At 70.1% G+C, this 90618-nt stretch carries 77 protein-coding genes and 1 tRNA gene (1 of these 78 only partly in view); 17 read left to right on the top strand and 61 right to left on the bottom strand.

The window, feature by feature from the left end; all coding sequences use genetic code 11:
• From MD221_RS08795 to pdxR, 15 genes are all read right to left on the bottom strand, one after another.
• A partial coding sequence (locus MD221_RS08795; protein WP_425602229.1) for a hypothetical protein occupies positions 1-783 on the bottom strand: 783 nt, incomplete at its 3' end.
• A gap of 366 nt (positions 784-1149) precedes the next feature.
• Positions 1150-1225, bottom strand: a tRNA-Lys gene (locus tag MD221_RS08790).
• A 49-nt stretch (positions 1226-1274) separates the two neighbouring features.
• The gene (gene queC / locus MD221_RS08785) at positions 1275-1958 is read right to left on the bottom strand and encodes a 7-cyano-7-deazaguanine synthase QueC (protein ID WP_242110648.1); all 684 of its coding nucleotides are present in this window, start codon (positions 1956-1958) and stop codon (positions 1275-1277) included.
• 43 nt (positions 1959-2001) lie between these two features.
• Complete coding sequence (gene queE / locus MD221_RS08780) at positions 2002-2682, bottom strand: 7-carboxy-7-deazaguanine synthase QueE (RefSeq protein WP_425602228.1); 681 nt, start codon at positions 2680-2682, stop codon at positions 2002-2004.
• A gap of 9 nt (positions 2683-2691) precedes the next feature.
• Positions 2692-3516 (bottom strand): tol-pal system protein YbgF, encoded by an 825-nt coding sequence (ybgF, locus tag MD221_RS08775; protein ID WP_242110646.1) that lies wholly within the window; start codon positions 3514-3516, stop codon positions 2692-2694.
• A 90-nt stretch (positions 3517-3606) separates the two neighbouring features.
• Positions 3607-4128: a peptidoglycan-associated lipoprotein Pal gene (gene pal / locus MD221_RS08770; RefSeq protein ID WP_242110645.1), complete on the bottom strand. Its 522-nt coding sequence runs from the start codon at positions 4126-4128 to the stop codon at positions 3607-3609.
• 59 nt (positions 4129-4187) lie between these two features.
• Positions 4188-5507 carry a Tol-Pal system beta propeller repeat protein TolB gene (gene tolB, locus MD221_RS08765; protein WP_242110644.1) on the bottom strand — a complete coding sequence of 440 codons (1320 nt, stop codon included), beginning with the start codon at positions 5505-5507 and terminating at the stop codon, positions 4188-4190.
• Between the two features lie 116 nt (positions 5508-5623).
• On the bottom strand, positions 5624-6580 hold the full coding sequence (tolA, locus tag MD221_RS08760) for a cell envelope integrity protein TolA (RefSeq protein WP_242110643.1): 957 nt from the start codon (positions 6578-6580) through the stop codon (positions 5624-5626).
• Positions 6580-7014 carry an ExbD/TolR family protein gene (locus MD221_RS08755; RefSeq protein WP_242110642.1) on the bottom strand — a complete coding sequence of 145 codons (435 nt, stop codon included), beginning with the start codon at positions 7012-7014 and terminating at the stop codon, positions 6580-6582. Before MD221_RS08755 ends, tolA begins: the two co-directional genes overlap by 1 nt.
• A 15-nt stretch (positions 7015-7029) precedes the next feature.
• Positions 7030-7464, bottom strand: coding sequence for a protein TolR (gene tolR, locus MD221_RS08750; RefSeq protein ID WP_425602239.1), 435 nt, complete (start codon positions 7462-7464; stop codon positions 7030-7032).
• Between the two features lie 117 nt (positions 7465-7581).
• A complete protein-coding gene (tolQ, locus tag MD221_RS08745; protein ID WP_242110640.1) occupies positions 7582-8379 on the bottom strand; it encodes a protein TolQ in 798 nt (265 codons plus the stop codon).
• Positions 8380-8385: 6 nt separating this feature from the next.
• Entirely contained in the window at positions 8386-8838 is a 453-nt protein-coding gene (gene ybgC, locus MD221_RS08740) for a tol-pal system-associated acyl-CoA thioesterase (RefSeq protein WP_242110672.1), read from the bottom strand.
• A 54-nt stretch (positions 8839-8892) separates the two neighbouring features.
• A complete protein-coding gene (gene ruvB / locus MD221_RS08735) occupies positions 8893-9933 on the bottom strand; it encodes a Holliday junction branch migration DNA helicase RuvB (protein WP_242110639.1) in 1041 nt (346 codons plus the stop codon).
• 59 nt (positions 9934-9992) lie between these two features.
• On the bottom strand, positions 9993-10979 hold the full coding sequence (locus MD221_RS08730; RefSeq protein WP_242110671.1) for an LLM class flavin-dependent oxidoreductase: 987 nt from the start codon (positions 10977-10979) through the stop codon (positions 9993-9995).
• An 89-nt stretch (positions 10980-11068) separates the two neighbouring features.
• Positions 11069-12478 carry a MocR-like pyridoxine biosynthesis transcription factor PdxR gene (gene pdxR, locus MD221_RS08725; protein WP_242110638.1) on the bottom strand — a complete coding sequence of 470 codons (1410 nt, stop codon included), beginning with the start codon at positions 12476-12478 and terminating at the stop codon, positions 11069-11071.
• 80 nt (positions 12479-12558) lie between these two features.
• On the opposite strand from pdxR, the gene MD221_RS08720 reads away from it, so the two are divergent.
• Positions 12559-13170 carry a hypothetical protein gene (locus tag MD221_RS08720; protein WP_242110637.1) on the top strand — a complete coding sequence of 204 codons (612 nt, stop codon included), beginning with the start codon at positions 12559-12561 and terminating at the stop codon, positions 13168-13170.
• A 94-nt stretch (positions 13171-13264) separates the two neighbouring features.
• Here MD221_RS08720 and MD221_RS08715 read toward each other — a convergent pair whose 3' ends face one another.
• The 9 genes from MD221_RS08715 to MD221_RS08675 all read right to left on the bottom strand — a co-directional run bounded on the left by MD221_RS08715 (position 13265) and on the right by MD221_RS08675 (position 23427).
• Entirely contained in the window at positions 13265-15187 is a 1923-nt protein-coding gene (locus tag MD221_RS08715; protein WP_242110636.1) for a potassium transporter Kup, read from the bottom strand.
• A 28-nt stretch (positions 15188-15215) separates the two neighbouring features.
• Complete coding sequence (gene ruvA / locus MD221_RS08710; protein ID WP_242110635.1) at positions 15216-15803, bottom strand: Holliday junction branch migration protein RuvA; 588 nt, start codon at positions 15801-15803, stop codon at positions 15216-15218.
• A gap of 3 nt (positions 15804-15806) precedes the next feature.
• Positions 15807-16400 (bottom strand): crossover junction endodeoxyribonuclease RuvC, encoded by a 594-nt coding sequence (gene ruvC, locus MD221_RS08705; protein WP_242110634.1) that lies wholly within the window; start codon positions 16398-16400, stop codon positions 15807-15809.
• A 45-nt stretch (positions 16401-16445) separates the two neighbouring features.
• Entirely contained in the window at positions 16446-17177 is a 732-nt protein-coding gene (locus tag MD221_RS08700; RefSeq protein ID WP_242110670.1) for a YebC/PmpR family DNA-binding transcriptional regulator, read from the bottom strand.
• A gap of 155 nt (positions 17178-17332) precedes the next feature.
• The gene (locus MD221_RS08695) at positions 17333-17962 is read right to left on the bottom strand and encodes a lipase family alpha/beta hydrolase (protein WP_242110633.1); all 630 of its coding nucleotides are present in this window, start codon (positions 17960-17962) and stop codon (positions 17333-17335) included.
• Positions 17959-18522: a GNAT family N-acetyltransferase gene (locus tag MD221_RS08690; RefSeq protein ID WP_242110625.1), complete on the bottom strand. Its 564-nt coding sequence runs from the start codon at positions 18520-18522 to the stop codon at positions 17959-17961. Before MD221_RS08690 ends, MD221_RS08695 begins: the two co-directional genes overlap by 4 nt.
• 199 nt (positions 18523-18721) lie before the next feature.
• On the bottom strand, positions 18722-18955 hold the full coding sequence (locus MD221_RS08685) for a hypothetical protein (RefSeq protein WP_242110623.1): 234 nt from the start codon (positions 18953-18955) through the stop codon (positions 18722-18724).
• A gap of 81 nt (positions 18956-19036) precedes the next feature.
• Positions 19037-20179 (bottom strand): efflux RND transporter periplasmic adaptor subunit, encoded by a 1143-nt coding sequence (locus tag MD221_RS08680; RefSeq protein WP_242110621.1) that lies wholly within the window; start codon positions 20177-20179, stop codon positions 19037-19039.
• A gap of 26 nt (positions 20180-20205) precedes the next feature.
• Complete coding sequence (locus MD221_RS08675; protein ID WP_242110611.1) at positions 20206-23427, bottom strand: efflux RND transporter permease subunit; 3222 nt, start codon at positions 23425-23427, stop codon at positions 20206-20208.
• A 255-nt stretch (positions 23428-23682) separates the two neighbouring features.
• On the opposite strand from MD221_RS08675, the gene MD221_RS08670 reads away from it, so the two are divergent.
• Positions 23683-24615: an AraC family transcriptional regulator gene (locus tag MD221_RS08670; RefSeq protein WP_242110609.1), complete on the top strand. Its 933-nt coding sequence runs from the start codon at positions 23683-23685 to the stop codon at positions 24613-24615.
• Between the two features lie 209 nt (positions 24616-24824).
• Positions 24825-25655, top strand: a complete 831-nt coding sequence (locus MD221_RS08665) for an alpha/beta fold hydrolase (RefSeq protein WP_242110599.1) — start codon at positions 24825-24827, stop codon at positions 25653-25655.
• 63 nt (positions 25656-25718) lie between these two features.
• Here MD221_RS08665 and aspS read toward each other — a convergent pair whose 3' ends face one another.
• The 4 genes from aspS to MD221_RS08645 all read right to left on the bottom strand — a co-directional run bounded on the left by aspS (position 25719) and on the right by MD221_RS08645 (position 29433).
• Entirely contained in the window at positions 25719-27500 is a 1782-nt protein-coding gene (aspS, locus tag MD221_RS08660; RefSeq protein WP_242110597.1) for an aspartate--tRNA ligase, read from the bottom strand.
• A 134-nt stretch (positions 27501-27634) separates the two neighbouring features.
• A complete protein-coding gene (locus MD221_RS08655) occupies positions 27635-27976 on the bottom strand; it encodes an FmdB family zinc ribbon protein (protein ID WP_242110586.1) in 342 nt (113 codons plus the stop codon).
• A gap of 60 nt (positions 27977-28036) precedes the next feature.
• Positions 28037-29293 carry a cation:proton antiporter gene (locus MD221_RS08650; protein WP_242110578.1) on the bottom strand — a complete coding sequence of 419 codons (1257 nt, stop codon included), beginning with the start codon at positions 29291-29293 and terminating at the stop codon, positions 28037-28039.
• Positions 29290-29433, bottom strand: a complete 144-nt coding sequence (locus MD221_RS08645; protein WP_242110576.1) for a hypothetical protein — start codon at positions 29431-29433, stop codon at positions 29290-29292. Before MD221_RS08645 ends, MD221_RS08650 begins: the two co-directional genes overlap by 4 nt.
• Positions 29434-29467: 34 nt before the next feature.
• Between MD221_RS08645 and MD221_RS08640 the strand changes: the two genes are divergently transcribed.
• Positions 29468-31822, top strand: coding sequence for a glycogen debranching protein (locus MD221_RS08640; protein ID WP_242110568.1), 2355 nt, complete (start codon positions 29468-29470; stop codon positions 31820-31822).
• A gap of 220 nt (positions 31823-32042) precedes the next feature.
• On the opposite strand, the gene MD221_RS08635 is transcribed toward MD221_RS08640, so the two are convergent.
• A complete protein-coding gene (locus MD221_RS08635; RefSeq protein ID WP_242110560.1) occupies positions 32043-33911 on the bottom strand; it encodes an ABC-F family ATP-binding cassette domain-containing protein in 1869 nt (622 codons plus the stop codon).
• 154 nt (positions 33912-34065) lie between these two features.
• Here MD221_RS08635 and MD221_RS08630 point away from each other — a divergent pair, with 154 nt between their 5' ends.
• The 3 genes from MD221_RS08630 to ybaL all read left to right on the top strand — a co-directional run bounded on the left by MD221_RS08630 (position 34066) and on the right by ybaL (position 40832).
• The gene (locus MD221_RS08630) at positions 34066-36474 is read left to right on the top strand and encodes a TonB-dependent receptor plug domain-containing protein (protein WP_242110558.1); all 2409 of its coding nucleotides are present in this window, start codon (positions 34066-34068) and stop codon (positions 36472-36474) included.
• A 136-nt stretch (positions 36475-36610) separates the two neighbouring features.
• Positions 36611-39007, top strand: a complete 2397-nt coding sequence (locus MD221_RS08625) for a TonB-dependent receptor plug domain-containing protein (RefSeq protein WP_242110549.1) — start codon at positions 36611-36613, stop codon at positions 39005-39007.
• Between the two features lie 130 nt (positions 39008-39137).
• Complete coding sequence (gene ybaL / locus MD221_RS08620; protein WP_242110548.1) at positions 39138-40832, top strand: YbaL family putative K(+) efflux transporter; 1695 nt, start codon at positions 39138-39140, stop codon at positions 40830-40832.
• A 53-nt stretch (positions 40833-40885) separates the two neighbouring features.
• On the opposite strand, the gene clpB is transcribed toward ybaL, so the two are convergent.
• The gene (gene clpB, locus MD221_RS08615; protein ID WP_242110538.1) at positions 40886-43471 is read right to left on the bottom strand and encodes an ATP-dependent chaperone ClpB; all 2586 of its coding nucleotides are present in this window, start codon (positions 43469-43471) and stop codon (positions 40886-40888) included.
• A 204-nt stretch (positions 43472-43675) separates the two neighbouring features.
• On the opposite strand from clpB, the gene MD221_RS08610 reads away from it, so the two are divergent.
• From MD221_RS08610 to MD221_RS08595, 4 genes are all read left to right on the top strand, one after another.
• Positions 43676-43993 carry a putative signal transducing protein gene (locus tag MD221_RS08610; protein ID WP_242110530.1) on the top strand — a complete coding sequence of 106 codons (318 nt, stop codon included), beginning with the start codon at positions 43676-43678 and terminating at the stop codon, positions 43991-43993.
• A gap of 458 nt (positions 43994-44451) precedes the next feature.
• Positions 44452-44955, top strand: coding sequence for a TspO/MBR family protein (locus MD221_RS08605; RefSeq protein ID WP_242110528.1), 504 nt, complete (start codon positions 44452-44454; stop codon positions 44953-44955).
• Between the two features lie 204 nt (positions 44956-45159).
• Complete coding sequence (locus MD221_RS08600; protein WP_242110526.1) at positions 45160-45738, top strand: ECF-type sigma factor; 579 nt, start codon at positions 45160-45162, stop codon at positions 45736-45738.
• A 20-nt stretch (positions 45739-45758) separates the two neighbouring features.
• Positions 45759-48440, top strand: coding sequence for a serine/threonine-protein kinase (locus tag MD221_RS08595; RefSeq protein ID WP_242110524.1), 2682 nt, complete (start codon positions 45759-45761; stop codon positions 48438-48440).
• A 50-nt stretch (positions 48441-48490) separates the two neighbouring features.
• Here MD221_RS08595 and MD221_RS08590 read toward each other — a convergent pair whose 3' ends face one another.
• From MD221_RS08590 to MD221_RS08525, 14 genes are all read right to left on the bottom strand, one after another.
• Positions 48491-49408 carry a hypothetical protein gene (locus tag MD221_RS08590; RefSeq protein WP_242110521.1) on the bottom strand — a complete coding sequence of 306 codons (918 nt, stop codon included), beginning with the start codon at positions 49406-49408 and terminating at the stop codon, positions 48491-48493.
• 57 nt (positions 49409-49465) lie between these two features.
• Positions 49466-51457 carry a transketolase gene (tkt, locus tag MD221_RS08585; protein ID WP_242110519.1) on the bottom strand — a complete coding sequence of 664 codons (1992 nt, stop codon included), beginning with the start codon at positions 51455-51457 and terminating at the stop codon, positions 49466-49468.
• 159 nt (positions 51458-51616) lie between these two features.
• Positions 51617-52948, bottom strand: coding sequence for a dicarboxylate/amino acid:cation symporter (locus MD221_RS08580; RefSeq protein WP_242110510.1), 1332 nt, complete (start codon positions 52946-52948; stop codon positions 51617-51619).
• 83 nt (positions 52949-53031) lie between these two features.
• Entirely contained in the window at positions 53032-54702 is a 1671-nt protein-coding gene (locus MD221_RS08575; RefSeq protein ID WP_242110508.1) for a BatD family protein, read from the bottom strand.
• 71 nt (positions 54703-54773) lie between these two features.
• Positions 54774-57206 carry a VWA domain-containing protein gene (locus tag MD221_RS08570; RefSeq protein WP_242110506.1) on the bottom strand — a complete coding sequence of 811 codons (2433 nt, stop codon included), beginning with the start codon at positions 57204-57206 and terminating at the stop codon, positions 54774-54776.
• A complete protein-coding gene (locus MD221_RS08565) occupies positions 57203-58222 on the bottom strand; it encodes a vWA domain-containing protein (protein WP_242110504.1) in 1020 nt (339 codons plus the stop codon). Before MD221_RS08565 ends, MD221_RS08570 begins: the two co-directional genes overlap by 4 nt.
• Positions 58219-58692, bottom strand: a complete 474-nt coding sequence (locus MD221_RS08560; RefSeq protein WP_242110502.1) for a DUF4381 family protein — start codon at positions 58690-58692, stop codon at positions 58219-58221. Before MD221_RS08560 ends, MD221_RS08565 begins: the two co-directional genes overlap by 4 nt.
• Before the next feature lie 2 nt (positions 58693-58694).
• Positions 58695-59642 carry a DUF58 domain-containing protein gene (locus MD221_RS08555; protein WP_242110500.1) on the bottom strand — a complete coding sequence of 316 codons (948 nt, stop codon included), beginning with the start codon at positions 59640-59642 and terminating at the stop codon, positions 58695-58697.
• A gap of 27 nt (positions 59643-59669) precedes the next feature.
• Positions 59670-60677: an AAA family ATPase gene (locus MD221_RS08550; RefSeq protein WP_242110498.1), complete on the bottom strand. Its 1008-nt coding sequence runs from the start codon at positions 60675-60677 to the stop codon at positions 59670-59672.
• 153 nt (positions 60678-60830) lie between these two features.
• Positions 60831-62885 carry a type IV pilus secretin PilQ gene (locus MD221_RS08545; RefSeq protein ID WP_242110489.1) on the bottom strand — a complete coding sequence of 685 codons (2055 nt, stop codon included), beginning with the start codon at positions 62883-62885 and terminating at the stop codon, positions 60831-60833.
• A gap of 14 nt (positions 62886-62899) precedes the next feature.
• Complete coding sequence (locus MD221_RS08540; protein ID WP_242110480.1) at positions 62900-63433, bottom strand: pilus assembly protein PilP; 534 nt, start codon at positions 63431-63433, stop codon at positions 62900-62902.
• Position 63434: 1 nt separating this feature from the next.
• Positions 63435-64157 (bottom strand): type IV pilus inner membrane component PilO, encoded by a 723-nt coding sequence (locus MD221_RS08535; RefSeq protein ID WP_242110479.1) that lies wholly within the window; start codon positions 64155-64157, stop codon positions 63435-63437.
• Entirely contained in the window at positions 64154-64858 is a 705-nt protein-coding gene (locus MD221_RS08530) for a PilN domain-containing protein (RefSeq protein ID WP_242110477.1), read from the bottom strand. Before MD221_RS08530 ends, MD221_RS08535 begins: the two co-directional genes overlap by 4 nt.
• A complete protein-coding gene (locus MD221_RS08525; RefSeq protein WP_242110475.1) occupies positions 64858-65916 on the bottom strand; it encodes a pilus assembly protein PilM in 1059 nt (352 codons plus the stop codon). Before MD221_RS08525 ends, MD221_RS08530 begins: the two co-directional genes overlap by 1 nt.
• 349 nt (positions 65917-66265) lie before the next feature.
• On the opposite strand from MD221_RS08525, the gene MD221_RS08520 reads away from it, so the two are divergent.
• From MD221_RS08520 to MD221_RS08510, 3 genes are all read left to right on the top strand, one after another.
• Positions 66266-68851 (top strand): penicillin-binding protein 1A, encoded by a 2586-nt coding sequence (locus tag MD221_RS08520; protein ID WP_242110473.1) that lies wholly within the window; start codon positions 66266-66268, stop codon positions 68849-68851.
• A 197-nt stretch (positions 68852-69048) separates the two neighbouring features.
• Positions 69049-69696: a hypothetical protein gene (locus MD221_RS08515; protein ID WP_242110463.1), complete on the top strand. Its 648-nt coding sequence runs from the start codon at positions 69049-69051 to the stop codon at positions 69694-69696.
• Positions 69696-70373, top strand: coding sequence for a glutathione S-transferase family protein (locus MD221_RS08510; RefSeq protein WP_242110453.1), 678 nt, complete (start codon positions 69696-69698; stop codon positions 70371-70373). The genes MD221_RS08515 and MD221_RS08510 overlap by 1 nt, the downstream gene beginning before the upstream one ends.
• Before the next feature lie 45 nt (positions 70374-70418).
• Here the strand turns inward: MD221_RS08510 and MD221_RS08505 are convergent, their stop codons facing one another.
• The 10 genes from MD221_RS08505 to MD221_RS08460 all read right to left on the bottom strand — a co-directional run bounded on the left by MD221_RS08505 (position 70419) and on the right by MD221_RS08460 (position 82230).
• Positions 70419-70760 (bottom strand): hypothetical protein, encoded by a 342-nt coding sequence (locus MD221_RS08505; protein WP_242110436.1) that lies wholly within the window; start codon positions 70758-70760, stop codon positions 70419-70421.
• A 169-nt stretch (positions 70761-70929) separates the two neighbouring features.
• Positions 70930-71514, bottom strand: coding sequence for a hypothetical protein (locus tag MD221_RS08500; RefSeq protein WP_242110433.1), 585 nt, complete (start codon positions 71512-71514; stop codon positions 70930-70932).
• A 3-nt stretch (positions 71515-71517) separates the two neighbouring features.
• Positions 71518-72816 (bottom strand): citrate synthase, encoded by a 1299-nt coding sequence (locus MD221_RS08495; RefSeq protein ID WP_242110431.1) that lies wholly within the window; start codon positions 72814-72816, stop codon positions 71518-71520.
• A gap of 304 nt (positions 72817-73120) precedes the next feature.
• Positions 73121-73363, bottom strand: a complete 243-nt coding sequence (locus tag MD221_RS08490) for a type B 50S ribosomal protein L31 (RefSeq protein ID WP_242110421.1) — start codon at positions 73361-73363, stop codon at positions 73121-73123.
• A gap of 110 nt (positions 73364-73473) precedes the next feature.
• On the bottom strand, positions 73474-74406 hold the full coding sequence (locus MD221_RS08485) for a nucleoside hydrolase (protein ID WP_242110411.1): 933 nt from the start codon (positions 74404-74406) through the stop codon (positions 73474-73476).
• 27 nt (positions 74407-74433) lie between these two features.
• Positions 74434-75015, bottom strand: a complete 582-nt coding sequence (locus MD221_RS08480; protein WP_242110409.1) for a DUF4166 domain-containing protein — start codon at positions 75013-75015, stop codon at positions 74434-74436.
• A gap of 61 nt (positions 75016-75076) precedes the next feature.
• On the bottom strand, positions 75077-77224 hold the full coding sequence (gene recG / locus MD221_RS08475; RefSeq protein WP_242110407.1) for an ATP-dependent DNA helicase RecG: 2148 nt from the start codon (positions 77222-77224) through the stop codon (positions 75077-75079).
• Between the two features lie 100 nt (positions 77225-77324).
• A complete protein-coding gene (locus MD221_RS08470) occupies positions 77325-79781 on the bottom strand; it encodes a TonB-dependent receptor (protein ID WP_242110397.1) in 2457 nt (818 codons plus the stop codon).
• Positions 79782-79830: 49 nt separating this feature from the next.
• Complete coding sequence (locus MD221_RS08465; protein ID WP_242110395.1) at positions 79831-80988, bottom strand: SO2930 family diheme c-type cytochrome; 1158 nt, start codon at positions 80986-80988, stop codon at positions 79831-79833.
• Positions 80989-81006: 18 nt separating this feature from the next.
• The gene (locus tag MD221_RS08460; protein WP_242110393.1) at positions 81007-82230 is read right to left on the bottom strand and encodes a parallel beta-helix domain-containing protein; all 1224 of its coding nucleotides are present in this window, start codon (positions 82228-82230) and stop codon (positions 81007-81009) included.
• A 119-nt stretch (positions 82231-82349) separates the two neighbouring features.
• On the opposite strand from MD221_RS08460, the gene MD221_RS08455 reads away from it, so the two are divergent.
• Positions 82350-83381 (top strand): AraC family transcriptional regulator, encoded by a 1032-nt coding sequence (locus tag MD221_RS08455; RefSeq protein ID WP_242110391.1) that lies wholly within the window; start codon positions 82350-82352, stop codon positions 83379-83381.
• Between the two features lies 1 nt (position 83382).
• On the opposite strand, the gene MD221_RS08450 is transcribed toward MD221_RS08455, so the two are convergent.
• From MD221_RS08450 to MD221_RS08425, 6 genes are all read right to left on the bottom strand, one after another.
• Positions 83383-83766 (bottom strand): RidA family protein, encoded by a 384-nt coding sequence (locus MD221_RS08450; protein WP_242110389.1) that lies wholly within the window; start codon positions 83764-83766, stop codon positions 83383-83385.
• A 209-nt stretch (positions 83767-83975) separates the two neighbouring features.
• Complete coding sequence (locus MD221_RS08445) at positions 83976-86150, bottom strand: RelA/SpoT family protein (protein WP_242110387.1); 2175 nt, start codon at positions 86148-86150, stop codon at positions 83976-83978.
• 129 nt (positions 86151-86279) lie between these two features.
• Positions 86280-86582 carry a DNA-directed RNA polymerase subunit omega gene (rpoZ, locus tag MD221_RS08440; protein ID WP_242110385.1) on the bottom strand — a complete coding sequence of 101 codons (303 nt, stop codon included), beginning with the start codon at positions 86580-86582 and terminating at the stop codon, positions 86280-86282.
• 134 nt (positions 86583-86716) lie between these two features.
• Positions 86717-87331, bottom strand: a complete 615-nt coding sequence (gene gmk / locus MD221_RS08435; protein ID WP_242110376.1) for a guanylate kinase — start codon at positions 87329-87331, stop codon at positions 86717-86719.
• Between the two features lie 3 nt (positions 87332-87334).
• Positions 87335-87682, bottom strand: coding sequence for a putative quinol monooxygenase (locus MD221_RS08430; RefSeq protein ID WP_242110368.1), 348 nt, complete (start codon positions 87680-87682; stop codon positions 87335-87337).
• Positions 87675-88547, bottom strand: a complete 873-nt coding sequence (locus tag MD221_RS08425; RefSeq protein WP_242110360.1) for a YicC/YloC family endoribonuclease — start codon at positions 88545-88547, stop codon at positions 87675-87677. The genes MD221_RS08430 and MD221_RS08425 overlap by 8 nt, the downstream gene beginning before the upstream one ends.
• 141 nt (positions 88548-88688) lie before the next feature.
• On the opposite strand from MD221_RS08425, the gene rph reads away from it, so the two are divergent.
• Together rph and MD221_RS08415 are read left to right on the top strand one after the other, a co-directional pair.
• A complete protein-coding gene (rph, locus tag MD221_RS08420) occupies positions 88689-89417 on the top strand; it encodes a ribonuclease PH (RefSeq protein WP_242110357.1) in 729 nt (242 codons plus the stop codon).
• Positions 89414-89806, top strand: coding sequence for a VOC family protein (locus MD221_RS08415; protein ID WP_242110348.1), 393 nt, complete (start codon positions 89414-89416; stop codon positions 89804-89806). The genes rph and MD221_RS08415 overlap by 4 nt, the downstream gene beginning before the upstream one ends.
• A gap of 44 nt (positions 89807-89850) precedes the next feature.
• Here the strand turns inward: MD221_RS08415 and MD221_RS08410 are convergent, their stop codons facing one another.
• Positions 89851-90618 carry the 3' portion of a crotonase/enoyl-CoA hydratase family protein gene (locus MD221_RS08410; protein ID WP_242110346.1) on the bottom strand. It continues 42 nt past the right edge of the window, so the window shows 768 of its 810 coding nt (coding positions 43-810); its start codon lies beyond the right edge, outside the window; its stop codon occupies positions 89851-89853.

The following is a 90618-nucleotide window of genomic DNA, read 5'->3' as shown; positions in this document are numbered from 1 at the left end:
GGTCTTGGCCACCGCGACGTTCGCGGCGGTGTTCACCGTGGTCGGATCGCTGGGAGTGCAGCGCGCCTGCGTGGCGCCGGAAGCCGGACAGGTGAGGTCGCCGCCGCCGCTGGCGCGCGCGGTATTGGTCACGCTGGGCGTGGCCGCGCTGCCGACCGCGACCGTCAAGGTGATCGGCGAACCGGCGGAACCCGCCGGAATCGCGGTCGTGCTGGTACAGGTGACCACCTGGCCCGCGGCATTGCAGGTCCAGCCGGTGCCCGTGCCCGACACGTAGGTCAGGCCGGTCGGCAGCGTGTCGACGNCGGAACCCGCCGGAATCGCGGTCGTGCTGGTACAGGTGACCACCTGGCCCGCGGCATTGCAGGTCCAGCCGGTGCCCGTGCCCGACACGTAGGTCAGGCCGGTCGGCAGCGTGTCGACGACGGTGATCGTGCCCGAGGTCGGCGCCGTGCCGGTGTTGCTCACCGTCAGCGTGTAGGTGCCGTTGGTGCCCACCACGAAGTTGCCGCTGTGGGTCTTGGTGAAGGTCAGTTGCGGGGCAACGACGGTGTCGCTGTCGGTCGCGGTGCAGACGCCGGTCGTGCTGTTGAAGGCCCCGGAGCCATTGGCGGCGATACAGGCGGCACCGGTATTGGTGACGCCGGAGGGCGGCGTGATGGTGGCGACGTTGGTTGCAGTCTGCGCGAAAGCGACAGGGGCACCGAGCGCCGCCAGGCAGAATCCCAGAGACAAGGCGACACGACGACTTGCCGCGGCAAAGCCATGACCGAATGCGAACACGCTGACTGCTCCCCTGAAACGTTGAAGGACGCGAACCGCCCTATCCCCACACTTTCTTCACACGCTTCACCTAGCACGAAATCTCGCGACGAAGTGAGATACAGTGCCTTGAACTTACATTAATCTAACACCAATTTGTATAAGTGTCACATTTCCAGCAACTTTAGTGCATAAATTGCAAAAAAGATTGTTTTTCATGACGAATGGGACTGGCAAAATAATGAATTAAGTAGTAAGGGCGCGCCGTCCAAGCCGGCAGGCACACGGCGACCATCGGTTACACCGATGGGAAATATTGGCTTTTTATTGTGTCGGCGACACGTGAAGCATGCTTGTGCAGTCGCAGCAGCCTGGAAGGCAGGATCTTGGTGGGTCGTGATGGATTCGAACCATCGACCAGCGGATTAAAAGTCCGATGCTCTACCGACTGAGCTAACGACCCGTCTGTTGCGCCCGGCGTTGCACCGGGAGGCGCATTCTAACGCAATCGATCAGCCGACGTAGCGCGTCGGATCGCCGACGCCGGCGGCGGCGAAGCCCTCGGCGCGCAAGCGGCAGGCGTCGCAATGGCCGCAGGCGCGGCCTTGCGCGTCGGCGCGATAGCAGGACACGGTCTGCGAGAAATCCACGCCCAGGCGCAGGCCCTCGCGCACGATGTCGGCCTTGCTCATCTGCTGCAGCGGGGCATGGACGCGGATGCCCGCCCCTTCCACGCCGGCCTTGGTCGCCAGGTTCGCCAGCCGCTCGAACGCCGCGACGAATTCGGGGCGGCAGTCCGGATAGCCGGAGTAGTCGACGGCATTGACGCCGCAGAACAGGTCGGCCGCGCCCAGCACCTCGCCCCAGCCCAGCGCCACCGACAGCATGATGGTGTTGCGCGCCGGAACGTAGGTGACGGGGATGTCGGGGCCGCCCGGATTCAAATGGGAATCCATGGGCACCTCGATGTCGTCGGTCAGCGCGGAGCCGCCGATGCTGCGCAGATCCACGTTCACGGTCTTGTGCTGCGCGGCGCCCAACCCCTCGGAAACGCGGGCGGCGGCGGCCAGCTCGGAAGTATGGCGCTGGCCGTAGGCGACGCTGAGGGCATGCACGGCGAAGCCCTGCTCGCGGGCAATGGCCAGGACGACGGCGGAATCCATGCCGCCGGAAACGAGGACGACTGCTTTTTTCATCTTGGGACCAAATGGGGAACGGGGACGGCGGGCCGGCCGCGCTTCAGCGCCCGGGCTCGTCGTTCCACAGGATCTTGTGCAGCTGGAGCTGGAATTTTACCGGCAGGCGGTCGGCGACGATCCAGTCGGCCAGCGCGCGCGGATCGAGCTCCGACTTGCTGGGCGAGAACAGCACCTCGCAGCGCTCGTGCAGGCGCCGCTCGGCGAGCAGCTCGCGCGCCCACTCGTAGTCCGCCCGCCCGCACAGGACGAACTTCACCTGGTCGTGGGCGGTGAGCAGCGGCAGGTTCTCCCAGCGGTTGCGCTCGACCTCGCGCGAGCCCGGCGTCTTGACGTCGAGCACGCGCGAGACGCGCGCATCGACCTGGGCGATGTCGATGGCGCCGGAGGTTTCCAGCGAGACCTGATAGCCGGCATCGCACAGCCGCTGCAACAGCTGCAGGCAGCGCTTCTGCGCCAGCGGCTCGCCGCCGGTGACGCAGACATGGCGCACGCCGTAGCCGGCGACTTCCTCGAGGATGGCGTCGATCTCGCGCCATTCCCCGCCGTGGAAGGCGTAGGCGGTGTCGCAGTACTGGCAGCGCAGCGGGCAGCCGGTCAGGCGCACGAACACCGTCGGCCAGCCCGCGTCGCGGGCTTCGCCCTGCAGCGAAAGGAAGATCTCGGTGATGCGCAGCCGCTGCGCCGATGCGGCGGCCGCATCTGACGTCACGGCGGGATGCATTTGAAAGGCCTAGCGGACCTGCGACAACTGGATCGCGCGCAGCCGGTCTTCGGCGGTGCGGGCGGCGTCGGTGCCCGGATAGCGGGCGGAGACGTCGGTCAGGGTCTTCTGCGCGGCGTCGTATTGCTTCTGCCCGTACTGCGCCAGGCCGACCTTGAGCAGGGCGCCCGGCGCCTTGTCGTGGGTCGGATAGCGGTCGAGCAGCGCCTGGAACTGCTGCTGCGCCAGCGCGTAGTTCTGGGTGACGTAATAGCTCTCCCCCAGCCAGTACAAGGCGTTCGGCGCGTAGGCGCCGCTCGGATACGACTGCAGGAAGCTCTGGAACAGTTGCGCCGAATCCGCGTACTGCCCGCCCTTCAGGGCGTTGAAGGCGGTCTCGTAGGCGCCGCGCTCGTCGGCGCGGTTGGCGATGGCGCCGGCGTCGCCATGGATGGCCGGAGCGCTGTCGGCCGGCGCGGCGGCGGCGGGAGGCGCCGCCGACGGCTGCGGCGCGGCCGGCACCGAATTCGGATCGATCGCGGGCTGGCCCGGGGCGGCGCCGGCGCCGCCCTCCAGGCGGTTCAGGCGACCGTCGAGATCCAGGTACTGGCTGCGGCCGGTCGACTTGAGCTGTTCGTTCTGCTGCTGCAGCTCCTCGATCTGCGAACGCAGGGCCTGCAGGTCGCTGCGCAACTGGGTGACCTGGTTGAGCAGGTCGACGTTGCCCTGGTTGTTGGCGGCCTGCTGCTCGAGCGCGGCGACGCGGTCGGCCAGGCTGGCGCGTTGTGCCGATGCGGGCGCGGCGGCCACCAGGGCCGCCGCGAACGCCATCGTTGTGACGATGTGATGCTTCATGATCTGGAAAGACTTGCGGCTTGGAAGGGCGTTGCTTCGGAGAGCCCGCATCCGCGGACGCGGGCTCTTGCGGAGGAATCCGCCCACCGCTTACTTGGCGGTGTAGACGATTTCCACGCGACGGTTCTTGGCCCAGCAATCCTCGCTCGACTCGGTGCAGGTCGGGCGCTCTTCGCCGTAGCTGACCACGGTGAGCTGGCTGCCCGAACCGCCGTTGGCCTGCAGCGCGGAGGAGACCGCGTTGCCGCGGCGCTCGCCCAGGCCGAGGTTGTACTCGCGGCTGCCGCGCTCGTCGGCGTTGCCTTCCAGGGTGATGCGGGCCGACGGACGGTCGCGCAGGTACTTGGCGTGGCAGGCCATCGCGGCCTGGAACTCGGAGCGCAGGCCGTCCTGGTCGAAATCGAAGTAGACCACGCGCTGACGCAGGCAGGCATCGGTGTCGAGGTCGTTCGGGCCATAGGCGCCCGGCGCGGTCGGGCCGGTGTCGGTCACGCCGCCGGTGCTCGGGCCGGTGCCGGTATCGGTCGGCGGGGTTTCCTTGACCTTCTTGGAGCAGGCGACGGCAGCGGTGCACAGCAGCGCAGTAAGCAGGACGCGGGTGGTGGTGTTCATCGTCGAATCCTTCAGCAGTGAAGAGGGGTTACGGAGTGCGAGATGGTGCGCAGGTCAGGTCAACGTTGCGTGCGGTACGGTCCCCAGGCCGGCTCGCGTACGTCGCCGTCGGCGAGCACGAGGCGCTGCCGCACCCGGCCGTCGGCCGAGACCGCGTACAGCACGCCGCGCCTGCCTTCGCGGGCCGCGTACAGGATCATGCTGGCGTTGGGGGCGAAACTCGGCGACTCGTCGAGCGAACCCGGCGACAGCGTGGACCAGCGCGGCGACCCGAGGCTGCGATCCAGCAGGGCAATACGGTACACGTTGCCGCTTCCCTGCGCCACGGCGATCTTCTTGCCGTCGAAGGAGACTGACGCGCTGGCGTTGTAACTGCCCTGGAAGGTCACTCGCGTGGCGCCGCCGCCACTGGCCGGGGCCTGGTAGATCTGCGGCTTGCCGCCCCGATCGGAGGTGAAGAAGATGGTGCCGCCGTCGGCGCTCCAGGTCGGCTCGGTGTCGATGCCGAACTGGTTGGTGATCTGGGTCAGCGCCTTGCTGCCCAGGTCCATCACGTAGATCTCGGGGTTGCCGCTGCGCGAGAGCGTCAACGCCAGCTTGCGCCCGTCCGGCGAGAACGACGGCGCGCCGTTGATGCCGCGGAAGCTGGCGACCAGCTCGCGGCCGCCGGTGGTGATGTCCTGGATGTAGATGGAGGAGTTGCCGCGCTCGAAGCTGACATAGGCCAGGCGGCGGCCGTCCGGGCTCCAGGACGGCGACAGCAGCGGCTCGGGCGAGCGCACCACCGTCTGCGGGTTGTAGCCGTCGGAGTCGGCCACCATCAGCGCGTAGCGGCTGCCCTTGCCCACGCCCACGGCGGTGACGTAGGCGATGCGGGTCCAGAAGGCGCCGCGCACGCCGAGGATCTTCTCGTAGATGGCGTCGGCGATCTGGTGGGCGACATCGCGCATGGCGTTGCTGCGCGCGGTCATGGCGAAGCCGAGCAGGCGCTCCTGCTTGGCGACGTCGAACAGCTCGTACTCGACCCGGTAGCTGCCGCTGCCGCCGTCGACCACGCGGCCGACCACGATGTAGTCCTGCTTGAGCAGGCGCCAGGTCGGATACTGGATCTCGCTGCCCTTGGTCGGCTTCTCGACCATGTCGGCGACCGGCAGGCCGCGGAACTGGCCGGAGCGGTCCAGGTCGGCGCGCACCACGGCGGCCACGTCGGTTTCCGGCGCCGCCGCGCTGCCCTGGTAGGGCATCGGCACCACGGCGATCGGGAGGGCGGCGGCGTTGCCGCCGATGATGTCGATTTCCAGGCCCTTGTCCTGGGCGAAGGCGGCCAGGGGCAGCAGCAGGGCGAGGAAGGCGGCGAGGCGTCGCAGGGATCGGGTCATGGTCAACGGGGATCCGAGGGATGGGAAAGCGTGACAGGGTGTACGTGAACGGGGCTTCAAGCTGAACGGGCCAGGCGGCCGCATTCTCCGCGTCCCGGGAGACTGGATCGTGACCGTCAGCGGTCTTGGGCTTCGAAGGTCAGATTCAACGTCCGGCTGAAGACGGATTCGAAGCCAGCGTATGGCAGCGGCTGGGCCTTGAGGACCGCCGCCTCCACCGAGCGCCTGCCGAGTTCGTCGTAGGGGCAGCTCGGATCGGCCTTGGCATCGATGACCTCGCCGCCCGGCAGCTGGCGGATGACGATGCGGCAGCGCTGGCCAAGCGGCACGTTGTCCGGACGCGTCCAGTTGCGCAGGATCGCCTCCTGCAGCGCCGACTTGTAGCGGCCCAGCAATGCGTTGTCGACGCCTTGCGGCCCTCCCGGCGGCGCGGTCGCGCTCGCCGTCGCCTGCTGCTGCGAAGCCTGCGACGCGCGCAGGTTGGCGATCTGCTTGAGCTTCTGCTCGGCCAGATCGGCCTCGCGCTTGGCCTTGGCCATCTCGTTCTGCAGCTTCTTCAGCTCGTCCTGCTTCTGCTGCTCGGCCAGGCGCTGCTTCTTCTCGATCTCTTCCTGGCGCTGGCGCTCGGTCAGGTCGATCTGCTCCTGGCGGCGCTTCTCTTCCTGCTCGCGCTCGCGGGTCTCGGCCGAGATCGCGTCGCGCTCGACCTTCTCCTGGTCGGTGTCGGACGGCTCGGGAATGCGCTCCTGCGCCTGGAATTGCGGCTCCACCTGCGAATCCTGCGGGTTCGGCTCGGGGATCGGCTGCGGCAGCGGCGTGGCGTCCACCTCGATCGGCTGCTTCGAGGGCGGCTCCGGCTCCACAGGCTCCGGGCGCTTCTGCAGCGTGCGGCGCATCGCCGCCGACAGGTCGCTGGAATCCATCAGCTCGGCGCTCACCGGCGCGCCTGCCGCGCCCGCGGGCGATTCGCTGCGCGTCCACCACAGGCCGACGAACATCAGCGCGAACAGCAGCGCATGCAGCAGCAGCGCCAGGATCACGCCCTGTGTGGTGTCGGCGCGGGTCTCGCGCATCAGCGGCCTTCCTCTCGCGATTGCGCGACCACGGCGATCTTGTCCAGGCCGGCGCGGCGAAGCAGCGCCAGCGTGTCGACGACCTTCTGGTAGCCGACGCCGGCTTCGCCTCCCACGTACACCTTCTGCCCGGGATCGCGCCCGGCGAGCGCGTGCGCCTTGCGTTCCAGGTCCGCCGCGACCAGCACCTCCGCCGAACCGCCCGGCGGGACGAAGCGATAGTCGCCGGCGGCGAGGATCACGATCTCGATGCCGGCCTGCCTTTCGGCGCGGGGCAGCTCATCCAGCGTCAGCGGCACCGCGGGGCCGGACATCGCGCGGAAGAACGGCCACAGCAGCGCCGCGACCGGCAACAGGGCGAGCAGCGCGCCCAATCCCGCCACTGCCAGGATCAGCGCCAGCCTGCTCTTCTTGATTCCCGTGGCCTTGCTCATCGCCCGCCTGCGGCCTCAGTTCCCGTTCTTCGGCTGGCTCATCAGGCCAACCTTCTCCACGCCGGCGCGCTGCAGCAGCACCATCGCGTCCATCACCTTCTGGTAGTTGGCGCTGCCGTCGCCGGCGACGAACACCGCCTGCTTGGGGTTCTGGCGCACGATGGCGCCGACCTTGGCTTCCAGGTCGGCGCTGGCGATGGCCTCGTTGCTGCCGGCCTTCACCGCCAGGAAGTAGTTGCCCGCGGTGTCGACGCTGACCACGATCGGGTCCTTCTTCTCCTCGATCGACTTGGCGTTGGACTGCGGCAGGTCGATGTCCACGCCCAGGTTCATCAGCGGCGCGGTCACCATGAAGATGATCAGCAGCACCAGCATCACGTCGATGTAGGGCACGACGTTGATCTCGGCCTTGAGCTTGCGCTTGCGGATGCGGCGGCCGGTGGCGGTCAGGGCCATGTCGGAATCCTCGTGTCTGGTCTCTTCAACGTGCGCGGCGGCGGTTCGGGGCTGACGGCATCGGCGGGGCGGCGGGAAATGCGGCGAGCGTCGATGCGCATGCGCCGTCCGTCATTCATCCAGGTGCGACTGCCGCTGCAGGATCGAGGAGAACTCCTCGGCGAAGGCGTCGTAGCGCACGCCGATGCGCTCCACCTTGGTGGCGAAGCGGTTGTAGGCCCAGACCGCCGGGATGGCCGCGAACAGGCCCATGGCGGTGGCGATCAGCGCCTCGGAGATGCCGGGCGCGACGCTGGCGATGGTGGCTTCCTTGACGTTGGCCAGGCCCTGGAACGAAATCATGATGCCCCACACCGTGCCGAACAGGCCGACGTAGGGACTGATCGAGCCGACGTTGGCGAGGAATTCCAGGTTGCGCTCCAGGCCGTCGAGCTCGCGCGAGGTGGTCACGCGCATGGCGCGCTGCGCGCCCTCGAGCTGGATGCGGCTGTCGACGCCGCGGCGCTGGCGGATGCGGTTGAACTCGCGGAAGCCGCCCTCGAAGATCGCCTCCAGGCCGCCGATGTCGCGGCTGCGCTCGGTGGCGCCGGAGTAGAGCTTGGACAGGTCGGCGCCGGACCAGAAGCGCTCCTCGAAGCGGTCGGCCTCCTTCTCGGCGCGCGCCAGCACGCTGCGCTTGCGGAAGATGATCACCCAGGACACGACCGAGGCGGCCAGCAGCAGCAGCATCACGAACTGCACCGGGATCGAGGCGTGCAGCACCAGGCCGATGATGTCCAGATGGTTGCCGGCTGCGGCTGCGGCGGTATTGGCGGCGGCGGGATCGGCGGCCAGCTCGGTCGCGGCGGCGGCGGCCTGCTCCGGCAGCGGCTCGGCCGTGGTTTGCAGCAGCATGGGCAATGCACTCATCCGTTGTTACTCCGCAATCGTGTCTTCAAGAAGTTTGAGTTCGTCGTACAGGGCGTCCGGAATGCCGCGCGGACGGAACCCGGAGGCGCCGACCGCGGCAATCCGCACCTCCGCATCGAGCAGCACCTCGCCGCCGCGACGGATGGCCTGCGCGATCACCAGGCTGGCGCGCCGGCACTGGCGCAAAGCCACCGACACCTCGAGCGCGTCGTCCAGACGCGCCGGCTTGCGGAAGTCGATCCGCATCGCCCGCACCACGAACACCAGATCGTGGACCTCGCGCAGAAGTTCCTGGCCGTGGCCTCGCGCGCGCAGCCATTCGGTGCGTGCGCGCTCCAGGAACGCCAGATATTGCGCGTGGTAGACCACGCCGCCGGCGTCGGTATCTTCCCAGTAAACCCGGACCGGGTGCCTGAATGTTTCGTTCATGGTCGATCGGAGCATGCTCGAGCCGAGCATGGCGCGCCGACGCGCAACGGCGCGGGGTTCATCCGCCATTTCGTTTCGGCCGCCTCACTGGAACAGTTCCTCGGGCTCGCCGGGACCGGGCTCGCGCGTCTTCGGACGCAGGCCGAGGTGGCGGTAGGCCTTGTGCGAGGCCATGCGGCCGCGCGCGGTGCGCACCAGGAATCCCTGCTGGATCAGGTACGGCTCGATCACGTCCTCGAGCGTGCCGCGCTCCTCGCTCAAGGCCGCCGCCAGCGATTCCACGCCGACCGGGCCACCGTCGAAGTTGTCGATGATCAGCCGCAGCAGGCGGCGGTCGAGGTCGTCGAAGCCTTCCGGGTCGACCTTGAGCATCTGCATCGCCGCATGCGCGACGGCATGGTCGATCCGGCCGCCGGCCTTGACCTGCGCGTAGTCGCGCACGCGGCGCAGCAGGCGGTTGGCGATGCGCGGGGTGCCGCGCGAGCGGCGCGCGATCTCGGCCGCACCCTCCGGCGCGCATTCGATGCCGAGGATCTGCGCCGAGCGGCGCACGATGCGGGTGAGTTCGTCCGCGCTGTAGAACTCCAGCCGCTGCACGATGCCGAAGCGGTCGCGCAGGGGCGCGGTGAGCAGGCCGGCGCGGGTGGTGGCGCCGATCAGGGTGAAGGGCGGCAGGTCGAGCTTGATCGAGCGCGCGGCGGGGCCCTCGCCGATCATGATGTCGATCTGGAAATCCTCCATCGCCGGGTACAGCACCTCCTCCACCAGCGGCGAGAGGCGATGGATCTCGTCGATGAACAGCACGTCGTGCGGCTGCAGGTTGGTCAGCAGCGCGGCCAGGTCGCCGGCCTTCTCGATCACCGGGCCGGAGGTGATGCGCAGGTTGACGCCCAGCTCGTTGGCGATCACGTGCGAGAGCGTGGTCTTGCCCAGGCCCGGCGGCCCGAAGATCAGCACGTGGTCGAGCGCCTCGCGGCGCTGCTTGGCCGCTTCGATATAGATGCCCAGCTGCTCGCGCACCGGCTGCTGGCCGAGGTACTCGTCCAGGCGCCTGGGGCGGATCGAGGCCTCCGCGGCGTCGTCCTCGCGGGTGGCGCCGGCGGCGATGAGGCGGTCGTCTGTCATGGCCGCTATGTTCTCACGTGCGGGCGGCGCGACGAACGCCCGCGCGGACGGCGGCGGCGCTAGCCGGCGGCGAACGCCTCGGCGGCCAGCGCGAAGGAGGCCTTGCGCGCGGCGTGGTCGAAGACGTTGGCGGTGAGCATCAGCTCGTCCGGCCGGTGGCGGGCGACGAAGGCGGCGATGCCCTCGCGCACCTGGGCCGGATCGCCGACCACGGCGCAGGCCAGCGCGGCCTCGGTCATGGCCTTCTCCGCCGGGGTCCAGTAGGCCTCGATGTCGTCGATCGGCGGCGGGATCAGCCCCGGCTGGCCGCGGCGCAGCCGCACGAAGCTCTGCTGCTGGGTGGTGAACAGCCGCCGCGCCTCGGCGCCGCTGGCGGCGGCCACCACGTTCAGGGCCAGCATCGCGTGCGGCCGGTCGAGATGCCGGGAAGGCCGGAAGTCGCGCCGGTACAGCGCCAGCGCCTCCTCCATCGCGGCCGGCGCGAAATGCGAGGCGAAGGCGTACGGCAGGCCGAGCGCGGCCGCCAATTGCGCGCCGAACAAGCTGGAACCCAGGATCCACACCGGCACCGCCAGACCGGCCCCGGGCACGGCGCGCACCGCCTGCCCCGGCTGCGCCGGGTCGAAATAGCGCAGCAGCTCCGCCACGTCGCGCGGGAAGTCGTCGGCGCTGTCGTAATAGCGGCGCAGCGCACGCGCCGTGGCCTGATCGGTGCCGGGGGCGCGGCCCAGGCCGAGATCGATGCGGTCCGGGTACAGCGAGGCCAGCGTGCCGAACTGCTCGGCCACCTGCAGCGGCGCGTGGTTGGGCAGCATGATGCCGCCGGCGCCGACGCGGATGGCGCGCGTGCCGCCGGCGATGTGCCCGATCAGCACCGCGGTGGCGGCCGAGGCGATCCCCGGCATGTTGTGGTGCTCGGCCAGCCAGTAGCGCTTGTAGCCGAGCGCCTCGGCATGACGGGCGAGATCGAGGGAGTTGGCGAAGGCCTGGCGCGGATCGCTGCCCTCGGTGACGGGGGCGAGATCCAGGAGCGAATACGGAAGCATTGGTGCGGCGGCGGCGTGGGTGCCGAGCATGGTGCGACGGCGATGCGCGGCTGTCAGCGGCGCGGGCGGGATGCTGCGATCCGCGCGCGTCACGCGCGCAGCAGTTCGCCCAGCACGCGCGCGGCCTCCCGCAGGCGGCCCTCGTCCGAACCGCCGAAGCCGAGCAGCAGGCCGTCGCGGCGCGCCGGGCCGACATAGCAGCCGGACAGCGCCGTCGCCGTCAGGCCGCGTTCGCGCATGCGTTCCATGACCCGCGCCTCGTCCAGGCCTTCGGCCAGCAGCGCCGCCACGTGCAGGCCCGCGTCGGCGTTGTGGACGCGGAGCCGGTCGCCGCAATGCCGCGCCAGCGCGGCCAGCAGCGCATCGCGCCGCCCCTGGTACACGCCGCGCATGCGGCGCAGGTGCCGGGCGAAATGGCCCTCGCGCAGGAATTCGGCGAGCGCCGACTGGTACAGCGTCGGCGGGAACAGGTCGAAGGCCAGGCGTGCCCGCACGAACGCGTCCAGCAGCGCCGGCGGCACCACCAGATAGCCGATCCGCAGCGCCGGAAACAGCACCTTGCTGAAGGTGCCGACGTAGACCACGCGATCGTGCGCGTCCATGCCCTGCAGCGCGCCGAGCGGGCGGCTGACGTAGCGGTACTCGCTGTCGTAGTCGTCCTCCAACACCCAGGCGTCGCTGCGCGCGGCCCAGTCGAGCAGCGCCAGCCGCCGCGCGGCGGTCATCGACATGCCCAGCGGATACTGGTGCGCGGGCGTGACATAGGCGGCACGCACCCGCCCGCCATGCGCCTGCAGCGCGGCCACGTCGATGCCTTCCGCATCCACCGGCACCGGCAGCGGCACCGCCCCGTTGGCCGTCAGCGCCGCACGCGCGCCGGGATAGCCCGGCTCCTCCACCGCCACGCCGTCGCCGGGCGCGAGCAGCACCGCGGCGGCCAGGCGCAGCGCGGCCTGCGACCCGGACACCACCAGCACCTGCTCGGCCTCGCAGCGCATTCCGCGCGCGGCGCGCAGGTGTTCGGCGATGGCCAGGCGCAGCGCGGGCAGCCCGGCCGGATCGCCGTAGGCCATGTGCGCGGGCGCGAGGTCGCGCGCGTGCCGCGCCACCAGCCGCGCCCAGGCGGCATGCGGAAACCGGTCCAGCGCCGGCAGGCTCATCCGGAACGGCCCGAGGCCGCCGGCGTCCCGCGCCTGCGGCCACCGCGGCGCGACGCCGGCCGCCGGCCGCGAGCACAAGAGATCCTCGGGCAGCGACTGGCTGACGTAGGTCCCCGCCCCGGTGCGCCCCTCCACATAGCACTCGTGGCGCAGCTGTTCGTAGGCCGCCAGCACCGGCAGCCGCGACACCGCCAGTTCGGCGGCGAGCGCGCGCGTGGACGGCAGCCGCTGCCCCGGCCGCAGCGCGCCCGCGAGAATGGCCTGGCGGATGCCCTCGCGGATCTGGCGGTGCAGGGGGACGCCGGCGGACCTGTCCAGCGGCAGATGGAAAGTGGTCATGGCCGATTGGCTGGAATTGGCGATTTCCACAGTACCACTTCGCGCCTACAGTGCCGCGATCGCCGCCCAGGAGAGTCCGCATGCCCTCGCCCGCCCCGTCCCGCCCGGCATTGCCCGCCGGACTCCGCGCCGCCCTGCTGACCGGCCTGCTGGCCTGCGCCCTGCCCGCCCCCGCGCAAGCGCCGCAGGACGCGAAACCGGCCGCCGGGGACGGCCAGCACGACTTCGATTTCGAGATCGGCGCCTGGCGCACCGAGCTGAAGCTGCTGCAGGAGCCGCTCAGCGACTCGCCGGACACCTGGCTCGAATTCGCCGGCACCTCGGTGGCCGGCAAGGTCCTGGACGGCCGCGCCAACCTGCTGGAGCTGCGGGTCGAGGGCGCGGCGGGGCGCCGCATCGAGGGCCTGAGCCTGCGCCTGTACAACCCCAAGTCGCGGCAATGGAGCCTCAACTTCTCCAACAGCCGCCTCGGCACGCTGGCCGCGCCGATGTACGGCCGCTTCGAGGACGGGCGCGGCCTGTTCTACGGCCAGGACGTGCTCGAGGACGGCCGCATGGTGCTGGTGCGCTTCGAGATCCTGCCGGTGACGCCGGACGTCTACCGCTTCGTGCAGGCGTTCTCCGCCGACGGCGGCGCGCACTGGGAAGTCAACTGGATCGCGACCGACACCCGGGTCAAGGCGACGCCCTAGCGGGCGAAAGCCGGACCCGTCCTTCCTGCGCAGGCAGGAGTCCAGCGATTCCCGGTCCGATCACGCTCGTTCGACGAAGCAGGAAACAGCAGGCCTAGATCTCGACCTGCGCCCCCAGCTCGACCAGGCGATTGCCCGGAATGCGGAAGAAGCCGGTCGCCGGCGCGGCGTTGCGGTGCATGAAGGCGAACAGCTTGTCGCGCCAGATCGGCATGCCGCGGTGGCGGCTGGCCACCACCGTTTCGCGGCTGGCGAAATAGGTCGTGTCCATCGGGTCGAAATACACCCCGCCCTGGTCGCAGGAGCGCATCAGCGCCAGCGGCACGTCCGGCGTCTCCATGAAGCCGAAGCGGATCAGCACGCGGTAGAAGTCGTCGCCGATCGGCTCGATCAGCAGCCGCTTGCCCGCGGGCGCGTGCGGCACGGTCAGCGTCTTCACCGTGAGGAACACGTTGCGCTCGTGCAGCACCTTGTTGTGCTTGAGGTTGTGCAGCAGCGCGTGCGGCACGACGCCCTGGTCGGCGGTCATGAAGATCGCCGTGCCGGGCACGCGCACCGGCGGGGCCAGCATCAGCCCGGGCAGGAAGCTGTCGAGCTGGATGCCTTCCTTGCGCACTTCCTCGTGCAGCAGCTCGCGGCCGCGGCGCCAGGTGCGCAGCAGCGTGAACACCACCAGGCCCAGCACCAGCGGGAACCAGGCGCCGTCGAAGAACTTGGCGCCGTTGGCGATGACGAAGCCGACGTCGACCACGAAGAACACCACGCACAGCGGCAGCACCCACTTGCGCCAGCGCGGCCACAGCGCGCGCGCCACCAGCGCCAGCAGCAGGGTGTCGATGAGCATGGTCGCCGACACCGAGATGCCGTAGGCAGTGGCCAGCGCGGTGGAGCTGCGGAAGGCCAGCACCACGGTGATCACCGCGATCGCCAGCACCCAGTTGATGTAGGGCACGTAGATCTGGCCGATGGTCTCGTGCGAGGTGTGCTTGATCTGCATGCGCGGGATGTAGCCCAGCTGCATCGCCTGGCGCGCCACCGAGTACGCGCCGGTGATCACCGCCTGCGAGGCGATCACCGCGGCCATCGTCGCCAGCACGATCATCGGGTACAGCGCCCACGGCGGCACCGCCTCGAAGAAGGGATTCTTCACCGCCGCCGGATGGCCGAGCACGAAGGCGCCCTGGCCGAGGTAGTTGAGCATCAGGCAGGGCAGCACCATCGTGTACCAGGCGTAGCGGATCGGGCGCGGCCCGAAGTGGCCCATGTCCGCGTACAGCGCCTCGCCGCCGGTCACCGCCAGCACCACCACGCCCAGGATCAGCACCGAGTGGGTGCCGTGCGAGATGAAGAAGCGCACGCCCCACATCGGATTGAGCGCCTTGAGCACTTCCGGCGCCTCGATGATGTTGTAGATGCCGATCAGCGCCAGCGCGATGAACCACAGCACGGTGATCGGGCCGAACACGATGCCGACCTTGGCCGTGCCGAAGCGCTGCGCGACGAACAGCGTGATCAGGATCACCAGCGTGATCGGCACGATGAAACGGTGCAGTCCGGGCGCCGCGACCTCCAGGCCCTCGACCGCGCCCAGCACCGAGATCGCCGGCGTGATCACGCCGTCGCCGAAGAACAGCGAGGCGCCGAAGATGCCGAGGATGCCGACCACGTAGGCCGAGCGCCCGCCCTTGGACAGCGTGCGCTGGGCCAGGGTCATCAGCGCCATGATGCCGCCCTCGCCCTCGTTGTCGGCGCGCATGATGATGGTGACGTACTTCATCGTCACCACGATCATCAGCGCCCAGAACACCAGCGACAGGATGCCGAGCACGGTGTCGTGGTTGCCGACCAGGCCGAAATGCGGCGAGAAGGCCTCCTTCAGCGTGTACAGCGGGCTGGTGCCGATGTCGCCGAAGACCACGCCGATCGCGCCCACCACCAGCGCCGGCAGGCCGGTCTTGCGATGGCCGTGGCCGGCGGCGTGGCCGCTGGAACTGTCGTTGTTCGAGGAAATACCCATGGATTCCTGGTCGCCGCGTCCGCGCAGCCTACCGCAGCGCGGACTGCAGCGCCTTGCGGATGATGGTTTCGGCGCTGTCGCCGTCGGTGTGGGCCTGCTTGGCCATGCGCTGCGCCTCGGCGGGCTTGTAGCCGAGCTGCTGCAGGGCGATGGTCGCCTCCGAAAGCGGATCGGCGGGCCCCTTGCCGGCGACGGCCGGCGTGGCACTTCCCATGGTGGCGACGCGATCGCGCAATTCAACCACCATGCGTTCGGCCGTTTTCTTGCCGATGCCGGGGATGCGGGTCAGCGCCTGCACGTCGCCGGACTGCACCAGCCGCGCGAATTCCTCCACGGTCACGCCCGAGAGCACCGCCAGCGCGATCTTGGCGCCGATGCCGCTCACCCGCTGCACGTCGCGGAACAGCTGGCGCTCGGCCTCGCGCAGGAAGCCGTACAGCGCCACCGAGTCCTCGCGGACCGCGTAGTGCGTGAACAGCGCCGCTTCGCGCCCGGTCTCGGGCAGGTCGTAGAACGTGCTCATCGGCGCTTCCAGCTCGTAGCCGACGCCGTGCACGTCCAGGACCAGCCAGGGCGGCTGCTTATGCACCAGGATGCCCTTGAGGCGACCGATCATCGTTTATTTCCTGCTCCAGGCCTGGCGCGCGTTCACGCCGAGGCGGCGCGCGGTCGCGCGCACGTGCGCATGGGTGATGGCCACCGCCAGCGCGTCGGCGGCGTCGGCCTGCAGCTTGCCCTTCAGGTTGAGCATCACGCCGACCATGTGCTGCACCTGCACCTTGTCGGCGCCGCCCTTGCCCACCAGGGCGAGCTTGATTTCCTTGGCGGCGTATTCGTGGATCGGCAGGTCGCGCAGTACCGCCGCGCACAGCGCCGCGCCGCGCGCCTGCCCCAGCTTCAGGGCGGAATCGGGATTTCGGGCCATGAAGATCTGCTCGATCGCCACTTCGTCGGGGCGGTGCGTGTCGATGATCTCAGACAGCCCCTGGAGCAATCGCTTCAATCGGGCCGGGAAGCCCTCTTCCGGCGCCGCGGCGCCGCCCAGCAGGTTCAGCGGCGCGTGGAACACGTGCACCGTGCGCCCGGCCGCGTCGACGTCGATGATGCCCACGCCGGTGCGCTGCGATCCCGGGTCGATGCCGAGGATGCGCGTGGCGCCGGGGGCGGGAGGTCGCGGGACGGGGTCTGCGGCGTTCGCGCGCGTGGCTGTCATCGGCACTGGCTGCTGTCGGATGCCCGCTTGCCCGGCCCGTCCGGGCTAGGCATACGCCGCGTCGCCGAGATCGGCGTTCGAATACACGTTCTGCACGTCGTCCAGGTCTTCCAGCCACTGCAGCAGCTTGGCCACCTGCTGCGCGGTCTCGCCTTCCACGGCGATGTCGTTGTCGGCGCGATAGGTGACCTCGGCATGCCCGGGCGCCAGGCCCGCGGCGACCATCGCATCGCGCACCTGGGCGAAATGCTCCGGCGCGGTGACCACGTCGATCGAGGCGTCGTCCGGATACACCACCACGTCGTCGGCGCCGGCCTCGATGGCGGCCTCGGTGATCGCGTCCTCGTCGGCGCCGGGCGCATAGCTGAGCACGCCCTGCTTGCTGAACATGAAGGCGACCGAGCCGTCGGTGCCCAGGTTGCCGCCGAACTTGCCGAAGGCGTGGCGCACGTCGGACACGGTGCGCACCTTGTTGTCGGTGAGGCAGTCCACGATCACCGCCACGCCGCCCGGGGCGTAGCCCTCGTAGCGGATTTCCTCGTACTCGACCCCTTCCAGCGCGCCGGTGGCCTTCTTGATCGCGCGCTCGATCACGTCCTTGGACATGTTCGAGGCCAGGCTCTTGTCGATCGCGGTGCGCAGGCGCGGATTGCCGGCCGGGTCGCCGCCGCCGCTGCGCGCGGCGACCGAGATCTCGCGGATCAGCTTGGTGAAGATCTTCCCGCGCCGGGCGTCTTCGGCGTTCTTGCGGGCTTCGATGGAGGGGCCTCTACCCATGTCGTCCTGGCTGGCGCGATTGGCGAAACCGCGCATTTTACCCGATGCACCCGCGCCGGGCGTGACAGGCCGCGGCCGGGCGGAACCGGCGTTTCGCGGCGCCGGGGCCGCGGAATCGGGCATCGCCTCGCACGGGCGGGCACCCGCCCGGCCCGTCAGTGCCGGAACCGCCCCTCGCGCAGGAAAGCCGCCGCCTGCTGCGCGGCCGGGGCCGAGAACACCAGGCCGCTGTGGCTGGAGGCGACCACGCAATGGTCGCGCAGCCCCGGCAGGCGGGTTTCCTCCAGCGCGACGGTGCCGTCCGAGGCGGGGTCGAAATCCGGCAGCAGGCGGCCGATGCCGTGCGGGACGTTGCCCGCCACCATGCCCACCTCGGCGTTCCCGTCCCAGGCCTGGAAGCCGCGCTGCAGGAATTCGGCGCTGCGGCCGAGCACCGGCAGGGCCCAGGGCCGCCCGGCCAGCTGGCGCGCCGTGCCGCTGCCGCGCAGCGGCGAGCCCAGGCAGACCACGCGCGCCACCGGCAGGTCCGGCGCCCGGCGCAGCGCTTCCAGCGCCATCATGCCGCCGAGGCTGTGGCCGACGATGGCGGTGCCCGGCATCGTGCGCAGCGTCTGGATCAGTGCCGGCAATGCCGCCTCCGGGCCGCCGACCACGCTGGCGTAGCCGAGGATGCGCGGCGCGAAGCCGGCCGCGCGCAAGCGCGCCGCCAGCGGCGCCAGCCAGGCGCGCGCGTTCCAGATGCCGTGCAGGAGCACGACGGGCGTGTTCGCGGCCGCTCCGCTCATGCCGCCGCGCCTTGCGCGGGCCGCGCCGACGCCTCGCGGCGCAGGATGAATTCGAGATCGCGCACGCGGCCCACCGGGAACTCGTATTCGCCCACCCGGCGGAAACCGTGGCGCTCGTAGAAGCGCTGCGCGCCGAGGTTCTGCGACCACACGCCGATCCACAGCGTGCGCGGGCCTTCGCGCTCGAGCCAGTCCAGGCTGGCGCGGAACAGGCGCCCGCCCCAGCCGCCGTTGTGCAGGGACTGCAGCACGTACAGGCGCTTGAGCTCGCCGTCCTGCGGCAGGACCTCGCCGTGCGGCAGCCCGCAGGCGCCGGCCAGCGCGTAGCCGGCGGCTTCGCCGTCCTCGCGTTCGAGCAGCCAGAAGGCATAGGCCGGATCCGCCAGCAGGCGCCGGTGCGATTCGGCCGAATAGGTTTCGTCGAGGAAGTGCCGCAGGTCCTCCGGCGGATAGAGATGGCCGAAGGTTTCGGTGAAGGTGCGCGCGGCCAGCGCCGAGAGCGTGTCCGCGTCGTCGAGGCCGGCGCGGCGGATGGCGAGATTCGGAAGGTCGGCCGTCATTCGATCATGCGGTGCGGGTTCGGATGCGCGGTGCCTTCGCCGCCGCCAGGTCGTGCGCCGTCGCGGCCCAAGGCGCGGCCAATATCGCATGCGCCGACGGCGCCGAACAGGGCGGCACCGCGACGCGGGCGCGGCCGCTCATCGCGCGCGCGCTGTCGTTCGCCCGCCGTTCCGGGCCGGAACGGCGGGCGGGCAAGGCTCAATTGCAGCGGTGCAGCTGCAGCCTGATCGGGTCGCCGGCATCGCCCCAGGTCTGGATGCTGCCGTCGCATTCGATGCGGCCGCCGCCGATCGCGTTGCCGCTGCCGTCGTAGCGGGTCCATTCGGCCCACTCCTCGCCCAGCACCGGCCAGCGCGCCAGCGTCGCGCCCGCCGCCAGCATCGCCGCCAGCGCCAGCAGCGCAACGACGCCCCTCTTCCTGAATCGTGACATCGGAATCCTCCTTTTCGCGACGCGGTCCGTCGCGCCTGGAGGCTATCGGCACCGCCGTTCGCGCCAGGTGATGCCGGCCGCCTAGGCGGCCGGCTTGGCGTTCTTCCTGGCCACCACGCGCATGCCCTGCTTGAGCAGGGCGTTCGGCGCCAGCACGATCTGCTCGCCGGCGGCGACGCCGTCGATGATCTCGATCTCGCCGCCGAGATTGCGGCCGAGCTTCACCTGGCGATAGGCGAGCTGCGAGGCCGCGTCGAGCAGCGCCACGCGCGTGCCGCCGGCATCGGTGATCACCGCCGATTCGGGCACGATCACCGCGGCCGCCGTGCGCGGCACCGACAGCTTCACCTCGCCCACCATGCCGGCCGGGATGCGGTTGCCGGGGTTGGGCAGGCGCAGTTCGACGCGCATCGCGCCGACGCTGCTGGAGATGCTCTGCGCGCTGCGGATCACCTCGGCGGGGAAGGTTTCGCCCGGCAGCTCCGGGAAGCGGACCTCGGCGCGCAGGCCGGGACGCACCTGCAGGGCGGCGCTCTGCGGCACGTCCACCACCACGCGCAGCGGATCGAGCACGTTCACGGTGAACAGCGGGCTCGCGGTCGCGGCCGAGTCGCCGACCACGCGGTCGCCGCGCTCGACGTTGCGCGCGGCGATCACGCCCTCGAACGGCGCGCGCACCACCTGGAAGCCCTGGCGCTCGCGCGCGCTGGCCAGGCGCGCCTCGGACGCGGTGCGGTCGGCGGCGGCGGCATCGCGCGCGGCCATGCGGTCGCTGTACATCTCCTTGGAGATCGCGTTCGACTTCACCAGCACCTCGGCGCGCTGGTAGTTGGTCCTGGCCAGCTCCTCGCTGGCGCGGGCGCGCAGCACCTCGGCCTGCGCCTCGCGCACCGCCGAGTCCACCTCGGGCGTGGAGATCACCGCCAGCACCTGGCCGGCGGCGACCTGGTCGCCGAGATCGGCGCGGCGCTCGGAGACCAGGCCGGTGGCGCGGGCGTAGAGCTGCGCCGATTCGCCGGCCAGCGCGCGCGCCGGCAGGTTGAGCGCGTAGTCGGCGTCGGCGGCACGCGCGGGCGCGGTGAGCACTTCGGGCGGCGCACCGGCGGCGGGCTTGGGTTCGGCGTCGCTGCGCGCGCAGCCGGCCAGCGCCGCCAGCGCGGCGGCACAGGCGGCGGCGAGCAGCCAATGCGCGGGAGAGGACTTCGCGAAGGAGGCGCCCTTCATGGCGTCAGGCTTCATGGGAGCGCGATTCATAGCGGAACTCCGACGTCGGCGGCCTCGCCGCCGGGGGCAGGGGGAAGGGAGGAGGGTTCGGTTCGCGCCGCCGGGTTGCGGCGCTTGATGCGGCGGCCGAGCACGGCCAGGATCGAGGGCACCAGCACCAGCGTGGCCGGCGTGCCGAACAGCAGGCCGCCGATCACCGCGCGGCCGAGCGGCGCGTTCTGCTCGCCGCCCTCGCCCAGGCCGAGCGCCATCGGAATGATGCCCAGCACCATCGCGCTGGCGGTCATCAGCACCGGCCGCAGGCGCACCGCCGCCGACTCGTAGGCGGCGATCTCGGGATCGTGCCCTTCGCCGACCAGGCTGCGCGCGAAGCTGGTCACCAGCACGCTGTTGGCGGTGGACACGCCGATCACCATCATCACGCCCATCAGCGCCGGCACGCTGAGCGGCGTGCCGGTGACGAACAGCGCCACCGCCGCGCCGGCGATGGCGATCGGCAGGCCGGACATCGCCACCAGCGGCTGGATCCAGGACTGGAAGTTCACCACCAGCACCAGGAACACCAGGATCGCGGACATCAGCAGGCCCGCGGCCAGCTCGCCGTAGGCGCTCTGCATCTCGCCGGCCTGTCCGACGATCTCCAGGCGGTTGCCGGGCTTGAGCCGGGCCTGCTGCGCGGCGGTGATCGCGCTCAGCCGATCGTAGACCGCGCCCAGGTCGGTGCCCTGCACGTTGGCCAGCACGCTGACCGTGGGCGCCAGCGTGGTCCGCGCCAGGCTCGCCGGCACCTTGCGCGCGTTGACGGTGGCGATGCTGCGCAGGAGCACGGCCTGCCCGTCGCCGCCGATGCGCAGCGGCATGTTGAGCAGGGTCTCCACGTCCGACAGTTCCGCCGGCGGCGCCTGCACCTGCACGGTGTAGGCGATGGCGTTGACGGTGTCGGTCCAGTACACGGGCGAGACCGTGCCGGCCGAGCCGAGCACGGCCAGGATCGCGCGGCTGGCCTGCTGCGCGTCCAGGCCGAGCTGCGCGGCGCGGGTGCGGTCGATCCTGACCTGGTATTCGGGCAGGTCGAGCACCTGGCGCAGCGCCACGTCCACCGCGCCGGGCACCGCGCGCAGCGCGCGCTCGATCTCGCGCGCGGCGGCCAGGTTGCCGGGGACGTCGCGGCCGATCAGGCGCACCTCGAAGGCGGCGGCGGCCGAGCCGGCCAGCGTGCGGCTGGTGGCGTCGGGCGGGCGCTCGAACATCTTCACGTCCGGAAACTTCTCCGCCAGCATCGTGCGGATCCTCGCCAGGTACTCGTGGCTCGGCGCGTGCGGCGAGCGCAGCTGCAGCTGCAGCTCCGCCTCGAAGGAGCCGACCACTGCGCTGTCCACCAGCGACAGGTTGACCGCGTCGGGCACGCCGATCTGCTCGTAGACGGTCTGCAGCTCGTCGGCGGGGACGATCCTGCGGATCTCCTCCTGGATCTGGCTCAGCCGCGCGGCGGTCTGCTCCAGGCGCGTGCCCGAGGGCAGGCGGATCTGCATGCGCAGCTGGCCGGCGTCGACCTGCGGGAAGTACTCGCGTCCCAGCATCAGCGCCGAGCCCGCGCCCAGCCCCAGCGCCAGCAGCGCCGCGAGCGCGAGCACGCCGCCGTGGTGGCCCAGCCGCACCAGCAGCGCATGGTGGCGCTCGCGCAGACCTTCCAGGACGTGCTCCACGCGCGCGTTCACGGCCAGCAGCAGCTTCTCCGGCGCCCAGCGGGGGTTTGCGCGGCTCTCGATGTCGGCCGGCAGCAGCAAGTAGCACAACACCGGGATGAGCGTGCGCGAGAGCAGGAACGAGGCGGCCATGGCGAAGATCACCGCCAGCGCCAGCGGCGTGAACACCCAGGCCGACAGGCCGGTCATCAGCAGGATCGGCGTGAGCACGATGCAGATCGCGATGGTCGAGACCATCTCCGGGAACACCACCTCGCGCGCGCTGTCCAGGATCGCGGTGGGCACGTCCTTGCCGAGCGCGATGTTGCGGTTGGTGTTCTCCACGTCCACCACCGCGTTGTCCACCAGGATGCCGATCGCCAGCGCCAGGCCGCCGAGGGTCATCACGTTGAAGGTGTAGCCGAGCAGGTCGAGCATCGACACCGAGGCCAGCAGCGCCAGCGGGATGGCCGAGAGCACGATCACGCTCGAGCGCCAGGAACCGATGAACACCAGCACCACGAAGGCCACCAGCAGGCCGACCAGCAGCGCCTCGTGGCGGATCGAGCCGATGGCGTTGTCGACGAACACCGACTGGTCGAAGATCGGCTCGATGCGCATGCCCGGCGGCGCCGAGGCCAGGATCTCGGGCAGCTTGGCGCGCACCTCGCGCACCAGCTGCACGGCCGAGGCGCCGCCGAGCTTGATCAGCGCCACCGATACCGCGTTGGCGCCGTCCATGCGCGCGACGTTGGTCTGCAGCGCGCCGCCGTCGCGCACCGAGGCCACGTCGCGCACGTAGATGATGCTGCCGTCGCGGTTGGCCACCGGCAGGTCGAGGAACTCGGCGGTGCTGGCCGGGCTCACGTCCAGCGAGATCTGCAGCTCGCGCGCGCCCTCGCGGATCGAACCGGAGGGCAGCGTCGGGCTGCCGCGCTCCAGCGCGCTCGTGACGTCGGCCGGGGTCAGGCCGTAGGTCTGCAGCGCGCCGGGCTTGAGATCGATCATGATCTGGCGCGCCGCGCCGCCGTAGGGCAGCGTCATGCGGATGCCGGGGATGGTCTGGATCTGCGAGCGCAGCTGCAGGCGCGCGTAGTCGTAGAGCTGGGCCTGGGTGAGCGAATCGGAGGACAGCACCAGCTGCAGCACCGGCGTGCTGGAGACGTTGTTGCGGATCACCAGCGGCGGCGAGGTGCCCGGCGGCATGCGCCGCAGGATGGTCTGCGACACCGAGGTGATCTGGCCCAGCGCGCGGTCGAGGCTGACGTTGGGCTGGAAGTCGATGCGGATGATGCTCGCGCCGTTGATCGTGTCCGAGCGCACCTCTTTCAGGTCGTCGACGGTGTTGAGGATGGCCGCCTCCGAGAAGGTGGTCATCTTGGCGGCGACGTCCGCGGCCGGCAGGCCGGTGTAGGTCCACACCAGGTTGATCGAGGGAATGCCGACTTCCGGCAGGATGTCGGTGGGCATGCGCCGCGCCGACAGGGTGCCGAACAGCAGGATCAGGATCGCCAGCACGCCGATGGTGTAGCGGCGCGCCAGCGCGTATTGGACGATCCACATGAGGAAGAATCCCGGGGGGAGGAACGGGAAACCCGCCGCGGACACCACCCCGCCCTCCGTCCTTGCCGAAGCAATCGGTCGGACAGGAGGCAGGCAGCGCCGAGCGTTGCGATCAAGCTACGCCCCGCGTCGCCGACGCCGTTAGTGCATTGCTGCTGGAAAATTGCCCAATCCTGCAATCCACGACGAAACGCCGCCACGATGGCCCGACCGCGCGCGCATAATCGCGACAACGGCAGAACAAGGCTTTCCGTCATGCAATCAACCGCTTCCGTCGATTCGATCGCCGCCCGCGCGCAGCACGCGCAGCAGGCCGAGCTGGCCGACCGGATTGCCCGATTGACGCCGGCCGACGGCAACCACGACACCCCGGTGCCGAAGCTGTTCGCCTTCCGCTCCAGCGCGCGCGGCCCCTGCACGCCGTCGGTGTACGAGCCGCGGCTGGTCTTCGTCGCCCAGGGCACCAAGATCGTCATGCTGGCCGGCGATACCTATCGCTACGACCCCCTGCACTTCCTGGTGGTGTCGATGCCGCTGCCGGCCGCCAGCGGCGTGATCGAGGCGACCCCGGAGAAGCCCTACCTGGCGCTGCGCCTGGACATCGACCTGGAGGAAATCACCTCGCTGCTGCGCGACGTCGAGCCGCCGCCCGCGCCCGCACAGGTCGATCGCGGCCTGTACGCCGCGCGCGCCGACGCGCAGATGCTGGACGCGGTGCTGCGCCTGATGCGCCTGCTGGACAGCCCGCGCGACGTGCCGGTGCTGGCGGCGACCATGAAACGCGAAATCTATTACCGCGTCCTGACCGGCGACCTCGGCCACCGCCTGCGCGACCTGGCCGCGGCCGGCAGCCGCCCCAACCGCATCGCCAAGGCGGTGGCGCAGCTGCGCGACAACTACCACCAGCCGCTGCGCATCGACGAGCTGGCGCATTCGGTGCATATGAGCGTCTCCTCCCTGCACCACCAGTTCAAGGCCGCCACCACGATGTCGCCGTTGCAGTTCCAGAAGCAGATCCGCCTGCACGAAGCACGGCGGCTGATGCTGCTGGAAGGCCTGGAAGCCAACACCGCGGCGCATCGCGTCGGCTACGAGAGCCCCTCGCAGTTCAGCCGCGAGTACAAGCGCCTGTTCGGCGCGCCGCCGCGCTCGGACATCGACCAGGCGCGGGAAGCCGGCCGCGCCTGAGCGGACCGTCATCCCCCGGCAACGCCCGGGAGGCGAACGTGCGAGGCGGACGCATCGCCGCCCGACGCAGGCGGCAGCGCGGTCGGGCCCTCGCGCCAGAATACGATTTATCAAATTCTAGAGACTATAAGCCTCATATCGTCCTGATTTCGGCGCAGAGTGACTCCACGGCCGGCAGCGGCCACATCCCCCACAGACGGAGCATCGCCATGAGCACCCTCACCACCCGCGACAACGTGGAGATCTACTACAAGGACTGGGGCCCGAAGGACGGGCCGGTCGTCACCTTCAGCCACGGCTGGCCGCTCGGCGCCGACAGCTGGGAATCGCAGATGCTGTTCCTGGCCGACCGGGGCTTTCGCGTGGTCGCCCACGACCGCCGCGGCCACGGCCGCTCCAGCCAGCCCTGGGACGGCAACGACATGGACCACTACGCCGACGACCTGGCCGCGGTGATCGAGCACCTGGACCTGAAGGACGCCACCCTGGTCGGCTTCTCCACCGGCGGCGGCGAAGTGGCCCGCTACATCGGCCGCCACGGCACCGGCCGCGTGAAGAAGGCGGTTCTGGTCAGTTCGGTGCCGCCGCTGATGCTTAAGACCGCCGACAACCCGGGCGGCCTGCCGATCGAGGTCTTCGACGGCCTGCGCCAGGCCTCGCTGGAAAACCGCTCGCAGCTCTACCTCGACCTCGCCTCGGGCCCGTTCTTCGGCTTCAACCGCCCCGGCGCCAAGCCCAGCCAGGGCCTGATCCAGTCGTTCTGGGCGCAGGGCATGCAGGGCGGGCACAAGAACACCTACGATTCCATCGCCGCCTTCTCGGCCACCGATTTCCGCGAGGACCTGAAGAAGTTCGACGTCCCCACCCTGGTGATCCACGGCGACGACGACCAGGTGGTGCCGATCGACGCCGCCGGCCGCGCCTCGGCCGCGCTGGTCCCCGGCGCGCAACTGATCGTGTATGCCGGCGCGCCGCACGGCGTGACCGACACGCACAAGGACCGGCTCAACCAGGATCTGCTGGCGTTCCTGCGCACATAAGCGCCGCAAAAAAGCAGGGCCGCGCATGCGCGGCCCTGCTGCGCACGGCGCGGTCGCGCCGGCTCAGTCCTTGGCGGGCTGCGGCCGCACCTGGATGTGCACCTCGGCCAGCTGCTTGTCCGGCACCGCGGACGGCGCACCGGTCATCAGGCATTGCGCGGTGGTGGTCTTGGGGAAGGCGATCACGTCGCGGATCGATTCGGTGCCGGCCATCAGCGCGGCGATGCGGTCGATGCCGAAGGCGATGCCGCCGTGCGGCGGCGCGCCGTAGCGCAACGCTTCCAGCAGGAAGCCGAACTTCGCCTCCGCCTCCTCGGCGCCGATGCCCAGCAGCTCGAACACCGCCGACTGCATCGACGAGCGATGGATGCGGATCGAACCGCCGCCGATCTCGTTGCCGTTGAGCACCATGTCGTAGCCGCGCGAGACCGCGGTCCTGGCGTTGGCGCGCAGCTCCGCCTCGTCGTCCGCCGCAGGCGCGGTGAAGGGATGGTGCAGGGCGACGTAGCGTCCTTCCTCGGCGTCCCATTCGAACATCGGGAAGTCGGTCACCCACAGCGGCTTCCAGGCGTTCTCCACCAGGCCGAGGTCGCGGGCGACCTTCAGGCGCAGCGCGCCCATGAAGTCGCTGGCGGTCTTGTAGTCCGCCGCGCCGAACAGCAGCAGGTCGCCGCCGCCGGCCTGCGTGGCCGCCAGGATCGCCTGCAGGGTGGCGTCGTCGAGGAACTTGGCGATCGGCGAGTTGACGCCCTCGCGTCCCTTGCCGGCGTCCTCGACCTTCATCCAGGCCAGGCCCTTGGCGCCGAACTTGGCCGCGTGCGCGGCGAGATCGTCGATCTGCTTGCGCGAGAGCGCCGCGCCGCCGGGCACGCGCAGCGCGGCCACGCGGCCGTCGGCGTGATGGGCCCAGTCGGTGAACACCTTGAACTCGGAGCCCTTCACCAGTTCGGCCACGTCCACCAGCTCCAGCGCGATGCGCAGGTCGGGCTTGTCGGAGCCGTAGCGGCGCATCGCCTCGGCGTAGGTCATGCGCGGGAACTGCGCGTCGAGTTCCACCCCGATCACGTCCCGGAACACCTCGCGGATCATCGTCTCGACCGCGTCCTGCACGTCGCGCTCGGAGACCCAGGCGAACTCCATGTCGAGCTGGGTGAACTCCAGCTGGCGGTCGGCGCGCAGCGCCTCGTCGCGGAAGCAGCGCGCGATCTGGTAGTAGCGGTCGAAGCCGGCCATCATCAGGATCTGCTTGAACAGCTGCGGCGACTGCGGCAGGGCGTAGAACTCGCCCGGATGCATGCGCGCCGGCACCAGGAAGTCGCGCGCGCCCTCCGGCGTGGCCTTGGTGAGGATCGGCGTCTCGATGTCCTGGAAGCCGCGCGCGTCCAGCCAGCGGCGCAGTGCCTGCACCAGCTTGATGCGGGTGCGCATCATGCGCTGCATGTTCGGCGTGCGCAGGTCGAGATAGCGGTACTTCAGGCGGATGTCCTCGCCGGCGTTCTCGTGGGCGTGGAAGGGCAGCGGCTCGGCCTTGTTCAGCAGCTCGATCGTCTCGGCGACGACCTCGACGCGGCCGGTCCGGATCTTGTCGTTGACGCTCTGGCGCGCGCGCACCGTGCCGGTGATGCGCAGGCAGTCCTCGTAGCCCACGTGCGCGGCCGCGGCGATCACCTCGGCATTGCCGGCCGCGTCGGACGGCTCGGCGACGATCTGCACGATGCCCTCGTGGTCGCGCAGGTCGATGAAGCACAGGCCGCCGAGGTTGCGGGCGACGTCCGCCCAGCCGCACAGGGTCACGGTTTGGCCGATCAGGCTTTCATCGATCAGGCCGCAGAAATGGGTACGCATACAGGTTCCAAGCCAATCCGGCCCGGAGCGGGCGCGGTCAAAGGGAAAAGACGACTAGTGTACCGGCCCGGCCGGGCCGTTCCGGCATCCGCCGACGGGCCGAAGGCGCCGGGGTGTCCGGCGCGGCAGAACGCTCAGTCCCCGGACTTGGCCGGCGCGGCCGGCTTCGGCTCGGGCTTGGCCGCCGGCTTGGCGTCCGCCGCCGGCTTCGCGTCGGCCGGCTTGGACTCGGCCTTCGCCTCGCCGGTCTTGCCGCCCTCGCCGCCTTCCACCAGGTTGCGCTTCTTGTCGCCGTCCTTCTTGAAGTCGGTCTCGTACCAGCCGCTGCCGGCCAGGCGGAACGACGGGGCGGTCAGCTGGCGCTTGATCGCCTGGGCGCCGCAGGCCGGGCAGGTCTCCGGATCGGGATCGGACAACTTCTGCAGCCGGTCGAAGTCGTGGCCGCAGGCGGTGCAATGGAAGGCGTAGATCGGCATCGGGTCGGGAGGGTCGGTTTCGGGGGGCGCCGGGGAATTCTGGGGATCGGCGCGGGCAAATCAAGCCGGCGGCGCTGCCGGGGCCTTCGCGGGGCCCCCGGCGGAGCCGTCGTCGGGGTGCCGCGCCGCCGCGGCCGCCGGTCCGGGTCCGGCCGCGTCGTCCGGGTGCTGGAAGCGGTCGTCGGCCGGGTCCACGTCGAAGGGCGCGCGCAGCACCAGCGAGGGCAGCAGCGTAGTCAGGGCGGCGTACAGCAGCAGGCCGCCGAACAGCGCATCGGGGATGTGGAAGCGGTCGCGCAGGATCGCCGCCAGCACCAGGGTGAAGATCAGCGTCGGCGCCAGCGCCACCGACACGCGCAGGCTGCTGCCGTGCTGCTCGCCGAAGAACAGCGCGCGGCGCTGCAGCCAGATCTCGCCGATGCGCAGCGGCACCGTCACCGCCGTCAGCAGCAGGCCGATGCCCAGGGCCTCCAGGCTCAGCGCGCCGGCCGGCACCTTGGTGCCGGCGTTGAAGAAATAGAACGGCACGAAGAACGAGGCGAACAGGCGCACCGCGTGCAGGTTGTCGTCCGAGGCCAGGCGCGGCATGCGGATGCGCAGCAGGCGCGCGATCAGCCCGGCGATGAACGCGCCCACCAGGTAGTACACGCCCAGCTTGTAGGTGATGAAGGCCGCGACCATGCCCACCATCACCAGCAGCGAAAACTCCGAGCCCGGCGCGTGCGGCGCCACCCAGCGCCCGAGCGCCACGAACAGCAGCGGCAGGCCGACCAGCATCGCCGCCAGCGCCAGCGAGGACACGCCCAGCTGCAGCGGGTCGCCCGCCTGCAGGATCACGAACAGCGCCGCCAGCGCCAGCAGCTCGCCGGCGATCGCCTTGCTGGTCACCCAGAAGCGCTCGTCCTCGTCCAGGCCCAGCCGCGCCAGCGAGTCGAGAATGAAGCCGGTGGAGGGCGTGAGCAGCGCCAGCGCCAGCAGCCCCGCCGCCTGCCAGCCCAGGCCGAAGGAATGCCAGGCCAGCCAGCCCACGCCGATCAGCCCCGCCACGCGGATGGCCAGGTGCGCGATCAGCGGCCACATGCCGCGCCGCAGCGCACGCAGGTCGACCTCCAGGCCGGCGAACAGGAACAGCGAGGAGATGCCGAGCGTCGACAGCAGCCCCACCACCATGTCGTGCGACTTCCCGCCCCAGGCCAGCATGGCGCCGATGCCGAACACCAGGCAGGTCAGCGGCGCCGGCATCTTGAAGCGCTGCAGCGCGCGCGGGATCACCAGCAACGCGAAAATCAGGATCAGATAGAGCAGTTCTCGGTTCATGCCGGCCTTGTCACGTCGGTCTTGTCATATCGGTCTTGCTGCATCGCAGCAAGCGGCATCCTCACAGGATCGGCCGGCGCAGGCAAGCCGTCGCCGGCCGCGGCATCGCCATGAATACGAATGCGGCGGCCGATGTGCATGCGCACACCGCGGGATACTGCGGCGACGGGAGAGATGCCCGCCATTGCCAACGAGGACGATGCGATGCCGCTGCGGATGCCGTCGATGCGCCTGTTTCCGTCTTTCCTGTCCGCGCTGCTGCTGATCGCGCCGTGCGGCAACGTCCGCGCCGCGATCGACGCGCACAATCTCGGCGCGAAGTACGACGCCGGCGGCGCAAACATCACCTTTCGCGTCTACTCCTCGCGCGCCACGCGCATCGAGGTGTGGATCTACAAGGCCGCCCAGGGCGAGCAGGAGAAGGTCCGCTACGTGCTGGCCAAGGACGCCGCCAGCGGCGTCTGGTCGAAGAGCGTGTCCGTGGCCACGCTCGCGGCCAGCTACGGCATCACCGGCACCGTCTACTACGGCTACCGCGCCTGGGGGCCGAACTGGCCCTACGACGCCGCCTGGACCAAGGGCAGCGCGACCGGCTTCGTCGGCGACGTCGACGCCGCCGGCAACCGCTTCAACCCCAACAAGCTGCTGATCGATCCGTACGCGCGCGAGATCAGCCACGACCCGATCACGGCGGCCTGCCAGGACGGCAGCCTCTACGCCACCGGCGCCGCGCACCGCCACAAGGACAGCGGCGCCTGCGCGCCGAAGGGCATCGTGCTGGCGGCCGACACCACCTCCTTCGGCAGCAAGCCCACGCGCCCCTTCAAGGACGAGGTGGTGTACGAGGTGCACGTGCGCGGCCTGACCATGAATGACACGTCGCTGCCGGCCGCGCAGCGCGGCACCTACGCCGGCGCGGCGCGGAAGGCGGCCTATCTCGCCGGCCTGGGCGTCACCGCGGTGGAGTTCCTGCCGGTGCAGGAAACCGAGAACGACCAGAACGACATCGCCCCGTCCTCGACCACCGGCGACAACTACTGGGGCTACATGACCTTGAACTATTTCGCGCCCGATCGCCGCTACGCCGCGGACAAGGCGCCCGGCGGCCCGACGCGCGAATGGAAGGCGATGGTGAAGGCCTTCCACGACGCCGGCATCAAGGTCTACATCGACGTGGTCTACAACCACACCGGCGAGGGCGGCCCCTGGGGCGGCACCGACGGCCTCACCGTCTACAACCTGCTTTCCTTCCGCGGCCTCGACAACCCGGCCTACTACTCGCTCACCGCCGACTACCAGCGTCCCTGGGACAACACCGGGGTGGGCGGCAACTTCAACACGCGCAATCCGGTGGCGCAGAACCTGATTGTCGACTCGCTGGCCTGGTGGCGCGACGCGCTGGGCGTGGACGGCTTCCGCTACGACCTCGCCTCGGTGCTCGGCAACAGTTGCCAGCACGGCTGCTTCAATTTCGACAAGGGCGATGCCGGCAACGCGATCAACCGCATCGCCGCCGAGCTGCCCGCGCGCCCGGCCGCCGGCGGCGCCGGCGTGGACCACATCGCCGAGCCCTGGGCCATCGGCGGCAACGCCTACCAGGTCGGCGGCTTTCCCGCCGGCTGGGCCGAGTGGAACGGCCTGTATCGCGACGCGCTGCGCAAGAAGCAGAACAAGCTCGGCGTGGAAACGGTGACCACCGGGACGCTGGCCACGCGCTTCGCCGGCTCCAGCGACCTCTACGGCGACGACGGCCGCAGGCCCTGGCATTCGGTCAACTTCATGGTCGCCCACGACGGCTTCACCCTCAACGACCTGTACGCCTACAACGACAAGCAGAACGGCCAGCCCTGGCCCTACGGCCCCTCCGACGGCGGCGAGGACCACAACAACAGCTGGGACCAGGGCGGCGCGCCGGCCGCGCAGCGCAAGGCCGCGCGCACCGGCCTGGCCTTCGTGCTGCTCAGCGCCGGCGTGCCGATGCTCACCGGCGGCGACGAGGCGCTGCGCACCCAGTTCGGCAACAACAACGCCTACAACCTGGATTCCCCGGCCAACTGGCTGTACTGGACGCGCGATGCCTACGAGGCGGACTTCGAGACCTTCACCAGGCGCCTGATCGCCTTCCGCAAGGCGCAACCCGCGCTGCGCCCCGCCGGCTTCTATTCCGGCGCCGACAGCAACGGCAACGTCATGGAACAGCTGCGCTGGTTCAAGCCCGACGGCACGCAAGCCGACGGCGCCTACTTTGACGACGCCAACAACCACGCCATCGCCTGGCGCCTGGACGGCAGCGAGTTCGGCGGCGGCGCGGCCGCGATCTACGTCGCCTACAACGGCTGGTCGGGCGGCGTGAACTTCACCCTGCCCTGGCCGGGAACGGGCCGGCAGTGGTATCGCGTGACCGATACGGCGACCTGGAACGAAGGCGCCAATACCGTGGCCTTGCCGGGAACGGAGACGCTGATCGGCGGGGAGAACACGGTCTACGGGATGGAGGCGCGCTCGCTGCTGGTGCTGATCGCCAGGTAGCGCTCGCGCTCCGCCCACGCCCCGACATCCAACCCGTCATTCCTGCGAAAGCAGGAATCCAGTGCCTTTCGCCTTTCAGCGGGCTGATCAGCGGTGCTTTCCGATTCCCAGATGAAGTCGAAGAGCAAAGTCGCTGGATCCTGCTTTCGCAGGAATGACGGTCGGGTGAGGCGTGGATGAGGAGCGCAGCGCGGCCGACCGCCGACCGCGCCGCGCGGCATTACGCCGAGTCGTACAGCGTCAGCAGTTCCTGCTCGGCCCGCTCCAGTTCGTCGCGCAGCGCCTGCTGCTCGCGCCCCAGTTCGCTCGCGCGCGCGCCGCCATCGGCGTAGGCGTCCGGATCGGCCAGCGCGCGCTCGATCTCCGCCAGACGCGCTTCCAGTTCGGCCACGCGCGCCTCGGTCTTGGCCAGCTTGTGCGGATTGATCTTCGCGGGCTTGGCCGCCTTGGCCGGCGCCGCGCCAACCGGCGCCGGCTTGGCGGGCTCGCGCGCCGACGGCTTGCCTTCGCTGCCGCCCGCGCGCGTGCGCAGCCAGGCCGCGTATTCGTCCAGGTCGCCGTCGAAGGGCTTGACGATGCCGTCGGCCACGCGCCAGTACAGGTCGCTCACCAGGCCGATCAGGTGGCGGTCGTGAGAAACCAGCACGATGGCGCCGTCGAAATCGCTGAGCGCCTCGGCCAGGGCCTCGCGCATGTCCAGGTCGAGGTGGTTGGTCGGTTCGTCGAGCAGCAGCACGTTCGGCTGCCGCCATGCGATCAGCGCCAGCGCCAGGCGCGCGCGCTCGCCGCCGGAGAAGCCGTCGATGCTCTCGAAGGCGCGATCGCCCGGGAAATACCACTTGCCGAGGAAGTCGCGGAAGGCCTGCGTAGGCAGGTTCGGCGCGATCTCGCGCAGATGGTCGATGGGCGAGGTGCCGGCCACCAGCGATTCCACCGTGTGCTGGGCGAAGTAGCCGATGCGCAGGTCCGGATGCGCGTAGCGCTCGCCGGCCAGCAGCGGCAGCTCGCCGACCAGCGACTTGACCAGGGTGGACTTGCCGGCGCCGTTGGGGCCGAGCAGGCCGATGCGGTCGCCCGCCTCCAGCCCGAAGCCGACGTTGTCCAGGATGCGCGCCTGCGGCCCGTAGCCGCACTGCGCGTCGTTGAGTCGCAGCAGCGCGTGCGGCAGCTTGAGCGGCTGCGGGAAATCGATGCGGAACTCGCGCTCGGCGCGCACCGCCTCGGTGCCGGCCAGCTTGGCCAGGCGCTTCATCCGCGACTGCGCCTGGCGCGCCTTGCTGGCCTTGGCGCGGAAGCGGTCGATGAACTTCTGCAGGTGCGCCCGCTCGGTCTGCTCCTTCTCGAAGGCGATCTGCTGCTGGCGCAGGTGCTCGGCGCGCTGGCGCTCGAAGGCGGTGTAGTTGCCCGCGTACAGCCTGGCCTTGCCCTCGTGCAGGTGCAGGGTGTGGGTGCAGACGTTGTCGAGGAATTCGCGGTCGTGGCTGATCAGCAGCAGCGTGCCCGAATACTTCAGCAGCCACTGCTCCAGCCACAGCACGGCGTCGAGGTCGAGGTGGTTGGTGGGCTCGTCGAGCAGCAGCAGGTCGCTGGGCGTCATCAGCGCGCGCGCCAGGTTCAGGCGCACGCGCCAGCCGCCGGAGAAGGCGCTGACCGGCTGCTGGTGCGTGTCGGCCGGGAAGCCGAGCCCGTGCAGGAGCCTGCCGGCGCGCGCGGCGGCATCGTAGCCGCCCAGTTCCTCGAGCCGGTGGTGCGCCTCGGCCACCGCCTCCCAGTCCTCGTTGGCGAAGGCGTTGGCCTCGTTCTGCAGCGCCGCATGCACCGCGGCGTCGCCGGAGAGCACGAAATCGATGGCCGGATCGGGCAGCGAGGGCATCTCCTGCGCGATGCTGGCGATGCGCACGCGGTTGGGCACGTCGAGGTCGCCGCGATCGGCCTCCACTTCGCCGCGCACCGCCGCGAACAGCGAGGACTTGCCGGTGCCGTTGCGGCCGACCACGCCCACGCGCCAGCCGGCGTGCAGGGCCAGGTCGACATTGGACAGCAGCAGGCGTTCGCCGCGCCGCAGGGCGAAATCACGGAAGGAAATCATGCCGCCATTATCTCACGAACCATTCCGCGAACCGATCCCATGACCGATCGGCATCTGGTCATGAACAGAAATTGGACCGCGCGCGGCGGCGGCATCGAATAATCGGATCGACGGCAGACCGCCGCCCTCCCCCACTCCTCCCCCCGGAGCCTGCATGCCCCGCACCACGCCCTTGTCCGGCGCCCTGCTGCTTGCGCTCGCCGCCCTGCCGGCGGCGGCGCAGCAATCCGCCTCCGATGCCGCCGCCGCGCCAGCCACCAGCCTCGACGCGGTCATCGTCACCGGCACCCGCGTCAGCGACCGCACCGTCGCCGAATCCACCGCGCCGATCGACATCATCACGCCCGAGGCGCTGGACGCCACCGGCACCACCGAGCTGGCCACCGCGCTCTCGCGCGCCCTGCCCTCGCTCAACTTCCCGCGCCCGGCCATCACCGACGCCACCGACGCCATCCGTCCCGCGCAGCTGCGCGGGCTGGCGCCGGACCAGGTGCTGGTGCTGGTCAACGGCAAGCGCCGCCATACCACCTCGCTGATCAATCTCAACGACAGCATCGGCCGCGGCTCCTCGCCCGTCGACCTCAACGCGATCCCGATCGCCGCCATCGAGCGCGTCGAGGTGCTGCGCGACGGCGCCTCGGCCCAGTACGGCTCCGACGCCATCGCCGGCGTGATCAACGTCGTGCTCAAGGGTAGTGGCAGCGGCGGCGGTCTCAGCGGCCGCTACGGCCAGTACAGCGCCGGCGACGGCGAGCAGTACCAGCTGGCTGGCGATGCCGGCTTCAAGCTCGGCGAGAACGGCGCCCTGCACCTGGCCGCGCAGGCCGGCCACCAGGACAACACCAACCGCGCGCGCCCCTATCTCGGCCCGGTCACGCCGACCAGCAATCCGCCCGGCCGCGTGCTGCACCGCTACGGCGACCCGGAGGTGGACGATGCCGCCGCGTCCTACAACGCCCACTGGGCGCCGCGCGAAGGCCTCGAGTTCTATTCGTTCGGCACCTTCAGCCGGCGCCGCGCCATCTCCAACGGCTACTACCGTGCGCCCGGCAATCCCAACAACATTCCGGCGATCTATCCCGACGGCTTCCTGCCGCAGATCGACAACCACAGCGACGATCGCGCCTTCGTGCTCGGCCTGCGCGGCCGGACCGCCGGCGGCTGGAACGTGGACCTGAGCTACAACCGCGGCCAGAACCGGCTCGACTTCGACGTGCGGCACAGCCTCAACCGCACCCTCGGCGCGGCCTCGCCGCGCAGCTTCCACATCGGCAGGCTGCAGACCACGCAGGACGTGCTCAACGCCGACGTCGACCGCAGCTTCGACGTCGCCTGGCTGCCCTATCCGCTGACCTTGGCCTTCGGCGCGGAATGGCGCGGCGAACGCTTCGCGCAATCGGCGGGCGAGCCGGCCTCCTACGCCACCGGCCCCGAGCCCGGCGCACCCGGCGCGCAGGTGTTCCCGGGCTTCCGGCCCGGCGATGCCAGCGACCGCGACCGCAACAGCCATGCGTTCTACGCGGACCTGGAAGCCGACGTCACCGACAAGCTGTCGCTGGGCCTGGCCGGGCGCTACGAGCAGTACAGCGACTTCGGCGAGACCACCTCCGGCAAGCTCTCCGCGCGCTACGCCTTCACCGACCGCGTGGCGCTGCGCGGCACGGTCTCCACCGGCTTCCGCGCGCCGTCGCTGCAGCAGCAGTTCTACCAGTCCACGCAGACGGTGATCGTGCTCGGCGATCCCACACCCTACGAGATCCGCACCTTCGCCGTCGACGACCCGGCCGCGGTCGCGCTCGGCGCCGAGCCGCTCAAGCCCGAGAAATCCACCAACCTCGGCCTCGGCCTGGTGCTGCAGCCGGTCGATGCGCTATACGTCACCGTCGATGCCTACCAGATCGACATCGACGACCGCATCATCCTCTCGGAGAACCTGCGCGGCCCGGCGGTGGAAGACTTCCTCACCGAACGCGGCTATCCCAGCATCACCGGCGGCCGCTACTTCACCAATGCCGTCGACACGCGCACGCGCGGCATCGACATCGTCGGCAGCTACCGCTGGGAACTGGGCGGCGGCGCGCTGAACCTGACCGCCGGCTACAACCACAACAAGACCACGCTCGAACGCGTCGCGCCGAACCCGGCGGCGCTGGAGGCGGTGGCCGACCGCTACGACATCGTGCTCAACCGCATCGGCCGGGTCGAGCGCGGACGCATCACCCAGGGCGCGCCGCGCGACAAGTTCTTCCTCGGCGGCACCTGGACCACCGGCCCCTGGCGGCTGGACGCCACGGCCACGCGCTATGGCGAATTCCACACCTTCAACGACGACCCGAGCGGCGCACGCGACCAGACCTTCGGCGCGAAATGGACCCTCGACCTGGCCGCCAGCTATGCCCTCGACGGCTGGTCCTTCACCCTGGGCGCCGACAACGTGCTCGACGAATACCCGGACGAGGCGATCTACGCCAACAGCGAGAGCGGCCAGCTGCCCTACAGCAGCTACGCCCCGTTCGGCTTCAACGGCGCCTTCGCCTACGCCAAGGTCGGTTACAGGTGGTAGGCAAGGGCGCGCTCCGTCGTCGCGGCCGGGTGGCCGCGGCCGCGGAGCGCCCCGCGCACCCGCGACAATGGGCGAATTGACGCATTTGTTAGGGGCGTGTTAAACACCAGGAACACCCTGTTCAGGAGTCGTCTCGATGCGCCGTACTCCGTTGTCAGCCGCCCTGCTGTTCGTCCTCGCCTCCCCCGCCGCCTTCGCGCAGACCGCCCCCGCCCCCGCCCCGGCCGCGGCGAAGGAGGCCAGCACCCTCGACACCATCGTCGTCACCGGCACCCGCGTCAGCGACCGCACCGTGGCCGAGTCGCAGTCGCCCATCGACATCATCACCCCGGAGACGCTGCAGGCCACCGGCACCACCGAACTGGCCACCGCGCTCTCGCGCGCCCTGCCCTCGCTCAACTTCCCGCGCCCGGCCATCACCGACGGCACCGACGCGGTGCGGCCGGCGCAGATCCGCGGCCTGGCCCCGGACCAGGTGCTGGTCCTGGTCAACGGCAAGCGCCGCCACACCACCGCCCTGATCAATCTCAACGGCAGCATCGGCCGCGGCTCCTCGCCGGTCGATCTCAATGCGATCCCGATTTCGGCGATCGAGCGCGTCGAGGTACTGCGAGACGGCGCCTCGGCGCAATACGGTTCCGACGCCATTGCGGGCGTGATCAACGTCGTGCTCAAGGGCCGCGGCAGCGATGGCGGCGTATCGCTGGGCGGCGGCAAGTTCAGCGCCGGCGATGGCGAGCAATGGAACGCCAATGGCCACGTCGGCATCGAGTTCGGCGACAAGGGCTTCCTGCGTCTGGCCGCACAAGGCGGGCACCAGGATCAGACCAATCGCGCCAGGCCCTATCGCGGCGTGGTCGAGCAACGCTACGGCGATCCCGAGATCGACTCCGGCGCGCTGTTCTTCAACACGGAGTACGCGCCGGCCGAAGGCGTCAACTTCTACGCGTTCGGCGGTTACAACAAGTCGGACGTGCTTTCCAACGGCTACTTCCGCCCCGCCGACGACTATCGCAACACGCCTTCGATCTACCCCAATGGCTTCCTTCCGCAGATCCACAACATCAGCGAGAACCAGTCCGCCGTCGCCGGCGTTCGCGGCACCACCGCCGGCGGGACCAATATCGACGTAAGCCTCGACTATGGCCGCAACTACCTCGACTTCAATATCGAGAACACCCTCAATACCAGCCTTGGACCGACCTCCCCGACGAAGTTCTACGCCGGTGCGCTCAAAGTCACGCAGAACGTGCTGAACCTGGATTTCAGCAAATCGCTCGACGTCGGCATGGCCTATCCGATCACCCTCGCCTACGGCGCCGAATGGCGCGGCGAGAAGTTCGAGGAAAAACCAGGCGAGCCGGGCTCCTATGCCAAGGGCACGTTCGTCTCGCCGAACGAAACCCAGACGCCGCCCCGCATCGTGCCCGGCGCGCAGGTCTTCGCCGGCTTCACGCCGGGCGATTCCGGCAGCTTCCACCGCGAGAGCTACGCGTTCTATGTCGACCTGGAGGCCGACTTCAACGAAAAGTTCTCCGCGGGCATCGCCGCGCGCTACGAGGACTACAGCGATTTCGGCGATACCACCTCCGGAAAGCTGTCGGCGCGCTACGCCTTCACCGACAAGGTGGCATTGCGCGGCACGATATCGACCGGGTTCCGCGCCCCGTCCCTGCAGCAGCAATACTTCCAGTCCGTGGCCACCAATTTCATCGGCGGGCTGCCTTATGAGATCGCGACCTTCCGCGTCGACAACCCGGCCGCCAAAGCTCTCGGCGCCGAGGCGCTGAAGGCCGAGGAATCCACCAACTACGGACTGGGCCTGGTGCTGCAGCCGATCGATGCGCTGTACATCACGATCGACGCCTATCGGATCGACATTGACGACCGCATCCTGCTATCCGAGAACCTGATCAGCCCGGCCGTGCGCGCCTACCTGCAATCGCTAGGCTACTCGGTGGCCGGTGGACGCTATTTCACCAATGCGGCGGACACCAAGACCACCGGCATCGACATTGTCGGCACCTATCGCTGGCAGCTCGACGCCGGCACGCTGGACTTCACCGCCGGCTACAACTACAGCAAGACGGAGATTCGCAGCATCGCCAAGAATCCCGCGGCCCTGGAGGCCATCGACCCGAACGCAGTGCGCATCGGCCGTACCGAGATCAGCCGCATCACCGAAGGCGCGCCACGCGACAAGTTCATGCTGGGCGGAACCTGGAACAGCGAACATTGGCAATTCTCCGCCACCGCGACGCGCTATGGGGAGTTCACCTGGCTGGACGGCACCACGCCGGTGCCGATCTACGCCAACGACCAGACCTTCGGCGCGAAATGGACCCTCGATCTGGCCGCGACCTACAAACTGGGCGACTGGAGCTTTACCCTGGGCGGCGACAATGTGCTCGATGAATATCCGGACGAATCCAGGGCCGCGGTCGGCTCGCGCAACTACCTGCCCTACAACACGCAATCGCCCTTCGGCTTCAACGGCGCCTACGTCTACGGCAAGGTCGGCTACAAATGGTGAACGGCGGATTCAGCCGAAAACCCCGGGAAACCCCGCATCCGCGGGGTTTCTTTTTGCACGGAACCCGAAAACGTTTGCATGATTCTTGCTTGCCGGTCATCATCCCCGTCATCGCACGACGGAGTCGCCGATGCCCCATCACACTTCCCTGATCGCCATCCTGTGCGTCGGCTTCGTCGCGGCCTTCGTGCTGGGCCTGCTCGCGCAGCGCCTGCGCCTGTCGCCGCTGGTCGGCTACCTGGTCGCCGGCATCCTCATCGGCCCCTTCACGCCCGGCTTCGTCGCCGACCAGACGCTGGCGCCGCAGCTGGCCGAGGTCGGCGTGATCCTGCTGATGTTCGGCGTGGGCCTGCATTTCTCGCTCAAGGACCTGATGGACGTGAAGGCGATCGCGCTGCCCGGCGCGGTCGCGCAGATCGCCGCGGCGACGCTGATGGGCTGGGGACTGGGCGAATGGCTGGGCTGGTCGCACGGCGCAGGCCTGATGTTCGGCCTGGCGCTGTCGGTGGCCAGCACCGTGGTGCTGTTGCGCGCGCTCGAGGAGCGGCGCCTGATCGAAACCACCAAGGGCCGCATCGCGGTGGGCTGGCTGATCGTCGAGGACCTGGCGATGGTGCTGGCGCTGGTGCTGGTGCCGGCGTTCGCCGGCGCGCTCGGCGGCGAAGGAGGCGGCGGCGGCAGCCTCTGGTTGACCCTGTTCGTCACCCTCGGCAAGGTCGGCGCCTTCGTCGCGCTGATGCTGGTGGTGGGGCGGCGCGTGATCCCGTGGGTACTCGAACGCGTAGCCGGCACCGGCTCGCGCGAGCTGTTCACGCTGTGCGTGCTGGCCGTGGCGATGGGCGTGGCCTTCGGCGCCGCGGAACTGTTCGGCGTGTCGTTCGCGCTGGGCGCGTTCTTCGCCGGCATGCTGCTCAACGAATCCGAGTTCGGCCACAAGGCGGCCAACGACTCGCTGCCGCTGCGTGACGCCTTCGCGGTGCTGTTCTTCGTCTCGGTCGGCATGCTGTTCGACTGGCACATCGTGGTCGAGCGTCCGCTGGAACTGCTGGCCACCTTCCTGATCATCGTGGTCGGCAAGTCGGCGGCGGCATGGGCCATCGTGCGCGCCTTCGGCCGGCCCAACACCACCGCGCTGGTGATCTCCACCAGCCTGGCGCAGATCGGCGAGTTCTCCTTCATCCTGGCCGGGCTCGGCCTGTCGCTGAAGATCCTGCCGCAGGAAGCGCATGACCTGATCCTGGCCGGCGCCCTGCTCTCGATCATCCTCAACCCCTTCCTGTTCACCCTGCTCGACCGCTGGCAGGCCAAGCAGGACGCGCAGAGCCAGCGCGACGCGCAGCAGGCCGCCGACCAGGAAGCCGAGGCGCATCGCGTGCCCGAGACGATCTCCGACCACGCCATCGTGGTCGGCTACGGCCGCGTCGGCAGCCAGCTGGCCACGCTGCTGCGCGAGCGCGGCGTTCCGGTGGTGGTGGTGGAGGACGACGCGGATACCGTCGCCCGCGCCCGCGCCGCGGGCTTCCCCGCCGTGCGCGGCAACGCCGCCGCCGAACGTGTCATGCCCGAAGCCGCGCCCGAACGCGCCAAGCTGGCCGTGTTCGCGATCCCGCACGCGCTGGAAGCCGGCGAAACCATCGCGCGGCTGAAGGCGGCCAACCCCGGGATCACCGTGCTGGCGCGCGCGCACAGCGACGCCGAGGTCAAGCACCTGCTCGCCCACGGCGCCGACGGCGCGGTGCTGGCCGAGCGCGAGCTGGCCTATTCGCTGGCCGAAATGGTGATGGCGACGCCGCCGTACCGCGCGCTGCGCGCGCAGACCGCCTGACGAAAGAGCCCGGGCGGCGATGCCGTCCGGGCTCTGCGTCCGCCTGGCGCCGATCAGGCTTTTCCGAACACCAGCTGCCCGCCCTGGGCATCCACCTGCACGGTGTCGCCGCCGGCGAACTCGCCGGACAGGATCTTCTGCGCCAGCGGATTCTCCAGCTGCTGCTGGATCGCGCGCTTGAGCGGACGCGCCCCGTAGACCGGATCGAAGCCGACGTTGCCGAGCAGTTCGAAGGCCTTGTCGCTGACGCTGATGCGCAAGCCGCGCTCGGCCAGCCGCTTCTCCAGCCCGCGCATCTGGATGCGGGCGATGGCCTTGATCTGCGCCTTGTCGAGCGGGTGGAACACGACGATGTCGTCGAGGCGGTTGATGAACTCCGGGCGGAAGTGCGCCTGCACCACGCCCATGACCGCCGCCTTCATCTGCACGTAGGCCTCCGGCGAATCGTCGCCGGCCAGCTCCTGGATCTGGTGCGAGCCGAGGTTGGAGGTCATCACGATCACCGCGTTGCGGAAGTCCACGGTGCGGCCCTGGCCGTCGGTGAGGCGGCCGTCGTCGAGCACCTGCAGCAGCACGTTGAACACGTCCGGATGCGCCTTCTCGACCTCGTCGAGCAGGATCACGCTGTAGGGACGCCGGCGCACCGCCTCGGTGAGGAAGCCGCCCTCCTCGTAGCCGACGTAGCCCGGAGGCGCGCCGATCAGCCGGGCCACGCTGTGCTTCTCCATGAATTCGCTCATGTCGATGCGCACCATCGCGTCCTGGCTGTCGAACAGGAATTCGGCCAGCGCCTTGCACAGCTCGGTCTTGCCCACGCCCGTGGGGCCGAGGAACAGGAACGAGCCGCTCGGCCGGTTCGGATCGGACAGGCCGGCGCGCGAGCGGCGCACGGCGTCGGAGACCACGCGGATCGCCTCCTCCTGACCGACCACGCGCGTCTTCAGCGCGTCCTCCATCTTCAGCAGCTTCTCGCGCTCGCCCTCGAGCATCTTGCTGACCGGAATGCCGGTCCAGCGCGCGACCACCTCGGCGATCTCCTCGGCGGTGACGCGGTCCTGCAGCAGCTTGAAGCCCTGGGTCTCGGCCTCCTGCGCGGCCTTGAGCTGCTTCTCCAGCTCGGGCAGCTGCCCGTACTGGATCTCGCTCATCTTGCCGTAGTCCTGGCGGCGCTGCGCGGCCTCCAGGTCGAGCTTGGCCTGCTCGATCTGCTCCTTGATCCTGGTGGCGCCCTGCAGGGTGGCCTTCTCGGCCTTCCACACCTCCTCCAGGTCGTTGTATTCGCGTTCCAGCGATTCGATCTCCTTCTCCAGGTCGGCCAGGCGCTGCTTGGAGGCGTCGTCCTTCTCCTTCTTCAGCGCCTCGCGCTGGATCTTGAGCTGGATCAGGCGACGCTCCTTGCGGTCGAGCTCCTCCGGCTTGGAATCGATCTCCATGCGGATGCGCGAGGCGGCCTCGTCCATCAGGTCGATGGCCTTGTCCGGCAGCTGGCGGTCGCTGATGTAGCGGTGCGAGAGCGTCGCGGCGGCGACGATCGCCGGGTCGGTGATCTCCACGCCGTGGTGCACCGCGTAGCGCTCCTTCAGGCCGCGCAGGATGGCGATGGTGTCCTCCACGCTCGGCTCGCCGACGAACACCTTCTGGAAGCGGCGCTCCAGCGCGGCGTCCTTCTCCACGTACTTGCGGTACTCGTCGAGCGTGGTGGCGCCAATGCAGTGCAGCTCGCCGCGGGCGAGCGCGGGCTTGAGCATGTTGCCCGCGTCCATGGCGCCCTCGGCCTTGCCGGCGCCGACCATCGTGTGCAGCTCGTCGATGAACAGGATGATCTGGCCCTCGTTCTTGGCCAGGTCGTTGAGCACCGCCTTCAACCGCTCCTCGAACTCGCCGCGGAACTTGGCGCCGGCGATCAGCGCGCCCATGTCGAGCGAGAGCACGCGCTTGCCGCGCAGCCCTTCCGGCACCTCGTTGTTGACGATGCGCTGCGCCAGCCCCTCGACGATCGCGGTCTTGCCCACGCCCGGCTCGCCGATCAGCACCGGATTGTTCTTGGTGCGCCGCTGCAGCACCTGGATGGTTCGGCGGATCTCCTCGTCGCGGCCCACCACCGGATCGAGCTTGCCGCTCTCGGCGCGCGCGGTCAGGTCGATGGTGTACTTCTCCAGCGCCTGGCGCGCGTCCTCGGCGTTCTCGTCCTTCACCGACTCCCCGCCGCGCATGGCGTCGATCGCCGCTTCCAGGCGGCGCTTGTCGGCGCCGGCGGCCTTCAGCGCCCGGCCGGCCTCGCCGCCGTCGTCCAGCGCCGCCAGCACGAACAGCTCGGAGGCGATGAAGGCGTCGCCGCGCTGCTGGGCGAGCTTGTCGGTGACGTTGAGCAGGCGGCCGAGGTCGTTGCCGACCGAGATCTGCCCGGCCTGGCCGGAGACCTTGGGCAGCTTGTCCAGCGCCTCGGTCAGGCGCTCGCGCAGCACCGGCACGTTGACCCCGGCCTGGGTCAGCAGCGGGCGCGTGCCGCCGCCGGACTGGTCCAGCAGGGCCAGCAGCAGGTGCGTCGGCTCGATCAGGTTGTTGTCGCGGCCCACGGCCAGCGACTGGGCGTCGGCCAGCGCCTGCTGGAAACGCGAGGTGAGTTTGTCCATTCGCATCGGAGGGTCCCGAGAAACGGCCGGCATGGCGCCAGCGATGCAGCCAAGATATGGGCCAACGGGCTCGATTCAAGCCATTCGGCGTGGCGCGCGGACCCGTTCCTGCCCCCTCTCTACGGACCCGTCGGCCGGGTGCCCTGAATCGGTCTGCCGGAGCGGCCAGATGCAGCTTCGTCGATGATCTGAACATCGAATGGAATCCCGATGAAGCTTCTCTACGCCGCGACCAGCCTGTCGTTTGCACAGTCCCTGCGCATCGCACTGGACCAGGAGGAAATCGAGTATTACTGCTCGGATGCGGATGCCTCCGTCGCCGGCATCGCCGGTCCGATGGGCGGCAGCCCGGCGCGCTTCTATGTGCTGCATGAACAGGACTGGGACCGGGCCGTCGACATCCTGCGCGCGCTTGCGCAGCCGCAGCAGGCGGAACCGCGACAGGCCGGAAAACCGCTTCCAGTCTGGCTGGTGATGCTCTCGAGCATGTTGCTGATGATGGCCTTGGTCTTCGTGCTGACGCATTGAAGGCAGCGCGTACGACATGCGCGAATCTACGCGTCGTGCTTGCCGGATCGATCCACGTCTCATCACACCACAAAGCCGCCTCCCCACCCCGAATAGATCACAGGTCTCGGGGGGCCGATGCAAGGCGGGGAAGCGCGTCGTCAACGGGCCGAAGGACTAATTCCGGGACTATTTCGGCATCCGCAAACCAATACGCGCCCTGAGCCTGCGCCCACGCTGGCCCGGGCCGCACCGATCCGCCATGCTCGCAGGCCCGCCCGCTCGCATCGGGATGCCTCGGCGGGGCGCCGGCACGCAGCAGCCGGCAAGGCAGTTGAGATAGGGGGCGCCCTTCGATTCAAGCGCATTCCGCCAGCTTTACGTTCGCCTGGGTGGGAGGGCATTCCGGCTGCGGAAATGCGACGATGGCCAAACGCCATCGCCGGCACCGACCTCCGGCATCGCAAAAGGATCAGGCCATGACCATGCATCCCTCCAGCCGACGACGAACTCTGCTCGGCTTGCTGGCCTGGCTGGCGACCGCTTACGCGGCGGCGGCGGTGGGCGCGACTGCCTCGGTGCGTGCGGCGGCTTTCTACGGACAGCTGGCGCGCCCGGACTGGGCGCCGCCGGCCTGGCTGTTCGGTCCAGTGTGGACCGTGCTCTACACGCTGATGGGCATCGCCGCGTGGCTGGTATGGCGGGTCCGCGGGTTCGCCGGCGCCCGTGCCGCGCTCGTCCTGTTCCTGGTGCAGCTGGCCCTGAACGCCGCCTGGAGCTGGCTGTTCTTCGCATGGCGGCGCGGGGCGATTGCCTTCGCCGACATCGTGGTGTTGTGGATCATGATCGCCGCCACCCTGGCCGGCTTCTGGCGCGTCCGGCCGCTGGCGGGCGCGCTGCTGCTCCCCTATCTGCTCTGGGTGAGCTTCGCGGCTGTCTTGAACTACGCGGTCTGGCGGCTCAATCCCTCGTTGCTCGGATAAGCGGGCGCCGCCGTCGAGTTCCCCGCGCTGGCCGCAGCGTTTGCGCACGCCAAAGATGGTCGGCAACACGCAAAGGCGACAGAACCTACCCCGGCCGCGCATTCCCGTCGAAATCGTCCCGGCGCATCGCGTCGGGCGCCGCGCCGAAATGGCCGCAACGACATCGATCCGCTATGCTCTCAGGCCCGACAAGGCGCTGCTGCCATGACCGCCTCCCCCCAGGACATCACGGGATTGTTGTCCGACTGGCGCGACGGTGATCCCAACGCGGAAACCCTGCTGCTGGAGCAGGTGTATCCGGTGCTGCGGCGGCTGGCGCAGCAGCGGCTCTCGGCCGGCGGCCGGGTCACCCTGTCGGCGACCGAGCTCGCCAACGAGGCCTATTTCAAGCTGGTGCCGCAGCGCGGGGTGCCGTTCCACAACCGCTCCCATTTCTACGCCATCGCCGCGCACGTGATGCGGCGCCTGCTGGTCGACCACCTGCGCGAGCGCAACGCGCTCAAGCGCGGCGGCGACGTCGTGCAGGTCACCCTGCGCGCCGACGGCGAGATGGGCGGCGCGCAATCCGACATGGCCGATGCGCTCGACCTCGACCGCCTGCTGTTCCGCCTGGAACGCATCAACGCCCGCGCCGCCAAGGGCGTGGAGCTGCGCTATTTTGGCGGCCTGACCCTGGAGGAAACGGCCGAGGCGATCGGCGTTTCCCTGCCCACCGCCAAGCGCGACTGGCAGTTCGCGCGCGCCTGGCTGTACGAGCAGCTCACCGGCCCTCCCGCGGCATAGGCAACAGGACAGGCACGGGAATGCCGACCGACACCGTCCGCTGGTCCCAGGCCGCCGCGCTCTTCGCCCATGCGATCGAGCTCGATCCGCAGGCGCGCGCGGCATTCCTGGACCAGGAATGCACCGGCGATGCCGCCCTGCGCGCCGCGGTGCAGCGGCTGCTCGAAGCCCACGACGCGCTCGGCACGCAGACCGGCGTCCCCGGCGTGGCCGGCTGGCAGGAGACGCTGGACGCCTGGGCCGACGCCAACCGCCTGGCCTCCGGCGACCGCGCCGGCCCGTTCACCATCGAGCGCGAGCTGGGCCTGGGCGGCATGGGCCGCGTCTACCTGGCCAGGCGCGCGATCGACCGGGGCACGCAGAACGTCGCGCTGAAGGTGGCCACGCTGCACCGGCTCACGCCGCAGGCGCACGAGCGGCTGCGGCGCGAGCGCCAGCTGCTGGCGTCCCTGGAACACCCGCACATCGCGCGGCTGATCGATGCCGGAGAACTCGCGACCGGCGCGCCCTACTTCGCGATGGAATATGTCGACGGCCTTGCCATCACGGCGTATTGCGACCGGCATGTATCGAGTATCGAGGCGCGCTTGCGCCTGATGCTGGAGGTGCTCTCGGCGGTCGACTACGCGCATAAGCGGCTGGTCCTGCACCGCGACATCAAGGCCAGCAACGTGCTGGTGGACGCGGCGGGCGCCGCCAAGCTGCTCGATTTCGGAATCGCCAAGCCGCTGCCGGGCGAAAGCGCCGACGGCGCGGAGGTCACCGTCGAGGCGCAGCGCTTCTTCTCGCCCGGAACGGCGGCGCCGGAACAGGTCGGCGGCCAGGCCACCAGCGTCGCCACCGATATCTATTCGCTGGGCGCGCTGCTCTACGAACTCCTGGCCGGACGCCTGCCGTTCGAGCCAGGCGACTACGCCCCGGCGCAACTGGTCTACGAGATCGTCCGGGTCGATGCGCCGCCGGCCAGCCAGGCGGTGGCGCGGTTGGCGCAGGCCGACCCGCAACGAGCGCGCGAGATCGCCCTGCGGCGCGGCGTGACCGGCGCGCAGGCCCTGCAGCGTCGCCTGCGCGGCGACCTCGACGCGGTGCTCGCCCGCGCCCTGCGCAAGGAGCCGGAGCGGCGCTATGCCAGCGTCGAGAAGTTCGCCGACGATCTGCGCGCGGTGCTCGCATCGCGGCCGGTGGCGGCGCGGCAGGGCGAAACCGGCTACCGCTTCGGCAAGTTCGTCCGGCGCAATGCCATCGTACTGGCGGCGGCCGGGGTCGTGGCCGTGCTTTCGATGGCGTTCGTCATCGGCACGGTGCTGCAATCCCGGCAGCTGGCGCAGGCGCGCGACCGCGCCGAGGCAAGGCGCGCCCAGGCGGAACAGGTGACCGGCTTCATGGTCGATCTGTTCAAGGCGTCCGATCCCGAGCAGGCGCGCGGCAACGATCCCAGCGCGCGCGAGCTGCTGGCGCGCGGCTCCCGGCGTCTGGCGACGGGCCAGATCCGGGACCCGGAGACCCATGCCGCGCTCTCCACGGCGATCGCCGACATCGACCTCGCGCTGAACGATTACTCGTCCGCGGAGCGCCATTCCGCCGACGCCCTGCGCCTGCGGGAAAGCCTGCCCGGCACGCCGCCGTCCGCCTTGCGCGAGAGCTACCGGCAGCGCGCGCGGCTGGCGATGGCGACGGCGAAATATGCGGATGCCGACCGCTTTCTCGCCCGCGCCATGGCGACCCTGCCGTCCGCGGACGATGCAAAATCCAGCGAGGAACGGCTGGAACTGCTCGGCCTGCGCGCCTCGCTCCTGCAGTCGCAAGGCCGTCTCGACCAGTCCCTGGCGCTGTGGCGGCGGCTGGACCCGCAGTATCAGCGCCAGTTCGGCCCCGCCGACCCGCGCAGCCTGCAGGCTCGCCTGTCGCTGGCCAGCGCGCTGAAGGCCGCAGGCCGCCAGGAGGAAGCCGCCACACTGCTCGATGCGGCCCTGCGCGAACCGGACGCCATCGGCATCCGCAGCAACGACCCGGCCGTCGCCAAGCTGATGTATGCGCTCGCGCTGCAGCGCCGCGACCAAGGACACCTGGGCGAAGCCGAGCGTCTTGCGCTGGCGGCGGCGCAGATCGACATCCGCGTCCTTGGCGAAGATCACACCACCACCGCGGCGGTCTACAACGGACTCGGCACGATCGCCCAGGCCCGCGGCGACTCGGCGCGGTCGGTGGGCTATTTCGAGCGCTCCCTGGCGATCAAGCGCAGGGTCCACGGAAACGACCATCCGCGCGTGGCGATGGCCGAGTACAACCTCGGCCTGCTGCAGCATCTGTACCTGCACGATGCCGCCAAGGCGGAGCCGCATCTGCGCGAGGCCGTTGCCATCGGCGAGCGCGGTCCGTCACCGACCCATCTCAACGTGGCGATCCACCGGCTCGGCCTGGCGGCGGCGCTGGACGATCTCGGCCGCCGCGACGAGGCGATGCGGCTCCTTGCACTGGCGCAGGCGCAATTCGCGCGCCTCCCCGGGCAAACCGGCAATCTGGCGCTGGCGCGGGCCGAGAACGCCTGCCTCAGGCGCCGCGGCGGCCGCGCGACGGCGGCCGACGAGCGCGCAATGCATGAGGCGCTGGAAATCGCGCGGCGGCGTTTCGGCGAAGGCGATCCGCAGTATCGGCGCCTGCAACGCTGCGGGAGCGAGGCGCCGGGCGCGCAACGCCGCTGAAGGAGATCGCGGCTGCCGGGACGGCTATCCGCGGTGATCGTCGCGGTCCGTTACCGGTCGACGATGCCGGCGGATGCGATATCGCAAGCTCCAATCCTGCCGACGTTCCGGAACGCGCCGTTCTCGCCGCCGCCCAGCCACAGCAGGTGCGCGCCCGTGCCCACGGGCGCGGGCTTCCACGCCACGATCGCATTGCGCAACTGACCGAGCCGCCAATCGCGATGCCGGTCGTCGTCGATCGCGATCCTGACCGGCTCCAAGCCCGTACCAGGCGGCGTGATCGAAACGTATCGCAAACCGGTCTTGCTGTTTCTTTCCAGCCAGATGCCGAGGCTGGCGTTGAAATTGTCCGTGTCGTCGCCCAGGACCAGGGCGCCCGTCCGGATCAGCCGCCTGGGCGTTTCTTCATCGCGGGCATTGCAGAAGAACGTCCATCCGCCGACCGGCACCTCGTACAGGTCGGCGACAAGCTCGACCCGGCCTTCGTGCTCGGCAAGGGAGAGCACGAGCCTCCCGGATTCTCCCCTGATGACGTCCGTCGGCACCAGCGTGAATTCGGCGATCGACAGGCTTTGCCCGGGCTCGATCACCAGTGCATTGATGTCGAGCCAGATCCTGGCCTGGTTTCCGTCGTCGGTGGGCTCGAGCCGCGCGCCGTCGAGCTGGGTCTCCCGGAATCGGGTCGGCACGCCGGTGGCGTCCACTTCAAGCAGGACCCGGACATCGACCTGGCACCCACCGCCATGCGGCTCGCTTCCGCTGCCGCTGGACTCGTCTCCTCCGCCGTCTCCGCTGTCGACGACCGAGCCCTCGTCGCAAAACGGATTGCGAGGATTGCCCGTTGCCGCCCACGCATGGCCCGCGAACAACAGAACGGCCAGCGCCATCGCGCATATCGCCTTCATGATTCCTCCGGATGTTCTTCCCTGGATGCTCCCTACCCGTAAAGCGCCGCGGAAACGGCTCATGGCCGTCTCCGCGGGTGACGCCGCCCGGATCATGCGGCCCGGATCATGCGGGTCGGGTCAGCCCAGGGCCTTGGCCGCCTCGATCACCTTGTCCACGGTGAAGCCGAAATACGGGAACAGCTGCTCGGCCGGCGCGCTGGCGCCGAAGCTGTCGATGCCGACGACCGCGCCGTCCAGGCCGACGTACTTGCGCCAGAAATCGGTGACGCCCGCCTCCACGGCCACCCGCTTGCGGCAGGCGCGCGGCAGCACCGACTCGCGGTACTCGGCGCTCTGCCGGTCGAAGACGTTGCTGGCCGGCATCGATACCACGCGCACCTTGTCGCCGAGCCTGGCCGCCGCGTCCATGGCCAGGCCGACCTCCGAGCCGGTGGCGATCAGGATCAGCTCCGGCGCGCCCACCGAATCCTTCAGCACGTAGCCGCCGCGGGAAATGGCGTCGACCTGGGCGGCATCGCGCGCCTGGTGCGGCAGGTTCTGCCGCGAGAACACCAGGCAGCTCGGGCCGTCCTTGCGCTCGATCGCCGCGCGCCAGCACGCCGCCGACTCCACGGCGTCGCAGGGACGCCACACGTCGTTGTGCGGGATGTAGCGCAGCGAGGCCAGGTGCTCGATGGGCTGGTGCGTGGGACCGTCCTCGCCCAGGCCGATCGAGTCGTGGGTGTAGACGTGGATCGCGTGCGCGCCCATCAGCGCGCTCATGCGCACGGCATTGCGCGCGTAGTCGCTGAACACCAGGAAGGTGGCGTCGAAGGGAATGAAGCCGCCGTGCACGGCGATGCCGTTGCTGATCGCGGTCATCGCGAATTCGCGCACGCCGTAGTAGGCGTAGTTGGCGGCCGGGTCGTCGCCGGCCACGGTCTTGCTGCCCTTCCACAGGGTCAGGTTGGAATGGGCGAGGTCGGCCGAGCCGCCGATCAGCTCCGGCAGCAGCGGCGCGAAGGTCTCGATGGCCATCTGCGAGGCCTTGCGCGAGGCGATGCTCAGGCCTTCGGCCTGCAGCTTGGCGATGTAGGCGTCGGCGGCGGGCGCGAACTCGGCCGGCAGCTCGGCGTGCGAGCGGCGGGTCAGCTCGGCGGCCAGCTCCGGATGGCGCGCGGCGTACTTGTCGAACAGGGTGTTCCACTGGTCCTCGCGCACCAGGCCGGCATTGCCGGCGCGCCAGGCGTCGCGGATCGGCTGCGGGATCTCGAACGGCGCGTAGTTCCAGTCCAGCGCCTTGCGCGTGGCCTCCACCTCGTCCTTGCCCAGCGCGGCGCCGTGCACCGACTCCTTGCCCGCCTTGTTGGGCGAACCGAAGCCGATCGTGGTGCGGCAGCAGATCAGCGTCGGCTTGTCCTCGTTCGCGAGGGCCTGCTCGATCGCCGTCTTCAGCGCCTCCGGATCATGGCCGTCGACGGCGCGGATCACGTGCCAGCCGTAGGCCTCGAAGCGCTCGGGCGTGTTGTCGGTGAACCAGCCCTGGGTGTCGCCGTCGATGGAGATGTGGTTGTCGTCCCAGAAGGCGACCAGCTTGTGCAGGCCCCAGGTGCCGGCCAGCGAGGCGGCCTCGTGCGAGATGCCCTCCATCATGCAGCCGTCGCCCATGAACACCCAGGTGCGGTGGTCGACGACGGCGAACTCGGGGCGGTTGTAGCGCTGCGCCAGCAGCTTCTCGGCCAGCGCCATGCCCACCGCGTTGGCGAAGCCCTGCCCCAGCGGACCGGTGGTGGTCTCCACGCCCGGGGTGACGAAATTCTCCGGGTGGCCGGGCGTCTTGGAGTGCAGCTGGCGGAAATGCTTGATCTCCTCCAGCGGCAGGTCGTAGCCGGACAGGTGCAGCAGCGCGTACTGCAGCATCGAGCCGTGGCCGTTGGAGAGCACGAAGCGGTCGCGGTTGAACCACTTCGGATTGTTGGGGTTGTGGCTGAGGTAGTCGTTCCACAGCACTTCGGCGATGTCGGCCATGCCCATCGGCATGCCCGGATGGCCGGAATTGGCGGCCTGCACCGCGTCGATGGCGAGAAAACGGATGGCGTTGGCGAGGTCGCGGCGGCTGGGGGCGGTCATGAGGGGGCAGAGGGGGCGGCGGAAGCGGACGCCCATTGTCCCATCCCGGCCCCTCCCCTGCATGCATCGGCGCCCGGACGCGGCCGGGACGGCGTTTCCCGGCAGCCGCCGGGCGTCGATTGCGCGGCGGCGCCCCGCCCCGCCGCCACGGCGAGGCGCTCAGCCGACCGAATTGCCCTCGTCGGCCAGGCTCGGGCCGTCCGCCTCGCCCCTGGACACCATCGCGGCGATGCCGAGGTCGCCGGTGACGTTGACCACGGTGCGCGACATGTCGAGGAAGTGGTTCACGCCCAGCACCAGGCCGATGCCCTCCGGGGGCACGCCGACCATGCCGCAGATCAGCGCGACCACCGGCAGCGAGCCGGATGGCACGCCGGCGGTGCCGATGCCGCCGAGGATGCACACCAGCATCACCATCACCTGCTGGCCCAGGCTCAGGTCCACGCCGAAGAACTGCGCCAGGAACAGCACCGTCACGCCCTCGAACAGGGCGGTGCCGTTCTGGTTGGCGGTGGCGCCCACGGTGAGCACGAAGCGCGAGACCTTGCGCGGCAGGCCCAGCTCCTGGTCGGCCAGGCGCAGCGAGACCGGCAGCGTGGCGTTGCTGGACGCCGTGGAGAAGGCCACCAGCATCGCCTCCTGCACGCCCTTGAAGAAGCGCAGCGGCGAATAGCCGCCGACGAACTTCAGCGCCAGCGAATAGGTGACCACCATGTGGATGGCCAGGGCGAAGAACACCACCAGCACGTAGGCGCCCAGGCGCAGCATCAGGTCCCAGCCGAACAGCACGGCCAGGTTGAACATGAAGCAGAACACGGCGTAGGGCGCCAGGCGGATGATCAGGCCGATCAGCGTCATCGAGATCTCGAACAGCCCCTCGATGCCGCGCTTGAGCGTGTCCACCGCCGCCGAGCGCGTCAGCACCATGCCCACGCCGAACATCAGCGCGAAGAACATCAGCGCCAGGATCGAGGCGTTGTCGGAGGCGGCGCCGATCACGTTCGAGGGCACGATCGAGAGCAGCATGTGCAGGCCGCTGGAATCGCTGTTGCTGCTGTCCTTGACGATGGCCTGGGCGCGCTCAGCGCCCTCGGCGAGCAACTGCTGCGCCAGCGCCTTGTCCACGCCGGCGCCGGGCTGGAACAGGTTCACCATCACCAGCCCCAGCAGCACCGCCGCGCCGGAGAGCAGGATGGTGTAGAGCAGCGTGCGCCAGCCGATCCGGCCCAGCGAGCCGATGTCGCCCATCTCCGACACGCCGACCACCAGCGCCGAGAACAGCAGCGGCACGATCATCATGAAGATCAGGTTGAGGAAGATCGTGGAGAAGGGCTGCGTCGCGTACTGCGTGAGCATCTTCACCCACGAGGCATCGGCCCCGGCCCCGTAGTGCACGAACAGCCCGAGCACCAGGCCGATGGCGAAGCCGATGCCGATCTTCCAATGCAGGGGCATGCGCGCCTTGTCGGCGGATCGGGTCGGTTCGGACATGGCGCGGCTCCGCGGCTGGCAAAAAACAGCGGCAGCTTAGCAAACCCGCCCGACCGCCCCCGGCGCCGGGCCGCGAGCGCGCCTCAGGACGGATACAGGGGCGGCAGCACGCTCGGCGCGGTCGCGGCCGCCGCCTTCCAGCGTGGCCCGGCGGCGAAGGCCGCGCGCACGGCGGCGCGCGCGGCCGCGGCCTCGCCACCGCCCCAGCGCGCGTGCTGCAGCTGCGCCACCGCCTGGCGCTGCGCGGGATCATCCAGACGCATGCGCAGGGCGTCGAGATCGGCGGCGACCGGTTGCGCCATCGCGCACAGCACCTCGGCCACGCTGCCGAGGTCGCCGGTGTCCAATGCATGCTTCAGATCGCGCATGCCGGCGCGCGGCGCCGCGGAGGACGGCACGGCGGGACGCGCGGCCGCCGCGCCCGGCCGCGCCTTCGCGCGCGCGCGCGTCGGGACGAAAGCGCCGCGGCGATGCAGCGCCCAGCCCAGCGTCAGCAGCCAGAGCATCGCGAACAGCACGGTCGCGAATGCCCACGGCCGCACCTGCGACGCGCCGCCCGCGACCTGGGTGCCGTCGTCGCCGCCGCCGGTCAGCACCGACAGCGGCGAAGCCGTGTTCGCCGGCGCCTGCGTGCCGGGCGCGCCGGCCGCCACCTGCAGGTTGAGGTCGGGCAGCGAGGCGATGCGCTCGATGCCGGCGCGCGTGTCCCACCAGACGATGCGCGGCCCGGCCACGCGCAGCGCGCCGGTGCGCGCCGGCACCAGCGAGAACTTGCGCGTGAGCGTGGCCTGCGGGCGGCCGCGGTCGAGGCGGTCGTCGCTCTGCACCGGGTCGGGAAACACCTGCGCGCCGTCCGCCGCCGAGATCTGCAGCTCCGGCAGTTGCGCGGCGCTGGCGCCGTCGGCGCGCGCCTCCACCACCACCGTCGCCGCCTCGCCGTTGCGCAAGCGCTGCGGCGTGGAGAGATAGCGCAGCGTCAGGCCGCGCAAGGGCAGCCAGGGCTGCGGCGCGTTGGCGGGCACGGCGCGCACCTGCAGCCGGGTCGAGGCGCCGGACGCGCTCAGGTCGCGCTCGCCGTCGCCGAACATGTCGTCGAAGAAACCGCCGACCCCGCGCCCCCGGAATTGCGCGCCGGGCACGCTGAGCGGGCCGCTGCGCTCCGGGATCAGCAGGTAGCGGCGCTCCACCACGGTGTAGCGCTTGCCCTGGACCTGGTCGGTGTACTGCAGGTCCTTGCCCACCCGCTGCAGCGTCGCGCCGTCCGGCGCCGGCTGGTCGAGCTGGCCGGAAATCAGCGGGGTCTCGTAGTACAGGCGCACCGTATAGCCCACCGACTGCTGCACGTAGGGCGCCGGATCGTCGGCGGAGGCCTCGATGAAGACCGGACCGCCGGCGCGCGTGGCGCGTGCGGCCACCACGGTCAGCGACAACGGCTGCGTGTTGCGCGCGCCGACCCGCAGCGCGGGAACGGTCAGCGTCCCCTCGCGCTTGGGCTGCAATGCCACCGCGTAGAGGACGCGGGCGCGCGTCCGGCCGTTGTCGACGTCGACCTGGCGGCTGCTGGTGCTGCCGCTGATGTCGAAATCCCGTTCCAGCGCCGAATAGTCGGGCGCATCGGCGGTCATGTCGTCGGTTTCGATGTTGAGCGTGGTCGTTTCGCCGACGGCGATGTTGTCGCGGTCGATCCAGGCGCGCGTCTGCGCCTGCGCGGCCACGGCCATGCACAGGAGCGACAGGCACAGCAGGCATCGCATCGGCCACGACCGCATGCGGCTCGACCGCGCGCCGTCAGACTGCATCGTGCTTGGCTTCGTGCCGCTGGGCATCAACGTTCTCCGGTTTCCTGGCGGCGTTCGTATTCGAGCCGGAACTTGGCGCGCAGCAGGCCGCCGGGATCGTCCGGCACCCGCCGCAGCCAGGCGTCGTTGGCCTGGCGCCGCTCGCGCTCGGCCGGGGTTTCCTCGCGACGCCGCTGGCCGGCGGCGTTCGCGTCCCGCCGGTCCTGCGCCTGCTTGCGCAAGGCCTGCTCCATACGGGCGCGCTGCTCGGCATCGGCCTTGCGCTGCGCCTGGGCATCGCCGGGCTTGGGCGGGGGTTGCCCGGACGAGGGCGGGTTCTGCTGATTCTGCTGATTCTGCTGATTCTGCTGATTCTGCTGATTCTGCTGATTCTGCTGATTCTGCTGATTCTGCTGATTCTGCTGATTCTGCTGATTCTGCTGATTCTGCTGATTCTGCTGATTCTGCTGATTCTGCTGATTCTGCTGATTCTGCTGATTCTGCTGATTCTGCTGATTCTGCTGATTCTGCTGATTCTGCTGATTCTGCTGATTCTGCTGATTCTGCTGATTCTGCTGATTCTGCTGATTCTGCTGATTCTGCTGATTCTGCTGATTCTGCTGATTCTGCTGATTCTGCTGATTCTGCTGATTCTGCTGATTCTGCTGATTCTGCTGATTCTGCTGATTCTGCTGATTCTGCTGATTCTGCTGATTCTGCTGATTCTGCTGATTCTGCTGATTCTGCTGATTCTGCTGATTCTGCTGATTCTGCTGATTCTGCTGATTCTGCTGATTCTGCTGATTCTGCTGATTCTGCTGATTCTGCTGATTCTGCTGATTCTGCTGATTCTGCTGATTCTGCTGATTCTGCTGATTCTGCTGATTCTGCTGATTCTGCTGATTCTGCTGATTCTGCTGATTCTGCTGATTCTGCTGATTCTGCTGATTCTGCTGATTCTGCTGATTCTGCTGATTCTGCTGATTCTGCTGATTCTGCTGATTCTGCTGATTCTGCTGATTCTGCTGATTCTGCTGATTCTGCTGATTCTGCTGATTCTGCTGATTCTGCTGATTCTGCTGATTCTGCTGATTCTGCTGGTTCTGCTGGTTCTGCTGGTTCTGCTGGTTCTGCTGGTTCTGCCGGCCCTTGCCGCCCTGCGGCGGCTTGCGCTTCATCGCTTCGCGCACGGCATCGCGATTGGCGATCGCGTCGGCCATCGCCGGCTGCTGCTGCAGCGCCTCGTCGTAGGCGGCGATCGCCTCCGGGTAGCGTCCGGCCTGGGCCAGCGCATTGCCGCGGTTGTAGGCGGCATCGGCACCGGGCAGGTCCTGCCAGGCCTGCTGCGCGGCGGCGTAGTCGCGTTTGCGGAAGGCGTCGACGCCGGCCCGCATCCGCTGGTAATCCTGCTGGTCGGCGCGGCGCCACAGCGTGCCCTGTTCCGCCGCCAGCGCCGGCTGCCACGGCAGCCAGGCGACGGCGAGCACCGCGGCCAGCAGGCTGCCGCGCCGGAACGCCGGGAGCAGCAGCAACAGCAGCAGCGGCAGCAGCCAGTAGCCCTCGTCCTGCCAGAGGCTGGCCTTGTCGGCGTGCACGGAGACCGCATCGCGCCCGGTCTGCGGATCGAGCACGCCGAGCGCAGCGAGATCGCCGCCGTCCGCGCGCAGGCCCGCGTAGCGGCCGCCGCCGGCGTCGGCCAGCTCGCGCAGCGAATCGGCATCCAGGCGCGCCCGCGCGATCCTGCCGTCGGCCGCGCGATAGGCGCTGCCGGCGGCGCTGCCCAGGCCGAGCGCGGACACGCGCATGCCGTCGCCGCGCGCCGCGCGCGCGGCGCGGCGCGCGGCCGCGTCGGCGTGGTCGGTCAGCAGCAGGATGTCGCCGCCGCCATAGCCGGCCTGCTTGATCAGCGCCGAGGACCAGGCGATCGCGGCGGCGGCATCGCTGCCGTCCACCGGCATGATGTCCGGCGAGAGCGCGTCCAGGAACAGGGCGAGGTTGCCCGCGTCCTCGGTCAGCGGCGCGACGGTATGGGCGTCGCCGGCGAACACCACCAGCCCCATCTGCCCGCCCGCGCGCTGCTTCAGCAGGGCCGCGATCTTGGCGCGCGCCTGCAGCAGGCGCGAGGGCGGCACGTCGGCCGCGAGCGAGGCGTCGGACAGATCGAGCGCGATCACCAGCGGCGCCTGGCTCTGCAGCAGCGGCTGTTCGCTCTTGCGCCAGCTCGGTCCCGCCAGCGCCAGCACCGCCAGGGCGAAGACCGCGAGCGGCAGCCACGGCGCCAGCGCCGCGCGCCGGCCTTCGTGTCCGGCCAGCAGGTGCGGCAGCAGATGCGGATCGACCGCCTCGCGCCACACGCTGCGCCGCTGCCGCTGGCGATGCCACCACCAGGCCGGCAACGGCAGCGCGAGCAGCGCCCACAGCCATTGCGGCCGCAGGAAATGCAAGGCCGCGAGCGCGTCCTGCCAGGCGGCGAAGCTCATGCCGCCGCCCTCGCCGGCATCCTGCGCGGCATCGCGAACGCGAGCAGCAGGCCGAGCACGCACGCCGCCAGCGGCCAGGGATAGCGCTCGATGCGCGGACGCACGCGCTTGCCGGTGCGCGTGACCGGCTCGAGCTTGTCGATCTCGGCATAGATGCCGGCCAGCTGCGCGGTGTCGCGGGCGCGGAAGGCGCGGCCGCCGGTCATGTCGGCGATGCGCTTCAGGCCGGCCTCGTCTATGTCGTCGCCGCCGCCCGGCACCGGCAGGCGGAAGCCGAACACCGACAGTTCGCCGGCGCCGCCGAACGCGATGGTGTGGATGCGCACGTGCTCGTCGCGCGCGAGCTCGGCGGCCTTGATCGGGTCGAGCATGCCGGCGTTGCTCACGCCGTCGGTGAGCAGGATCAATACGCGCTGCTCGGCCGGCTGCGCGCGCAGCCGCTTCACCGCCAGGCCGATGGCGTCGCCGATCGCGGTCTCCTGCCCGGCCAGGCCGACCACGCTGTCGAGCAGCTGCTGGCGCACGCTCTCGCGGTCGAGGGTGAGCGGCGCGAGCGCGTAGGCGCGCTGGCCGAACACCAGCAGGCCGACGCGGTCGCCGACGCGGCGGTCGAGGAAATCGGCCAGCACCGCCTTGGCCGCGGTGAGGCGGTCGACGACGCCGTTGCCGAGCTCCATGTCCTCTTCGGCCATGCTGCCCGACAGATCCACCGCCAGCATCAGGTCGCGCCCGGACTGCGGCGGCTGCACCGCCTCGCCCAATTGCTGCGGGCGCGCCGCGGCCAGGCAGAGCAGCGCCCAGGCCAGCCATAGCCAGGGATTGCCGGCGCCCGCGCGGCCGCCGCCGCGCCCGGTGGCGATCGCGTCCAGACGCGCGCCGTAAGGCACGTTGAGCGCGGCCGCCGCGCCGCGCCGCGCCGGCAACAGCCAGCGCGCCAGCCACGGCAGCGGCAAGGCCAGCAACAGCCAGGGCCAGGCCAGCGTGTAGTCGGAGAAGAAGGCGAAGGCGTCGCTCATCGCCGCACCGCCATCAGTTCCAGATAGCGCTTGCGTACCGGCACGCGCAGCTCGCGCACGGCCTGCTCGTCGAGCGCGCGGCGGAAGCCGCCATCGAGCAGCAGCCGTCCCGCGCCTTCGGAGAAAAAGGCGGACCGGCCGCCGTCCGCGCCATCGAGAAACGACAGCCAGGCCTCGCCCTCGAGCGTGTCGGCGGCCGGATCGCGGCGCCGCGCGGCGCGGCGCAGCAGTTCGGACATCGCCGCCACCTGCGCGGCCGCGCCCTCGCCCTCGCGCGCGCGCAAGGTCTCGTCGAACAGGCGCAGCACCGCGCGGCGCCGACGGTGACGCTTCAGCCAGGCGTAGACCAGCAGCGCCAGCGCCGCCGCCGCCACCGCGGCGACCAGCCACCATCCCGGCGCGGGCGGCCACCACGGCGGCGCCACGGGCTGGTGGATGTCGCGCAGGACGAGGCTGTCGGCGGCCTGCATGCTCAGCCGGCCCGGCTCTTGCCGAAGATCGGCAGCCATTGGTCGCTGGGCGCCTCGCTCGACAGGACCTGCACGCGCACGCCCCGCGCCGGCAGGCGCGCCAGCGCCGCATCCACCGGCTGCACGAATTCCTGGCGCCAGCGGCGGCGCTGCGCCTCCGCGGCCAGGTCGAGCTCCACCCGGTGCCCGGCGCTGGCGAACGGCAGCAGGGCGCGCGGCGGCGCGCGCTCCAGCGGATCGGTGAGCAGCAGCAGCACCACTTCGTTATGCATCGCCAATGCCGGCCAGCGCTGCTCGGGCAGCGCCGCGACACTGGCCGGATCGGCCAGGATCAGCAGGCGCGAACCCGGGCGCAGCACGTGCCGCGCGTGATCGAGCGCGACGCCGAGCCCGGCGTCGTCGGCCGGCGGGCGCGGCGCGCCGCCGCCTCCGGCGGATCCGTACCAGCGCACCAGCGCATCGAGCACGCGCAGCGCGCCGCGCGGCCCGGAGGCCGGCGCCACCGGCGGTTCGCTGCGGTTGCCGCGCAAGGCCGCGATGCGGTCGCCGTCACGCAGCGCCACCCAGGCGGCGATCGCGCCGGCGCGCGCGGCCTGCACCGACTTGAAGCGCACGCGCGTGCCGAAGTACAGCGCCGGCGCGGTGTCGGCGACGATCAGCGTGAGCCGCTCGCGCTCGGCCTGGAACAGCTTGGTGTGCGGACGGCCGGAGCGCGCGGTGAGCCGCCAGTCGATGTGGCGCGCATCGTCGCCGAGCGCGTACTCGCGCGATTCGGCGTATTCCATGCCGCGCCCGCGCATCGGCGACAAGGCCTGCCCGCTGGTGCCGTGGCGCCCGCGGCGCGGCGGCCGCCGGCCCTGCGCGGCAGCGCGCAGCGCCACCAGCTCGGCCAGCGTCGGACGGATGCCGTCGCCCTGCGCGAGGGAATGGGTCGCCGGTTGCGCGCTCATGCGGACGGTAGCGATCGACGCCGCGCCTTACGGCAGCGGCACCTTGTCCAGCAGCGCGCGCACCAGCCGCTCGCCGTCCCAGCCCTCGGCCGTGGCCTCGTAGCTGGGCAGCACGCGGTGGCGCAGCACGTCCACGGCGATGGCGCGCACGTCGTCGGGCGTGACGAAATCGCGGCCGGCCAGCCAGGCGCGCGCCCGCGCGCAGCGCTCCAGCGCGATCGAGCCGCGCGGGCTGGCGCCCCAGCCGATGCGGCGCGCCAGCTCGGCGTCGTAGCGCCGCGCATCGCGCGAGGCCAGCACCAGTTCCACCAGGTAGCGTTCCACCTGCGGCGCGACGTGCAGGTCGAGCACGGCGCCGCGCGCGGCGAACACGTCCGCCGCGGCGATCCTGGTCGCCGGCGCGCGCGCCGGCTGCTGGGCCTGCCTGGCGCGCTCGCGCGCCAGGCGCAGGATCTCGGCCTCGGCCGCGGCCTCGGGATAGCCGATGCGCACGTACATCAGGAAACGGTCGAGCTGCGCTTCCGGCAGCGGGAAGGTGCCTTCCTGCTCGATCGGGTTCTGCGTGGCCATCACCAGGAACAGCGGCGAGAGCCCGTAGGTCTGGCGCCCGACCGTGACCTGGCGCTCGCCCATCGCCTCCAGCAGCGCCGACTGCACCTTGGCCGGGGCGCGGTTGATCTCGTCGGCCAGCAGTACGGAATGGAAGATCGGCCCGGGCTGGAATTCGAAGCGGCCGTCCTGGGGGCGCCAGACCTCGGTGCCGGTGAGGTCGGCCGGCAGCAGGTCGGGGGTGAACTGCACGCGGGCGAAGTCGGCCTCGATGCGCGAGGACAGCGCGCGGATGGCGGTGGTCTTGGCCAGGCCGGGCGCGCCCTCGACCAGCAGGTGGCCATCGGCCAGCAGCGCGATCAGCAGCCGCTCGATCAGCGCGGACTGGCCGACGATCTCGCTGCTGAGGTCCTCGCGCAGGGCCTGGAACAAGCCGTGCAGGCGGGAAAGGTCCGGCGAAACGTCGTAGGGGGCGGCGGTATCCATGTCGATGCGGGCGGCGACGCGGGTCTGGCGTCGGGCCGAGTTTGACTGATTCGGCGGCCGCAGGTTCCGGCCGGCCGCCTATCCGTTAAGGAAACGGCGACGCCAAACGCGAACGGGGCCCGCAGGCCCCGTCCGGTGGATCGCATGCCGCGCTCAGTTGCGCTGGGCCACGCGCAGCACCTTCGGCGTGACGAAGATCAGCAGCTCGGCCTTGTTCTTGAAGCGTCCCTTCTTCTTGAACAGGTTGCCGATGATCGGCAGATCGCCCAGGAACGGCACCTTGGTGACGTCGTTGCGGTCGTTGAACTCGTACACGCCGCCGATCACCACGGTCTGGCCGTCCTCGACCAGCACCGCGGTGTTGATCGCGCGCTTGGCCAGGTTCGGCACCGAGCCGAGGCCGGCGATGGTGGTGTAGTCGGCGATCTCGTCCTTCTTCATCGCCATGGCCAGGAACACGCGGCCGTCGTTGGTGATGGTGGGCGTGACCTTCAGCTCGAGCAGCGCGTCCTTGAACTGCACCGTCGGCACGTTGGCGTTCTGGCCGCCGGTGACGGTGATGTAGCCGATCTCGCGGCCCTGGCTGATCACCGCCTCGCGCTGGTTGCTGGTGACCACGCGCGGGTTGGAGATCACCTCGCCGCGCTGTTCCTGCTGCAGCGCCGACAGCTCGATGTCGAGCAGGTAGCCGGCGTTGAGGATCGACAGCGCCAGCGCGCCGGCGGCATTGGTGACCGGCAGGTTGACGTTCAGGCCGCGGGTGATGCCCGGCACGATCCTGTTCGGCGCGATCGGCTGCGGACCCTGCTTGCCGCCCGACACCCAGGTGGCATAGGCCTCGTTGAAGGTCCTCAGCGCCTCGGTGTACTGGTTCTGCGCGTTGGCGACCGAGTTGATGTTGGCACCGTTGCTGTCCAGGCCGCCGCTGAAGAAGCGGTCGCGTCCCACGAGCTGGCCGTTGGCGTCGCGGCTGCCGCTGTTGCTGCCGCTGATGCCGAACTTGGCGCCCAGCTCGCGCGCGAAGGACTCGTTGGCGATCACGATGCGCGCCTCGATCACCACCTGGTCGACCGGACGGTCGAGCTGGCTGACGAGGTTCTTGACGGTCTGCACCCGCTGCGGGATGTCGATCATCAGCAGCGTGTTGGTGCGGCGGTCGAAGCTGATGCTGCCGCGCGTGGACAGGAAGCCGCGGCTCTGCCCGCCGCCGGCGCCACCGCCGCCGCCACCGCCCTTGCTCTCCTCGGTCAGGAGCTTGGCGATGTCCTCGGCGTTGGCGTAGTTGACCGGGATGTACTCGGTCACCATCTCGGCGCGCTCTTCGATGGCGATGCGCGCGTCGGCCTTGGCCTGCTCGGAGCTGGCGATCTCCGCCTGCGGCGCCACCCAGACCACGTTGCCGTTGCGGCGCTTGTCCAGGCCCTTGGCCTGCAGCACGATGTCCAGCGCCTGGTCCCAGGGCACGTTGTCCAGGCTCAGCGTCATCTCGCCCTGCACCGTGTCGGAGGCGACGATGTTCAGGTGCGCCTCGTCGGCGATGATCTTCAGCGCGGTGCGGACCGGGATGCTCTGGAAATCGAAGGTGACCGGACGGCCGGTGTACATGCGCGTGGCGTCGCCGGCGACCTGCTGCGCGCCGGCAGCGGTCGTGGTGGCCGCGCCGACGGCACGGTCGGCGGGCGCCGCAGCCGCGCGCGGCACGATCTCGACCACGTAGTCGCGGCCGGTCTGGTAGGCCATGGGCTCGAACGTGCCCTGCGTGGCCAGCACGATGCGCGAGCCGGTCCCGACCTGGTTGACGTCGATGCGCTGCACCGGCGTGGCGAAGTCGGTGACGTTGAGCGGCCGCTGCAGCGCCGGCGCCAGGTTGGCGTTGCCGACGTCGATGACCACGCTGGAACCCTGCGTGCGCATGTCGGGCACCGCGCCGTCGCCGCTGAAGCGCAGGATCAGCTTGCCGGAGCCGCCGTCGCCGCGCTTGAAGTCCAGCTTGGAGATCGACACGCCGCCGGGGAGCTGCTTGGCGGGATCGACGCCGGCGTTGGCCGCGACGGACTGCGCGGACACCGGCAGCGCGGTGGCGCCGCCGATGGGAGCGGCATGGACGCCGCCGAAGGCCGCGAACAGGCCGACGGCCAGTCCTGCCGTGCCCGCGCGCAGGGCCGTAGCTCGGCGCTGCCGCAGGATTAACTTGTTTTTAACAAACATCTGCTCTCCCCTAGTCACTTGTCTTCGAGCGCGACCGATGCCGGTCTCTCCAGCCAGCCCCCTGCGCCATCTGGAACCAATTCAACAAGATCGATCCGATCCTTGCTGACCGATGTTACACGACCATCGTTCTGGCCGATGTACATGCCGGGCTGCACCCGGTACACGACCTTGTCCGGCGCCTGCACCAGCGCGACGATGCCGCCGGCCTGGATGATGCCGACCATGTCGAGCGTATCCAGCGGAAACTGCTCCAGCGGCTGCTTGCGCCGGTGCGAGTCCGGGCGCGGTCCGCTGCCCGAGTCCTCGTCGGTGAAGGCGTCGCTGAAGGGGTCGCGCAGGGCCTGGGCGGCGTATTCGAAGGTCTCGAACTGCTGCATCACCGGCAAGGGATCCAGCGGCGGCGCGGGCTTGGCCCTGATCTCGGCCACCCATTCCTCGAGGTTGGGCGCATCGCCCGGGGTGCTGGTGATGCTGCGGCCGCAGCCGGCGAGCGTCAGCACTGCGGCGAGCGCGGCCAGGGGGCGCAAAGCGATGATCATGCGCATCTCAGGTCCCCTCCCCGTCGCTGGCCTTGGGCTTTTTCTTCTTCTTCTTCGACTTGTCCGCCTTCTCGGCCTCGGCGGCCAGGCGCTCCTGCTCGGCGACCTCCTGCTCGTCCAGGTAGCGGTAGGTCTTCACCGTGCCGGCCAGGCGCAGGCTGCCGCCTGGGCGCAGCGAGGCGAGCGGATCCTTGCTGGCGTTGGCCGGCTTCAGCGAGATGTTGTGCATGGTCATGATGACCACGCGCGGCAGCGAGGCCACGCCGCTGACGAAGGCGCCGAACTGGTGGTAGGTGCCGACCATCTCCAGCTTGATCGGCTTCTCGGCGTAGAACTCCTTCAGCGTCTCGGCCTCGGGCTGGAACAGCTCGTTGCGGATGCCGGTGGCGAGCGCCGTCTGCGAGATGTCCGTGATCAGGTCCGGCATCTCGGTCTTGCTGGGCAGCTGCCGCAGCATCTGCTGCAGCTGCTGCTCCATCTGCACCAGCTGCTGCTTCAGCGGCCCGAGGTTGGCGGCGCGGCCCTGATCCTTCTCGAATTTGGCGCGCAGCTCGGTCTCCTTGCCCTCCAGCCCTTCCAGCTCGGTTCCCTTGTCGCTGGTCAGCAGCCACCACATCAGGCCGAACAGCACCAGGCTGACCAGCACGCAGAAGCCGATCTGGAACTTGCGCGGCCAGCTGCCGATGCTGTTGATGTCCAGCTGCTTCACCGACACCTTTTTCTGGCTCATGGCGTGGCTCCTGCAGCGGTCTTGGCCTCGGCCGGCTTGGCGGCCGGGGGCGTCGCGGCGGGCGCGGCGCCGGCGGCGGGCGCGTCCGCACCCTGGGCGCCGGGCGCCTGCGCGGGCGGCGCGTCGGGGATGCCGTCGCCGTCCTCGTCGCGCGGCGCGTTCGGATTGGCCGTCGTCACGATCAGCGTGAAGACGTAGGGCAGGCCCTTGACCGCGCCCTCGGCCTTGATGATCGACAGTTCCGGCTTGGTCATCCAGCCCGAACTCTCCAGGTTGCGCATGTAGGTACTGACGCGCGCATTGGACTGCGAGCGCCCTTCCAGGGTGAGCTTCTCGCCCGTCTGGCCGATGGAGGTGAGCACCACGCCGTCGGGAATGGTGCGCACCAGCGAATCGAACAGGTGCACCATCTTCGAGCGGTCCGACTGCAGCTTCTCGATGATCTCCTTGCGCTTGAGCAGGCGGGCCTTCTTCTCGTCGAGCTCCTTGATCTCGTCGATCTGCTTCTGCACTTCCTTGATCCGCGCCTCCATGTAGGCGTTGCGTTCCTTCTGCCCGGCGATCTGGGCGTTGTAGTAGCTGTTCACCAGGAACCAGAGGAACACGCCGCCCAGCGCGAACAGCCCGAGCATCAGTCCGAATTCCTTCTGGCGCTGCTTGCGGCGTTCGGCCCGCCACGGCAACAGGTTGATGCGCGCCATCAGTCGAAACTCCTCAAGGCCAGGCCCACCGCGATCATCAGCGCGGGCGCGTCCTGCTGCAGCATGTGCGCCTGCACGCGTCCGCCCAGCGTCATCTGCGCCAGCGGGTTGGCGACCACGGTCGGCACGCCGAGCTGCTCCACCGCCATCTCGGCCAGCCCCGGGATGGAAGCGCAGCCGCCGGCCAGGACGATCTGGTCGACGCGGTTGAACTCGCTGCCCGCATAGAAGAACTGCAGCAGGCGGCCGACCTGCTGCACCAGCGTTTCCTTGAACGGCTCCAGCACCTCGATCGCGTAGCTTTCCGGCAGCCCGCCCTGGCGCTTGGCCAGGACCGCGTCCTCGTAGCTCAGTCCGTAGCGGCGCATCACCTCGTCGGTGAGCTGCTTGCCGCCGAAGGCCTGTTCGCGGCTGTACAGGCTACGGCCGTTGCGCAGGATGTTGAGCGTGGTCGTGCTCGCGCCCACGTCCACCAGCGCCACCAGCCCGCCGTGCGGCAGGTTGAGCGAATGCGAGACCAGGGCGAAGGCGTTCTCGATGGCCAGCGCCTCGACGTCCATGACCTTGGCCGCGAGTCCGCCCAGCTCCAGCGCCGAGGCGCGCAGCTCGACGTTCTCGGAGCGCGAGGCGGCCAGCAGCACCTGCACCATCTCGCCGTTGCCGGGCATGGCGCCGAGCACCTCGTAGTCGAGGTTCACTTCCTCGATCGGGTACGGAATGTAGTTGGAGGCCTCCAGCTCGACCTGCGACTCCATCTCCTCGTCGTCCAGGTCGGCCGGCATCGGGATGATCTTGGTGATCACCGCCGACCCCGCCACGGCCGCGGCCGCATGCTTGGCCTTGCTGCCCGAACGGGTCAACGCCCGGCGGACGGCGCCGGCCACGGCGTCGATCTCGACGATGTTCTTTTCCACCACGGCGTTGGCCGGCAGCGGCTCGATGGCGTAATGCTCGACGCGGTAACGCTCGCCCGCACGCGACAATTGCACCAGTTTTACGGCGGTCGAGCTGATATCGACCCCAACCAGAGGTACCTGGCTCTTCTTGAGTAACCCCACAATCTCTCCCCATTTCACGGGCGCGCTCAGCGCGTCGTGCCCCGCCGAACTAGATAACGGACTTTTCACCCTCTGGCAACCGGCAAGTTCTCGGAGCGTGTCGCATGCCCGCATTTGGACCGGGGGCGGCCGGGCGTGAAGACCTTCTTCACGCCTCGTGCCGGCGCCCGGCACGGGAGCCGGCGGGCCATGCCGCCGGCACCGGGCCGGCGGACCTCCGGCCGCCCCGCGCCGGGGTCCGCCCCGGCGCGGTGACGCCGGCGACGGCCCCGTTCCGGGCCGGATCAGGCCGGTCCTCTATACTTCCGCGGCCACGACACCCTTGTTACACGCCCCGGGAATCCGCTTGATGTCACGTTTTCGTCGCCTGTTGCGCTGGACACTCATCGCTTGCGTCGCCGCGGCGGTCCTTGGGGGACTGGCGCTGGGCACGCTGTACCTGGTGATCTCCTCGCGCCTGCCCGACGTGGAGACGCTGCGGCACGAGGAATGGCAGGAACCGATGTACGTCTACGCCCGCGACGGCCGCCTGATGGCGCTGTTCGGCGAGATGCGGCGCTACCCGATCACCATCGAGAAGGTCCCCCAGCGCGTGAAGGACGCCTTCATCGCCACCGAGGACAGCCGCTTCTACAAGCACCACGGCATCGACTACAAGGGCGTCGCGCGTGCCGTCTGGCTGCTGGCCACCACCAACGACCAGCGCGTGCCCGGCGGTTCGACCATCACCCAGCAGGTGGCGCGCCAGTTCTTCCTCAGCTCCGAATACAGCTACATGCGCAAGCTGCAGGAAATGCTGCTGGCGATGAAGATGGAGCGCGAGCTGAGCAAGGACGAGATCCTCGAGCTGTACTTGAACAAGAGCTTCTTCGGCAACCGCGCCTACGGCGTCGCCGCGGCGGCCGAGTACTACTACGGCAAGCCGCTCGACCAGCTGAGCCTGGACGAGATCGCCACCCTGGCCGGCACGCCCAAGTTCCCCTCCAGCGGCAACCCGATCAGCAACCCCGAGCGCAACAAGCTGCGCCGCGACTACATCCTCGACCGCATGGCCGAGCTCGGCTACATCCGCGGCGACGAGGCCGCGCAAGGCAAGACGGCGCAGATGCACGCCGCCCCGCACGAGCGCCCGGTGGAGGTGTACTCGCCCTACGTCGCGGAAATGGTGCGCCAGGAGATGATCGCCCGCTTCGGCGGCGACGTGCTCACCAAGGGCTACCACGTCACCACCACCATCGACCCGGTCATGCAGGCGGCCGCCGACAAGGCGATCCGCGACGGCCTGGCCACCTACGACCATCGCCACGGCTGGACCAAGGTCGAGCAGCATTTCGACCTGCCGCCCGGCGAGGACGCCGCCACCGCGGCCGCGCGCCTGCGCGGCACCGTGGCGCAGGGTGGCCTGCTGCCGGCGCTGGTGCTGCGCAGCGGCGCCGGCACCGCCGACCTGGTGCTGGCCGACGGCACCACGCTCACCCTCGATGCCGCCAGCAGCCGCTGGACCGGCCGCGCGCCCTCCGCCCTGCTCGCGCGCGGCGACGTCGCCCGCGTGCGCAAGGTCGAGACGCCGGTGAAGACGCCCGCGGCCGACGCCGGCAAGAGCGCGAACGCCGACGCCGCGCCGCAGACGCCGCCCGCGGTGACGGTGAGCTGGCGCCTGGAACAGCTGCCGCGCGCGCAGGCCACCCTGGTCTCGCTGGAACCGGACACCGGCGCCCTGCGCGCGCTGGTCGGCGGCTTCAGCTTCGCCGGCAGCAAGTTCAACCGCGCCACCCAGTCGCGCCGCCAGCCCGGCTCCAGCTTCAAGCCCTTCCTCTACGCCGCCGCCTTCGAGCGCGGCTACAACCCCGCCTCGATCGTGCTCGACGCGCCGGTGGTGTTCCGCATGCGCCGCGGGCAGATGTGGCGCCCGCAGAACGACTCGGGCAACTTCGCCGGCCCGATGCGCCTGCGCGAGGCGCTGGTGCAGTCGCGCAACCTGGTCTCGGTGCGCCTGCTCGACGCCATCGGCGTGGACTACGCGCGCCGCTACATCAGCCATTTCGGCATCGACGAGGCGCTGCTGCCGCCCAACCTGTCGATGTCGCTGGGCACCGCCTCGCTGCCGACCCTCGACGTCGCGCGCGGCTATGCCGTGTTCGCCAACGGCGGCTTCCGCATCAACCCCTGGTTCATCGACGAGATCAAGGACCGCGACGGCAAGGTGATCTTCAAGGAAAAGCCGCCGACCGCCTGCCGCACCTGCAGCCCCGGCTCCGGCGAGCAGGCGATCCAGGTGTCCAATGTCGTCGACGGCTTCAACCTCGGCCCAGGCGCGGCCGCCGCGCCGGCCGCGGACAAGGACACCGCCGCCAAGCCCGACAAGGACAAGGGCGCCAAGGACAAGAAGGGCGGCAAGGAGACGGACACCGCCGCCGTGGCGGCACCGCCCCCGCCGCCCGGCACGCCGCTGGCGCCGCGCGCCATCGACGAGCGCGTGGCCTACCAGCTGGTCTCGATGATGCGCGACGTGGTCCAGCGCGGCACCGGCACGGCGGCCAAGGTGCTCGGACGCGAGGACGTCGGCGGCAAGACCGGCTCCACCAACGACCACCGCGACGCCTGGTTCTCCGGTTTCGGCGGCAATCTCGTCACCACCGTGTGGGTGGGCCGCGACGACTTCCGCTCGCTCGGCTACCGCGAATACGGCGGCAAGGCCGCGCTGCCGATCTGGATCGACTTCATGCGCGTGGCGCTCAAGGACGTGCCGATCGCGCGCAACGATCCGCCCCAGGGCATGGTCAAGGTCACCGTGGCCGCCAACGGCACGCTGATCCCCGGCGGCAGCGGCGGCATCGTGGAATGGGTCAAGGCCGAGGATCTGGAGCGGATGGAGACCTATACCAACGAGGATCTCGACCAGGCGCCGGACGAGAAGGCGTTCGACATCTTCTGAGCCTCCGGGTTCCCGCCCGGCGCCGCCGGCGCCGGCCGGCATCGTCGCCTCTCCAGCGCAGGCGCGGCGCCCGAGGTTTCGACGGGCATGCTTTCGGTGGGCACGTTGTCGACGAGCACGTTTTCGACGGCCGCGTTGGGTGGACATGCATACAACTTCGTGTACAGTCGCGCGCAGGCTAGGACCGGGAGCATGCGATGCACCACGCCCGTCAGCACGCCGAGACGCGAACCCGCGAACGCCGTCGCCGGCTCGCCCATGAAGCCGCCCGCCTGATGGCCGAAGGCGGCATCCGCGATTACCACCAGGCCAAGCTCAAGGCCGCCAACCGGCTGGGCATCCACGACGACGCCTCGCTGCCGCGCAACCGCGAGATCGAGGACGCGCTGCGCGAGTACCAGCGCCTGTTCGTCGGCGGCAGCCAGCGCGACGCGCTGCGCGTGCGCCGCGAGGCCGCCCTGCGCGCGCTGGAATTCTTCGCCGGCTTCGACCCCCGCCTGGTCGGCCCGGTGCTGGAGGGGACCGCCGACGGCAACTCGCCGATCGCGCTGCAGCTGTACGCGGACGACGCGGAAGCCGTGGCGCGCTTCATCGAGGAACACCGCATCCCCGCCCACGCGCGCAGCCGCCACCTGCGCCTGGACCGCGCGCGCGAGGGTGATTTCCCGGTCTGGGTGTTCAGCGCCGAGGACCTGTCCTTCGACCTGACCGTGCTGCCCGAGGACGCGCTGCGCCAGGCCCCGCTCTCGGGCATGGACGAGCGGCCGATGAAGCGCGCCTCCGCCGCGCAACTGCGGCATCTGCTGGCCGAGGAGGAAATCGCCGGCTACGAATCCGCGCCGTAATGGCGCGGATTCTCTACAGCGGCACGCGCAACGCGTCGAGCTGGGCGTTGCGCGCCTGGCTGGCGCTGCGCGAAGCGGAGATCGCCTTCGAGGAACAGGTGGTCGACATCCGCAAGCCGCAGCGCCACGGCAATCTCGCCAGGATCGGCGCGTTCTCGCCGCCGGCGGCCGTCCCCGTGCTCGTGGACGAGGGCACGGTCGTCTACGACTCGCTCGCCATCATGGAATACGCCAACGAACTGTCGGGCGGCAGGCTGCTCCCCGCCGAGATCAGGTCGCGCGCGCATGTCCGTTCGCTGCTGGCCTGGCAGCATTCCGGACTCTCCGGCCTGTGCGCCAGGCTGTCGTTCGAGAGCGCGTTCTATCCCCGCCGCCGGCCGATGACGGCAGGCGAGCACGCGCAGGCGCAGCGGCTGTTCGCGGTCTGGGAGGACGAGCTGACGGCCAGCGGCGGGCCGCATCTGGCCGGCGCGCTGTCGCTGGCCGACCTGGCCTTCGCGCCCACCGTCGTGCGCCTGGCCGCGCACGCGCCGGACACCGCGCGCTGGCCGCTGGCCCGGGCCTGGATGTCGTCGATGCTCGCGCGCCCCGCGCTGCGCGAATGGCTGGAAGAGGCCGCGCGCCTGCCGCCGGTGTATCTGGACGATTACGCCGTCGAGGGTGACGCGCCGCAGTGAGCGGCGCATCGAGCCAGATGGCGGCGCCGCCGCCTTGGTGAAACCTCAGCGCTTGTCGATGGCCGCGTAGCCGCGCGTTTCGCCGCTCGCGGCGAAACCCAGCGAGACTTCGCCGCTCGCGGCGAAACCAGGCGAGACGCGGCAGCGCGCCTGGGCGACGGCGTCCGCTTCCAGCCCCAGGACGGCGACGCCCGCCGGGCAGGCGTCCAGGCAATTCCGGTAATCGGCCATGCATTCGGTCCGGCCGCCGCCGCGATCCATGCACTCGAGCATGCGCGCCTGGCATCGTTCGATGCACGCCGGATCGACGTCCTGCGCCTGCGCGAAGGAAAACATCCCGCTGCCGAGCGCCAGAAGGCCTCCGGCAATCATCGCTTTCCATGTCATCGCTCGTCCTCCCGTGGAAATCCTGAGCGCTCAGGAATTACCCCCGGTGGACCGCGATGTCAAATCCCGCGCCGTCCGGCGCGCCATTCGCCACCCAAGGACATCCTGTCCGACGCCGGGCGCGCTCGGCAATGCGTGGGCACGGCGGCCCGGGACGACGCGGAGCGGTTCAGGGGGCCGCCGGACACTGCCGGAAGCCGAACACGTTGAGCTCGATCACCACGAACGCCACCAGCCACAGCAGCGCGTCCCAGGCATCCAGCCAGACCGCCGCGCCGCCCTCGGTCGCGCCGAGCACGAGCCAGGCGAACAGGAATCCGGCCAGGGTCAGGTACAGCGCGATCGCGATCCAGCGCCGCAGCGCATGCAGCAGCAGGCGTCGCGGCGGGATGCGCACTTCCAGCTCCAGCATCGCCACGACGCCGAGCCAGGTCAGCGCGTTGCCGAAATCCAGCCACTCCCCCGCCAGGGCATAGTCGCAGCAGGCCCAGAGCACCGCGCCGGCGGCGGGAATGCGCAAGGCATGCAGCCAGCGCCGCAGTCGCGGCGACGTCCTCCATCCGCCGGTCTCCCATTCGAACAGGAGCAGCAGTACGACCCAGGCCCCGGTGTCGACCTGCTCGGTCGGGGTGCCGTGCACGCCGTACAGCAGGACGTTGGCCGCCAGCAGGGCGTACACCAGCCATTTGAACGCGGCGAAGCCGCGCAGCGGACGCCGTCCGGACCAGGCCGCGCCGGCGCCCGCCTCGGGCATGCCTCAGCGCTTGTCGATCGCCACGTAGTCGCGCACGTCGCTGCCGGTGTAGATCTGCCGCGGACGGCCGATCTTGGCTTCCGGATCGACCTGCTGCTCCAGCCAGTGCGCCACCCAGCCGGCGGTGCGGGCGATGGCGAACATGACCGTGAACATCTCGGTGGGGATCTTCAGCGCCTTGTAGATGATGCCGCTGTAGAAGTCGACGTTCGGGTACAGCTTGCGCTGGATGAAGTACTCGTCCTTCAGCGCCGCCTCTTCCAGCTTCAGCGCCACTTCCAGCAGCGGATCGTCGACGTTGAGCTCGCCCAGCACCTTGTGGGTCATCTCGCGGATGATCTTGGCGCGCGGGTCGAAGTTCTTGTAGACGCGGTGGCCGAAGCCCATCAGGCGGAAGCCGGAATCCTTGTCCTTGGCCTTGGCGACGGCGCTCTCGACGTTCTTGGCGTCGCCGATCTCGGCCAGCATCTTCAGCACCGCCTCGTTGGCGCCGCCGTGCGCCGGTCCCCACAGCGCGGCGATGCCGGCGGCGACCGAGGCGTAGGGGTTGGCGCCGGTGGAGCCGACCAGGCGCACGGTGGAGGTGGAGGCGTTCTGCTCGTGGTCGGCGTGCAGGATGAACAGCAGGTCCAGCGCCTTGGCGACCACCGGGCTGATCTGCAGCGGCTCGCTCGGCACCTCGAACATCATGTGCAGGAAGCGGTCGACGTATTCGAGGTTGTTGCGCGGGTAGCGGATCGGCCAGCCGATCGAATAGCGGTAGGCGGCCGCGGCCATGGTCGGCACCTTGGCGATCAGGCGGATCGCGGCCAGGCGGCGCTGCTCCGGATCGTTGAGGTCCAGGGTGTCGTGGTAGAAGGCCGACAGCGAGGCCACCGAGGCGCACAGGATCGCCATCGGATGCGCGTCGTAGTGGAAGCCGTGCAGGAAGTTCTTCAGCGACTCGTGCATCATCGTGTGATGCGTCACCTCGTCGTCGAAGGCGGCGAATTCGGCCTTGCTCGGCAGCTCGCCGTTCATCAGCAGGTAGGCCACCTCGAGGAAACTGGAATCCTTGGCCAGCTGCTCGATCGGGTAGCCGCGGTACAGCAGCACGCCTTTGTCGCCGTCGATGTAGGTGATCGCGGACTTGCAGCTCGCCGTCGCGGTGAAGCCCGCGTCGTAGGTGAACAGTCCGGTTTCCTTGTTGAGCTTGGCGATGTCGATGCAGTCGTTGCCGAGCGTCGGCTTGAGCACCGGCAGGGCCACCGACTTGTCGCCGGCGTTCAACGTGACCTGGTCGAGTTTCTGGGATCCTGACACTGCACACACTCCTGATGACCCGCTGCCTGGACAGCGCTGGGTGGATGGGATCGGCGGTGGAAGCACGGGGCTTGCCGCGATGCAGCAATTATCGCATAGCAGGATTGGAGTCCCGACTCTGCTCCCGGAAGGCGCGCGCGATGCAGCGTTGCGCCGGGCGGACGGCGGCGGGCGCGCGGGCTTCTCGCCGCCTCGTGCGACTGCGCCGGCGCGCGGGCGCCCGATCGCGACAGTCGCGCGCAAAGAAGTCCCGAAAAGCAAACGGCCGCCCGGAGGCGGCCGCAGCGGCGTCGCGTGGCGCGGCTTACTTGGTGTAGCGGCGCTTGAACTTGTCGATACGGCCGCTGGTGTCCATCACCTTGTTCTGGCCGGTATAGAACGGATGCGTCGCCGACGAGATTTCCACCTTGATCAGCGGGTACTCGTTGCCGTCCTCCCACTTGATCGTCTCCTTGCTGCCAAGGGTCGAGCGGGTCAGGAACTTGAAGTCCGAGGTGACGTCCTGGAAGACGACGTCGCGGTACTGGGGGTGGATGTCGGCCTTCATGGCGGGCACCAATTCACGCAAGGAAAGAGCGGCATTTTAACCAGAATTCCCGGGGCGGCGCAAGCACCCGGTTTCTCCGCGCGCCCGGCCCGCCCCGGCGGCTCCCGCGCCTAGCGCAGGGCCGCCTCGATCAGGCCTTCGAACCGGGCCTGGTCGTAGCGCATCAGGATCGCCACCTTGTCCGGGCGCCCGCTCTCGCGGCGCCAGTCGACCACGGTGGCGCCGCGGCCATGGCGGCCCTCGAGCTCGATCGCCACCGGCCGGTCCACGACCTCCAGCGCGCCCTCCGGCGCCAGCGCGAAGGCCATCGCCAGGGCGTCGGCGGCGAACCAATGGTCGCCGCGCCGGTCGATCGACCACAGCCGGGTCTTCTCGGAGATGCGCTCGTAGAAGCGCCCGTGCGCGGAGCCGGACTGCAGCCAGCGCGCCACGCGCTCGTGATGCAGGCCGTGCGCGATCACCGCCTCCCAGTCGGCCAGCTCGATGCGCTCGAAGGCCTCGAGCACGATATGCGCGGCTTCCGGGTCGTAATAGATGTTGAACTCGGCGGCCGGGGTGATGTTGCCCTGGCAGGTCACCGCACCGCCCATCACCACGAAGCGCGCCACGCGCTGCGGCAGGGTGGGATCGAGCTTGAGCGCCAGCGCGATGTTGGTCAGCGGCCCCAGCGCCACCAGCAGCAGCCGGCCGGCGTGCTCGTGCGACAGGCGCAGGATCGCCAGCGCGGCGTGCTCGGCCTCGACCTGGCGTTTCGCGGCGTCGTAGCCGACGTCGCCGAAGCCGTCCTGGCCGTGCACGTAGCCGGCATCGGGCGCCGGATGCAGCAGCGGTCCGGCGCAGCCGGCGAACACCGGGATGTCCTGGCGCCCGGCGACCTCGCACAGCTTGAGCGCGTTGGCGACGGTATGCCGCAGGCCGACGTTGCCGGCGGCGATGGTCAGGCCGACGATCTCGTGGCGCGGATCGTCGAATGCCATCAGCAGGGCGAGGGCGTCGTCGACGCCGGGGTCGGTGTCGATGAGCAGCGGAGTCTTGTCGGTCATCCTGAAATCCGGACTCGGCGGGGAATTCTACCCCGTTTCGTCGGGCCGGGCCGCGCCCTGCCCCGGGCCGGCGCGCGGGTCCGGCACGATCCGCAGCACGCCCTCGTAGCGCAGCAGCAGGCCGACGGCGGCCAGCGAGAACGCGACGCCGAAGCGATAGCGACCGTCGGCCTCGACCCGCTTGTCGGCCTGCGTGCGCAGCGGCCAGCGCGGCAGCGGCAGCGCGAACGCACGCAGGCCGAGCAGGCGCCAGCGCCAGCCGCCGTCGGCCAGGTCGACGCCCAGCCGCAGTTCGACCGGCCCGTTGCGCTCGCGCCAATGGCCGTCCGGATAGCGCCCGACCGGCCGGAACGTGGACAGCAGTTCGCCGCCGGCGCCGAAGCGCCGACGCCAGCGCATCGCGCCGGCCGCATGCTCGATCGCGACCTCGAACGGTTGCCGCGCCGGTTGCAGCGGAATTCCGAGACGGCGCGCGAGGCGACGTCCGAGCAGGCCGCCAAGGCCGCTGCCCGTGCTCACCTCGACCTCGCCGCGCAGCGTTCCGCCGCCGCGGTGCAAGGCCTGCAGGGCCGGATGCAGCCGCGCGAAATCCGCGCCGAACCAGCGCATGGCGGCGGAGGCCTGCCCGGCGTCCTGCCGCTCCGGATGCGCGTCCTTAAAATACGCGTCCTCAGGCGGCGGCATAGCGCGCCGCGCTGCCGATCCAGCGGTCGACCAGGCGATCGGCCAGCTGCGGCGATTCCTGCAGCAGCCGCTCGGCGATGCGGTGCACGAACGGCAGCAGGTCGGCATCGCGCGCCAGGTCGGCGACGCGGAAGGCGGCCAGGCCGGTCTGGCGGGTGCCGAGCAGTTCGCCCGGACCGCGCAGCTCCAGGTCCTTCTCGGCGATCAGGAAGCCGTCGTTGGTCTGGCGCATGGTTTCCAGGCGCTGCCTGGCCATGGCCGAGAGCGGCGACTGGTACAGCAGCACGCAGGTCGAGGCCGCGGCGCCGCGGCCGACGCGGCCGCGCAGCTGGTGCAGCTGCGCCAGTCCGAGCCTTTCCGCGTTCTCGACGATCATCAGGGAGGCGTTGGGCACGTCGACGCCGACCTCGATGACCGTGGTCGCCACCAGCAGGTCGAGCTCGCCGGCCTTGAAGGCGGCCATCGCCGCCTGCTTCTCGCGCGCCTTCATGCGCCCGTGCACGAAGCCCACGCGCAGCCGCGGCAAGGCCTTCGACAAGGCCTCGAACGTGGCCTGCGCGGCCTGCGCTTCGATGCGGGTCCTTCCGGAGCCCGGCCACCCCTGGCCGGACTTCTCGCTGTCCTCCGACTCGTCGATGATCGTGCACACCCAGTACGCCTGCCGCCCCTCGGCGCAGGCGGTGCGGATGCGCTCCACCAGTTCCGGCCGCCGCTCGCCGCTGAGCACCACCGTCTGCACGGGCGTGCGGCCCGGCGGCAGTTCGTCGATCGCCGAGACGTCGAGATCGGCGTAGGCCGCCATCGCCAGCGTGCGCGGGATCGGCGTCGCGGTCATCACCAGCTGGTGCGGAACGCGGCCGCCCTCCCCGCCCTTGTCGCGCAGCGCCAGGCGCTGGTGCACGCCGAAGCGGTGCTGCTCGTCGACGATCGCCAGTGCGAGATCGCGGAAGACCACGCCTTCCTGCATCAGCGCATGGGTGCCGACCACCAGTTGCGCCTGGCCGCCGGCCACCGCCGCCAGCGCGGCTTCGCGCGCGCGGCCGGCGACCTTGCCCGCCAGCCAGGCAATGCGCACGCCCAGCGGCTCCAGCCACGCGCGCAGGTTGTTCAGATGCTGCTCGGCGAGCAGTTCGGTCGGTGCCATCAGCGCCGCCTGCCGGCCGTCCTCGATCGCCAGCAGCGCCGCGAGCGCCGCGACCACCGTCTTGCCGCTGCCGACATCGCCCTGCACCAGGCGCAGCATCGGCATCGGCTTGGCCAGGTCCTCGCGCACCTGCGCGTACACGCGCGCCTGCGCGCCGGTGAGCGCGAACGGCAGCGACGCGCGCAGCCGGTCGGCGAGCGTTTCGCCCCGCAGCGCCGAAGCCGCGTGCGCCTGCAGCGCGATCCGCTGCCGGCGCAGGCTGAGGTGGTGGGCGAGCAGTTCCTCCAACGCCAGGCGCCGCTGCGCGGGATGCGTGCCGGCCAGCAGCGCGGCGACGTCCGCGTCCCTGGGCGGGCGATGCATGGCCAGCAGCGCCTCGCGCAGGCCGGGCAGCGCGCGCTCGCGCAGCCAGGCCTGCGGCAGCAGTTCCAGTGCCTGCTCCTCGGGAAGATGATCCAGCGCCTGCCCGATCAGCTTGCGCACGGTCGCCGGTCCGACGCCCTCGATGGCGGGATAGACCGGATCGAGCCCTTCGCTGAGCGTGCCGGCTTCGTCCTCGCCGAGGATGCGATAGCTCGGATGCACGATTTCCAGCCCGTGCTGGCCGGGGCGCGGCGTGCCGTAGGCGCGCAGCCGCGCGCCCGGCACGAACTGCGCCGCCTGCGCGGCGCGGAAATGGAAGAAACGCAGCACCAGGGTGGCATGCGACTCGTCGCCGACGGCCACGCGCAGCACGGGCCGGTAGCGGAAACCGCGCTCCACCGCCTCCACCCGGCCCTCCACCTGCGCCGCCACGCCCGGCTGCAGCGCGCGGATCGGCGTCAGCGCCGTGCGGTCCTCGTACTGGCGCGGCAACAGCAGCCACAGGTCCTGCAGGTTGCGCAGGTCGCGCGCGGCCAGCTTCTCCGCCACGCGCGCGCCCACGCCCGGCAGGGCGGTGAGCGGGACGTGCGCGGGGTCCGTGTGGCGGGCGGGGGCGGAAGCCGGCATGCGACAAGCATGCCGGGAACGCCCGCAAACCAAAACCCCGGCGACGGGCGTGCGGCGCCCGCCGCCCGCTCCGGGACGGCGGAGGCGCAATGCGCCGAGGTCAGAACTTCAGCCCGACCTCCACGCCGTACGTGCGCGGCGTGGTGACGCGCGCGCCGACGGTGCCCAGCACGGTCTTGCCATAGGTGCCGAGCGAGTTGATGTACTGGTTGTCGAACAGGTTGTTGCCGTAGACCGACCAGCTCCAGTGGCCGCGCGGCGCGGTCCAGGTGAGGCGGGCGTCGGTGCGGTTCTGCGCCTCGCCCAGCGCGAGGGCATTGCTCAGCCCGCATTCGTTCTGGTTCTGCGATTCGTCGTTGCAGCGGGTCTTGCCGCGGTAGGCATGGCGCAGCACGAAGCGCAGGTCGCTGTCGTTGGGCAGGCGCCAGAGGTAGTTCAGGCCGCCGGCGAAGGACCAGGACGGCTCGCCGGTGGGCTGGCCGTTGAGGTTGGTGCCGCTGATCGATTCGTAGGTGCGATAGGTGGAGTCGATGTAGGCCGCGTTGAAATCCAGGCCAAGCGCCTCGGTGGCCTGCCAGGTCAGGTCGAAGTCGAGCCCGTAGGCCTCGAGGTCGGCGGTATCCACGACGAAGCGCGGGATCGTGGTGCTCCGGTCCAGGAACACCGACTGGCGATCGTTGTAGCGGTAGTAGTAGGCCGAGGCGTTGTACTGCAGGCGCAGCTCCGGGAAGGCCTGCTTGATGCCGGTCTCGAAGTTCCACACGTCCTCGTTGTCGAAGCGGCTGCCGATCTGCACGGTGTTGAAGCCGCCCGCCTTGTAGCCCTTGGCCAGCGAGGCGTAGACCATGAGGTCGTCGTTGAAATGGTAGTCGGCGACCAGGCGCGGGCTCCAGTCGCTCCAGGAATGCTTGTCGCGCACCGTCCTGCCCTTGTTCATCACCGCCGGCGGATCGATGAAGGCGATGTCGAAGACGAACGCCTCGCGCGGGATGCCGACCATGTCGAAGAAGCCGATCGCCTGCAGCTGGTCGAGGGTGGCGTCGAGGGTCGGCGCCGAGCGCGGGTTGTTCAACCAGCTGAACTGCTTCTCGTCGCGCGTGTAGCGCAGACCGAAGGTCAGGTTGAACTTGTCGTTGACGTGCCAGATCACGTCGCCGAAGGCCGCGTAGGCCTTGGTGTCGAGATGGTTGATGAAGGCCTCGTTCCAGCGATGCCCCATCAGCGTCAGAGGAATGCCGTTGGCGCGCAGCACGTCGTCGAAGAAGCCGTACAGGCGTCCGTCCGGCGTCGGCGCCAGGCCCAGGTTCTGCACGATGGTGTCCACGGCATCGGTGAAGCTGTTGATCTCGCTGCTCTGCCGCGCCTCTTCCTTGTAGTAGCTGGCACCGGCCACCCAGTCGATGCGGTCGTTGCTGCCGCTGAACTTGAACTCCTGGTAGTAGTTGCGGTTGCTCTCGGTATTGGTCGAATCCACGTACAGGTAACGGCGGTTGGTGCCGTCCTCGTCGACGCCGGCGTTGGCGGCGTCGTAGTCGTGCCAGGCCGAGGTGGAGGCGAAGTGCCCCCACTCGAAGCTGTGCTCGATGCTCAGCGTCAGGCCGTCGTAGCGCCGGGTCTCGGCATTGCCGTTGCCGATGGTGTCGTTGGTGGTGGGGATCTTGCGCGGATCCAGATAGGCGTTCTCGTCGACCGGCAGCGGCGGCAGCCCCGGCGCCGCGGGCAGCGGCACGATGCCGGTGGTGGCCTGCGCGCGCTGGTCCATGCTCTCGTGGTCCCAGCTCAGCTGCAGGCTGGTGTTGTCGCCCAGGCGGGTGCGGAAGGCGGCGCGCGTGGCCCAGTTGTTCTCCGGACTGAGGTCCTCGCCGGTGGCGGCGTCGCGCAGCCAGCCGTTGCTGTGGTTGAACAGGCCGTTCAAGCGCAGTGCGGAGTCCTCGCTGGTCGGCAGGTTCAGCATCGCCTCCAGGTATTGCCGGTGGTCGTTGCCCAGGCGCAGCTTGGCGCGCGCCTCCAGCTCCTTGCCCGGCTTGTTGGTGACCACCGAGATCGCGCCGGCGGCGGTGTTGCGGCCGAACAGGGTGCCCTGCGGCCCCTTCAGCACCTCGATGCGCTCGACATCGGTGAAAGGCAGCAGCACGCCGCCGCCGTGCCCGGCGTAGACGCCGTCGATGAAAACGCCTACCGCCGGATCGGTGCCGATGCCGAAGTCGTTGGTCTGGATGCCGCGCAGGCGGAATTCCGGCTGGGTGGGCTGCAGGCTGTCGACCTGCAGGCCGGGAACGAAACTGTCGATGTCGCCCAGGTCCTGCGCGGCGATGTCGTCGAGCATGCGCTGGTTGACCACCTGCAGCGCGATCGGGACGTCCTGCAATTCCTGCTCGCGGCTCTGCGCCGTGACCATGATGCGGTCCAGCGTGACCGCCTCCTCCCGCGGCGCGTCGGCCGCCGCCGGTGCCGGCGAAGCCTCCTGGGCGAATCCCGCCCCGGCGAACGACAGGACGCACGCGCCGATCAGCGCGCGACGCATGGACAGGCACAGCACATGTTGTTTCAGCGACATTTCCCTCTCCCCTCGCGTTGGTTGTAAGGCCGCTCCCTGGCCTGCCGATTCAGCTCTTGTCTTCGCAGCCCCCTGCTTCCATCGCCGCGATCCACTCCTTGATCAGTTCGACGCCCTCGCGGTGCACCACGTCCCGCCCCAGTTCCGGCATCATCACGCCCGGGTCGTCGCTGTCCATACGGTAGACCATAATCGACTGGTCTGGTTTGCCGGGCACGATGCCGTAGCGGCGGTCGCCGGTGCCGCGCCCGGCCGCCACCGGCGGCTTGCACAGGCCCAGGTGGCGCGGATCGCGGCTGCCGATCTCCAGCAGCAGGCCGGAGGTGTCGGCCGGTCCGTGGGCGTTGTGGCAATGCGCGCAGTTGACGTCGAGGTAGGCGCGGGCACGCGCTTCCAGGCTGTCGTGGGCGGCGTCGCGCCAGTTGGCGTTGCGCGGTACGCCCTGCCCCGGTACGCCGGCCAGGTAGCCGAGCCTGCTCCAGTGGGCGAGCTGGTTCTCGGCGCCGCCATCATAGGCGTAATCGCGATTGAGATGGCGCGCCTTGGGCCCCAGCGGCTGGATCAGCCGCGTGGTGTTGTTGCTGGCATGGCAGCCCGCGCACTGGTTCTGGTCGGGCACCTGGTAGGTGAAGTCCTCGCGGCTGCCGTCCTCGGCCACCAGCTGCAGCGCGACGCTGTCGCCGGTGCGCATCAGCTCGGCCTCGGTCTGCTCGCGGTTCCAGACGTAGGCCAGCGCCACCCAGCCCGAGGCGCGGCGCACCAGCAGGCGCGTTTCGACCATGCGCACGTTGCGCAGGTTCAGGCCCTGGCCGTCGCGGTCGCGCGACTCGTCGTAGGTGCGCGCCACCGCGTCGCCGCCGCCGGCGGCGCGGGGATAGAAGAAGGTCTTGCTGAGGATCGTGCCGACCGGGAAATCGAAGGCCTCCTCCGGACGGTACTTCGCCGCCTTGCCGCCGGGCATCCACACCGTGCGCAGCTTGTGCGCATAGTCGGAGAACAGCGGCGTGTTGAGATCGAACGGCACCACACCCTTGTTCAGGACCAGGCGCTTGCCGTCGCCGCTCACAACGCCCCAGTCGCTGAGCTTGGGCGGATAGCCGTCGGCGTGGAAGCGCACCGGCGCCGGCTCGCGCGCGCAGCCGGCGAGCAGGAGCAACGACAACGCCAGCCATCCCAGGACCCGCACGCGCATGCTGCCAATCGTCATGGGATCGATCACCGGCGCCTATCCCAGCTGCAAGGTCACCGCCGGCAGCGGATCGAGCTTGCAGTTGAACGGCGCCGCATCGGCCTTCGGGTTCTTGTTCTTGTTGGGGCCGTCGGCATTGATCACGCCCGAGGCGCCCTGGATGCAGATCTGCGGCCCTTCCGCGCGCTTGGTGTTGACGTAGCCGTCCCACATCACGTCGGGCAGGCGGCCGTTGAGGCCGAACATCGCCAGCTTCAGCGCCTTCAGTTCCAGGCCGTCGGGCGAGTCGCCGCCGCCGCTGAACTTGTTGTCGTGCACGTAGATACGCTCGGGATACGGATCGAAGGTCGGCGCCGGCTTGTACTTGCCCTCGTAGCCGGCCGAGTAGTGGCTGGCGATGATGACGTTGGCGGTCTTGTTGTCGGCGACCTCGTTGCCGAAGATCTCCACGTCGTCGTTGGACATGACCACCACGCCCGAGCCGGCCGGCACGCTGGCCACCGCGGTGCCCTTGCGGCCGAAGTTGTCGGTGTTGTTCTTGAAGATCCTGTTGTTGAACACGCGCGTGGTGTGGCCGGGCTGCGGCAGGTCGGGCATGTTGAACACCAGGATGCCGCCGGTGTTCTCGGTGGCGACGTTGTCGTGGACGTCGGCGCCGATGCAGTTCTCGATCTCGATGCCGGCGACGTTGCGCTCGGCGCGGTTGTTGCGCACCACGATGTTCTTCGACTGGCCGACGTAGATGCCGGCGTCGGAGGCGCCGATCACCACCGAGTCCTCGATCAGCACGTTGCTGCTCTGCACCGGGTACAGGCCGTAGGCGCCGTTGTCTGTGTCCGGCCCATTGGTCCATTCCACGCGCACGCCGCGGATGACGATGTTCTTGCCCTCGTTGACCTTCAGGCCGTCGCCCTTGCTGTCCTCGATGGCGAGGTTCTCCAGGGTGAAGTCGTCGGCGTTGACGATCAGGCCCTCGGCGCCGCTCTTCTGGCCCTTGAAGCTGAGCACGGTCTGGTCCTTGCCGGCGCCGCGGATGGTTACCCCGTCCACGCGCAGGCTCAGGCTGCGCTCGAAGGCGTAGTGGCCGGCGGGAATCTCGATGACCTCGCCCGGCTTGGCGTCGAGCAGGCGCTGCTGCAGGGTTTTCTGGAACTCGGTGTTCGCGGCCGGCGCCTGGGTCTTGCCGGCGTCGCCCTGCCCGTCGCCGCCGCAGCCGGCCAGCAGGCCGAGCACGGTGGCAACCCAAAGTGTGCGCTTCATCGCATCCTCTCCCCGCCGGCGCGGTGCCGGCCTGCGCATTGCAGTCTCGATCGCGCGCCGTCGCAAGTGGAGGGCAATCGCGGCATACTGACGGGGGGCAAAACGGACAATTTATCCCTGTGCAGCATCCGCCCGCCGATCCGCGGCTGACCACGGCCAGCAACGCCACCAACATCCTCTCCGGCCTATGCCAGCTCGCCGACGAGCAGGCGGTGGCCTGCGAGCCGTGGTTCTCCGGATTGCGGCTGACGCGGGCGCAGATCGACGACGCCGGCGTGCGCGTGTCCTACCGCCAGGCCAGCCGCATCGTGCAGCGCGCCCTGCGCGCGCTGCCGTTCCCCGACCTCGGCCTGCGCCTGGGCAGCCGCCAGAACATCGGCAACTTCGGCCTGCTCGGCCTGGCGATGATGACCGCGCGCACCTTCGGCGAGGCCGTGGGCATCGGCCTGCAGTACGCGCCGATTTCCGGCGGCCTGATGGACGTGGAAATGGACGCCTCCGAGCCCGGCGCGGTCGCGATGGTCGCGCACCAGCGCGCGCAGGAGCCGCAGATCCTGCCGTTCCTGTGCGAGGAACTGTTCGTCAGCACGCTGATGCTGTGCCGCGGCCTGGTCGGCGCGGAGTTCGCGCCGCGCCGCCTGGAGCTGACGTACGCCGCGCCGGCCTACGCCGCGCAATACCGGCCGCTGTTCGGCTGCGAGATCCGCTTCGGCATGCCGCGCAACCGCGTGATCATCGACGGCGCCTGGATGCAACGCCCGCTGCCCACCTACAACCCGGTCAGCGCGCAGCAGGCGCTGGCGCTGTGCCGCGCGATGATGCCCAGCGGACAGGGGGCCAGCGAGATCGTCGCCACCGTGCGCAACCTGCTGCGCGAGCGCATGGCCGAAAGCCCGCGGCTGGCCGACATCGCCGCCGACCTGCACCTCACCGAACGCACCCTGCGCCGCCAGCTCTCGGCCGCCGGCGCCGGATTCAAGGAAATCCACGACCAGCTGCGCAGCGAGCGAGCGCGCGACCTGCTGCACGAGGGCCAGCTGTCGATCGCGCAGATCGGCGCGCGCGTGGGCTTCCGCGACGCGCGCGAGTTCCGCCGCGCCTTCAAGCGCTGGACCGGCGTCGCGCCGCGCGAGGCGCGCGGCCGCGGCTGAGTCAGGGCAGGACCAGGATCGCGTCCACCTCGAACTGGGCGCCCTTGGGCAGCGCCGAGACCTCGATGGTGGAGCGCGCCGGATACGGCGCGGCGAAGTATTCGCCCATCACCGCGTTCACCGCCGCGAACGCGCCCAGGTCGGTGAGGTACAGGCCCACGCGCACCACGTCCTCGAGCGAGCCGCCCGCCGCGGCGCAGACCGCCTTGAGGTTTTCGAAGGCGCGCCGCGCCTGGGCCTCGACGTCGCCCTCGACGAGCGCGCCGGTGGCCGGATCGAGCGCGATCTGGCCGGAGAGAAAGACGGTGCCGCCGGCGCGGGTGGCCTGCGAATAGGGGCCGATGGCGGCAGGCGCCTGGTCGGTGGCGATGGGGGTGCGGGGCATGGGCTGTCGGCGTTGGTTGCGAAGAAGGACGAGTGTAATCCCTCCTCCGGCCCGACGGCGGGGGGGGGCGGCGGCGGGGGGTGGTGCTCGGCGGGCCGCGCGTCTAGCGCTTCGCGGCATGCCGGTTGCGCCGGCGACTGCGCGGGAGGGCGGCATGCGCATGCCGCCCTCCCGCGCAGTCGCCGGCGCAACCGGCATGCAGCGAAGCGCTAGACGCGCTGCACGCCGTGCACCACCCCGAGCCGCCGCACCCGCCGGATCACTTCCGCCAGGTGCTCGCGATCCCGCACCTCGATGGAGAAGCGGATCGCCGCGACATTGGTGTCGCGCTCCAGGTATTCCACGCCGTCGATGTTGGATTCGGCCTGCGCGATCGCCGCTGCCACCTGCGCCAGCACGCCCGGCCGGTTGCCCACCTCGATGCGCAGCGCGACCTGGAAGTCGCCGCTCACCTCGCGGTCCCAGCCGATCGCCACCCAGCGCTCGGGCGACTTGCGGTATTCGGCCACGTTGGGGCAGTCCAGGCGGTGCACCACGATCCCGCGCCCGGCAGTGTGGTAGCCCATGATCTCGTCGCCCGGGATCGGCATGCAGCACTGCGCGAAGGTCACCACGCCGCGCTCGTTGCCGGTGATCAGGATGCGGTCGCCGTCGCGCGGCACGCGCACGTTGCCCGGCGGCTGCGGCAGGTCGGCGCCCTGCTTGGCCAGGGCCTGCGCCACCTGCGAGGGCATGCGGTTGCCGAGCGCGATGTCGGCGAGCAGTTCCTCCAGGCGCGGATAGCGGTATTCGGCCAGATAGGCCTCCAGCAGCGCGGTGGGCAGGCGCTCGAGCGAACTGCCGAGATCCTCCAGGGCGCGGTCGAGCATGCGATGGCCGAGCTGCACCGCGTCCTCGTGCTCGAGATGCTTGAGCTGGTGGCGGATCGCGGTGCGCGCCTTGCTGGTGACCACGAACTCCAGCCACTGCGGCTTGGGCGAGGACGATTTGGCGGTGATGATCTCCACCTTCTGCCCGCTGACGAGCTTGGTGCGCAGCGGCACCAGCTTGCGGTCCACGCGCGCGGCCACCGACTGGTTGCCGACGTCGGTGTGCACCGCATAGGCGAAGTCGAGCGCGGTGGAGTTGCGCGGCAGCGACAGGATGTCGCCCTTGGGCGTGAACAGGTAGACCTCGTCCGGGAACAGGTCGACCTTGACGTTCTCCAGGAACTCCAGCGACGAGCCGGTGGCGCGCTGCGACTCGAGCAGGTTGGCGATCCACGAATGCGCGCGCGTCTGCGCGCTGTTGGGCGACCCGCCGTGCTTGTAGGCCCAGTGCGCGGCGATGCCGCGCTCGGCGATCAGGTCCATCTCCTCGGTGCGGATCTGCACCTCGATCGGCGAGCCGTAGGGGCCGAACAGCACCGTGTGCAGCGACTGGTAGCCGTTGGCCTTGGGAATGGCGATGAAATCGCGGAAGCGGCCGTCGAGCGGCTTGAACACCGAATGCGCCACGCCGAGCGCGTGGTAGCAGTCGGCCACGCTGGGCACGATGATGCGGAAGCCGAACACGTCCATCACCTGGGCGAAGGTCTTCCCCTCGGCCTGCATCTTGCTGTAGATGCTCCACGGCGACTTCACCCGGCTCACCAGCCGGTACTGCAGCCCCTCGTTGGTCAGCCGCTGCGCCAGCTGCGCCTCGATCTTGGCCATCGCCTCGCGCCGCACCAGCGGCTGCGAGCGGATGCGCTTCTCCAGCACCAGGTGGCGCACCGGATGCAGGGCATGGAAGCCCAGGTCCTGCAGCTCCGACTTGATCAGGTTCATGCCCAGGCGCTGGGCGATCGGGGCGTAGATCTCCAGCGTCTCGCGGGCGATGCGCTCGCGCGCCTCGGCCGACTGCGCGCCCAGCGTGCGCATGTTGTGCAGGCGGTCGGCCAGCTTGATCAGGATCACGCGCAGGTCGCGCGCCATGGCCAGCAGCATCTTGCGGAAGCTCTCGGCGGCGGCTTCCTGGCGGTCCTGGAACTTGAGCTTGTCCAGCTTGGTGACGCCGTCGACCAGCTCGGCCACGGTCTCGCCGAACTGGCCGGCGAGCTCCTCGCGGGTCAGCGGCGTGTCCTCGATGGTGTCGTGCAGGATCGCGGCGACCAGGGTCTCCACGTCGACGTGCTGCTCGGCCAGCACCCGCGCCACCGCCACCGGATGGGTGATGTAGGGCTCGCCCGACTTGCGCGTCTGCCCCACGTGGGCGGCGGCGCCCACGGCCCAGGCGCGGCGCAGCAGCAGGCGCTGCTCCTCCGGCAGGTAGGTGGCGGCCTGCTCCAGATCGCGCACGTAGTCCGGCACCGCCTCGTCGGCGGGCACGGACACGGATCGAAGGGCAGGCTCGGGAGGATTCATCCCGCTGAGCCTAAGGCAAAACACCGAACGCGGGGAGCCGGCGGCGGGCGCAGAAAAACAAAGGCCCCGCCGAAGCGGGGTCTCGCGTGCCGTCCGAGCGCCGGCGCGGCGCCCGGTGCAGGCGGTTGCTTACAGGTCGTCGCCCTTGGACATGTCGTCGTCGGCGACCACCTCGGCGGCGGCCCATTCCAGCGCCTCGCGTTCCTTGCGCTCGCGCTCGGACTTGTCGACGGCGTCGATGAAGGGCTGGTCGATGCGGCGCGCGGCGATCTCGCGCAGCGCCAGCACGGTCGGCTTGTCGTCATGCTCGCTGTTGTCCAGCTGCGGCTCGACGCCGTTGGCGAGCTGGCGCGCGCGCTTGGCGGCCATCATGACGAGCTCGAAGCGGTTGTCGACCACTTCCAGGCAATCTTCTACGGTGATGCGGGCCATAACACTCCCGGCGGCCTGAGGGCCGTCGACTCGAAGGAAAAAGGGATGCGGAATTATGGGGATTCGCCCCCTTTTCCGCAAGCCAACTCTTTAGAATCAACCACTTATATCGGGTTTTGAGGCCGACGGGCGGCTCAGTCCTCCAGCAGGGCCCGGATCAGCCCGTCGTGCCGGACCGCCTGCGCCTCCCGGCGCAGCCGGCTGGCGACGAAGATCGAGCACATCTCGGCGACGGCGGTGTCGAAGTCCTCGTTGACGATGACGTAGTCGAACTCGTCGTAGTGCGACATCTCCTCGCGCGCGGCGGCCAGCCGCTGCGCCATCACCGCCTCGCTGTCCTGCCCGCGCTTGCGCATGCGCTGGTCGAGCGCGGCGCGCGAGGGCGGCAGGATGAACACGCTCACCGCATCGGGCACCTTCTCGCGCACCTGGCGCGCGCCCTGCCAGTCGATCTCCAGCAGCACGTCGCGCCCGGCCGCCAGTTGCGGCTCCACCGACTGCCTGGCTGTGCCCTTCCAATCGCCGTGCACCAGCGCGTACTCGAAGAAATCGCCGGCCTCGATCATCTGCCGGAACTCGTCCTTGCCGATGAAGTGGTAGTGCTCGGCATGGCGCTCGCCCGGCCGCGGATTGCGCGAGGTGAAGGAGATCGACAGCGCGATCCCCGGATCGCGCGCCAGGCAGGCGTTGACGATGCTGGATTTGCCCGCGCCCGAGGGCGCCGCCACGATGAATAGGGTTCCGCGCATGGATCAGATGTTCCCCTGGCCGTCCGGCGCGGCCGCCTGCAATCGGTCCGCCACCGGACTGAGCATGATCTCCGGCAGCCGCTCGGCCACCGCCTCGTCCATCGCACGGCCGTCCTCGTCCGCCGGCATGGCGAAGGCGTCGCGGCGCGCCTGCGCGCTGGGCCAGACCGCATAGCCGTACCAGAGGCCGTCGTCGCCGCGATGCAGGCGCGAGCCGAGCGAGCCGCCGCGCGCGCGCAGCGCATCGGTGCGGCGTGTCCAGGCCTGGACGAACTGCGCCTCCATCCCCGGCTTCACCTTCCAGCGGTACAGGAAGGCCACCGGCCCGGTCGCGGCGACCGCGCTATTCAATGTTCTGCACCTGCTCGCGGATCTGGTCGATCAGCACCTTCAGCTCGACCGCCAGGTTGGTGGTGCGGGTGTCGACCGACTTCGAACCCAGGGTATTGGCCTCGCGGTTGAACTCCTGCAGCAGGAAGTCCAGCCGCCGTCCCACCGGCTCGCGCTGGGTGAAGACGCGGCGGATCTCGTCGATGTGGCTGTCGAGGCGGTCGAGCTCCTCGTCCACGTCGAGCTTCTGCAGCCACAGCACCAGCTCCTGCTCCAGCCGCCCGGCCTCGAAGCCGTTCGGGCCCGACTGCGTCAGGTCGGCCAGGCGCGTTTCGAGCTTGGCGCGCTGCCCGGCGCGGATGGCCGGCATCAGGGCGCGGGCCTCGGCCGCGCAGCGGGCGATGGCGTCCACGCGCTCCAGGATGACGGCGACCAGCTTGCCGCCCTCGCGCTCGCGCGCCTGCAGGAAATCGTCCAGCACCGCATCGAGCAATGCCATCGCCTCGGCCTGCAGGGCGGCGGGATCACCGGCCTTGGACTGCAGCACGCCGGGGAACTGCAGCAGCTCGGTGAATTCCACGCGCAGCTTCGGGAAGCGCGCGTCCAGGTCCAGCGCCAGCTCGGAAAGCTGCCCGACCCGCGCGGCGTTGACCTGCAGCGTGTCGCCGCCCTCGCCCGCGCGCAGGCGCAGGCTGAGATCGACCTTGCCGCGCGAGACGCGCGCGCCCACGCGCTCGCGCAGCGCCGGTTCCAGCGCGCGCAGCTCGTCGGGCAGGCGCACGCCCAGTTCCAGGAAGCGATGATTGACCGCGCGCAGCTCGCAGCCGAGCGTGCCCCATTCGGTGCTGCGCTCGCCCGAGGCGAAGGCGGTCATGCTGCGGATCATGCCGGGAACCTCGTGGGAGGTCTGAATGGGCGCAGCAGTATGCCTCAGGCCGCGCATCGGCGCAGATCGACCGCCGTCGACGCCGCCGGCCGGCCCTCGCCCGCCTGCGCACGGCGTGCGTCTTCCACTAGACTTGCACCGATGAACTCCCCGACCCGTCCCAGCGGCCGCGCGCCCGACCAGTTGCGCGAGGTCCGCATCGAGCGCGCCTACACCCGCCATGCCGAAGGCTCCGTGCTGATCGCCTTCGGCGACACCCGCGTGCTGTGCACCGCCAGCGTCGAGAACCGCGTGCCGCCGTTCCTGCGCGGCAAGGGCGAGGGCTGGGTGACGGCCGAGTACGGCATGCTGCCGCGCGCCACCCATACCCGCAGCGACCGCGAGGCCGCGCGCGGCAAGCAGGGCGGCCGCACCCTGGAAATCCAGCGGCTGATCGGCCGCGCCCTGCGCGCCTGCGTCGACCGCGGCGCGCTCGGCGAGCGCACCATCACCCTGGACTGCGACGTGCTGCAGGCCGACGGCGGCACCCGCACCGCCGCGATCACCGGCGCCTACGTCGCCCTGGTCGAGGCCACGCGCTGGCTGCTGGCGCGGCGCGAGATCCAGCGCGACCCGGTCTTCGGCGCGGTGGCCGCGGTCTCGGTGGGCGTGTGCAATGGCGTGCCGGTGCTCGACCTCGACTACGCCGAGGACAGCGCCTGCGACACCGACATGAATGTCGTGATGAACGACGGCGGCGGCTTCATCGAGCTGCAGGGTACCGCCGAGGGCCACGCCTTCCGCCGCGACGAGCTCGACGCCCTGCTCTCGCTCGCCGACGGCGGCATCCGCCGGCTGCTCGAACTGCAGCGCGAAGCGCTGGCGCGGTGAACGCGCGCCTGGGCCTGGTCGCGCTGCTGGTGCGCGACTACGACGAGGCCATCGCGTTCTATACCCAGGCCCTGGGCTTCGACCTGCTCGAGGACACCGATCTCGGCCAGGGCAAGCGCTGGGTGCGCGTGGCCCCGCCGGGCGCGCGCGAAACCGCCCTGCTGCTGGCGCAGGCCTCGGACGAGGCGCAGGCGCGGCGCGTGGGCGACCAGACCGGCGGCCGCGTCGGCTTCTTCCTGCATACCGACGACTTCCGGCGCGACCACGCCGCCATGCGCGGGCACGGCGTGCGCTTCCTGGAGGCGCCGCGCGAGGAGGCGTACGGCACGGTGGCGGTGTTCGAGGATCTGTACGGCAACCGCTGGGACCTGCTGCAACTCAAGCACTAGCCTTCGGCGATCCCTCGGGCAAGCCGCGACGCGACGGCGCCGCATCAGCGATCGACGCGGCGCTCGCCGAACGCGGGCGGCGTCCCGTCCCTGTCCAGATTGCGCCGCATCGCGATGCGCTGGTTGGCGCGGCCGATCGGCATCCGCTGCCGGCGCCGCTCCATCGCCAGCGCCGCCGACAGCGGCGCCCGCCAGGCCTCCTGCAGCAGGAACTTGCCGGCGGCGACCGCGTCGGGCGAACCCGCGCCCAGCTCCCGGGCCAGTTCCAGCGCGCGCGGCAACGGATCGTCCGCGACCTCGGTCGCCAGCCCCAGGCGCAGCGCCTCGCCGGCCTCGACGATCCGCCCGCTCATCACCAGCGCCTTGGCTCGGTCGATCGGCAGCAATTCGCGGACCAGGGCAATCCCGCCCATATCGGGCACCAGACCCCAGCGCGCCTCCATGAAGGACAGGCGCGCCTGCGGCGCCAGCACGCGCAGGTCGGCGCCGAGCGCCAGCTGCAGGCCCGCGCCGAAACAGCTGCCGTGCACCGCGGCGACCACCGGGAACGGCAGGGCGCGCCAGCCCAGGCTCCATTGCTGGAACCGGTTGCGCCAGGGCAGCCACAGCGACAGCACTCCGAGCGCCGCGCCGCGGCGATCGCCGAGCACGCCCTTGAAGTCGAGGCCGGCGCAGAACGAGGGCCCCTCGCCGCACAGCACGGCCGCGCGCACGTCGCGGCGCCGGGCCAGCGCCCGCTGCACCGCGCCTATCTCGCGGATCATGGCCAGGTCCACGCCGTTGTGGCGCTCGCCGCGCGCGAGCGTCACCCG

The organism is Luteimonas aquatica (assembly GCF_022662575.1).
In the GTDB taxonomy this organism is placed as follows: Bacteria; Pseudomonadota; Gammaproteobacteria; order Xanthomonadales; family Xanthomonadaceae; genus Luteimonas; species Luteimonas aquatica.
The sequence above is the reverse complement of the archived record's forward strand: the minus strand, read 5'-3'. Positions and strand labels throughout refer to the sequence as shown.

Bases quoted from the DNA above. Each gene is read 5' to 3' on its own strand.
- MD221_RS08630 (WP_242110558.1), top strand. From the start codon at position 34,066: ATGCCCCGCACCACGCCCTTGTCCGGCGCCCTGCTGCTTGCGCTCGCC.
- MD221_RS08580 (WP_242110510.1), bottom strand. From the start codon at position 52,948: ATGTCCGAACCGACCCGATCCGCCGACAAGGCGCGCATGCCCCTGCAT.
- MD221_RS08640 (WP_242110568.1), top strand. From the start codon at position 29,468: ATGCCCGCCATTGCCAACGAGGACGATGCGATGCCGCTGCGGATGCCG.
- queC (WP_242110648.1), bottom strand. From the start codon at position 1,958: ATGAAAAAAGCAGTCGTCCTCGTTTCCGGCGGCATGGATTCCGCCGTC.
- MD221_RS08595 (WP_242110524.1), top strand. From the start codon at position 45,759: ATGCCGACCGACACCGTCCGCTGGTCCCAGGCCGCCGCGCTCTTCGCC.
- MD221_RS08450 (WP_242110389.1), bottom strand. From the start codon at position 83,766: ATGCCCCGCACCCCCATCGCCACCGACCAGGCGCCTGCCGCCATCGGC.
- MD221_RS08505 (WP_242110436.1), bottom strand. From the start codon at position 70,760: ATGACATGGAAAGCGATGATTGCCGGAGGCCTTCTGGCGCTCGGCAGC.
- MD221_RS08690 (WP_242110625.1), bottom strand. From the start codon at position 18,522: ATGACGGCCGACCTTCCGAATCTCGCCATCCGCCGCGCCGGCCTCGAC.
- MD221_RS08465 (WP_242110395.1), bottom strand. From the start codon at position 80,988: ATGACGATTGGCAGCATGCGCGTGCGGGTCCTGGGATGGCTGGCGTTG.
- clpB (WP_242110538.1), bottom strand. From the start codon at position 43,471: ATGCGAATGGACAAACTCACCTCGCGTTTCCAGCAGGCGCTGGCCGAC.
- MD221_RS08730 (WP_242110671.1), bottom strand. From the start codon at position 10,979: ATGCTTCCGTATTCGCTCCTGGATCTCGCCCCCGTCACCGAGGGCAGC.
- ybaL (WP_242110548.1), top strand. From the start codon at position 39,138: ATGCCCCATCACACTTCCCTGATCGCCATCCTGTGCGTCGGCTTCGTC.
- MD221_RS08675 (WP_242110611.1), bottom strand. From the start codon at position 23,427: ATGTGGATCGTCCAATACGCGCTGGCGCGCCGCTACACCATCGGCGTG.
- rph (WP_242110357.1), top strand. From the start codon at position 88,689: ATGAACTCCCCGACCCGTCCCAGCGGCCGCGCGCCCGACCAGTTGCGC.
- MD221_RS08480 (WP_242110409.1), bottom strand. From the start codon at position 75,015: ATGCGCTGGTTCGGCGCGGATTTCGCGCGGCTGCATCCGGCCCTGCAG.
- MD221_RS08700 (WP_242110670.1), bottom strand. From the start codon at position 17,177: ATGGGTAGAGGCCCCTCCATCGAAGCCCGCAAGAACGCCGAAGACGCC.
- ruvC (WP_242110634.1), bottom strand. From the start codon at position 16,400: ATGACAGCCACGCGCGCGAACGCCGCAGACCCCGTCCCGCGACCTCCC.
- MD221_RS08715 (WP_242110636.1), bottom strand. From the start codon at position 15,187: ATGGGTATTTCCTCGAACAACGACAGTTCCAGCGGCCACGCCGCCGGC.
- MD221_RS08490 (WP_242110421.1), bottom strand. From the start codon at position 73,363: ATGAAGGCCGACATCCACCCCCAGTACCGCGACGTCGTCTTCCAGGAC.
- ruvA (WP_242110635.1), bottom strand. From the start codon at position 15,803: ATGATCGGTCGCCTCAAGGGCATCCTGGTGCATAAGCAGCCGCCCTGG.
- MD221_RS08540 (WP_242110480.1), bottom strand. From the start codon at position 63,433: ATGCGCATGATCATCGCTTTGCGCCCCCTGGCCGCGCTCGCCGCAGTG.
- tolQ (WP_242110640.1), bottom strand. From the start codon at position 8,379: ATGAGTGCATTGCCCATGCTGCTGCAAACCACGGCCGAGCCGCTGCCG.
- ruvB (WP_242110639.1), bottom strand. From the start codon at position 9,933: ATGACAGACGACCGCCTCATCGCCGCCGGCGCCACCCGCGAGGACGAC.
- MD221_RS08665 (WP_242110599.1), top strand. From the start codon at position 24,825: ATGAGCACCCTCACCACCCGCGACAACGTGGAGATCTACTACAAGGAC.
- MD221_RS08695 (WP_242110633.1), bottom strand. From the start codon at position 17,962: ATGAGCGGAGCGGCCGCGAACACGCCCGTCGTGCTCCTGCACGGCATC.
- tolB (WP_242110644.1), bottom strand. From the start codon at position 5,507: ATGACCCGATCCCTGCGACGCCTCGCCGCCTTCCTCGCCCTGCTGCTG.
- rpoZ (WP_242110385.1), bottom strand. From the start codon at position 86,582: ATGGCCCGCATCACCGTAGAAGATTGCCTGGAAGTGGTCGACAACCGC.
- MD221_RS08605 (WP_242110528.1), top strand. From the start codon at position 44,452: ATGACCATGCATCCCTCCAGCCGACGACGAACTCTGCTCGGCTTGCTG.
- tolA (WP_242110643.1), bottom strand. From the start codon at position 6,580: ATGCGCGAGACCCGCGCCGACACCACACAGGGCGTGATCCTGGCGCTG.
- MD221_RS08515 (WP_242110463.1), top strand. From the start codon at position 69,049: ATGCACCACGCCCGTCAGCACGCCGAGACGCGAACCCGCGAACGCCGT.
- MD221_RS08650 (WP_242110578.1), bottom strand. From the start codon at position 29,293: ATGAACCGAGAACTGCTCTATCTGATCCTGATTTTCGCGTTGCTGGTG.
- MD221_RS08645 (WP_242110576.1), bottom strand. From the start codon at position 29,433: ATGCACATCGGCCGCCGCATTCGTATTCATGGCGATGCCGCGGCCGGC.
- MD221_RS08655 (WP_242110586.1), bottom strand. From the start codon at position 27,976: ATGCCGATCTACGCCTTCCATTGCACCGCCTGCGGCCACGACTTCGAC.
- MD221_RS08485 (WP_242110411.1), bottom strand. From the start codon at position 74,406: ATGACCGACAAGACTCCGCTGCTCATCGACACCGACCCCGGCGTCGAC.
- MD221_RS08460 (WP_242110393.1), bottom strand. From the start codon at position 82,230: ATGAAGCGCACACTTTGGGTTGCCACCGTGCTCGGCCTGCTGGCCGGC.
- MD221_RS08610 (WP_242110530.1), top strand. From the start codon at position 43,676: ATGAAGCTTCTCTACGCCGCGACCAGCCTGTCGTTTGCACAGTCCCTG.
- MD221_RS08685 (WP_242110623.1), bottom strand. From the start codon at position 18,955: ATGTCACGATTCAGGAAGAGGGGCGTCGTTGCGCTGCTGGCGCTGGCG.
- tkt (WP_242110519.1), bottom strand. From the start codon at position 51,457: ATGACCGCCCCCAGCCGCCGCGACCTCGCCAACGCCATCCGTTTTCTC.
- MD221_RS08600 (WP_242110526.1), top strand. From the start codon at position 45,160: ATGACCGCCTCCCCCCAGGACATCACGGGATTGTTGTCCGACTGGCGC.
- MD221_RS08590 (WP_242110521.1), bottom strand. From the start codon at position 49,408: ATGAGCCGTTTCCGCGGCGCTTTACGGGTAGGGAGCATCCAGGGAAGA.
- aspS (WP_242110597.1), bottom strand. From the start codon at position 27,500: ATGCGTACCCATTTCTGCGGCCTGATCGATGAAAGCCTGATCGGCCAA.
- ybgC (WP_242110672.1), bottom strand. From the start codon at position 8,838: ATGCTCGGCTCGAGCATGCTCCGATCGACCATGAACGAAACATTCAGG.
- MD221_RS08635 (WP_242110560.1), bottom strand. From the start codon at position 33,911: ATGATTTCCTTCCGTGATTTCGCCCTGCGGCGCGGCGAACGCCTGCTG.
- pal (WP_242110645.1), bottom strand. From the start codon at position 4,128: ATGAACACCACCACCCGCGTCCTGCTTACTGCGCTGCTGTGCACCGCT.
- MD221_RS08570 (WP_242110506.1), bottom strand. From the start codon at position 57,206: ATGAGCTTCGCCGCCTGGCAGGACGCGCTCGCGGCCTTGCATTTCCTG.
- MD221_RS08670 (WP_242110609.1), top strand. From the start codon at position 23,683: ATGCAATCAACCGCTTCCGTCGATTCGATCGCCGCCCGCGCGCAGCAC.
- MD221_RS08565 (WP_242110504.1), bottom strand. From the start codon at position 58,222: ATGAGCGACGCCTTCGCCTTCTTCTCCGACTACACGCTGGCCTGGCCC.
- MD221_RS08500 (WP_242110433.1), bottom strand. From the start codon at position 71,514: ATGCCCGAGGCGGGCGCCGGCGCGGCCTGGTCCGGACGGCGTCCGCTG.
- MD221_RS08445 (WP_242110387.1), bottom strand. From the start codon at position 86,150: ATGAATCCTCCCGAGCCTGCCCTTCGATCCGTGTCCGTGCCCGCCGAC.
- MD221_RS08425 (WP_242110360.1), bottom strand. From the start codon at position 88,547: ATGATCCGCAGCATGACCGCCTTCGCCTCGGGCGAGCGCAGCACCGAA.
- MD221_RS08510 (WP_242110453.1), top strand. From the start codon at position 69,696: ATGGCGCGGATTCTCTACAGCGGCACGCGCAACGCGTCGAGCTGGGCG.
- MD221_RS08755 (WP_242110642.1), bottom strand. From the start codon at position 7,014: ATGAGCAAGGCCACGGGAATCAAGAAGAGCAGGCTGGCGCTGATCCTG.
- recG (WP_242110407.1), bottom strand. From the start codon at position 77,224: ATGCCGGCTTCCGCCCCCGCCCGCCACACGGACCCCGCGCACGTCCCG.
- MD221_RS08520 (WP_242110473.1), top strand. From the start codon at position 66,266: ATGTCACGTTTTCGTCGCCTGTTGCGCTGGACACTCATCGCTTGCGTC.
- MD221_RS08680 (WP_242110621.1), bottom strand. From the start codon at position 20,179: ATGAAGGGCGCCTCCTTCGCGAAGTCCTCTCCCGCGCATTGGCTGCTC.
- MD221_RS08560 (WP_242110502.1), bottom strand. From the start codon at position 58,692: ATGCAGGCCGCCGACAGCCTCGTCCTGCGCGACATCCACCAGCCCGTG.
- MD221_RS08545 (WP_242110489.1), bottom strand. From the start codon at position 62,885: ATGTTTGTTAAAAACAAGTTAATCCTGCGGCAGCGCCGAGCTACGGCC.
- MD221_RS08720 (WP_242110637.1), top strand. From the start codon at position 12,559: ATGCCCTCGCCCGCCCCGTCCCGCCCGGCATTGCCCGCCGGACTCCGC.
- MD221_RS08575 (WP_242110508.1), bottom strand. From the start codon at position 54,702: ATGCGATGCCTGCTGTGCCTGTCGCTCCTGTGCATGGCCGTGGCCGCG.
- MD221_RS08555 (WP_242110500.1), bottom strand. From the start codon at position 59,642: ATGAGCGCGCAACCGGCGACCCATTCCCTCGCGCAGGGCGACGGCATC.
- MD221_RS08625 (WP_242110549.1), top strand. From the start codon at position 36,611: ATGCGCCGTACTCCGTTGTCAGCCGCCCTGCTGTTCGTCCTCGCCTCC.
- gmk (WP_242110376.1), bottom strand. From the start codon at position 87,331: ATGCGCGGAACCCTATTCATCGTGGCGGCGCCCTCGGGCGCGGGCAAA.
- ybgF (WP_242110646.1), bottom strand. From the start codon at position 3,516: ATGAAGCATCACATCGTCACAACGATGGCGTTCGCGGCGGCCCTGGTG.
- queE (WP_425602228.1), bottom strand. From the start codon at position 2,682: ATGCATCCCGCCGTGACGTCAGATGCGGCCGCCGCATCGGCGCAGCGG.
- MD221_RS08530 (WP_242110477.1), bottom strand. From the start codon at position 64,858: ATGGCGCGCATCAACCTGTTGCCGTGGCGGGCCGAACGCCGCAAGCAG.
- MD221_RS08470 (WP_242110397.1), bottom strand. From the start codon at position 79,781: ATGTCGCTGAAACAACATGTGCTGTGCCTGTCCATGCGTCGCGCGCTG.
- MD221_RS08535 (WP_242110479.1), bottom strand. From the start codon at position 64,157: ATGAGCCAGAAAAAGGTGTCGGTGAAGCAGCTGGACATCAACAGCATC.
- MD221_RS08550 (WP_242110498.1), bottom strand. From the start codon at position 60,677: ATGGATACCGCCGCCCCCTACGACGTTTCGCCGGACCTTTCCCGCCTG.
- pdxR (WP_242110638.1), bottom strand. From the start codon at position 12,478: ATGACCACTTTCCATCTGCCGCTGGACAGGTCCGCCGGCGTCCCCCTG.